The sequence below is a fragment of the Thermoactinomyces sp. CICC 10522 genome (assembly GCF_016055075.1).
GTDB classification, from domain to species: domain Bacteria; phylum Bacillota; class Bacilli; order Thermoactinomycetales; family Thermoactinomycetaceae; genus Thermoactinomyces_A; species Thermoactinomyces_A daqus.
The window spans coordinates 1-115343 of sequence record NZ_JAECVY010000007.1 but is presented as its reverse complement, the minus strand read 5'-3'; the positions used below and the strand labels follow the sequence as shown (position 1 = coordinate 115343).

Annotated in this window: 115 protein-coding genes, 2 tRNA genes, 1 rRNA gene and 3 other annotated features (1 of these 121 running past the window's edge); of the genes, 14 read left to right on the top strand and 104 right to left on the bottom strand. The window is 50.2% G+C overall.

Annotation, left to right across the window (positions count from 1 at the left end; all coding sequences use genetic code 11):
- The 27 genes from tuf to I8U18_RS11305 form a co-directional block, all read right to left on the bottom strand.
- Positions 1-668, bottom strand: partial view of an elongation factor Tu gene (gene tuf / locus I8U18_RS11435; protein WP_033100617.1) — the 5' portion only. 520 nt of this gene lie to the left of the window's left edge; 668 of the gene's 1188 nt are visible here — the first part of the coding sequence; its start codon is at positions 666-668; the stop codon falls past the left edge of the window.
- A 107-nt stretch (positions 669-775) separates the two neighbouring features.
- Entirely contained in the window at positions 776-2851 is a 2076-nt protein-coding gene (gene fusA, locus I8U18_RS11430; protein WP_033100618.1) for an elongation factor G, read from the bottom strand.
- A 37-nt stretch (positions 2852-2888) separates the two neighbouring features.
- Positions 2889-3359: a 30S ribosomal protein S7 gene (rpsG, locus tag I8U18_RS11425; RefSeq protein ID WP_033100619.1), complete on the bottom strand. Its 471-nt coding sequence runs from the start codon at positions 3357-3359 to the stop codon at positions 2889-2891.
- A 60-nt stretch (positions 3360-3419) separates the two neighbouring features.
- Positions 3420-3833 carry a 30S ribosomal protein S12 gene (rpsL, locus tag I8U18_RS11420; RefSeq protein ID WP_033100620.1) on the bottom strand — a complete coding sequence of 138 codons (414 nt, stop codon included), beginning with the start codon at positions 3831-3833 and terminating at the stop codon, positions 3420-3422.
- 152 nt (positions 3834-3985) lie between these two features.
- On the bottom strand, positions 3986-4234 hold the full coding sequence (locus tag I8U18_RS11415) for a 50S ribosomal protein L7ae-like protein (protein WP_033100621.1): 249 nt from the start codon (positions 4232-4234) through the stop codon (positions 3986-3988).
- Positions 4235-4313: 79 nt separating this feature from the next.
- Positions 4314-7928 (bottom strand): DNA-directed RNA polymerase subunit beta', encoded by a 3615-nt coding sequence (gene rpoC / locus I8U18_RS11410; RefSeq protein WP_198056017.1) that lies wholly within the window; start codon positions 7926-7928, stop codon positions 4314-4316.
- A gap of 74 nt (positions 7929-8002) precedes the next feature.
- The gene (gene rpoB / locus I8U18_RS11405) at positions 8003-11542 is read right to left on the bottom strand and encodes a DNA-directed RNA polymerase subunit beta (RefSeq protein WP_370589223.1); all 3540 of its coding nucleotides are present in this window, start codon (positions 11540-11542) and stop codon (positions 8003-8005) included.
- Positions 11543-11792: 250 nt separating this feature from the next.
- Complete coding sequence (locus tag I8U18_RS11400; RefSeq protein WP_033100624.1) at positions 11793-12395, bottom strand: class I SAM-dependent methyltransferase; 603 nt, start codon at positions 12393-12395, stop codon at positions 11793-11795.
- A 138-nt stretch (positions 12396-12533) separates the two neighbouring features.
- Positions 12534-12896, bottom strand: a complete 363-nt coding sequence (gene rplL / locus I8U18_RS11395) for a 50S ribosomal protein L7/L12 (RefSeq protein WP_033100625.1) — start codon at positions 12894-12896, stop codon at positions 12534-12536.
- Between the two features lie 47 nt (positions 12897-12943).
- Positions 12944-13456: a 50S ribosomal protein L10 gene (gene rplJ / locus I8U18_RS11390; RefSeq protein ID WP_198056015.1), complete on the bottom strand. Its 513-nt coding sequence runs from the start codon at positions 13454-13456 to the stop codon at positions 12944-12946.
- 27 nt (positions 13457-13483) lie between these two features.
- Positions 13484-13617 (bottom strand) — a sequence feature (ribosomal protein L10 leader region).
- Between the two features lie 72 nt (positions 13618-13689).
- The gene (rplA, locus tag I8U18_RS11385; RefSeq protein ID WP_033100627.1) at positions 13690-14388 is read right to left on the bottom strand and encodes a 50S ribosomal protein L1; all 699 of its coding nucleotides are present in this window, start codon (positions 14386-14388) and stop codon (positions 13690-13692) included.
- An 83-nt stretch (positions 14389-14471) separates the two neighbouring features.
- A complete protein-coding gene (gene rplK, locus I8U18_RS11380; RefSeq protein ID WP_033100628.1) occupies positions 14472-14897 on the bottom strand; it encodes a 50S ribosomal protein L11 in 426 nt (141 codons plus the stop codon).
- 162 nt (positions 14898-15059) lie between these two features.
- On the bottom strand, positions 15060-15593 hold the full coding sequence (gene nusG, locus I8U18_RS11375; protein ID WP_198056034.1) for a transcription termination/antitermination protein NusG: 534 nt from the start codon (positions 15591-15593) through the stop codon (positions 15060-15062).
- Positions 15594-15633: 40 nt separating this feature from the next.
- A complete protein-coding gene (gene secE / locus I8U18_RS11370) occupies positions 15634-15861 on the bottom strand; it encodes a preprotein translocase subunit SecE (RefSeq protein ID WP_052154121.1) in 228 nt (75 codons plus the stop codon).
- Between the two features lie 42 nt (positions 15862-15903).
- Positions 15904-16053, bottom strand: coding sequence for a 50S ribosomal protein L33 (rpmG, locus tag I8U18_RS11365; protein WP_033100629.1), 150 nt, complete (start codon positions 16051-16053; stop codon positions 15904-15906).
- Positions 16054-16162: 109 nt separating this feature from the next.
- On the bottom strand, positions 16163-16432 hold the full coding sequence (locus I8U18_RS11360; protein WP_198064773.1) for a hypothetical protein: 270 nt from the start codon (positions 16430-16432) through the stop codon (positions 16163-16165).
- A 162-nt stretch (positions 16433-16594) separates the two neighbouring features.
- The gene (gene sigH / locus I8U18_RS11355) at positions 16595-17248 is read right to left on the bottom strand and encodes an RNA polymerase sporulation sigma factor SigH (protein WP_220184955.1); all 654 of its coding nucleotides are present in this window, start codon (positions 17246-17248) and stop codon (positions 16595-16597) included.
- Positions 17249-17342: 94 nt separating this feature from the next.
- Positions 17343-17864, bottom strand: a complete 522-nt coding sequence (locus tag I8U18_RS11350; protein WP_033100631.1) for an NYN domain-containing protein — start codon at positions 17862-17864, stop codon at positions 17343-17345.
- Complete coding sequence (gene rlmB, locus I8U18_RS11345; protein ID WP_033100632.1) at positions 17857-18597, bottom strand: 23S rRNA (guanosine(2251)-2'-O)-methyltransferase RlmB; 741 nt, start codon at positions 18595-18597, stop codon at positions 17857-17859. The genes I8U18_RS11350 and rlmB overlap by 8 nt, the downstream gene beginning before the upstream one ends.
- Positions 18590-19024 (bottom strand): Mini-ribonuclease 3, encoded by a 435-nt coding sequence (locus tag I8U18_RS11340; protein WP_232330953.1) that lies wholly within the window; start codon positions 19022-19024, stop codon positions 18590-18592. Before I8U18_RS11340 ends, rlmB begins: the two co-directional genes overlap by 8 nt.
- Positions 19021-20421: a cysteine--tRNA ligase gene (gene cysS, locus I8U18_RS11335; protein ID WP_198056013.1), complete on the bottom strand. Its 1401-nt coding sequence runs from the start codon at positions 20419-20421 to the stop codon at positions 19021-19023. The genes I8U18_RS11340 and cysS overlap by 4 nt, the downstream gene beginning before the upstream one ends.
- On the bottom strand, positions 20384-21124 hold the full coding sequence (cysE, locus tag I8U18_RS11330; RefSeq protein WP_081943797.1) for a serine O-acetyltransferase: 741 nt from the start codon (positions 21122-21124) through the stop codon (positions 20384-20386). Before cysE ends, cysS begins: the two co-directional genes overlap by 38 nt.
- Before the next feature lie 55 nt (positions 21125-21179).
- Positions 21180-21407, bottom strand: a binding site (T-box leader).
- Positions 21408-21442: 35 nt separating this feature from the next.
- Positions 21443-22903, bottom strand: a complete 1461-nt coding sequence (gene gltX / locus I8U18_RS11325; protein ID WP_198059201.1) for a glutamate--tRNA ligase — start codon at positions 22901-22903, stop codon at positions 21443-21445.
- A gap of 31 nt (positions 22904-22934) precedes the next feature.
- Entirely contained in the window at positions 22935-23423 is a 489-nt protein-coding gene (gene ispF / locus I8U18_RS11320; RefSeq protein ID WP_033100635.1) for a 2-C-methyl-D-erythritol 2,4-cyclodiphosphate synthase, read from the bottom strand.
- Positions 23398-24063, bottom strand: coding sequence for a 2-C-methyl-D-erythritol 4-phosphate cytidylyltransferase (gene ispD, locus I8U18_RS11315; protein WP_198064778.1), 666 nt, complete (start codon positions 24061-24063; stop codon positions 23398-23400). The genes ispF and ispD overlap by 26 nt, the downstream gene beginning before the upstream one ends.
- A gap of 272 nt (positions 24064-24335) precedes the next feature.
- Complete coding sequence (locus tag I8U18_RS11310) at positions 24336-25430, bottom strand: PIN/TRAM domain-containing protein (RefSeq protein WP_033100637.1); 1095 nt, start codon at positions 25428-25430, stop codon at positions 24336-24338.
- A gap of 118 nt (positions 25431-25548) precedes the next feature.
- Entirely contained in the window at positions 25549-26052 is a 504-nt protein-coding gene (locus tag I8U18_RS11305) for a CarD family transcriptional regulator (RefSeq protein WP_370589391.1), read from the bottom strand.
- Positions 26053-26292: 240 nt separating this feature from the next.
- Here I8U18_RS11305 and I8U18_RS11300 point away from each other — a divergent pair, with 240 nt between their 5' ends.
- Positions 26293-26688 carry a nucleoside triphosphate pyrophosphohydrolase family protein gene (locus tag I8U18_RS11300; protein ID WP_033100726.1) on the top strand — a complete coding sequence of 132 codons (396 nt, stop codon included), beginning with the start codon at positions 26293-26295 and terminating at the stop codon, positions 26686-26688.
- Positions 26689-26766: 78 nt separating this feature from the next.
- Here I8U18_RS11300 and pssA read toward each other — a convergent pair whose 3' ends face one another.
- From pssA to I8U18_RS11255, 9 genes are all read right to left on the bottom strand, one after another.
- Positions 26767-27477 carry a CDP-diacylglycerol--serine O-phosphatidyltransferase gene (gene pssA / locus I8U18_RS11295; protein WP_033100639.1) on the bottom strand — a complete coding sequence of 237 codons (711 nt, stop codon included), beginning with the start codon at positions 27475-27477 and terminating at the stop codon, positions 26767-26769.
- Between the two features lie 102 nt (positions 27478-27579).
- Complete coding sequence (disA, locus tag I8U18_RS11290; RefSeq protein WP_033100640.1) at positions 27580-28656, bottom strand: DNA integrity scanning diadenylate cyclase DisA; 1077 nt, start codon at positions 28654-28656, stop codon at positions 27580-27582.
- A 3-nt stretch (positions 28657-28659) separates the two neighbouring features.
- Positions 28660-30030: a DNA repair protein RadA gene (radA, locus tag I8U18_RS11285; RefSeq protein ID WP_033100641.1), complete on the bottom strand. Its 1371-nt coding sequence runs from the start codon at positions 30028-30030 to the stop codon at positions 28660-28662.
- 229 nt (positions 30031-30259) lie between these two features.
- Positions 30260-32701 (bottom strand): ATP-dependent protease ATP-binding subunit ClpC, encoded by a 2442-nt coding sequence (gene clpC, locus I8U18_RS11280; protein ID WP_232336373.1) that lies wholly within the window; start codon positions 32699-32701, stop codon positions 30260-30262.
- Positions 32702-32867: 166 nt separating this feature from the next.
- Positions 32868-33965, bottom strand: coding sequence for a protein-arginine kinase McsB (mcsB, locus tag I8U18_RS11275; protein WP_033100643.1), 1098 nt, complete (start codon positions 33963-33965; stop codon positions 32868-32870).
- A 13-nt stretch (positions 33966-33978) separates the two neighbouring features.
- Positions 33979-34500: a protein-arginine kinase activator protein McsA gene (gene mcsA, locus I8U18_RS11270; protein ID WP_033100644.1), complete on the bottom strand. Its 522-nt coding sequence runs from the start codon at positions 34498-34500 to the stop codon at positions 33979-33981.
- 6 nt (positions 34501-34506) lie between these two features.
- Positions 34507-34974 (bottom strand): CtsR family transcriptional regulator, encoded by a 468-nt coding sequence (locus tag I8U18_RS11265; RefSeq protein WP_033100645.1) that lies wholly within the window; start codon positions 34972-34974, stop codon positions 34507-34509.
- A 120-nt stretch (positions 34975-35094) separates the two neighbouring features.
- Complete coding sequence (locus I8U18_RS11260) at positions 35095-35784, bottom strand: MgtC/SapB family protein (protein WP_198056011.1); 690 nt, start codon at positions 35782-35784, stop codon at positions 35095-35097.
- A gap of 125 nt (positions 35785-35909) precedes the next feature.
- A complete protein-coding gene (locus I8U18_RS11255; protein ID WP_370589390.1) occupies positions 35910-36566 on the bottom strand; it encodes an HAD family hydrolase in 657 nt (218 codons plus the stop codon).
- A 206-nt stretch (positions 36567-36772) separates the two neighbouring features.
- On the opposite strand from I8U18_RS11255, the gene I8U18_RS11250 reads away from it, so the two are divergent.
- The 7 genes from I8U18_RS11250 (at position 36773) to rbsK (ending at position 42310) form a co-directional block, all read left to right on the top strand.
- On the top strand, positions 36773-36922 hold the full coding sequence (locus tag I8U18_RS11250) for a hypothetical protein (protein WP_160173828.1): 150 nt from the start codon (positions 36773-36775) through the stop codon (positions 36920-36922).
- Between the two features lie 336 nt (positions 36923-37258).
- Positions 37259-38119 carry an ABC transporter ATP-binding protein gene (locus I8U18_RS11245; RefSeq protein WP_235281646.1) on the top strand — a complete coding sequence of 287 codons (861 nt, stop codon included), beginning with the start codon at positions 37259-37261 and terminating at the stop codon, positions 38117-38119.
- Positions 38103-38912 carry an ABC transporter permease gene (locus I8U18_RS11240; RefSeq protein ID WP_198056009.1) on the top strand — a complete coding sequence of 270 codons (810 nt, stop codon included), beginning with the start codon at positions 38103-38105 and terminating at the stop codon, positions 38910-38912. The genes I8U18_RS11245 and I8U18_RS11240 overlap by 17 nt, the downstream gene beginning before the upstream one ends.
- A gap of 185 nt (positions 38913-39097) precedes the next feature.
- Positions 39098-39952, top strand: coding sequence for a sensor histidine kinase (locus I8U18_RS11235; protein ID WP_198056008.1), 855 nt, complete (start codon positions 39098-39100; stop codon positions 39950-39952).
- 22 nt (positions 39953-39974) lie between these two features.
- The gene (locus I8U18_RS11230) at positions 39975-40580 is read left to right on the top strand and encodes a LuxR C-terminal-related transcriptional regulator (protein ID WP_052154123.1); all 606 of its coding nucleotides are present in this window, start codon (positions 39975-39977) and stop codon (positions 40578-40580) included.
- 209 nt (positions 40581-40789) lie between these two features.
- Entirely contained in the window at positions 40790-41203 is a 414-nt protein-coding gene (locus I8U18_RS11225; RefSeq protein ID WP_033100649.1) for a FixH family protein, read from the top strand.
- A gap of 201 nt (positions 41204-41404) precedes the next feature.
- Positions 41405-42310, top strand: a complete 906-nt coding sequence (gene rbsK, locus I8U18_RS11220; protein ID WP_033100650.1) for a ribokinase — start codon at positions 41405-41407, stop codon at positions 42308-42310.
- Between the two features lie 17 nt (positions 42311-42327).
- On the opposite strand, the gene I8U18_RS11215 is transcribed toward rbsK, so the two are convergent.
- From I8U18_RS11215 to I8U18_RS11185, 7 genes are all read right to left on the bottom strand, one after another.
- Complete coding sequence (locus I8U18_RS11215) at positions 42328-43434, bottom strand: site-2 protease family protein (protein ID WP_370589389.1); 1107 nt, start codon at positions 43432-43434, stop codon at positions 42328-42330.
- Positions 43435-43684: 250 nt separating this feature from the next.
- Positions 43685-44878 (bottom strand): ABC transporter permease, encoded by a 1194-nt coding sequence (locus tag I8U18_RS11210; RefSeq protein WP_198064771.1) that lies wholly within the window; start codon positions 44876-44878, stop codon positions 43685-43687.
- Positions 44875-45570 (bottom strand): ABC transporter ATP-binding protein, encoded by a 696-nt coding sequence (locus I8U18_RS11205; RefSeq protein ID WP_198056006.1) that lies wholly within the window; start codon positions 45568-45570, stop codon positions 44875-44877. Before I8U18_RS11205 ends, I8U18_RS11210 begins: the two co-directional genes overlap by 4 nt.
- Positions 45567-46448 (bottom strand): efflux RND transporter periplasmic adaptor subunit, encoded by an 882-nt coding sequence (locus I8U18_RS11200; protein WP_198056005.1) that lies wholly within the window; start codon positions 46446-46448, stop codon positions 45567-45569. Before I8U18_RS11200 ends, I8U18_RS11205 begins: the two co-directional genes overlap by 4 nt.
- A 36-nt stretch (positions 46449-46484) precedes the next feature.
- Positions 46485-47168: a YknW family membrane protein gene (gene yknW, locus I8U18_RS11195; RefSeq protein WP_033100655.1), complete on the bottom strand. Its 684-nt coding sequence runs from the start codon at positions 47166-47168 to the stop codon at positions 46485-46487.
- 327 nt (positions 47169-47495) lie between these two features.
- Entirely contained in the window at positions 47496-48281 is a 786-nt protein-coding gene (locus I8U18_RS11190; RefSeq protein WP_198056004.1) for a DUF169 domain-containing protein, read from the bottom strand.
- Between the two features lie 126 nt (positions 48282-48407).
- Entirely contained in the window at positions 48408-49145 is a 738-nt protein-coding gene (locus I8U18_RS11185; RefSeq protein WP_033100658.1) for a protein kinase family protein, read from the bottom strand.
- A gap of 166 nt (positions 49146-49311) precedes the next feature.
- On the opposite strand from I8U18_RS11185, the gene I8U18_RS11180 reads away from it, so the two are divergent.
- From I8U18_RS11180 to I8U18_RS11170, 3 genes are all read left to right on the top strand, one after another.
- A complete protein-coding gene (locus I8U18_RS11180; protein ID WP_198056003.1) occupies positions 49312-50607 on the top strand; it encodes an MFS transporter in 1296 nt (431 codons plus the stop codon).
- 197 nt (positions 50608-50804) lie between these two features.
- On the top strand, positions 50805-51131 hold the full coding sequence (locus I8U18_RS11175; protein WP_198064770.1) for a hypothetical protein: 327 nt from the start codon (positions 50805-50807) through the stop codon (positions 51129-51131).
- Between the two features lie 27 nt (positions 51132-51158).
- Positions 51159-51695, top strand: coding sequence for a hypothetical protein (locus tag I8U18_RS11170; protein WP_198056001.1), 537 nt, complete (start codon positions 51159-51161; stop codon positions 51693-51695).
- 44 nt (positions 51696-51739) lie between these two features.
- Here I8U18_RS11170 and I8U18_RS11165 read toward each other — a convergent pair whose 3' ends face one another.
- The 3 genes from I8U18_RS11165 to I8U18_RS11155 form a co-directional block, all read right to left on the bottom strand.
- The gene (locus I8U18_RS11165; RefSeq protein ID WP_033100663.1) at positions 51740-52429 is read right to left on the bottom strand and encodes a hypothetical protein; all 690 of its coding nucleotides are present in this window, start codon (positions 52427-52429) and stop codon (positions 51740-51742) included.
- A 48-nt stretch (positions 52430-52477) separates the two neighbouring features.
- Entirely contained in the window at positions 52478-53266 is a 789-nt protein-coding gene (locus I8U18_RS11160; protein ID WP_033100664.1) for a hypothetical protein, read from the bottom strand.
- Between the two features lie 64 nt (positions 53267-53330).
- Positions 53331-54257: a hypothetical protein gene (locus I8U18_RS11155; protein WP_198064769.1), complete on the bottom strand. Its 927-nt coding sequence runs from the start codon at positions 54255-54257 to the stop codon at positions 53331-53333.
- A 433-nt stretch (positions 54258-54690) separates the two neighbouring features.
- Between I8U18_RS11155 and I8U18_RS11150 the strand changes: the two genes are divergently transcribed.
- Positions 54691-55194: a GNAT family N-acetyltransferase gene (locus tag I8U18_RS11150; RefSeq protein ID WP_198064768.1), complete on the top strand. Its 504-nt coding sequence runs from the start codon at positions 54691-54693 to the stop codon at positions 55192-55194.
- Between the two features lie 113 nt (positions 55195-55307).
- Here the strand turns inward: I8U18_RS11150 and I8U18_RS11145 are convergent, their stop codons facing one another.
- Both I8U18_RS11145 and I8U18_RS11140 read right to left on the bottom strand, forming a co-directional pair.
- Positions 55308-56210 (bottom strand): YheC/YheD family protein, encoded by a 903-nt coding sequence (locus I8U18_RS11145; protein WP_198064767.1) that lies wholly within the window; start codon positions 56208-56210, stop codon positions 55308-55310.
- A complete protein-coding gene (locus tag I8U18_RS11140) occupies positions 56197-56604 on the bottom strand; it encodes an aspartate 1-decarboxylase (protein WP_033100669.1) in 408 nt (135 codons plus the stop codon). Before I8U18_RS11140 ends, I8U18_RS11145 begins: the two co-directional genes overlap by 14 nt.
- A 400-nt stretch (positions 56605-57004) precedes the next feature.
- On the opposite strand from I8U18_RS11140, the gene sugE reads away from it, so the two are divergent.
- Positions 57005-57322 carry a quaternary ammonium compound efflux SMR transporter SugE gene (gene sugE, locus I8U18_RS11135; RefSeq protein ID WP_033100670.1) on the top strand — a complete coding sequence of 106 codons (318 nt, stop codon included), beginning with the start codon at positions 57005-57007 and terminating at the stop codon, positions 57320-57322.
- Between the two features lie 240 nt (positions 57323-57562).
- On the opposite strand, the gene I8U18_RS11130 is transcribed toward sugE, so the two are convergent.
- From I8U18_RS11130 to I8U18_RS10900, 47 genes are all read right to left on the bottom strand, one after another.
- Positions 57563-59086 carry an Hsp70 family protein gene (locus I8U18_RS11130; RefSeq protein WP_033100671.1) on the bottom strand — a complete coding sequence of 508 codons (1524 nt, stop codon included), beginning with the start codon at positions 59084-59086 and terminating at the stop codon, positions 57563-57565.
- A gap of 234 nt (positions 59087-59320) precedes the next feature.
- Complete coding sequence (locus I8U18_RS11125; protein ID WP_033100672.1) at positions 59321-59950, bottom strand: nucleotide exchange factor GrpE; 630 nt, start codon at positions 59948-59950, stop codon at positions 59321-59323.
- An 875-nt stretch (positions 59951-60825) separates the two neighbouring features.
- Positions 60826-62316, bottom strand: a complete 1491-nt coding sequence (gene lysS / locus I8U18_RS11120; protein ID WP_033100674.1) for a lysine--tRNA ligase — start codon at positions 62314-62316, stop codon at positions 60826-60828.
- 107 nt (positions 62317-62423) lie between these two features.
- Positions 62424-63419, bottom strand: a complete 996-nt coding sequence (gene dusB, locus I8U18_RS11115; RefSeq protein WP_033100675.1) for a tRNA dihydrouridine synthase DusB — start codon at positions 63417-63419, stop codon at positions 62424-62426.
- 49 nt (positions 63420-63468) lie between these two features.
- Positions 63469-64002: a 2-amino-4-hydroxy-6-hydroxymethyldihydropteridine diphosphokinase gene (folK, locus tag I8U18_RS11110; RefSeq protein ID WP_033100676.1), complete on the bottom strand. Its 534-nt coding sequence runs from the start codon at positions 64000-64002 to the stop codon at positions 63469-63471.
- The gene (gene folB, locus I8U18_RS11105; protein ID WP_198055995.1) at positions 63999-64358 is read right to left on the bottom strand and encodes a dihydroneopterin aldolase; all 360 of its coding nucleotides are present in this window, start codon (positions 64356-64358) and stop codon (positions 63999-64001) included. The genes folK and folB overlap by 4 nt, the downstream gene beginning before the upstream one ends.
- A 2-nt stretch (positions 64359-64360) precedes the next feature.
- Positions 64361-65200: a dihydropteroate synthase gene (gene folP / locus I8U18_RS11100; protein WP_033100678.1), complete on the bottom strand. Its 840-nt coding sequence runs from the start codon at positions 65198-65200 to the stop codon at positions 64361-64363.
- Positions 65181-66077, bottom strand: a complete 897-nt coding sequence (locus I8U18_RS11095; RefSeq protein ID WP_198064766.1) for an aminotransferase class IV — start codon at positions 66075-66077, stop codon at positions 65181-65183. Before I8U18_RS11095 ends, folP begins: the two co-directional genes overlap by 20 nt.
- A gap of 31 nt (positions 66078-66108) precedes the next feature.
- Positions 66109-66687 (bottom strand): anthranilate synthase component II, encoded by a 579-nt coding sequence (locus I8U18_RS11090; protein ID WP_198064765.1) that lies wholly within the window; start codon positions 66685-66687, stop codon positions 66109-66111.
- 151 nt (positions 66688-66838) lie between these two features.
- Positions 66839-67762, bottom strand: coding sequence for a cysteine synthase A (cysK, locus tag I8U18_RS11085; RefSeq protein ID WP_033100680.1), 924 nt, complete (start codon positions 67760-67762; stop codon positions 66839-66841).
- 312 nt (positions 67763-68074) lie between these two features.
- The gene (gene hslO, locus I8U18_RS11080; protein WP_052154125.1) at positions 68075-68944 is read right to left on the bottom strand and encodes an Hsp33 family molecular chaperone HslO; all 870 of its coding nucleotides are present in this window, start codon (positions 68942-68944) and stop codon (positions 68075-68077) included.
- Positions 68945-69003: 59 nt separating this feature from the next.
- On the bottom strand, positions 69004-69789 hold the full coding sequence (locus I8U18_RS11075; protein ID WP_033100682.1) for a type III pantothenate kinase: 786 nt from the start codon (positions 69787-69789) through the stop codon (positions 69004-69006).
- A gap of 192 nt (positions 69790-69981) precedes the next feature.
- The gene (gene ftsH / locus I8U18_RS11070; protein WP_198064764.1) at positions 69982-72009 is read right to left on the bottom strand and encodes an ATP-dependent zinc metalloprotease FtsH; all 2028 of its coding nucleotides are present in this window, start codon (positions 72007-72009) and stop codon (positions 69982-69984) included.
- Positions 72010-72078: 69 nt separating this feature from the next.
- The gene (gene hpt, locus I8U18_RS11065) at positions 72079-72618 is read right to left on the bottom strand and encodes a hypoxanthine phosphoribosyltransferase (RefSeq protein ID WP_033100684.1); all 540 of its coding nucleotides are present in this window, start codon (positions 72616-72618) and stop codon (positions 72079-72081) included.
- 22 nt (positions 72619-72640) lie between these two features.
- Positions 72641-74077, bottom strand: a complete 1437-nt coding sequence (tilS, locus tag I8U18_RS11060; protein ID WP_198055992.1) for a tRNA lysidine(34) synthetase TilS — start codon at positions 74075-74077, stop codon at positions 72641-72643.
- Positions 74078-74170: 93 nt separating this feature from the next.
- Positions 74171-76633: a stage II sporulation protein E gene (gene spoIIE / locus I8U18_RS11055; RefSeq protein WP_198064763.1), complete on the bottom strand. Its 2463-nt coding sequence runs from the start codon at positions 76631-76633 to the stop codon at positions 74171-74173.
- A 305-nt stretch (positions 76634-76938) separates the two neighbouring features.
- On the bottom strand, positions 76939-77427 hold the full coding sequence (locus tag I8U18_RS11050) for a ribonuclease FAU-1 family protein (RefSeq protein WP_160173830.1): 489 nt from the start codon (positions 77425-77427) through the stop codon (positions 76939-76941).
- 96 nt (positions 77428-77523) lie between these two features.
- Positions 77524-77600, bottom strand: a tRNA-Met gene (locus I8U18_RS11045).
- Positions 77601-77605: 5 nt separating this feature from the next.
- Positions 77606-77681, bottom strand: a tRNA-Met gene (locus I8U18_RS11040).
- A gap of 435 nt (positions 77682-78116) precedes the next feature.
- Positions 78117-78494 carry an FtsB family cell division protein gene (locus I8U18_RS18220; protein ID WP_033100687.1) on the bottom strand — a complete coding sequence of 126 codons (378 nt, stop codon included), beginning with the start codon at positions 78492-78494 and terminating at the stop codon, positions 78117-78119.
- Position 78495: 1 nt separating this feature from the next.
- A complete protein-coding gene (gene yabQ / locus I8U18_RS11030) occupies positions 78496-79059 on the bottom strand; it encodes a spore cortex biosynthesis protein YabQ (RefSeq protein ID WP_033100688.1) in 564 nt (187 codons plus the stop codon).
- Positions 79056-79346, bottom strand: a complete 291-nt coding sequence (gene yabP / locus I8U18_RS11025) for a sporulation protein YabP (RefSeq protein WP_033100689.1) — start codon at positions 79344-79346, stop codon at positions 79056-79058. The genes yabQ and yabP overlap by 4 nt, the downstream gene beginning before the upstream one ends.
- Positions 79347-79387: 41 nt before the next feature.
- The gene (locus tag I8U18_RS11020) at positions 79388-79672 is read right to left on the bottom strand and encodes an RNA-binding S4 domain-containing protein (protein WP_033100690.1); all 285 of its coding nucleotides are present in this window, start codon (positions 79670-79672) and stop codon (positions 79388-79390) included.
- A gap of 278 nt (positions 79673-79950) precedes the next feature.
- A complete protein-coding gene (gene yabN, locus I8U18_RS11015) occupies positions 79951-81417 on the bottom strand; it encodes a bifunctional methyltransferase/pyrophosphohydrolase YabN (RefSeq protein WP_198064762.1) in 1467 nt (488 codons plus the stop codon).
- Between the two features lie 4 nt (positions 81418-81421).
- The gene (locus I8U18_RS11010; protein WP_198064761.1) at positions 81422-83050 is read right to left on the bottom strand and encodes a putative polysaccharide biosynthesis protein; all 1629 of its coding nucleotides are present in this window, start codon (positions 83048-83050) and stop codon (positions 81422-81424) included.
- Between the two features lie 302 nt (positions 83051-83352).
- On the bottom strand, positions 83353-83895 hold the full coding sequence (gene spoVT / locus I8U18_RS11005) for a stage V sporulation protein T (protein ID WP_033100693.1): 543 nt from the start codon (positions 83893-83895) through the stop codon (positions 83353-83355).
- A gap of 150 nt (positions 83896-84045) precedes the next feature.
- Positions 84046-85041: a peptidylprolyl isomerase gene (locus I8U18_RS11000; RefSeq protein WP_033100694.1), complete on the bottom strand. Its 996-nt coding sequence runs from the start codon at positions 85039-85041 to the stop codon at positions 84046-84048.
- Positions 85028-88570, bottom strand: a complete 3543-nt coding sequence (gene mfd, locus I8U18_RS10995) for a transcription-repair coupling factor (protein ID WP_198055988.1) — start codon at positions 88568-88570, stop codon at positions 85028-85030. The genes I8U18_RS11000 and mfd overlap by 14 nt, the downstream gene beginning before the upstream one ends.
- A gap of 127 nt (positions 88571-88697) precedes the next feature.
- Positions 88698-88928 (bottom strand): anti-sigma-F factor Fin family protein, encoded by a 231-nt coding sequence (locus tag I8U18_RS10990; protein ID WP_033100696.1) that lies wholly within the window; start codon positions 88926-88928, stop codon positions 88698-88700.
- An 88-nt stretch (positions 88929-89016) separates the two neighbouring features.
- Positions 89017-89589 (bottom strand): aminoacyl-tRNA hydrolase, encoded by a 573-nt coding sequence (pth, locus tag I8U18_RS10985; protein ID WP_033100697.1) that lies wholly within the window; start codon positions 89587-89589, stop codon positions 89017-89019.
- Between the two features lie 256 nt (positions 89590-89845).
- Positions 89846-90433: a 50S ribosomal protein L25 gene (locus tag I8U18_RS10980; RefSeq protein ID WP_052154127.1), complete on the bottom strand. Its 588-nt coding sequence runs from the start codon at positions 90431-90433 to the stop codon at positions 89846-89848.
- 284 nt (positions 90434-90717) lie between these two features.
- On the bottom strand, positions 90718-91665 hold the full coding sequence (locus tag I8U18_RS10975) for a ribose-phosphate diphosphokinase (protein ID WP_033100698.1): 948 nt from the start codon (positions 91663-91665) through the stop codon (positions 90718-90720).
- Positions 91666-91690: 25 nt separating this feature from the next.
- Positions 91691-93073 carry a bifunctional UDP-N-acetylglucosamine diphosphorylase/glucosamine-1-phosphate N-acetyltransferase GlmU gene (gene glmU, locus I8U18_RS10970; RefSeq protein ID WP_033100699.1) on the bottom strand — a complete coding sequence of 461 codons (1383 nt, stop codon included), beginning with the start codon at positions 93071-93073 and terminating at the stop codon, positions 91691-91693.
- Positions 93074-93219: 146 nt separating this feature from the next.
- Entirely contained in the window at positions 93220-93522 is a 303-nt protein-coding gene (spoVG, locus tag I8U18_RS10965) for a septation regulator SpoVG (RefSeq protein WP_033100700.1), read from the bottom strand.
- A 118-nt stretch (positions 93523-93640) separates the two neighbouring features.
- Entirely contained in the window at positions 93641-94015 is a 375-nt protein-coding gene (locus tag I8U18_RS10960; protein WP_033100733.1) for a RidA family protein, read from the bottom strand.
- Positions 94015-94845, bottom strand: a complete 831-nt coding sequence (gene purR / locus I8U18_RS10955) for a pur operon repressor (protein ID WP_033100701.1) — start codon at positions 94843-94845, stop codon at positions 94015-94017. The genes I8U18_RS10960 and purR overlap by 1 nt, the downstream gene beginning before the upstream one ends.
- A gap of 40 nt (positions 94846-94885) precedes the next feature.
- The gene (gene ispE, locus I8U18_RS10950) at positions 94886-95779 is read right to left on the bottom strand and encodes a 4-(cytidine 5'-diphospho)-2-C-methyl-D-erythritol kinase (RefSeq protein WP_198064760.1); all 894 of its coding nucleotides are present in this window, start codon (positions 95777-95779) and stop codon (positions 94886-94888) included.
- A 175-nt stretch (positions 95780-95954) separates the two neighbouring features.
- Complete coding sequence (locus tag I8U18_RS10945) at positions 95955-96119, bottom strand: small, acid-soluble spore protein, alpha/beta type (RefSeq protein WP_370589224.1); 165 nt, start codon at positions 96117-96119, stop codon at positions 95955-95957.
- A gap of 147 nt (positions 96120-96266) precedes the next feature.
- Positions 96267-96548, bottom strand: coding sequence for a Veg family protein (locus I8U18_RS10940; protein WP_033100704.1), 282 nt, complete (start codon positions 96546-96548; stop codon positions 96267-96269).
- 127 nt (positions 96549-96675) lie between these two features.
- Positions 96676-97149 carry a ribonuclease H-like YkuK family protein gene (locus tag I8U18_RS10935; protein ID WP_033100705.1) on the bottom strand — a complete coding sequence of 158 codons (474 nt, stop codon included), beginning with the start codon at positions 97147-97149 and terminating at the stop codon, positions 96676-96678.
- A 34-nt stretch (positions 97150-97183) separates the two neighbouring features.
- Positions 97184-98086, bottom strand: coding sequence for a 16S rRNA (adenine(1518)-N(6)/adenine(1519)-N(6))-dimethyltransferase RsmA (rsmA, locus tag I8U18_RS10930; RefSeq protein WP_370589222.1), 903 nt, complete (start codon positions 98084-98086; stop codon positions 97184-97186).
- Positions 98074-98640, bottom strand: a complete 567-nt coding sequence (rnmV, locus tag I8U18_RS10925; RefSeq protein ID WP_232330957.1) for a ribonuclease M5 — start codon at positions 98638-98640, stop codon at positions 98074-98076. Before rnmV ends, rsmA begins: the two co-directional genes overlap by 13 nt.
- A gap of 88 nt (positions 98641-98728) precedes the next feature.
- Complete coding sequence (locus I8U18_RS10920; protein ID WP_033100735.1) at positions 98729-99514, bottom strand: TatD family hydrolase; 786 nt, start codon at positions 99512-99514, stop codon at positions 98729-98731.
- Positions 99515-99531: 17 nt separating this feature from the next.
- Positions 99532-100083, bottom strand: coding sequence for a signal peptidase I (gene lepB, locus I8U18_RS10915; protein ID WP_033100736.1), 552 nt, complete (start codon positions 100081-100083; stop codon positions 99532-99534).
- A 292-nt stretch (positions 100084-100375) separates the two neighbouring features.
- The gene (gene metG / locus I8U18_RS10910) at positions 100376-102358 is read right to left on the bottom strand and encodes a methionine--tRNA ligase (protein ID WP_033100707.1); all 1983 of its coding nucleotides are present in this window, start codon (positions 102356-102358) and stop codon (positions 100376-100378) included.
- 46 nt (positions 102359-102404) lie between these two features.
- Positions 102405-102639: a binding site (T-box leader), on the bottom strand.
- Between the two features lie 135 nt (positions 102640-102774).
- Positions 102775-104610, bottom strand: a complete 1836-nt coding sequence (locus I8U18_RS10905) for an ATP-binding protein (RefSeq protein WP_198064759.1) — start codon at positions 104608-104610, stop codon at positions 102775-102777.
- Between the two features lie 36 nt (positions 104611-104646).
- Positions 104647-105597: a DNA double-strand break repair nuclease NurA gene (locus tag I8U18_RS10900; protein WP_033100709.1), complete on the bottom strand. Its 951-nt coding sequence runs from the start codon at positions 105595-105597 to the stop codon at positions 104647-104649.
- Between the two features lie 393 nt (positions 105598-105990).
- Here I8U18_RS10900 and I8U18_RS10895 point away from each other — a divergent pair, with 393 nt between their 5' ends.
- Complete coding sequence (locus I8U18_RS10895; RefSeq protein ID WP_033100710.1) at positions 105991-106263, top strand: AbrB/MazE/SpoVT family DNA-binding domain-containing protein; 273 nt, start codon at positions 105991-105993, stop codon at positions 106261-106263.
- 314 nt (positions 106264-106577) lie between these two features.
- Here the strand turns inward: I8U18_RS10895 and nagE are convergent, their stop codons facing one another.
- From nagE to rrf, 9 genes are all read right to left on the bottom strand, one after another.
- On the bottom strand, positions 106578-108038 hold the full coding sequence (nagE, locus tag I8U18_RS10890) for an N-acetylglucosamine-specific PTS transporter subunit IIBC (RefSeq protein WP_198056028.1): 1461 nt from the start codon (positions 108036-108038) through the stop codon (positions 106578-106580).
- Between the two features lie 184 nt (positions 108039-108222).
- Entirely contained in the window at positions 108223-109095 is an 873-nt protein-coding gene (gene rsmI / locus I8U18_RS10885; RefSeq protein WP_033100711.1) for a 16S rRNA (cytidine(1402)-2'-O)-methyltransferase, read from the bottom strand.
- A complete protein-coding gene (locus I8U18_RS10880) occupies positions 109086-109355 on the bottom strand; it encodes a GIY-YIG nuclease family protein (RefSeq protein ID WP_033100712.1) in 270 nt (89 codons plus the stop codon). The genes rsmI and I8U18_RS10880 overlap by 10 nt, the downstream gene beginning before the upstream one ends.
- Before the next feature lie 97 nt (positions 109356-109452).
- Positions 109453-109812, bottom strand: a complete 360-nt coding sequence (locus I8U18_RS10875) for an initiation-control protein YabA (protein ID WP_033100713.1) — start codon at positions 109810-109812, stop codon at positions 109453-109455.
- A 51-nt stretch (positions 109813-109863) separates the two neighbouring features.
- Complete coding sequence (locus I8U18_RS10870) at positions 109864-110694, bottom strand: PSP1 domain-containing protein (protein ID WP_033100714.1); 831 nt, start codon at positions 110692-110694, stop codon at positions 109864-109866.
- Between the two features lie 331 nt (positions 110695-111025).
- Positions 111026-111655: a dTMP kinase gene (gene tmk, locus I8U18_RS10865; RefSeq protein ID WP_033100716.1), complete on the bottom strand. Its 630-nt coding sequence runs from the start codon at positions 111653-111655 to the stop codon at positions 111026-111028.
- 33 nt (positions 111656-111688) lie between these two features.
- Positions 111689-113101 carry an aminotransferase class I/II-fold pyridoxal phosphate-dependent enzyme gene (locus tag I8U18_RS10860; protein WP_232330966.1) on the bottom strand — a complete coding sequence of 471 codons (1413 nt, stop codon included), beginning with the start codon at positions 113099-113101 and terminating at the stop codon, positions 111689-111691.
- A gap of 546 nt (positions 113102-113647) precedes the next feature.
- Positions 113648-113851, bottom strand: coding sequence for a sigma factor G inhibitor Gin (locus tag I8U18_RS10855; RefSeq protein ID WP_198059213.1), 204 nt, complete (start codon positions 113849-113851; stop codon positions 113648-113650).
- Between the two features lie 1396 nt (positions 113852-115247).
- A 5S ribosomal RNA gene (gene rrf, locus I8U18_RS10850) occupies positions 115248-115343 on the bottom strand; the annotation flags it as partial.

The following is a 115343-nucleotide window of genomic DNA, read 5'->3' as shown; positions in this document are numbered from 1 at the left end:
GTAATGGTGAATACGTCCTCAACCGGCATGAGGAAGGTTTTGTCGGTGTCACGTTGCGGTTCCGGAATATATTCGTCAACTGCAGACATCAGTTCAATAATGCATTCAGCTTCAGGACCAGTCGGGTTTTCGAGAGCTTTCAGAGCGGATCCACGGATAACCGGGATATCATCTCCTGGGAACTCATACTCGGAGAGAAGTTCACGAACTTCCATTTCTACGAGTTCGAGCAACTCTTCGTCGTCAACCATGTCGCATTTGTTCAGGAATACAACGATGTACGGTACGCCTACCTGACGGGAGAGCAGAATGTGCTCACGGGTTTGCGGCATTGGACCGTCAGCAGCGGATACTACGAGGATCGCTCCGTCCATTTGTGCAGCACCGGTGATCATGTTTTTCACGTAGTCAGCGTGACCCGGGCAGTCAACGTGAGCATAGTGGCGGTTGTCCGTTTCATACTCAACGTGAGCGGTGGAGATGGTGATACCGCGCTCTCTTTCTTCCGGAGCTTTGTCGATTTGGTCGTAAGCTTGTGCTTGAGCTTTACCTTGTTGAGCAAGCACGGTGGTGATTGCAGCGGTCAAAGTGGTTTTACCGTGGTCAACGTGACCGATGGTACCAATGTTAACGTGTGGTTTTGTACGTTCGAACTTGGCTTTTGCCATGACTGATGATCCTCCTTATTTAGGACTAAGTAATATTGTAATAGATTTATGGAAATCCGGGAAGCGGATTAAACCGCTTCACCAGTTTCTTTAACACAAATTAGACATTACTGTCCAGTTGCTTTTTTGATGATCTCATCAGCAATGTTTTTCGGCACTTCTTCGTAGTGATCGAAGAACATTGAGAAGACACCGCGTCCTTGGGTGCGGGAGCGCAGGTTATTTACATAACCGAACATCTCAGCCAACGGAACCATCGCGCGGATGACTTGGGCACCACCGCGAGCTTCCATTCCCTCAACGCGGCCGCGACGGGAGTTGATGTCACCCATCACGTCACCCATGTATTCTTCCGGAACGGTCACTTCCACTTTCATGACCGGTTCGAGAAGAACTGGGTTACATTTGGATTTGGCCGCTTTCAGCGCCATGGAACCAGCGATTTTAAAGGCCATTTCCGAGGAGTCCACATCGTGGTATGAACCATCGACGAGGGTAGCCCGGATATCGACCATCGGGAATCCCGCCAAGACACCGTTTTGCATAGCCTCTTCGATCCCGCTTTGAACAGCCGGGATGTATTCTTTCGGAACCACACCGCCAACGATTTTGTTGACAAATTCGAACCCGCTTCCTTCCGGCAGTGGCTCGAATTCCACCCAAACGTGACCGTATTGTCCACGACCACCGGATTGGCGAACGAATTTCCCTTCCACTTTGGCAGAACTGCGGAAGGTTTCTTTGTAAGCAACTTGCGGTGCACCAACATTCGCTTCCACCTTGAATTCCCGTTTCAGACGGTCAACGATGATTTCAAGGTGAAGCTCACCCATACCCGCAATAATGGTTTGGGCTGTTTCTTCGTCGGTATGCGTGCGGAATGTCGGATCTTCTTCCGCCAGCTTCGCAAGTGCAACAGCCATTTTATCCTGGTCAGCCTTGGATTTCGGTTCGATGGCAATCTCGATTACCGGTTCCGGGAACTCCATCGACTCGAGCAAAATCGGGTTTTTCTCATCGCAAAGCGTTTCACCCGTCGTCGTGTCTTTCAGACCGACAGCTGCAGCGATATCACCTGCGTAAACGGTGTTGATCTCTTCACGGTGGTTCGCATGCATTTGCAGAATCCGACCGATCCGTTCGCGTTTTCCTTTAGTTGCGTTAAGCACATAGGATCCGGAGGATAAGGTACCGGAGTAAACGCGGAAGAAGGTGAGTTTACCCACATAAGGGTCGGTCATGATTTTGAATGCCAAAGCGGCAAAAGGTTCTTCGTCGCTGGAATGGCGAACCGTTTCCGTACCGTCCGGCAATGTACCTTGGATCGCCGGTACGTCAACCGGAGACGGCAGGTAGTCAATCACAGCGTCCAGCAAAGGTTGTACCCCTTTGTTTTTGTAGGAAGAACCACAGAGAACCGGAGTGATTTTCACTTCACAGGTTCCTTTGCGAAGGGCTGCCTTGATCTCCTCGACGGTGAGCTCTTCACCTTCGAGATATTTCATCATCAGCTCTTCATCCAACTCGGCCACTGCTTCCAACAGCGCGGTCCGATACTCTTCGGCTTTTTCCTTGTATTCCTCAGGAATGTCACGAGCTTCGGAAGTGGTACCGAGATCGTCGGTGTAGATAATTGCCTTGTTGGTTACGAGGTCAATGATGCCCTCGAATGTATCTTCAGATCCGATCGGCAATTGAATCGGAACTGCGTTTGCACCAAGGCGCTCTTTCATTTGTTCTACGGCCCCATAGAAGTTCGCACCGAGAATGTCCATTTTGTTAACATAGGCGATGCGTGGAACTCCATAGCGGTCCGCTTGGCGCCAAACGGTCTCAGATTGTGGCTCAACGCCACCTTTTGCACAAAATACTCCCACGGCTCCGTCCAATACACGCAGAGAACGCTCAACCTCTACGGTAAAATCAACATGTCCCGGTGTATCAATGATGTTGATCCGGTGACCTTTCCATTGAGCGGTGGTAGCGGCGGACGTAATCGTAATCCCCCGCTCTTGCTCTTGTTCCATCCAGTCCATGGTTGCGGCGCCATCATGCACCTCACCAATTTTGTGCACGCGACCGGTATAGAACAAAATCCGCTCAGTCGTCGTTGTTTTACCAGCATCGATATGAGCCATAATCCCTATATTACGCGTATTTTGCAAGGAGAATTCACGTGCCATCGGAAATTTCTCCCTTCATGTTGGAAAGAATAGTAGATTACCAGCGATAATGAGCAAATGCACGGTTGGCTTCGGCCATACGATGCGTATCTTCTTTTTTCTTCACAGCTGCGCCGGTATTGTTTGCTGCATCCATAATTTCGTTTGCCAGTCGCTCTTCCATGGTTTTCTCACCACGAAGGCGTGCGTAGGAAACGAGCCAGCGGAGACCGAGGCTGGTACGGCGCTCAGGCTTCACTTCCACCGGAACCTGATAGTTGGCACCGCCCACCCGGCGCGCTTTAACCTCGAGTACCGGCATAACGTTTTTCAGCGCTTGTTCAAACACTTCCATCGGATCATTACCGGTACGTTCGCGGATAATATCAAATGCGTTGTACAAAATACGTTGAGCGATTCCTTTTTTACCATCGTACATCAGGCGATTGATGAGACGGGTAACCAATTTGCTGTTGTAAATTGGATCCGGAAGTGCATCCCGACGAGGTACTGGGCCTTTGCGTGGCATGCTTCTCCCTCCTTTTCTCATTGATTATTCGATCTCAGACATCAACTCTTATGGCAATCGTTATTTTTTCGGACGTTTCGCGCCGTATTTGGAACGACCTTGCATCCGGTTGGCTACGCCGGCCGTATCCAATGCACCGCGGACAATGTGGTAACGAACACCAGGCAAGTCTTTAACACGGCCACCGCGAACAAGAACCACGGAGTGCTCTTGCAGATTGTGTCCAATCCCCGGAATATAAGCCGTAACCTCCGTACCGTTGGTCAGGCGAACACGCGCATATTTACGGAGAGCGGAGTTCGGTTTTTTCGGCGTCATCGTACCCACACGGGTGCAAACACCGCGTTTTTGCGGAGCGCTTTGCGGCACGATCTCTTTTTTCATGCTGTTAAAGGTGTATTGAAGCGCCGGAGATTTGGATTTCGTGATTTTCTTTGTGCGACCTTTGCGCACGAGCTGGTTAATTGTCGGCATACCAGGCACCTCCTTCTACGTTTTGTTAATCAAGACCACAGATCCAGGTGTTTCATCCATGATCATAAAAAAGCTGAACGACTTAAAATTTATAGGGAGTTGACCGCACCCCGGCACCGGAGCGCGATCAACATGATATCAGTCGCTCTCGTTCATTTCAGGATGGCTACGGCTGCCGCCCCCACCTCGATTCCGCAAGCCTTTCCGAGCTTCTTCATCGAGTCCACACAGGTGACAGCGATACCGTGATTTTTGCATAACGACAAGATCGGGTGTGTTACTTGCGGATCCGCATCATCAGCCACGATCACTTCAGCCACTTTTCCTTGTTCAATGGCCTTCTTCGTTTGCTTGGTGCCAATCGTTAACGACGTTGCCTGTTTCACTTTTTCATAAGACATCGAATCGCCCTCCAAAGTGAAATAGTTCCAAGCACACGACGTAATATTACCACCTTGAAATCACAAAGTCAACAAGAAACTAATCAATCAACACCGTTTCCTTGGATGAAGGATCGGTTTCGCCTTGTTCATTCGCCAAACGGGCAGTCAAGTTGCGATAGCGCGTCATACCCGTTCCCGCCGGCACCAGCTTCCCGATAATGACGTTTTCTTTCAAGCCGAGCAGTTTATCCACTTTTCCTTTGATCGCCGCATCGGTAAGAACGCGGGTCGTTTCCTGGAACGAAGCTGCGGAGAGGAACGATTCGGTTTCCAGGGACGCTTTCGTGATCCCCAAAAGAACCGGACGTGCCACTGCCGGGTCGCCTCCCTCAAGAAGGGCTTTGCGGTTGGCCTCTTCGTAATCATGAATATCCACAACCGAGCCTGGCAACAGTTCGGTTGTACCTGCATCAGTGATGCGAACCTTCCGCATCATTTGGCGTACCATGACTTCAACGTGTTTGTCGTTAATTTCCACCCCTTGCAGGCGGTATACTTTTTGCACTTCCTGCAGGAGATAGCGTTGTACGCCGGCGATCCCTTTCACCCGCAACAGTTCTTTCGGATCAACGGAACCCTCTGTCAGCTCGTCACCGGCAGCGACGGTGTCACCGACGGAAACACGCAGACGGGAGCCGTATGGCGCGGTATGAACCTTCGATTCAACATCACCTTCGATTTCAATTTCACGGCGATCCTTGGTTTCGCGAATGTCGACAACCTTACCCGAAATTTCGCTGATGACCGCCTGTCCTTTCGGGTTGCGGGCCTCGAACAATTCCTGAATCCGCGGCAAACCTTGGGTAATATCGTCGCCGGCTACCCCACCGGTATGGAAGGTACGCATCGTCAGCTGCGTTCCCGGTTCCCCGATGGACTGAGCGGCGATAATTCCGACCGCTTCGCCGATTTCCACCGGCGTGCCGAGAGCCAAGTTGCGTCCATAGCATTTTTTGCAGACGCCATGGCGGGTACGGCAAGTCAACACGGAGCGGATGACCACCTGTTTGATTCCGGCTTCGATGATTTGGCTTGCAATATCCTCATCGATCAGCTCATCGCGGCCGATGATGATTTCACCGGTTTCCGGATGGCGCACGGTCTCAAACGAAGTGCGGCCCACGATCCGGTCATACAGATTTTCGATCACTTCATTGCCATCCTGAATAGCAGTGACGGCAAATCCTTTATCCGTGCCACAATCCTCTTCACGCACGATGACATCCTGAGCCACATCGACAAGACGGCGGGTCAGATAACCGGAGTCAGCCGTACGCAACGCCGTATCCGCAAGTCCCTTCCGCGCACCGTGGGTGGAGATGAAGTATTCCAACACGGTCAGCCCCTCACGGAAGTTGGTGCGAATCGGTTGTTCAATAATTTTACCGGCCGGGTTGGCCATCAGTCCGCGCATCCCAGCCAATTGCGTGATCTGGGAGACGTTACCCCGGGCTCCGGAGTTGGCCATCATGTAGATCGGATTGTATTTGCCCATGTTGTTCATGAGAACTTCCGTAATCTTATCCTTGGCGTTGCTCCAGATGGAAATGACGCGCTCATACCGTTCATCATCGGTAATCAAACCGCGGCGGTACTGTTTGAGCACTCTGGCGACTTCTTCTTCGGCGTTCGCCAGGATCTCCTGTTTTTCAGCCGGAACGGTTACATCCGATACCGAGATGGTAATCCCCGCTTTGGTTGAATACTTGTATCCCGTTTCTTTCACCTTGTCGAGGATTTCCGAAGTAATCGTCGTCCCGAAACGGCGGAAACATTCAGCGATGATCGCGCCCAAATGGCCTTTTTTCAGCGCACCAGGATCTTCCATCTTCCGGATGAACTCACGCACGTTGGTTCCTTTCTCAAAGATGAAGTATTTATCCGGTGTTTTGACGAAGTTCGCTTTCCCCGGCTCACTGATATACGGGAATTCTTTCGGGAAAATCTCGTTGAAGATCAGCTTGCCCACGGTTGTAACCAAGAGCGCATTCCGCTGTCTTTCCGTGAAGCTGGTCTTATTGATGTTTTTCGCCGGAACGGCAATCCGGGTATGCAGGGTGATGTAGCCGTTTTGATAGGCGTTGATCGCTTCGGAGGCGGAGTAGTAGATTCCTCCTTCACCCTTTTCCCCTTCTTTTTCGATGGTCAGGTAATAACAACCCAAAACCATGTCCTGTGAAGGGGTGACAACCGGTTTGCCGTCTTTCGGGTTCAGGATGTTTTGCGCCGCCAGCATCAGAAGGCGCGCTTCAGCCTGAGCTTCCGCCGAAAGCGGCACGTGAACGGCCATTTGGTCACCATCAAAGTCGGCGTTGTATGCCGTACAAACGAGCGGGTGAAGACGGATGGCGCGTCCCTCAACTAGGATCGGTTCAAACGCCTGAATCCCGAGACGGTGAAGGGTTGGAGCGCGGTTTAACAGAACCGGATGCTCTTTGATCACTTCTTCCAAAACATCCCAAACTTCCGGATGAACCCGTTCCACTTTGCGTTTGGCACTCTTAATGTTGTGAGCCAATCCCTTGGCCACGAGTTCTTTCATGACAAAAGGCTTGAAGAGTTCCAGGGCCATTTCCTTCGGCAAACCGCATTGGTACATTTTCAGGTACGGTCCGACAACAATAACGGAACGGCCGGAGTAGTCAACCCGTTTTCCCAACAGATTTTGACGGAAACGTCCCTGTTTCCCTTTCAGCATGTGGGAAAGGGATTTGAGCGGACGGTTTCCAGGTCCGGTTACCGGTCTGCCGCGACGGCCGTTATCGATCAGAGCGTCAACGGCTTCCTGCAACATCCGTTTTTCATTCTGAACGATAATATCCGGCGCGCCGAGATCAAGCAGGCGTTTCAAGCGGTTGTTGCGGTTGATCACACGGCGATAGAGATCATTCAGGTCCGAAGTGGCAAAACGCCCTCCGTCCAACTGAACCATCGGACGCAACTCCGGTGGGATGACCGGCAATACGTCGAGGATCATCCATTCCGGACGGTTTCCGGAAGAGCGGAAAGCTTCCAGCACTTCCAGGCGTTTAATCGCCCGGTTGCGGCGTTGCCCCTGAGCTGTGCTCAATTCCTCCTTGAGCATGTCAACCTCTTTGTCAAGATCAATTTCCTGGAGCAAGCGCTTGATCGCTTCGGCCCCCATCATCGCCGTAAAGGCATTGCCGTATTTCTCGCGATACGAGCGATATTCCTTCTCAGACAGCAATTGCTTTTTCTCGAGAGGAGTCGCACCCGGATCGACAACGACATAGGATGCGAAGTAGATCACTTCTTCCAGCGAGCGCGGGGACATGTCCAGAACAAGCCCCATTCTGCTCGGAATCCCCTTGAAATACCAGATATGGGAAACAGGAGCTGCCAATTCAATGTGCCCCATCCGCTCACGGCGCACTTTCGCGCGGGTAACCTCCACACCGCAGCGGTCACAAACGACGCCTTTATAACGGACGCGTTTATATTTGCCACAGTGGCATTCCCAGTCTTTGGTCGGTCCGAAGATCTTTTCACAAAACAAGCCTTCTTTTTCAGGCTTTAACGTACGGTAGTTAATCGTTTCCGGCTTTTTCACCTCGCCGCGGGACCAGGAGCGGATTTTTTCAGGCGAGGCGAGGCCGATTTTCATATATTCAAAGTTATTCACATCGAGCATTGGGCGATTCCTCCCTCAGGATTCATCCCGCCAGCGCGCGGGAAGGGCGTGCGGTCACGCCCCGCGCACGACGATCAAGAGTTGGATCGAACGTTGTCATCGTCAACGACCAGGTCGAAACCGAGTTTGTCGTTTGCCGGTTCCTCATCCTCGTCCAGTTCGCGCATCTCGATTTCCTGCTCGTCTTCGGAAAGGATTTTCACGTCCATGCCAAGGCTTTGCAACTCTTTGATCAATACTTTGAATGATTCGGGGACGCCCGGTTCCGGCACATTTTCCCCTTTGACGATCGATTCGTAGGTCTTCACGCGACCGACGACATCGTCAGATTTAACGGTAAGGATCTCCTGCAAGGTGTAAGCTGCACCGTATGCCTCGAGAGCCCATACCTCCATCTCACCAAAGCGTTGACCGCCGAATTGCGCCTTACCGCCCAACGGTTGTTGGGTGACAAGCGAGTACGGACCGGTGGAACGAGCGTGGATTTTATCATCAACCATGTGAGCCAGTTTAATCATGTACATCACACCGACGGTGACGCGATTCTCAAACGGCTCACCGGTACGGCCGTCATACAAGACGGTTTTGCCGTCTTCATCCAGGCCCGCTTCCTTCAGGGTTTCAAATACGTCCGTTTCCGTAGCGCCGTCAAATACCGGAGTCGCCATATGCAGACCCAGCGTTTTGGCCGCCATTCCGAGATGCACTTCCAAAACCTGTCCGATGTTCATCCGCGACGGTACCCCGAGCGGATTCAGGACCACTTGAACCGGTGTGCCATCCGGAAGGAACGGCATATCCTCTTCAGGCATAATCCGCGCGATAACCCCTTTGTTACCGTGGCGGCCGGCCATTTTGTCCCCTTCGGAAATTTTCCGTTTTTGCGCGATGTAGACGCGCACCAGCTGATTGACACCAGGTGGAAGCTCATCTCCGTTTTCACGGGTAAATACTTTTACATCGACGACAATCCCGTCTTGCCCGTGCGGAACACGCAGGGAAGTATCACGCACTTCGCGCGCCTTTTCCCCGAAGATGGCATGCAACAGACGCTCTTCCGCCGTCAGCTCGGTCACACCTTTCGGCGTTACTTTGCCGACGAGAATATCCCCCGGTTTGATTTCTGCGCCAACGCGAATAATTCCGCGTTCGTCCAGATTTTTGAGGGCGTCTTCACCCACGTTTGGAATATCGCGGGTAATTTCTTCAGGACCCAGTTTGGTATCCCGCGCCTCACTCTCGTGTTTTTCAATGTGAATAGAGGTATAAACATCTTCTTTAACCAGCTTTTCACTCAGCAAAATCGCGTCTTCGTAGTTGTACCCTTCCCATGTCATGAAGGCTACCACGACGTTGCGGCCGAGTGCCAATTCACCCTGTTCGGTCGAAGGGCCGTCCGCAAGGGTATCTCCCTTTTTCACCTTCTCGCCCATCCTGACCACCGGGCGTTGGTTAATGCAGGTTCCCTGATTGGAACGGGTGAACTTGGTGAGCTTGTATTTATCAATATCGCCCTGAACAATTTTACCATCCACTTCTTCCTCATGGCGAACCCAAATCTCATCCGCCGTGACCCGGACAACCGTGCCCGGCCGTTTCGCTAAAACCATCACGCCGGAATCGCGCGCAGCCACGTGTTCCATTCCGGTTCCGATGAACGGCGCTTCCGGCTTGAGAAGAGGTACAGCCTGCCGCTGCATGTTGGAACCCATCAGGGCCCGGTTGGAGTCGTCGTTTTCCAGGAACGGAATGCATGCGGTGGCAACGGAGACAACCTGCTTCGGCGATACGTCCATATAATCGACGCGGTCGCGCGGAACAGTGATGATCTCATCCTGGTAACGAACGGTCACCGTTTCTCTGGCAAAGGTTCCGTCATCGTTCAGCGGGGCATTCGCTTGGGCGACATAGTAGTTATCTTCCTCATCCGCCGTCAAATAATCAATCGTATCCGTTACCTGACCGGTATCGGGATCGACACGGCGATAGGGGGTTTCAATAAATCCGTATTCATTTACCCTGGCATACGTGGACAGTGAGTTGATCAAACCGATGTTCGGACCCTCAGGAGTTTCAATCGGACACATCCGACCATAGTGTGAGTGGTGAACGTCACGCACTTCAAACCCTGCACGCTCCCGGGTCAAACCACCGGGCCCCAGCGCGGATAAGCGCCGCTTGTGCGTCAACTCGGCCAACGGGTTCGTTTGGTCCATAAACTGGGACAATTGGCTGCTGCCAAAGAATTCTTTGATCGCAGCGATCACCGGGCGAATGTTGATCAATGCCTGCGGTGTGATTGCATTGGCATCCTGGATCGACATCCGTTCACGAACCACGCGCTCCATCCGGGATAATCCGATCCGGAACTGATTTTGCAGCAGTTCCCCGACTGAACGCAGACGCCGGTTGCCCAAATGGTCGATATCATCGGTGGAACCCACTCCATAGAGCAGGTTGATGAAATAACTGATCGAAGCGATGATATCAGCCGGCGTAATATGTTTGATGGAGTCATCCACTTCTGCATTGGAGATCACTTTCAGCACTTTGCTCTCGTCCGTGGGCGAAAAAATATGCACGGCCTGAAGCTGAATCGGACCATCATCCGGCACACCGCCACGAACCTTGTATTCCTTACGGCCAAACGATTTTTCGCCGGTCAGATACGGGAGCAATTTATCCAAAACGCGCCGCTCCAGCACTTGTCCAGTCTCCGCCAGGATCTCGCCCGTTTCCGGGTCAATGATCGGCTCAGCCAAGCGTTGGTTGAGCAAACGATTTTTGATATGAAGTTTTTTGTTGATTTTATAACGTCCCACAGCCGCCAAATCATAGCGTTTTGGATCAAAGAAACGGGCATAGAGCAGACTGCGTGCATTTTCCGCCGTTGGTGGTTCACCGGGGCGGAGGCGCTCATAAATCTCGATCAGCGCTTTTTCCGTATTTCCGGTATTATCTTTGTCCAAGGTGTTGCGCAGGAACTCATCATCGCCCAAGAGATCGATAATCTCGGCATCGCTGCTGAAGCCCAGCGCACGCAAGAGAACGGTTACGGGAATTTTCCGCGTACGGTCGATCCGAACATAAATGATATCCTTGGCATCTGTTTCAAGTTCCAGCCAAGCCCCACGGTTGGGAATTACCGTCGCTGTGTAAGTTGGTTTCCCGTTTTTGTCCACTTTCGTGTTATAATACACACTAGGCGAGCGAACCAATTGGCTGACGATGACGCGCTCGGCACCATTAATGACAAAGGTACCGGTTTCGGTCATGAGCGGGAAGTCACCCATAAACACTTCTTGTTCTTTCACTTCACCTGTCTCTTTGTTGATCAGGCGAACTTTCACCCGCAGAGGTGCGGCATAGGTAACCTGATGATCCTTTGCCTCCTCAACCGTATATTTCGGTTCACCGAGGCTGTAATCGATAAACTCGAGGACCAAGTTACCCGTAAAGTCTTCGATTGGCGAAATATCATGGAACATTTCGCGCAATCCTTCATCCAAAAACCACTGGTACGATTTTTGCTGAATCTCAATCAGATTCGGCAATTCCAATACCTCATTAATGCGAGCATAGCTGCGACGTTGTCGACGCCCACATGGGATCATTTTACCAGCCAAACAAACTCCCCCCTCGCACCCAGTCGAAGCCGCTTTCTGATTAGCGACTGATCACAGTAAAAAAAGAAAATGAGTGAAAATTTGACCTCATTTTACCTAGAAGCAGTCTATTTACCTATTTTATCCAGCTGTATACACAAATAAACCAGCCGGGAAAGAACAGAACACCAAAAAAATGCAAGTCTCATTTAACGAGACTTTCTGCAATTTATAACACTATCACAAGCGGAAAAAGATGTCAACGATCGGTTCCGCAAATGATCCAGTAGCCTTTTTTTTGCGCGACAACCTGAACATCGCCAAAATGTTGTTCAAGCTCTTTCTTTGCCGAGGCCGCCCCCTGTTGTTTGCGGATGACAATCCAAAGGGAACCCCCTGCCGCGAGCTGTGTTTTCGCTTCGGCAAACAGTCGATAGATTGTCGCTTTTCCGGCCCGGATCGGCGGGTTGAATAGGATATGATTAAATTGAAATTGCTTGATTGCCGAAAATCCATCGCTCACGAAAAGATCGGTATTTGCTTCCGCTTGATTGACACGGGCATTCTCCCTCGCCAGTTCCACCGCTCTTTCATTCACGTCTGCCAGCACCACACGAACGTTTGGGATTGCCTTGGCGATCGCAATCCCGATCACCCCGTAACCGCAGCCGAGGTCAAGCACGGAAGAGCCTGGTTCGATCGTTACCGTCTCGATCAAAAGCCGGCTGCCAAAATCGACTCCCTTTTTCGAGAACACACCGGCATCTGTTTTAAAGGTGAAAGGCATCCCCAGCAGTTTTGCCTTGACTTCCCTTACTTCGCTTTTTACACGAGGATTTGCGGAAAAATAGTGCTCTGTCATGTTCAAAACTCCTTTGGCGGCTGATCGCCGGAAAGAACACGGACCATCATGCAATCCCCGGCCGCACGGGCAGAGACACCGAACGCAAAATAAGAACCCGCCGACCGACGACGGCGGGTCTGGCCGGAGTCAAGCCCATTACTTGATTTCTACAGTTGCACCGGCTTCTTCGAGTTCTGCTTTGATTTTGTCTGCTTCTTCTTTGGACACTCCTTCTTTAATCGGAGAAGGTGCACCGTCAACAAGTGCTTTTGCTTCTTTGAGGCCAAGACCGGTGATACCGCGAACCACTTTGATCACGTTGATTTTGGAAGCACCGGCATTTGCCAGGATCACATCAAATTCGGTTTTTTCTTCAGCAGCTTGACCAGCGCCGCCACCCACTACAGCCACGGGAGCAGCTGCGGTTACGCCGAATTCTTCCTCGATCGCTTTAACAAGATCGTTCAATTCAAGAACGCTCATACCCTTAATCGCTTCAATGATTTGTTCTTTCGACATGAAAGGAACCTCCCTGTTTAAAATATTTCATTTCCTATTAACAGACATTAAGCTTCTGCAGTCTCGGCACCCTCGCCGTTTTTCTCAGCCACTGCTTTAACCGCAAGCGCGAAGTTGCGCACCGGAGCTTGCAGCACGCTGAGCAACATGGACAAGAGACCTTCGCGAGAAGGCAGTTCAGCAAGTGCTTTGATTTCATCAAGGGAAACAGCTTTCCCTTCAACTAGTCCACCTTTGATCTCGAGCGCTTTGTTCTCTTTGGCAAAGGTGTGAAGCACTTTTGCTGGAGCTACCACATCTTCATAGCTGAACGCAATCGCAGTCGGCCCGGTCAAATGCTCGTTCAGTTCGGTCAAGTTCACCTTTTCGGCAGCACGACGGGTCAACGTGTTTTTCAAAACTTGAAATTCGATACCGGCTTCACGCAGTTGTTTGCGAAGCTCGTTCATTTGTTTTACGTTCAAACCGCGATAGTCAGCTACGATTGTGCTTTTGCTCTTTTCCAGCTTTCCAGCGATTTCATCGACAATCGCTTTTTTCTGTTCGATCGCTTTGGACACGCGGCACACCTCCTCATCAGGAGTTTTTCAGAAAAACAGAAAAAGCCTCCGCAGACAGTCGAAGGCTTAAGTTACAAAAGGATGTATATCCGAACTTACCTCGGTAGGAGATTAAGCGTAACTTACGCGCCTACTGTCTACGGTAACAGCTTTATTCCATTTTTAAAGGAGCGACTATAGGTTACTTTAATAATGACGATTTGTCAACTTTCCAATCGCCAATCCATCTATTGTCAGCGGGCAGTCAAACGTTGGGTGTTCACCGCAACTCCAGGACCCATCGTTGAAGAAACGGTAACGCTCTTCATGTAGGTTCCTTTGGCTGCCGCAGGTTTTGCTTTCAACAATGCTTCAGCAAGCGCCTGAAGGTTTTCGGCAAGTTGCTCAGTGGAGAAGGAAACTTTGCCGATCGCTGCATGCACGTTGCCGGCTTTATCTGCGCGGTACTCGATTTTACCGGCTTTGATTTCTTTTACGGCTTTATCCACTTCAAAAGTAACCGTACCAGTTTTCGGGTTTGGCATGAGTCCTTTCGGACCGAGAATCCGGCCGAGGCGACCCACTTGACCCATCATGTCCGGGGTTGCCACTACCACATCAAAGTCCAGCCATCCTTGGCTGACTTTGTTTACAAGATCCTCATCGCCAACAAAATCCGCACCAGCCGCTTCTGCTTCTTTTGCCTTTTCACCTTTGGCAAAAACAAGCACGCGTTTGGTTTTACCAGTTCCGTGCGGAAGTACAACCGCACCTCTCACTTGTTGGTCCGCTTTTTTCGTGTCGATCCCAAGCCGGAAAGCGGCTTCTACCGTCTCGTCGAATTTGGCGGTAGAGATGCTTTTTACGAGATCCAGCGCTTCTTGAGGCTCGTATTCTTTTTCACGGTCTACTTTGGCCAGTGCCTCAAGATATTTTTTACCATGTTTTGCCACAGACATTTCCTCCCTTCGTGGTCGTAGCGGAAGATCCTCCCACAAGCCCAAGCTGCTCGTGGCAGAACAGCTTAAGCGATCGATCAGTCTTCGATGACAATGCCCATGCTGCGCGCCGTGCCTTCGATCATGCGCATAGCCGCATCCACATTGGCCGCATTGAGGTCAGGCATTTTAAGTTCAGCGATTTCGCGAACTTTGTCACGTTTGATGGTCGCTACTTTTTTCGTATTCGGCTCGCCGGAACCGGACTCAATTCCTGCTGCTTTCTTGAGCAGAACCGCAGCTGGAGGAGTTTTTGTGATAAAGGTGAAAGAACGGTCTTCAAAAACCGTGATTTCCACCGGAATGATGAGTCCAGCTTGGTCAGCGGTACGAGCGTTAAACTCCTTACAGAAGCCCATGATATTTACCCCAGCTTGACCAAGAGCCGGACCTACAGGCGGTGCCGGATTGGCTTTACCAGCGGGAATTTGCAGCTTGACCACTTTAATCACTTTTTTGGCCACGCTAACCAACCTCCTTCAAACATGTGGTTTTCGCGGGGTTAACCCTCCCACGGAAAGGCAAGCTCCCTGTACAGTCGACGGGCTTGCGCTCGCCCCTAAGACGGGGGTAACAAACAGTACTAATTTAACACAACCTCGTTCAAAACGAAAGCGATTTGCCGACTAAATTTTTTCCACCTGAAAAAAGTCCAGTTCCACAGGCGTTTCACGTCCGAACATATTCACCATGACTTTGAGTTTGGAACGGTTCAGGTCAATCTCATCGATTCGGCCGACGAAATCGGCAAAGGGCCCCTCTTTAACCTTGACGTTTTCACCCACTGTGAAATCAACCGATGCTCTTGATTCTTCCATCCCCATCTGGCGGAGGATCGCGGCGACTTCGTCTGGCATGAGGGGGGTCGGTTTGGAACCAGCCCCTGATGAACCGACAAATCCGGTTACCCCTGGCGTGTTTCGCACGACGTACCACGAGTCATCGGTCATGATCATCTCGACCAATACATACCCCGGAAACACCTTGCGCATCACGGCTTTCTTCTTGCCGTCCTTATGCTCGATCTCTTCTTCCATCGGAACTAAGACGCGAAAAATTTTATCTTGCATATCCATGGAGTGAACGCGTTTTTCCAGGTTGGTTTTCACCTTGTTCTCGTAGCCAGAATACGTGTGAACCACATACCAATTCTTTTCCATGCTCATCAGGGCTGAACCCTGTCCCCCCTTAACCTTCCACCTATTTTGTAATCAAGTTCACCAATTGCAAAATACCAGAGTCAATGATAAAGAAGAAGACGGACAATATCACAACCGTCAACAGCACAACGAGTGTGTAATTGACCATTTCCTGGCGCCCCGGCCAACGGACTTTTTTCAGTTCTTGCACGCTGCCGCGGAAAAATCCGGTTGTACCGGATACGCTTCTGCGAATTCCGCGCCCGATATTGCCGAGAAAAGCAGCCATGGCTGTCACCCCCATCTTATCTCAAGCGTCTAAACCCAAAGCTTATTTCGTTTCACGATGAACTTTGTGCGCGTTGCAACGCGGGCAGTATTTACGGAGTTCCAGGCGATCCGGATGTTTCCGTTTGTTTTTGGTCAGCGCGTAGTTACGAGAACGACAATCCGTGCAAGCCAATGTGATGTTAACCCGCATACCGACACCTCCTCTATCCTTATCACCGTACGTGTGAATGATTATAGAAAATACCCAAACTACATTATCACACCGGCTCCCATCCTGTCAATGTAAAAGCCTCGTGATCTCAGTATCGACAAAATCGACCATCGCACAAACCGATTGTTCCTTTTTTGCCATCTGCCGCAAATCCCCCGTCTTTGGCAAACGCAATCCCGGGGCGGACGTTCGAGCAAATCAACAGACTCCTCCGATCAACTTTTGGAGACAAAGAAAGATCAAGGGCACCACTTCCCGGCCGGCAACGGACTTTTACGGCAAAACCGCAATGGGCCGGGCGAAATCCCGCTAGATAAAAAATCGCGTTTATACCCGCTTTTTCGACAAAAAAATCCATCCCGGGTCGAACCGCCGTCAGTGCGTGAATGACGGAGATTTTTTGCTTATTTTTTTTAGTTCGGCAAAAAGGGATATGATGATTTTTGTCGAATTAAACAAAAAACAGGTGGGGGGCACCTGTTTTTGAAGACGGAAACCAACTTTGTCTGTTTTTTGGTGATTAAAGGGAAATCTCACGTACTTCGAGATATCTTTCCAATTTTCTTTTTACCCGTTGCAGGGCATTGTCGATCGATTTGACATGTCGATTTAAGTCGACAGCGATCTCTTGGTACGAACGCCCGTCCAAGTAGAGCATAAGAACTTTTCTTTCCAAATCACTAAGAATTTTCGCTATTTTATCTTCAATATCGTTATACTCTTCCTGGCTGATATAAATCTCTTCTGGGTTTGATAGACTTCCCGGAATCTTGTCCAACAACGTCCGGTCTGTATCGTCGTCGTAAGCAGGCTTGTCCAGTGATACATAAGAGTTTAGCGGAATGTGTTTTTGACGAGTAGCTGTTTTGATTGCAGTGATAATCTGGCGTGTGATACATAACTCGGCAAAGGCCTTAAATGACGCAAGCTTGTCTCCTTTAAAGTCGCGAATCGCTTTAAATAGGCCAATCATTCCCTCCTGTACGATATCTTCGTGATCGGCTCCGATGAGAAAGTAAGACCTGGCTTTTGCTCTGACGAAATTTTTGTACTTATTGATCAAATATTCGAGCGCTTGATGATCTCCTACGCGAACGCCATATACCAGCTCTTCGTCGGCCATTGTCTTGTAATCAACTTCACTGTCAAATACGACGGAATGGCTGGATTGCAAGTTTACACTCACCGCTTTCCCTCCCGACCAAGTGCCTATAAACCCACAGTAACGATATTATATCCGAAATGAAACAAAAACGTCAAATTTTCACCTATTTTTTCCTTCTCCAATTCTCAAGTTTTTGCTTGATTTCCCCATTCAATCGCTCTTCCAAGGTATTTCTTTGTCGTTCATTCTTCTCCTTTCTCAATTTTTCGCTCAAATTCTTTTTGGCCAGCCGGATTTCCTCCAACAGTTCCCGCGAGGAGATCCGGTAAGCTCCCTGACCAAAAACCATGCGCTGTTCCAGGTAATCGGATGTGGCCACATAGATCGACCGATGCGGACTTTTGTATTTTTTTACAAAGCGTTCAATAAACTCATCAGCCGTTTCCTCCCGGCGCGTATAGTAAATCGCTATCTTTTCCTGGTTGGTCTCTACCTGTGCCCCCGGCGTTTGATGCGCATCGAACACCAGAAATACACGGCGGCCGGTCATCGCTTGATATTCGGACAAGTCACGGATTAATTTTCCCCGCTCTTCCTCCAATGAAACGGGATTCCATCGCACTTGCGGATCTGCGCCGATGACATTGTAACCGTCGACAACCAACCATTCTTCACGCCTAACCATTGGTCGTCCGGCCGCGCAACACTTCATACATAAAAATTCCCGCCGCCACCGATGCGTTGAGAGAGGTCACCTTTCCCTTCATGGGCAGTCTGGCAAGAAAATCGCATTTTTCCTTGAGAAGACGACTCATTCCTTGCCCTTCGCTCCCGATGACAACAGCGACCGGTCCTTTATAATCCACTTCCGTATAGAGCGTTTCCGCTGCCCCGTCGCTTCCGACCAGCCAAACGCCACGTTCTTTCAATTCATCCGCCAAGCGGTTCAAGTTGGTTACCCGGGCGACCGGAACATATTCAATCGCTCCGGCGGACGTTTTGGCGACAACCGAGGTCAGCCCTGCCGCTCTCCGTTTCGGGATGATCACGCCATGCACCCCCGCCGCATCGGCAGAACGCAAAATCGATCCCAGATTGTGCGGATCTTCAATGCCGTCAAGCAGGACAAAAAACGGCGGTTCCCCTCTTTCTTCAGCACGGCGGAACAAATCATCCACGGTCGCATAGTTGTAAGCAGCGACCTGCGCCAACACGCCCTGATGGTTATTCCCTTCCGCCAACTGATCCAAACGGGCACGCGGAACCCACTGGACGGGGATCTTTTTCTCCCTGGCCTTGCGCAGGATTTCCTGGATGCTGTTTTTGTTGATTCCCTCTGCCAGCAAAATTTTCTCAATCTCTCTTCCCGACCTCAGTGCTTCAAGGACTGTATGTCTGCCAAAAGCCCAATCACTCATCTGAATCCGTCTCCTTTTCCACTGTTGCAATGGCTTTCTGCATTAATTGGCTTAACCGTTCTTCGTCTCCCCGGCAGTATAAATAGCCGACCAAAGCTTCCAGGCCCGTACTCATCCGGTAATCCGTCACCTTTGCTTTTTTGGGGACGCTGCCTGACTTGGCATTGCGCCCCCGCTTGAGGATCTCCCGTTCTTCGTCCGCCAGTTCCCCTTCCAACTCACGGTAAATTTTTGCCTGGGCACCGGCGGAAACATAGCGCGTCGCCTCTTTTTGCAAATCGTGGGGCCGGCTCACTCCGCGGGCGACCAAGTGGGAACGGATGAAAACTTCATACACGGCATCGCCGAGATAAGCGAGCAGTAGAGGATTCAACTCTTCCGGAGCCTTTCCGATACTCTCCATCATGCCCAAAAGGGAGTGCTTCATTTCCGTTTCCACCTTACCCCTTGCGGAGTATCCTCGACGATGATCCCCATTCCCAAAAGCTGGTCGCGGATCGCGTCGGCCCGGGCAAAATCCCGCTGTTTCCGTGCTTCCTGCCTCTGTGCGATCAGCGCTTCAATCTCTTCGTCCAGATTAACTTCCGCTTCCGTCGCCACGAGTCCCAGGATTTCCTGTCCATAGGTTTTAAACCAGGAAAGAAGGGCTTCCGTCTCTTCTTTGGAGACAACGGGTCTGGCAATCCACTCATTGGACAGCTTTACCGCTTCAAACAGCACGCTGATCGCATTGGCCGTGTTGAAATCATCGTTCATCGCCGCTTCAAATTCTTTTTTATAGCGATCCAGGCTGGCCGCGAGGTCGGGAGAAATCTCTCCTTCAAGAGCCGTTTCCGCCCGGTGCTTCAGATTGTCCACCGCTGTCTGCAATCGTTCAATGCTGGATTCTGCCTGTTTCATAACCTCCTCGTTGAAGGAAATGGGATGGCGGTACTGCACGGACAAGAGGAAGTAACGCAACACTGCCGGATCATATTCCCGGCGCAACTCGACGACGCGTTTCACATTTCCCAGCGATTTGGACATCTTCTCGTTGCCCATGTTCATAAATCCGTTATGGAGCCAGTACCGGGCAAACGGTTTTCCCGTCCACGCCTCGCTCTGGGCAATCTCGTTTTCGTGGTGCGGAAAGCACAAGTCCGCTCCGCCGGCATGGATATCCAAGGTGTCACCCAGATATTTGCGGGCCATCACGGAGCATTCGATATGCCATCCCGGACGCCCTGGCCCCCAAGGGGTATCCCAGCTGATCTCACCGGGTTTCGCCGCCTTCCACAGCGCAAAATCCAAGGGGTTTTCCTTCTCTTCATTTACTTCGATCCGCGCTCCCGATTTCAGTTCATCGAGCGATTGGTGCGACAGCTTTCCGTACCCCTCTTTCTTCAGGGTGCGAAAGTAAACATCTCCGTCTTTTACATAGGCGTAACCTTTGTCGATCAACACGCTGATCGCCTCAATCATTTCATCGATATGGCGGGTTGCGCGGGGATGAACATCGGCCCGTTCCACACCGAGCGCGTCCATATCCTCAAAATAGGCCTTGATATAGCGCTCGGCAATTTCCGGCACCGATTGTCCGGTTTCCTTGGACGCTCCAATCAGGCGATCATCCACGTCCGTAAAGTTTTGCACATAGGTGACGCGATAGCCGAGATAGCGCAAATATCGGCGCACAACGTCAAAAAAGACGAACACGCGGGCGTTGCCGATATGGATGTAGTTATACACAGTCGGTCCGCATACATACATGCGCACTTCGCCTTCGTGAACAGTTTTCAGCTCTTCCTTACTTCTCGTCAATGTATTGTAAAGCCGGACGGTCATTGTTTGTCGTTCCTCCTTGCTTTTCTTCCGTCTCTTTCAGCTTTCTCTTCAGTTCCGCCACTTCTTTTTTCAATTCACTGATCTCATTGGACAGCGAGCGGCAAATTTCCGCAACTGGGTCGGGCAAATTGCAATGATCCAGATCATTATTCACCCGGATGCCATCTTGAATCACAACGCGCCCCGGCACTCCGACCACTGTGGAGTTCGGGGGGACTTCACGCAAAACAACCGATCCTGCACCGATTTTGGCAAAACGGCCGACCCGAATCGAGCCCAGCACTTTCGCCCCGGCGGCGATCAACACGTGATCCTCGATCGTTGGATGGCGTTTGCCTTTTTCCTTCCCGGTCCCCCCCAGGGTAACGCCCTGGTAAATGGTTACATAATCCCCGATTTCACACGTTTCTCCGATGACAACCCCCATCCCGTGGTCAATGAAAACGCCCCGGCCGATCTTCGCTCCCGGGTGAATTTCAATCCCCGTAAAAAAGCGGCTCAGTTGGGAGATAATCCTTGCAATCAGGAGCAGGCGCCTCTTGAAAAACCAGTGGGCAATCCGGTGTGACCAAAGCGCATGCAATCCTGAGTAGGTCAAAATCACTTCCAATGCGCTCCTCGCCGCAGGATCCCGGTCAAATACCGCCTGAATATCAGCTTGCAACGTTTTGCGCAGTTCTCTTAAACCTTTGAAAAAAGCCATCTTGTTCCCCCTCCCCATTTGAACCAAAATAAAACGCCTCTGCAGCAGATTTTGCTGCAGAGACGGCGAAAACCGCGGTTCCACTCTGCTTGAATTCAAGAGAGAATTCCACTTTTACCCATAACGGCGGGTTAAACCGGACTTCCCCTACTCTGAACTGCGGTTCATTTCAGGGGTCAGCTCTTGGGGGCATTCGGGAACCGGCGAAGGGAACTTTTCACCAACCAGTTCCTCTCTGGGACATTCGCCGCAGGTTCCCTACTCTCCCAATCATCGCTTTGACGAACAGGGATGTTGTTTTCTATTTTCGCGAACGGTTCAGCCCTTGTCAATGACCGAACGCAGCCGGTTTACGACGCTTTCTTTTCCGATCAGGGCCAGGGTCTCACGCAAATCAGGGCCGTGATCCTGCCCGGTCACTGCGACGCGAATCGGCATGAACAAACGTTTTCCTTTATAGCCTGTTTCTTTCTGTATTTCTTTAAACATCGTTTTGATGGTTTCAGGCTCAAAACGGTCAGCTTCCTGCACTTTTTGCAAAAATGCCCCGAGCACTGCCGGCACATGCTCTTCGCGCAGCACTTCTGCGGCCGAATCCCCGTAGGTTACTTCGTCTTGGAAGAACAGATCCGTCAGCTCAACAATTTGCGCCACATACTCCAGTTGCTCCTGATAAAGGGAAACCAGACGGGTCACCCACTCCTCCTGTTCCGGAGAGAGCGGTGTTGTCACCCGTCCGGCCTTTTCCAGATAAGGAATCGCCAGCCGGGTGATGCGCTCAAGCGGTGCCTGCTTAATATATTGGCCGTTCATCCATTTCAATTTGCCCGTATCGAAAATGGCAGGGGCCTTGGAAACGCGACTCAGGGAAAAAGCCTGAATCAATTCGTCTTTGGAGAAGATCTCTTCCTCTCCTTCAGGCGACCAGCCCAACAGGGCGATAAAGTTGATAATTGCTTCCGGCAGGTAACCCAGTTCCTTGTATTGATCAATAAACTGGATGATCGTTTCATCGCGCTTGCTCATCTTTTTGCCTTCCGCATTCAAAATCAGCGGAATATGCGCAAACTGCGGAACCTCAAAGCCGAGCGCTTCATAGATCAAAATCTGTTTCGGCGTGTTGGACAGGTGCTCTTCCCCACGGATCACGTGGGTGATCTTCATCAATGCATCGTCGACGACAACGGCAAAGTTGTAAGTCGGGCGCCCGTCCGGACGACGAATCACAAAATCACCGATCCCGTCGGATTCAAACCTGACCGTACCGCGGATCTCATCGTCAAAAATGATCGTTTTCCCTTCCGGAACGCGGAACCGAACGCTGGGAACCCTCCCTTCCTCTTCAAACCGCGCCCGCTCTTCCGGAGTAAGATCGCGATCCCAACCGCTGTATTTCGGGGTCTCTCCACGGGCCAACTGCTCTTCCCGCTCTTTTTCGATCTCTTCCGGAGTCGCATAGCTTAAGTATGCTTTTCCCTCCGAAAGCAACTGGTCAATATAACGATTATAAATATCGGTTCGTTCCATGCAACGGTAAGGGGCGTAAGGACCGCCCACATCAACCGATTCATCCCATTCAATTCCAAGCCATTTCAGCATGGCCATCTGTTTTTCATCCGCTCCGGGAACATTCCGCTCCGTGTCGGTATCCTCGATCCGGACAATAAAATCGCCGCCGTTCTTCTTGGCATGCAAATAGCTAAACAGCGCCGTCCGCGCACCGCCAATATGCAAATGGCCGGTCGGACTCGGTGCATATCTTGTGCGAACTCTAGCCATTCCCCTACTACTCCTTTTGCTTAAGATCAGTTTATGCGTTGCAGCCGGTTTTGACTAAACAAACGACAGCCATTGCGGCAATCCCTTCTCCCCGGCCGGTAAATCCCAGTTTTTCCGTTGTGGTTGCTTTCACATTGACATCGGTTTGCTCCGCTTCGAGCAATTGCGCGATCCGCTCGCGCATCTCCGGTATGTACGGCGCCATCTTCGGCTTTTGAGCGATAATGGTCGCATCGACATTCCCCAGTCTGTATCCCCGTTCTTTTACCAGCTCCCAGACATGCGACAGCAATTTTGCACTGTCGGCATCCTTAAAAGCGGGATCCGTATCAGGGAAATGCTTTCCAATATCCCCCAAAGCCAACGCGCCCAAGACAGCATCGGTGATGGCGTGCAGAAGGACGTCAGCATCCGAGTGCCCCAGTAAACCTTTTTCATACGGAATCGTTACACCGCCAATCACGCAGGGGCGATTTTCCGCCAACTGATGCACATCAAATCCTTGACCTATGCGAATCATGTTTTTTTCCCCTCATCTGGTAAATCGCTTCCGCCAAAATCAAATCGTCGGGAGTGGTCAGTTTGATGTTCGTATACTCACCGGCAACCACTTTTACCTCGATCCCCAGTGCTTCCATCAACATGGAATCATCAGTGACGAGCAGGCTTCTCTCCTGTCCGAGCTCATGGGCCCGCAGCAGATGCTCCCGGCGAAATGCCTGTGGTGTTTGCACAGCCCACAAGCGCCTGCGGTCGGGCGTTTGCTCAACCGTGCAGTTTTCATTGACCACTTTGATTGTATCCTTGACAGGAACGGCCAAGATAGCCGCATGATGCTGATAAACCTCCGCCAGCAGGCGGGAAATCGTTTCCTGACTCACAAACGGACGCACAGCATCATGGACGAGAACCCATTCACTCGTCAAACGTTTCAACCCTTCATAAACACTGTGCTGCCGTTCCTCTCCGCCGACGACGACATCGGCCACCTTGGTCATCCCGTCTTGTTTGATCCATTTCTTGATCCGTTCTATTTCAGCCTCTTTGCTTGCGATGACGATTTCATCAATTTCCGGATGCGTTTCAAAAATGCGAAGTGTGTGAAGCAGCACCGGCTTTTCATGAAACAGCAGGAACTGTTTGCTCTCCCTGGTGCCCATTCTCTTCCCTTGTCCCGCCGCCGGAATGACTACTCCAACGCTCAAGAGTCGATCTCCTTTCAGATCCAAGCCTGTCGGAAGAATAGCGGAAGAGATTCTGCGTCCGGGCCCTTGCCGCCTCCCAAGAAAGCGGACAAAAACCGCCGGATTAAAAAAATCCCATCCACATCCCGCATTGGTTTAATCAATATCCTTGTTTCAGACAAAACAATGCCCGTCTCGGTTTAGAATAAACCAACCACGGGCGTTAAGGCAATGTTTTTCTGTTATTTTTACAAGGCGCGCTCCAATAGCTTGGGCTTTGCGAAGATCATGCGTCCGGCCGAGGTCTGAAGCACACTGGTGACCAATACATCAATCTGATCCCCGATGTACTCCCGCCCGCCCTCAATTACGATCATCGTCCCGTCATCGAGATAGGCCACACCCTGGCCGTGCTCTTTTCCGTCTTTGATCACTTGCACATTGATCTCTTCGCCCGGCAGAACAACCGGTTTGACGGCATTGGCCAAATCATTGATGTTCAGAACACTTACCCCTTGAAGTTCGCAAACTTTGTTCAAGTTGAAGTCATTTGTCACCACTTTGCCGGACAGCACTTTGGCCAGCTTCACCAGCTTGCTGTCCACTTCCTGCACTTCTTCAAAATCGCCTTCGTAAATCAGGACTTTGATATTCAACTCTTTTTGAATCTTGTTGAGAATATCCAATCCACGGCGGCCGCGGTTCCGCTTCAATACATCGGAAGAATCGGCAATATGTTGAAGCTCTTCCAATACAAAGCTGGGGATCACCAGCGTCCCTTCCAGAAAACCGGTGCGGCAAATGTCAGCAATTCTCCCGTCGATAATTACGCTGGTATCGAGAATCTTATGCTCGGAGAAATGCTTTTCTTCCTTTTTGTTTTTGCTCTCCCGATTCTGGCGGCCCAGCTTAAAAATGGAAATAAGTTCATCGCGTTTTTTATACCCCACTCTGAATCCAAGATATCCGAACAAACCGGAAAAGATAAAAGGCAAGACGCGATTAACCCCGGGTATGGGCAGTTGCGTTAAGGGCTGTTGGATCAGAAAGGCGATCACCAAACCGAAGATCAAGCCCAAAAGACCAAATAACCCGTCGACCGCCGGAATTTTCATCAAACGTTCTTCGCTCCAACGAATCCACTTGACCACATTGTTCGATATCCAAAAGGTGGCCACAAACATGACCAGCGCACCAAGCGTAGCACCGATATAATGCGGAGCCGGCACTTCGCCAAAATTCAGAGGAGATCGTTGAAGCACCCCGAAAAACTGCGGTCCGAAATAGAATCCGGCGGATGCTCCGATCAAGGTAAAAGCCAATTGTACAAAGCGTTTCAGCACGGGGCTTCACCTCCTCCCTTCCTTCTGCTATTACTCATTATAGACATTCTTCCAAAATGAAAACCTCTAAGTGCTCATTTTCTTATGTCCTTTTTGTAACAACGATAAAAACAAAGAATCAGTTCTGTTGCGATGATGATGATAAAATACCGTCAATTAACTTAAATGCTGCAGCTTCATCCAAATCCCTGGCCAACGCCAGCTCGCTGATTAAAATCTGTTTCGCATTCTCCAACATTTTTCGTTCCCCCGTGGAGAGGCCTTTTTCCTCGTCCCTCACCATCAGGGACCGCACGACATCAGCCACCTCGTAGATGTCACCGCTTCTCATTTTGTCCAAATTGGCCCGGTAGCGACGGTTCCAGTTCAATGTATCTTTGATGTCCCGTTTCTTCATTCGTTCTAAAACTTTATCCACGGTCGAATGGTCAACGACTTCCCTGAGTCCGATGTTTTCGACATTGTTGAGCGGAACCATCACTTTCATATCACCAATCGGCATCCTCATGACATAGTACTTTTGCCGCTCACCCAGGATCTCTTTCTCCTCGATCGCTTCGATGATGCCAGCACCATGCATAGGATAGACCACTTTGTCGCCAATGTTGAACAAAACGTCCACCTCCAGAGGGCAATGTCTATTTCCAAGATATCACAAAACTTAAACTCAGTCAATAAAATAAAAATCATTATCTTAGCATATCTGCATTTACTACGTCAATAACTTTTTTCATGAAAAAGACCTAAACTATTTAGTCAAAAAATTGACACTTATGGAGGCCGCTTTATATAATGAAAGTGATCTATGTTCCATCTGTACGGCAGCGGGCATGTTTGCGAAAATCAAAAAGGGGTGAAAGGCATGGGTGAAGATAACCTTCATTCCTTTCAAAAACTAGTTTCTGAGCTTTTGCTACGCCATCGGAGTTTTTTAGATGTTGTCAGCAAGTTTCAGGAATCCAATTCCCGCGTTAATCGCGCACTCATGAAAGCGGTTACAGAATGCGGGTGCCTCCATGTGGAAGCCGGACGGCAGAACTTTCCCAAGGAACGGTCGGTTCACGAGTGGAAAGATCACTTGAAAACCCATCTGTCCGGCCGGTTATGTGACCATTGCCTCGAAATTGTCAAGGCGGAAATGGGCAAAAACCTTTTTTACCTTACGGCTCTTTGCAATCTGCTGAACATCCCGCTCACCGATGTGGTCAAACAGGAATCCGATCAATTGTCAACATTGGGAGTTTTTAACCTCCGATAAGAAAATATAAATCCGTTCACGGAAAACAAAGTGCCTTAAAAGCAAAACAACCCCGGATTCCAGGGTTGTTTTGCACCGTTATTTCAGGTCTTCCACCGGTTCTTCATTTTCTTCCTTCCGCTTGCGTTCAAGCCCTTTCTTCACCCCGTACAGAGCGTAAAGGGCCAGCGGAATAAAAATCACCTTGGGCAATTCATAAGGATATTTCAGCGCGGAGACGGCAACGGCCAGCAGAAACAACGGAGCAATCCAGATCATCGACCTGGGAATGGCCACTTTTTTAAACGCCGGGTATTTAATCTGGCTCACCATCAGGAAAGAGAGGAAGAGCATGGCAGCCATCCATACATAAACGTTGTGCACATACACGTTATATAAGGCCATCGTCGCCAGAATCCCTCCGGCCGCGGTGATCGGCAAGCCGATAAAATACCCCGGCTCACCGGGATGCACGTTGAACCTGGCCAGCCTCAGCGCACCGCAAATCGGGAAAATGGCCGTGACAAGCCAACCTTCAGGGCCGGTGTATTTAAATGTGGAAACATACATAATGATTGCGGGAGCGACACCAAAGGAAATAACATCAGATAACGAATCCAGTTCCTTTCCAAACTCACTCTGGGTGTTTAACATCCGTGCCACCCGTCCGTCCAAACCGTCGAGCAACATCCCGATGATGACCATGATCGCGGCATATTTCCAGGAGTCATGAACAGCCAATAAAATCGAAATGATTCCTAAAAACAAGTTCCCAACCGTAAAACAACTGGGCAACGCTTTCGCAAACATAAGGGAACCTCCTAAATAATTAATACCTGGTAAAGGTGGCGAAAAGCGCCCTACTCGTAACATTTTCTCTCAATTTTCTGTAATGGTTTCATTCTAGGTTATTTAGATATGTCTGTCAATAAACACCTGTTCCTGGATCCTCTTTAACCCCTCTTTAATCGTTCTCGCCCGAACATCGCCGATTCCCTCAACATCATCCAATTCCTCAATCGTCGCCATCATAATGCGCGACAGTGTTTCAAAACGGGCAACCAGCTTGTGAATTACATTGGAGGGCAAGCGGGGAATTTTGTGCAAAATGCGGTATCCCCTGGGCAAAACCGATTCTTCCTGAATGTTGATATGGGTCGGGTAACCGAGAATCCGCACCAGGTGACCGTGTTCCAGCAAGTCATCAGCGGACAGCTTTTTCAGTTCCTTAAAGACGATCTGCGGGTTCATCTCCGGATCGACGCAATAATCTTTGATCAGCAATTCGGCTTCTTCCTCCACATCGGCGACCAACTCCTCCAGCTGCATGCTGATCAGTCGCCCTTCCGTCCCCAATTCATGGATATAAGTCTCGATCTCCCGTTTGATCCGAAGCACCATTTCCACCCGTTGCAACACCAACGCCACTTCGCTCAAGGTCACCAACTCTTCAAACTCCAAGGCCGTCAGGTTGGTCGTTGTCTGATCGAGAACGGATTTATATTTTTCAAGCGTCTGAATGGCCTGGTTCGCTTTGGTCAAGATCACGCCGATGTCCTTCAGGGCATAGCGGAAGTTTCCTTTATAAAGCGTAATGATGTTTCTTCGTTGCGAGATGGAAACGACCAATTTTCCCGTCTGCTTGGCCGTCCGTTGCGCAGTCCGGTGCCGAATCCCCGTCTCGGTGGATGGTATGGAAGATTGGGGGACTAGCTGGGCGTTGGCGTATAATATTTTTTTCCCGTCATTGCTCAAGATAATCGCGCCGTCCATTTTTGCCAATTCATACAAGTGAGCAGGCGTAAACGGGCAATCGATGTGAAATCCGCCGTCCACGATTTCCCGAACACTTTCATCATAGCCCATCACGATCAGGGCTCCCGTCTTTGCTCCCAGCACATTGTCAAGCCCTTCCCTGAGGGCTGTTCCCGGTGCAATCAGGCGAAGAATTTCGCTGCTCACCTTTTCTCTGCGTTCTTCTTCCTTCACACATTACCCCCCCAACGCCACTTTTAAAGCTTCATCCAATGTTTGTACCCCAATCAGTTCCACCCCGCTTGGCGGAGTCCACCCGCGGCAGTTTTTCTCCGGAATCACGACCCTCCGGAAGCCCATGTTGTGCGCTTCAGCCACGCGCTGTTCAATTCTGGAAACTCCCCGTACCTCCCCTGTCAATCCCACTTCGCCGACAAACAGGTCGAAAGGGGAGACGGGGCGATCGCGAAAACTGGAAGCCAGGCTGACTGCGATACTCAAATCGACAGCGGGCTCATCTAATCTTACCCCGCCGACAACATTAATATAAGCATCTTGGTTTTGTAAAAAGAACCCCAATCTCTTCTCAAGGACCGCCATTATCATTGCGACCCGGTGATGATCAACCCCTGTTGCCATGCGTTTGGGGGTTGCGAAGCTCGTCGGAGTGACCAATGCTTGCAATTCAACAAGCACAGGCCGTGTTCCTTCCATGCTGGCCGTCACCGCGGTCCCGGGGGCTCCGAGCGGCCGGCCCGACAAAAAGATTTCAGAAGGATTTTCCACTTCAACCAGCCCGATATCCTTCATCTCAAACACGCCGATTTCATTGGTGGAACCAAAACGGTTTTTCACCGCACGCAAAACGCGATACGTATGATGCCGTTCACCTTCAAAATACAAAACGCAATCCACCATATGTTCAAGCATGCGCGGACCGGCAATCGCCCCGGCTTTGGTTACATGGCCGACAATGGTGATCGCAATGTTTTTCTCTTTCGCCCATCTCATCAGAATTCCTGTACATTCGCGCACCTGTGAAACACTGCCCGGCGCGGAAGTGACTTCCGGATGAAACATCGTCTGAATGGAATCGATGACCATAAGCCTTGGTTTTGCTTCTTCCATTAATATTTCCACCGCGGTTAAATCCGTTTCCGAGGCGACGAGCAGATTATCGGAAAGAGCGCCCAGACGATCGGCGCGCAAACGGATTTGTTCTGTCGATTCTTCTCCTGATACATATAAGATGGGCAAGCCTCGCCTTGCCAATTCATTGGTCGCCTGCAACAGGAGGGTCGATTTGCCGATACCGGGATCGCCTCCAACCAAAATAAAAGAACCCGGAACCAATCCGCCGCCCAATACGCGGTTCAACTCCCGAATCCCCGTATCCGCGCGAGGCTGATCCAGCTTCTCCACCTGAGTGATCGGTGTGGCTTTTTCCTGTTTTCCCCTCTGGATCGACGTTCCCGGAACCCGCCGGGAAGAAGGCTCTCTTTCTTCCACCATGGTGTTCCAGGCACCGCAGCCGGGACAACGTCCCATCCATTTGGGTGTCTCGTATCCACATTCCTGACAGACAAATTTGCTTTTGTTCTTGGCCATCGTCTTTTCCCCTACTTCACTCCGCGTTCATCTATGTTTTTTCAGTCACTAAACAAAAATTTATGATCACAGCATTACTTCTTTCCCATTATAGCAAATCTTAAAAGAAATACACGTGAACATAAAGTGCAATTGTCAGGAAGACTTTAAAAAGCAAACGACAAAATTTTGACGAAAAGAAAAAAGACTGCTAAACCTCATTTGTTTAGCAGTCTGTGATGATCCCGGATCAGGTGGAAGATCTGGCCCCTTCTTTTTCTACCGTCAGCTGGCCGTCCCGGTAATCGATCACCACCGAATCTCCTTTTTTAATGTTGCCCCGCAGCAGCTCCTCGGACAGACGGTCCTCGATGTGTTTCTGGATTGCACGTCTCAACGGGCGGGCGCCGTATGACGGGTCAAACCCTTCTTTTGCCAGATGTTTTTTCGCTTCGTCAGTCAGTTTGAAGTCGATATTTTGTTCATGGAGCCGTTTTCTCAGCTCTTCGACCATCAGCGAGACGATTTCCTGCAGATGCTCTTCTTTAAGCGGATGGAAGACAATCACATCGTCAATCCGGTTGAGAAACTCCGGCCGGAAGGTCTTTTTCAACTCTTCCATCACATTTTGTTTCATGTTCTCATAATCATCACGGGACGTGTCACCGACGGCAAAGCCGAGCCTTGCATTTTTCCGGATGGTCGAAGCCCCGACGTTGGAAGTCATGATGATGATCGTATTGCGGAAGTCGACCGTGCGCCCCTTTCCGTCGGTCAAGCGCCCGTCTTCCAGCACCTGAAGCAGGATGTTAAATACTTCGGGATGCGCTTTTTCAATCTCGTCAAACAAGACGACCGAATAAGGTTTGCGACGCACTTTTTCCGTCAGCTGCCCGCCTTCTTCGTATCCAACATATCCCGGAGGCGAACCGACCAGGCGGCTGGTGGAGTGTTTTTCCATATACTCGGACATATCGATGCGGATCATCGCATCTTCATCGCCGAACATCGCTTCGGCCAACGCACGCGCCAGCTCGGTTTTTCCAACCCCGGTAGGCCCGAGGAAGATAAAGGAACCGATCGGCCGTTTCGGATCTTTCAGTCCGGCACGGGCACGACGGATCGCCCGGGAAACCGACTTCACGGCCTCATCCTGTCCGATGACGCGGTTGTGCAGGATCGATTCCATGTTGAGCAAACGCTCAGACTCTTCTTGTGCCATTTTCTTCACCGGAATTCCCGTCCAGCTTGAAACGACTTCGGCAATATCATCAGCCGTCACTTCCGAGTCTGTTTTTCCTTGATCCTGTTTCCAGTTGTTGCGCGTGATCTGAATTTCCTCGCGCAGCTTTTGCTCTGTATCTCTCAGCGATGCCGCTTTTTCAAACTCCTGGCTCTGTACGGCCGCATCTTTTTCCTTTTTCACTTCTTCCAGTTTTTGTTCCAGTTTTTTCAGTTCCGGCGGAACCATATACGATTTCAAACGAACCTTGGATGCCGCCTCGTCGATCAAGTCAATCGCCTTGTCTGGCAGATACCGGTCAGTGATATACCGGTCGGAAAGCCTGACCGCCTGTTCGATGGCCGCATCGGTAATTTTCACGCGATGGTGCGCCTCATAGCGGTCGCGCAGTCCTTCCAAAATCAAAATCGCTTCCTCAATGCTCGGCTCATCGACGAGAATCGGTTGGAACCGCCGTTCGAGAGCTGCATCCTTCTCGATGTATTTCCGGTATTCATCAAGCGTGGTCGCCCCGATGCATTGCAATTCTCCGCGGGCAAGAGCCGGTTTCAAGATGTTGGAGGCATCAATTGCCCCTTCGGCTCCGCCTGCACCGATCAAGGTGTGCAATTCATCGATAAACAGGATGATATTCCCCGCTTGGCGGATTTCATCCATGATTTTTTTCAGACGGTCTTCAAACTCCCCGCGATATTTCGTGCCGGCGACCACCGTTCCCATGTCGAGCGTCATCACCCGTTTGCCGCGAAGCGTTTCCGGGATTTCCCCATCGACGATTCGCTGGGCCAATCCTTCTGCCACAGCCGTTTTCCCCACACCGGGCTCCCCGATCAGCACCGGGTTGTTTTTTGTCCGCCGCGACAAGACTTGAATCACGCGTTCAATTTCTTTGCTCCGCCCGATCACCGGATCAAGATTTCCGTCCCTGGCTGCTGCCGTCAGATCACGGGCAAGACTGTCCAGCGTCGGTGTATTGACGTTGGTGTGCGCACCCGGATGGGAAGAGAGTGCTTCGCTGCTGCCCAAAAGTTGCAGCACTTGTTGCCGTGCTTTGTTCAGGCTGACCCCCAGATTGTTGAGCACGCGCGCAGCGACGCCTTCTCCCTCACGGATCAACCCGAGCAGAATATGTTCCGTGCCGACATAGGTATGCCCCAGTTTGCGCGCTTCATCCATCGAAAGCTCAATCACCTTTTTGGCCCGGGGGGTATAGGCGATGTTTGTCGGTACCCCTTGGCCGCGCCCGATCAGGTTTTCCACTTCTTTTTGAATTTTATCCAGTCCCAGTCCCAGCGCGATCAACGCTTTGGCGGCAATCCCTTCGCCCTCGCGCACGAGACCGAGCAAAATGTGTTCTGTGCCAATATTGCCATGTCCAAGGCGAACCGCTTCTTCCTGTGCCAGAGCCAACACTTTTTGCGCCCGTTCGGTAAAACGGCCAAACATCATCTTCTCAGCACCTCACCTTTTCTGTGAAAGTGTGTTAAAAGAACCTTTGCCATGAAAATTTCTGCTCCGGAACGAAACCCGATCCCGACCCGCGCCTTTCGAGGCCGGCCGGCAATGGTTTCATCCCTGACCCGTTTTGTGAACAGTCCATCAACCAAAACGGTTTCTATGAGGGGTCAGGGCTTCCTCCTTTTCCTTTCTCAAGTGCAAGGCGTTCCCGAATCAATCTTGCCCGCCTGGTATCCCTCTGCTCCGCATTGAGGCGCTGACCGGCGTATTGTTGCAAAAAACCGGGTTGTGTCATCACCATCAGTTCATTCATGACATTGGCCGACACGCCGCGAATCAGTCCGAGATCAATGCCAAGCCTTACATCGGACAACCGTTTCATCGACTCCTTGGAATCGATAATCCGGGCATGAGCCAAAATCCCGTAGGAACGCTGCACGCGATCCTCCAGTTGAATCGGGGAAACTTCCTGCAATCGCTGTCTCGCCACATGCTCATGTTCGATCATCTGCTTGACAACTCCTTGCAGGTTGCTCAGAATCTCTTCTTCAGCAAGGCCGAGCGTTACCTGGTTGGATACCTGGTACAATTGTCCCAATGCCTCACTGCCTTCTCCGTAAATGCCCCGGACAGCCAGGCCGACCTGGGTAATCGCCGGCAACAGGCGATTCAACTGCTGCGTCATCGCAAGTGCGGGCAAATGCACCATCACTGAAGCGCGAATCCCGGTTCCGACATTGGTCGGGCAACTCGTCAGGTACCCCCGGCGGTCATCGAAGGCAAACGCAAGATGCCGCTCCAGCCAGTCATCAATCTGGTTGGCCAGTTCCCATGCTTTTTCCAGTTGCAGTCCCGGAAAGAGCACCTGAATCCGAATATGATCTTCTTCGTTGATCATGATGCTGACTGACTCATCCTGGCTGAGAAGGACAGCACCATAACGTGATTCTTCAGCCAACATCGGACTGATCAGATGTTTTTCCACCAGCACCCGCTTCTCAAGATCGGTGAGATCTTGCATTCGCACCAGTTCGGCTCCCTGCAGGATGGGGTGAAGATCCTGTTCTTCCCTCCATGCCTGTTCCACCCTGCGGACAACCTCTTCTGCCTGCGATTGGGTACTGAGCATAGGAAAGGGAATCCCGACCAAGTTACGCGCGATCCGCACCCGGCTGCTAAACACGATATCAGATTGCGGACCCTTCACCCGCATCCATTCACTGATCGCATTTTGCATAAAATGTTCGAGCGACATGGAAGGTTCCTCCCTATTTCTCTAATCGTTCCTGAAGCGAGCGAATTTGGTCCCGCAGGCGGGCTGCTTCTTCAAACTCTTCCGCCTTCACTTTGATCGCCAACTGTTCTTTTAGTTTTTCCAATTGACGCTTTAACTTAAGCTCTCCTTTTGTCCGGGACGGTATTTTTCCCGCATGGTTTGCGTGACCGTGAATTCGCCGAAGCAGGGGATCGAGACGATCCTTGAACGTTTTATAACAATCGCCGCAGCCAAAGCGGCCGATTTTGCTGAATTGATTGTACGTCAGCCCGCAGGTGGGGCAACGCAGCGTCTGAGACGAGAACGATTCGTGCGTACCGGATGCAGGAGAATTATCAAAGTTTAAAAGTCCCGAGAGCAGCTGCTGAAAGGAGATTCCGCTGCTGAATCCCGGCATGCTTTCCCCTTTTTCTCCTGCACACACTTCGCAGAGGTGCATTTCGGTTTTATGACCATTGACGATCTTCGTGTAATGAATCGTAGCCGGCCGCTTTCCGCACTCAGGACAGAGCATCGGCCGTCACTCTCCTTTACTGAATAATGTAGTGATCAGGATTCGCATCATTTTCGCACGGATCTGGTCGCGAATCCGAACTGGGAGCTGAAGTGTTTCCCTGGAAATCAGGCGTTGCATCAGCATCGCTTCCCGTTGAGTCATCAGGTTCTTCTCCAGCAAATGGCTGATCACATGCTCCGCTGCCAACTGCGGAATGGCATCACCGATTTTTTCCAGCATCTCCTCGAAAATCTCCCGGCGGTTTTTATAACGGACTTTTTGAATTCGGATAAACCCGCCCCCGCCTCTTTTGCTTTCCACAATATACCCTTTTTCAATCGTGAAGCGGGTGCTGATCACATAATTGATCTGAGAGGGGACGCACTGAAACAAATCGGCCAGTTCACTGCGTTTGATCTCGATTACGCCATTTTCGCTTTCATTTAGAATGGATTTTAAATAGCGTTCGATTATGTCGGAAATACTGCTCATTCGAACGCCCTCCTGCTGACTTTGACTAACTTTGACCTTATGATTTTATTATAGATAAAAAACAAGAAATTGCCAAGCCTCTCTTCTCTATTTTAGAATTGACTTCGTTCGGCCCATTTATTACTCGAATCGTACCGATTTTACTCCTTCCAGCTCGCGCACCTCCTGAGCCAACAGGGGCGATTCGATCCGTTCCGGAAACCGGATGGTAAAGGTGATATTCAGACACCGTTCACCATCATCCTCTTCCTGGATATCGACTTTGCGGATACTTCCGCCTCTGTCTGCGATCATCGAGGCGATTTCGCCGAGCATCCCGGGTTCATCCGCTACCCTAATATGAAGGATATGCAGATGGCGCTTTTTAATCCAAACCGATTCGAGACGGTTGAGCAGTTCGAGGCTGACCAGTACCAGAAGTGTGGTTAAAATCGCCCCGAACAAAAAGCCGGCACCCACCGCCAGGCCAATGCCGGAAACCACCCACAGGGAAGCCGCAGTGGTAAGCCCGGTGACCGAGGCACGGTGGCGCAAAATCGTCCCCGCACCCAAAAAGCCGATGCCACTTACTACCTGGGCAGCTAGGCGCGCCGGGTCAATCCGAACATTGGCCTCTTTCACAAAATCGGAAAATCCGTAGATCGAGATCAGCATAATCAGCGCCGAACCCAGACTGACGAGAATATGGGTGCGAAATCCCGCCGGATGATTGTTCCGCTCTCGCTCCCATCCGACCACTCCCCCCAGCATGCCCGCCAAAAACAGGCGCAGGGCCACCTCAAACCAGGAGATTTCCCATATGCTTTGCATACCATGTTCGCCTCCCCGGCCGCTTTTTCCGTGAAAGTGATCAAGCCGGGTCAGGGCCCCACTCCAGACTTCCATCGTTCCTGATGGCCAGTCCTGCGGGACACTGTGACCCTCTTCAATCTTTCTTAAGCGAGATCGAGCATTTGCGCAAACGAAGAAATCAAGTGATCCGCCCCCGCCAATTCATCCCGGGAGCCAAACTGGGGAAAACCGCTGTAGCGGCAGCCGACCGTGACAAGCCCATTTTGCTTGCCAGCCTCCACATCGGAACTTCGGTCCCCGACCATCATCCCGTCTGTAACCTGATGCTGTTCTTTTAAAAGTGAGACCAAATCCACTTTGCTTTTCGTTTTATACTCTCCTGCGGAATAAATTCCCGTAAACAAGGAAGTTAAATCCCCGGATTCCAGTTCGCCGCGGACATAGGGCCCCACCCCGTTGCTGGCGATAAATAAAGCGTATCCCCGTTCTTTTAATGCATGGAGTGTTTCTTTCACCCCGGGATAAAATTCCCCGCGGTGCCTGCCGATCAGCTCAAGCTCAAAACCGAGCATCATCCGGTCGGCTTTTTCCCTGATTTCTTTCGTCGCATCGGGCAGTAATGTCTGCCAGAGTTCATCATGGGTCATGCCGAAAACAGACCTGATTTTGTCTTCAGTCGGCATCTCTTCCCGGTAAAGCCCTTCCTCCTTTAAAACGCGAAACGTTTCAAGAAAAGCGGGGAGTCCCACTTTTTCCGATTGAAATAAAGTACCGTCAAGATCGAAGATGATCGCTTTCACCTGAATCCCTTCTTTCTATTGAAAATCATTCCCTATTTTAGCGCGAATCATCGCGATTGGCGATTTTCCCGCCGACTCCCCGGTTCAGAATAAAGAACAAAATAATAATTGACAAAATATTGTCCAAAAATATAAAATACTTCTATGAAGCGACTGAATTGTCGTTTCCCCATTCCATCCATCTTTTTGAAAGGAGGTCGTCAGCCATGATGTTGCTCATCGCTTTTGCATCCAACGGGATTCGTATGCCCATTTTCACCCTTGTGCCCGCAATGAACGGCAGCGGCAACATTTATCATGGCAAAATTCCATATTCATCCCCGTGCGGCGGCCTCAGTGAAAAAAAGGTGGATTAGGAATCTGACTGCAAAAATCACCACAGGGCTCCACACGGATACCTGTGGTTTTTATATTTGCGTTGAAAACCACAGGTCTGCTCCGTTCCTGTGGTCTTTTTTTTGCTTTGATTAACAAAAAAAGGAGTCGATGTGAGATGTTGGTCAATTTTTGGTTGATCGAAGGGCCCCGTTCATACCGGGAGAGCATTATCAACGACAAGATACGAGGCTTCTCATGGAAACGGCAGCTTTTCTTCTTTTATTATTAATCGCCCGGGCGGGAACGGGTCCTCATCCCTTCCCGCTGTCACGTCAACAAGTTCAATCCCTTGGGAGTGATTTCGATTGCTTACTGTGAATGAGGAAAAGAAAACAGAGAACCATTCCTCAGCGAGCCAAGTTGCGGTGGAATGCCGGGACGTCTGCAAATCATTTTATGAAGAAATAAAAGACAGCCGTTCATGGAAAAACCTGTTTCTGGGAAAGAAGCGGGAAGTGAAAGCCGTTCATCAAATCTCCTTTCAGATTCGCAGGAACGAGGTGTTCGGTTTGCTCGGCCCAAACGGCTCCGGCAAATCAACCCTGATCCGCCTTCTGTCCACCCTTCTGTTCCCGGACCGGGGCCAGCTGACCATCTTCGGACACGATGTCGTCCGCGACCAGCGTCAAGTTCGCCGCTTCATCAATCGCGTTTCCGTTGAGGCGTCCTTTTTCAAAAAGTTATCCGCGATTGAAAACTTGCGGTACGCCGCCCGGATCTACGGATTAAACACAAGCGAGGGAGAGAGAAAAGCGCTCTCTATCTTGCGGCGCCTCGGCATGAACGAAGACAAGGCGCAAACATCGCTGGAAAACCTCTCCCGCGGGATGCAGCAAAAAGTGGCCATCGCCCGCGCATTGATGACTTCACCCACCCTCCTGCTGCTGGATGAACCGACAACCGGGCTCGATCCCAAATCAAAACGGGATGTGCAGGAGTACGTGGAGGAAGTGATGGAGACGCACGATGCGACGATAATTTTGACTACACATGATATGGATGAGGCTGAACGGTTATGCGACCGCATCGCCATCATCGATCACGGCAAAATTGTCGCCATGGATACGGCGGAGGGACTGAAAAAACAGATCGGAACCGCTTCTATGGAAGAAGTTTTTTTCCGTTTTACCGGAAAATCATGGGAGGATGTTTTGGCCGATGAAAATACAGAATGAATTAAACGCCATGTATGCCTTTGTCGAAAGAAGCTTCAACCTGGTCCGGCGCTACATCACATGGGAGATCGTCTTCGTTTTTTACAACATCGTCAATGCATTGACCATCGGGCTGATCGGCACGACCATCAAAAACCAGGAACAACGGGCCGAGATGATTCTCTATCTCGTGATCGGCGCTCTCTTCTGGGGTTTTATGTCCGTTTTATTTGAAGAAGTCTCGAACTCCATCACATGGGAACGTTGGGAAGGAACGATCGAATATACGTTTATGGCACCCATTCGCCGCATTACCCATCTGACGGGGATGTGCCTGTTCGCCATCCTTTACGGATTGGCCCGTACTGCGATCGTTCTCGTTGCCGTAGCCTCCTTTTTTGATTTTTCCCTGCAAAAGGCAAATCTGATCGGCGCCCTGCTCGTCCTGGCGGTCGCCAGCCCTGCGTTTATCGGATTGGGCTTGATCGCAGCCGTCCTGCCGTTGCTCTCGCCGGAGCGGGGAGCTCAAGCCACGCATATCATTCAGGGGATTATCCTCCTCGTCTCCGGTGTCTACTACGATGTGAGCGTCCTGCCTGCTTGGCTGCAACCGCTCGCCTATCTGTCACCGGGAACCTATGCGCTCCAGGCAGTGAGAAAAGCGATCCTTGACGGGGCGGCGATCACCAGTCTCTGGCCCGATCTCCTCGCCCTGATCGGCATCGGGATGATCTTAATCCCGCTGGGGCTATTTGTTTTCTCCACTGCAGAAAAATATGCGATGCGCACCGGCAAACTAAAGAGAAACGGGTAAATCTGAGTTTCACCGTATTGGCGCTTTCGCCTGTAGCGACCCGCTTTCAAAAATCCCTCCATTTTATTCAGTCACAACTTGAAATAAACCGGGTTCATTTGACAAAATGGCAGAATTCGGTCTTTAATAACCCCAAACCATTTTCCGTTTGGGGTTTCTTTGCGAAAAAGGAGGGACGACCCATTTTGTCCTATAAACAAATCAAATGGCTGATCCTCATCATCCCCACACTGGTAACAGGAGTGTGGGAATACGTCCGCCATCAGTTTCTGCTGCCCGTCATCTCCATGCAATTCGGAAATTATCTGACACCGGTGCTGGTTTTTGCCGTGACCATCACCCTGCTTTACCGCCTGTTTGCCATCTATGAAAACATGCAGGAAGAACTGAAAAAGGAACGGGAGGAAAAAGCGGTCTTCAAAGAGCGGGAACGGATCGCCCGCGAGCTTCATGACGGAATCGCCCAAACCCTGTTTCTCTGCTCGGTCAAACTGAACCGGTTGCGGGAAAAGTACCCGGATGCCGATCTGGTCAGCGTCGATCAACACCTGCGCCAGATCCACGATGATGTGCGTCAGGCGATCTTCAATGTCAAAACGGCCTCATCCCTCCCGTCACAAATCTGGCAAAAGCAGTTGGAAACGTGGTTTCACCTGTTTGAAACGGATACCGGTATTGCCGTCCGTAAGAAAATCGATCTTGAGGAGAGCAGGTTGTCCCCCAAAGAGAAGATCGAGTTGTTCGCCTGCATCCGGGAGGCATTTACCAATATCCGCAAACATTCGGGAGCCCGTCAGGTTGATTGCCGTCTCTCCTCCTGCCCGGGCGGCTGGAAGCTGGTGATTGAAGATGACGGAAAGGGATTTTGTGGCGATCCCTTCGCCTCCCCGACCAGCTTCGGCCTGAAGATCATGCAGGAGCGGGCCCGGCAAATCGGGGCAGTACTCTCCTTTACCCGAGAGCAGGAAAAAACGAAACTGATCATTCAAAAGGAGGGCGGGGAAATTGGAATCCCGTTGCCGTATCCTGATAGGAGATGACCATGATCACGCCCGCGAAGCGATGCGCATCATTCTTGAGGAAGATTCCCGTTTTCAAATCGTCGGGGAAGCCAAAACAGGGCAAGAGGTGATCCGTCTGGCGGAAGAATTGATGCCGGATATGATATTAATGGATATTAACATGCCCGGTCCGAGCGGTTTGGAAGCGACACGTGTGATCAAAGAGAAATTTCCCTACATCAAAATTGTGATGGTCACCGTTTCCGATGACGCGTCCGACCTGTTTGCAGCACTGAAACAAGGGGCACAGGGATATCTGCTGAAAAATTTAAATCCGTCGCTCTGGCTCACCTACTTGCGTTCCATTGCAGCGGATGAGACCCCGATGCCAAAAGAGGTCGCCAGACGAATCCTCCAGGAGTTTACAACACCGTTCTCCCCTTCCGAGGAGCCCGGCCACGCCCTGACGCCGCGGGAGCAGGAGATTCTCACCCTGGTCGCACAAGGACTCACCAATCGGGACATTGCCGCAACTTGTTCCATCTCCGAATATACGGTAAAAAATCACCTGAAAAACATCATGCAAAAACTGCATCTGCAAAACAGGGTGCAACTGACGAGATATGCACTGAAAAGAGGCTTTTTGCGCTCCCGGCCCGGTGAATAAAACATTTCGGTCTTTTTGGCGCAACAATGGGATGAGACTCTGAACAAACGCGCGAGGAAGTCAGGCCCCTGACCGGCCTGCAACCAACTCTCACAGATAAAATAGCCCCAAAGAGGGATAGTATAAGCAAGGAGCTTTGTTAAGATGAATTTGTATCCTTCCGGCAACCATGCACGTTTTGCTGATGAAAAAGGAGGCCGTATGCCAAAATGGGGATGAAACGCCGTGTGATCGGACTGGCGGGAATCATCATGCTGCTGATTTCCGTAACCGCATGCAATCAGGCAGGCAGCAAACCGCATCATGAAGCGAATACGCCGACTCCGATTCAACTTAAAATCTCCTTCCAGTCCGATCCCAACCATCCACAGGCCAATCAGGCAACGCAGCTCAGCGCCAGTGTCCAGTCAAATACCGCTCCGGTAAAAAATGCGAAAGTGGAGCTGGAAGTGTGGAAAGAAGGAGAAAAACATCAAGTGCTTCCCACCACACAGACAAAAGCTGGCGTATACAGCACCAAACACACTTTTCCGCAAACAGGAACCTACCAGGTGATTGTCCATGTAACCACGCCCAACATTCACCAGATGATCATGGGAAAAGTCAACGTGGGTCGTTCTTAGCCCCTTTTTCCGCAATCAATCGTTTGGTAAAATAACCTGAAGATGGGCAATTGCCATAACATCTGAGCTAATTCCACTTCAATCGGGAGGAGTCTTTTTGAAGCAAAGACTCCTCCCGTTCATTCACCGCCTGCCCATGGCATCGCAGTTGATTCATGACCGTTTTCCCCACAACACCCAAAAGATAAGGATGGAACCCGTATGAATCAAGGCAAAATCGTGGTTATCGGAAGCATGAGCATGGATCTGGTCGTCACTTCACCAAAGCGTCCTCTTGCCGGAGAAACCGTCATCGGCGAGGAACTTCATATTGTGCCCGGAGGAAAAGGAGCCAACCAGGCGGTTGCCGCCAGACGGGCCGGAGCAGAGGTGGAAATGGTCGGAGCGGTGGGAAACGACCAGTTTGGCCGCATGGTGCGCGAAAATTTCCGCAAGGAAGGGGTATCGATCACCCATCTGAAACAGCTCCCCGGCATGAGCACCGGAACTGCCCACATCGTGCTTGCCGAGGGAGACAACAGCATCGTCATTGTCCAGGGAGCCAACAAAGAAGTGACCCCGGAGCAGGTCGAGGAAGCAAGCGAGCTCCTGTTATCCGCCTCCATCGTACTCATGCAATTGGAAATCCCCTTGGAAACAGTCTGTTATGCAGCGAATTTGTGTAAACAGCATAACATCCCGGTCATTTTAAACCCGGCTCCGGCAAACGCTTTGCCGCCATCGTTGATTGAACAGGTGACTTTTCTCACACCGAATGAACACGAATGCCGCACCTTGTTCGGGGAACAGGCAGAGGTGGAAGCGATTCTGCGCAAATATCCCAATAAATTGATCCTAACTGAAGGGGAGAAAGGAGTGCGTTACTTTGATGGGGAAAAAATCAGCCGCATCCCCGCTCTGTCCGTCAAGGTAACCGATACGACCGGAGCCGGAGACACTTTCAACGGCGTATTAGCCGTCGCCTTGGCCAAAGGATTGTCATTGGAAGAAGCGATTCGGCACGCCTGTGCCGCCGCCAGCCTGTCGGTCACCAAGCTCGGTGCACAAGGCGGGATGCCTGCATGGGATGAAATCAAAAAAGCACTTCAATCACGAAATGAAATATAACCTCCTTCCCTTTTGCTTCAACTGACCTGACCGGGTACCAGCAAGCCGGACCGGCTCAACTGAATCATCATAAAGACGAGAAAGAGTGCCAGCCCGAAATAGGCGATGCCATACAGCCAGCGTATTTTTGCCGGAACACGATAGTACTCATCATCACTTTGCAACCCGCCGACCGGGTCCTGGATCATTTTTACCCGGATCACCATACGGACATCAGGATGATGCGGGGACGGGGAGGATGTGCTGACCAGTTCAGCCCCGGTCACCTCACCCGGGCATATAAACCGCAAAATCGTCCCAATCCCGGGAAACTCCACTTCGGCGAAATGTTCCTGTGTCTCAACCGTACAGTACTGGCGATAGGGAAGAGAACGGCGATGCGCTTCACCCGGAATCCAAATGCCCGATTGCTCAAAACGGGAACGTTCCACATTTGCCTGCATGTAAACATCCTTTTCCTTTCTCCGGCGTTTCCCTCCACGCAGGTGGGACCACAACTCCAGGACAAAGAGGATATAGATGAAGACCAGCAACAAGCTTTTAAGATAGATAATCAGCACCAGCCCGAAAACCAGTCCCGCCACCCACAGCCATCTCGTCACGGCGATGACAATCCGCCCGCCATCCAAAGGGTGAATGGGAAGCAGATTAAATAAATTAATAAAAAATCCGATGTAAGCGATGGCAAGCAAGATTGGATTATGCCACCAAATCCCCAGACAGTAGCAGGCAAATGCTCCCACTGTTCCCAACAACGGCCCGCCCAGGGCAATAAACGCTTCCGTTTCCGCATCGCTCGGCTGTTTCTTCATCGTGATCAAAGCACCCAAAAAAGGAATAAACGCCGGGGCGGAAACAGGCAACCCCCGCTGCTTGGCAGCAAGTACATGTCCCATCTCATGGATAAAAATCATCAGAACCAACCCGACGGCGATGCGAATCGGAAAAAAGAGGGCGTATCCGCCGATGGAGACCAACATGGAAATCAACGTACCGCCAAACTTCCCGAATTTCAAGAGCGGCAACAGCGCTTTCAGCTTTCCGAGCAAACTCATCAGAACCACACCGATCCAACCCAGCCAGGAAACAAATCGGTTCTTCTTTTTTGGATTCTCCTGATCCACTGCAAGGGCCTCCTTGTTGTTTATGTCGCGCTTTCTCCATTCGCAGTCAACCCTGCCAAAGAAACACCACTCCCCCGTTTTCAATAACTTATTTCCCGTGTTACCCCTATTCTATGACGAAACAAATCAAAAATAAAAAATATGCCGCATTTGTTTTACCGGGCCGTAACGGCAATCGGCCCGGCGTTATTCCTTCATATTTCACAACCGGTCGCCGGCCGGCTTACCGGCGCGGTCATCTCAATCGGTTTTACTCATACCGCAAACATTCGATCGGATGAAGACGGGCCGCTTTGTTTGCCGGAAGAATACCGAAGACGATGCCGAATACCATCGAGAACAAAAGGCCGCCGATGGCAACGGGCAACGAGACAGAAGCCGGCCACAGCCCGATCGCCTCCATTCCTCCCGCAACAGCGGCACCGAGCAAGATGCCGATGGCCCCGCCGATGAGGGACAAGGTAATCGATTCGACCAGAAACTGCATCAGGATATTGTTCCTGCTCGCCCCCAACGCTTTGCGAATGCCGATCTCCCTCGTTCGTTCCGTTACGGAAACAAGCATGATGTTCATAACCCCGATTCCGCCGACCAGCAGGGAGATTCCTCCAATGCTGCCGATGACGATCGTCATGATTCTCGCAATCTGGGTGATCCCCTGCGTCAGCTGTTCCAGATTTTGAACCTCATATCCATCCGTCTTATTATGGTTGCGGTTGAGAATGTTTACTGCTTCTTTCCCCGCTCTCTCCATCTGATCCGCTTGACTTACCTGCAAAGTCACTTGGTCAATTTTCAATTTTCCAAATACGACGCGCCAGGTTTGTGCAGGCAGATAAACCTCCGGGGTCTGGAGCAATCCCTGAATTCCTTCTGCTTTATCCAGCACTCCGATCACTTTTAACGGTTGCCCTTTGATGCGGACAATTTGCCCAAGCGCAGACTGGCTGGGAAAAAGCTTTCTGGCCACGACATCGGACAAGATCACGCCGCCGCTTGAACTGTTAAAATCGCTCTCATAAAACAAACGCCCCTTGTCCACTTTTGCCCCGTTGGAGATTAAATGGGAATTGCTGTTAATCCCGAAGACGATCGCTCCGTCCACTTTATGACCGCGATACCGGATCGTCGCCGTATCATAGCTGTAGGACAGCACCTGACGCACCTCGGGAATCCGCTTCAGTTCCTCAATGTCTCCCTGGGTGAATATCTGTTCATCACCGGGAAGATCAAGATAGCTTTGATCCCGTTTGGGAACGAGGTTAATCGTATTTTTTGAACCGGCGAACTGCTCGGTCAATTGATCGGTTCCGCCTTGTCCGATGGAGACGATAATCATCACCGAGGCCACTCCGATGATAATCCCCAGCATGGTCAGGACAGAGCGCAATTTATGGGCCAGAATCGAGTCAAGGGCCATTCTGAAATGTTCCGCCAGTTTCATGTTGCCGCTCCTCTCACAGGGCTCATCCGTTCTTTTAACAGTTGTCCGTCGCGAATATAGACGATCCGTTCCGCCCTTCCGGCAACCTCCGTATCATGGGTGATCATCACGATGGTTCGCCCTTCCTTATGCAATTCCGCAAACAAATCCAAAATGACCTGACCTGACTTCGTGTCCAGCGCCCCGGTCGGCTCATCGGCCAAAAGGATTAAAGGTTCGTTAACCAACGCCCGCGCAATCGCCACCCGTTGTTGCTGCCCTCCCGAAAGTTCCGACGGCCGGTGATCTTTGCGTTCTTCCAGTCCTACCTTTCTCAGGGCCGCCACCGCTCTTTTCATCCTCTCCTCTCTGGAAACGCCGGCATAAATGAGGGGCAATTCGACATTTCGCCGGGCGGACATGCGCGGCAACAACTGGAACTGTTGAAACACAAACCCGATGGTGCGGTTGCGAATGGCCGCCAGTCCTTTATCATCTTCGGCCAACACATTTTTGCCGTTAAGAGTATAACTTCCCCCGGTAGGCCGGTCCAAACAGCCAATAATATTCATCAGCGTTGATTTCCCCGAACCCGAAGGCCCCATGATTGCGAGAAACTCGCCTTGTTTAACCGACAAATCGATATCCCGCAGCACCGGGATCACCTGGCTGCCGATCCGGTAAGATTTATGTATCCCCTTGAGCTCAATCATTTCAGCTTCACTTCCATTCCGGAACTCAGCTCTTTCGGCGGTTGGGCAATCACCTGATCCTTCGGCGTAATTCCGGACAGAATCTCGGTTGTCTGCTCGCTCGTTTTCCCGACGTGAACCTCTTTTTCCACCGCTTTGCCATCTTTCACGACATAGACGATTTTGCGATCCCCTTTGTCCACGACAGCAGATGACGGGATTCCCATTACTTTTTGGCTGCTCGTCATGATCTCCACAATCAGCTTGGTGCCAAGATTAAAGGGAACCGGCTCCGTCAACTTGATATCGACCGGGTAATTCACCTGGGAATCGGCATTATCCACGCCTGATTTTTCCTGCGGCATCAACCCCACTCTTTCCACCCGGCCAGACCATTTTTTCCCTGGTATGGCATCGGAAGTGAGCGTTACTTTTTGTCCCGGTTTTACTTTTAAAATATCGTAATCGGAGATGGCGGCTTCCACTTTTAAATGATCGAGATCCGCCACCACGACAAGCGGTTCGGTTCCTGCTCCGCCTGACACAATATTATCAACCGCCCGCACCACCGTTCCATTCAATTTGCTCGTCACATAGCGCTGCGCTCCGTTTTCATATTCGACGAGCCGGTCACCCCTTTTCACTTTCTCCCCCGGCTCGACCAGGATTTTCTTCACATCTCCGCGCTCCGGCTGCTGATAAACCGTCTGCTCACGCTCTGACATCATGGTTCCGGAGGTGGTAAAGGTTTGCGTAAGGGTAAGCGGCTTCAAGTTGACAACGGAAAGGGGAACATCCGCTTGCGCCTGATTCATCACCGCCACAGTGACTAAAACGGCCAGAAGCAAAACCGTCCCCAGGCCAATCCATCCTTTTTTTCGATCGATCCTTACTCTCATCCAAACTCATTCCTCCACATTTGATCTTTCTGTTGTTCATGAGGCGGCCAAAATGACGTTCAAGAGCAGGTCAGCGAGAAAAAACAGGAGCGAAATCAACCACGCCTGTCTCTTGGACAAGCCGGCAATCTCACGAATTCCGCCCGCATATAAAACCAAAGCCCAGATGGTAAACACTTCGATGGCGGACAGCAAGCCTTTCAACACCCCTGAAGCAGGTATGATGCCAGCCAGGCTGGTGACCGGTATTCTCGGGTCCAGTCCAAAACCCGCCACGCCGAGCACATTCAACGCGAGTGACAAGGCGTAGAGAACAGAGAGGTGAAGGTGGAAAGAAAAAAGGGAACGAAACTGGACAATCCGGCTGAACAACCTGATCGTCAGCCAGGCAATCCCGGTGGAGAGAAGCAGGGCCGAGAGATAGGCGAGCCAAGCTGCTGCCACGCTGGCTGCGATGAAAAGCGGCTTCAATGATTGGGCATCAAGCACGGGGGCACTCATGGTCAAGCGAATCCACTCATCGGACAAGTAAGGGTGATTCAAATAAAAATCCGCTTTAAATCCCACCAAAACGGCAAAAATCACCATCATCAGCGTCAGCGGAGCCCATACCAGCGGCGTTTGGCGAATCAGGGCATATTGTTTCCCGGGATTGACAAGCATTCCGAGCAAGCTCGGTTTCTCCTCCTCTTTGGTTGCAAACCCCAGATTTGGTTTCATCCGGCCCCTTCCTCCTTTACCTCCCATTCCCATTTTTCTCACTATTACATTAACACAGCTTGCCACCTGTTGTGGTAAAAATTTTTTGTTTTTTTACACATGGACTCCCGTTCGAATTCCAACGCTCTTTCTTTCATGGAAAACATAACTCTGTCTTTTCGGCACAACCCGGGGATCAACTTGAGCCCGGAAGGGAGAGTTCCCTCCGGAAAATATGAAAGATTCCTCAGAAAAAAGCCGTGCTGAATCAGCGCCGGCCCGGTTTGCAAAAAAAGCGGGATGCAATGCCCTGATCCGAAAAAGCACCGCATCCCGCCTGCTTGATTTTCAGGTGGTTTCATTCTCCATCTCTTTCCACATCTGATTCATCCTCTCATAGGTGGCCGGAAACGCGGCTTCATAGCGCAAAAAAGTGGGAATGGGATAGCGGACGCCACCCTTGTGGGTACCGGCAAGCCCCTCGGCGATTTCCTGCGCCCAAGCATACGGAAACGAAAATGCTATCTCATGATCGTGCGTTTGCCCAAACACCCGGTCCCCGTAACACGGAAGAATCACTTGCGGTTCCCCTGTCTGTTTGGTGCGGACAACGATATCGGCACAATCGGCCCGCGCGCTGAAATGAGATGTTAACGAGCCTCCCCGTTTATACAGCGCTGCAGCAACCAGACGCATCACTTGCGCCGAATTGCCATAGACAAGCACCAAATCCGGTTCATGGCCGATTCGGGCAAGCGGACCGACCACAACCGTGCCCCGCTCCGCTTCGGAAAACTTCGGGACGGCAGCCTCGGCGTTTCTTCCCGCTTCCATCGTTTCCGTATACATTCCGCAGGCGAGCGTTCCTTCTTCATAATAGGGCAAACTCTCCTTAAAACCGAAGGCGACTTTGGCGATGGGACACGAAAGGTCTTCATCCCCCATGGCGAGGCTCCAACCATACCGTCGGGACATCGTGATCGCCTGGCAAATGGTCAAGGTCACTCCGAAGTCGCGAAAGGGTCGTTTCCATTTTCCTTCCGGCAGCTTTTCTTTTACGACCGTGATCCCCAGGGGAAATGTATCCGGACGCACGTATTTCTCAATCGTTTCTGCCAGTTTTGCCATTTCCATTCCGGCCACTCTCCTATCCCATGCATTTATCTTATAATTCCATTTTATCAGATCATTCTTTGCCGGATCGCAGAAAAATGCCGGCATTGATTAAACGATGCCGGCAACCAGCATACGAGATGGAGATCAAGCCAGCCAATTCAGCAGACGGGCATACTCCTCGATCCGGGGGCGCTTTCCCATGTCAAACGAAAAGGAACGCATCACCAATTCGTTTAATTCAGGCGGACAATCGCGGCGAACCGTTGAAAGGGGTGTAATCGTCAATCCTTGCCCCATCGGATTGTTTCCTGTCAAAATCTGATAGATAAGCACTCCCAATGTATACGAATCGTACAGCATATCCCTTTCTTGGTCAGGTGAGTAAAGGGAGAAGTCCATTCCCACCCCTTTGGGCAAAAAACCGAGTCTTCCCCCGTATAAAAAACGAAGGGATCTGTCAGTGGTTAACACCATGTTTTGGGGATGGACCAGTGTAAATTGCCTTTGATCATACAGCCGGCGCAGATGATTCACGATCCTCCGAATCAACCGCAGCCCTTCAGAAAACGGAAGTGGAGAACATCTGCTCAAGTGATGTGCGAGCAGCGTGCCTTCCATCCGGTGAAATACCTGGTACAACACATCCTCTTCCACAAATGCGTCCCGAACCGGGAAAAATACAATTTCATCACGATGGAAAACCGACTCAACACGAATGCGGTCCCGGACCGGTTCTATGTCCAATGCATGAATGAAGCGGGTTGCAACATCACCGCTGTCAAGGCGAAGCTCTGTGAAATAAAGGGTTCCGATGACAAACGGAAACGCCTTTACCACACGGTATGTACCTTTAATCCACTCTCCTTGTGTCTTTGGCTTCATTTCCCCTTCCCCTTTTTCACACCTACTACGCTTCATTCTATCACGATCATGGCAGAGAGAGTAGTCAACCACCAAAATCGCCAAATCGCATGCAAACCGGAAAATCCGTATGATACACTTATAAATGGGGCAATCAATTTAGACAATTCAGATATGGAGGACCCCTATGGACAAAAAAATCATTCGCTCCTGGGCGATGTATGACTGGGCCAACTCTGCTTTTTCCACCACCATTCTGGCCACCGTCATGCCCATTTTTTACTCGGGCGTGGCCGGCAAGAACCTGGGCCCGACCACGGCAACGGCATACTGGGGATATACCCAATCCGTCTCACTCTTTCTCATCGTCCTCCTTTCCCCGGTGCTCGGCGCCATCGCTGATGCCGGTAAAGGAAAGAAAGGTTTTTTGCGTTTTTTCACTGCCCTGGGCGCTGTCTCTTCAATTCTGATGGCCACGATCGGGGAAGGAGAATGGCTGTGGGCTTCGATACTCGTCCTCATCGGCTCTCTCGCCTTTGCCGGCGCAACCACTTTTTACGATGCCTTTCTCACGGATGTTGCTCCCGAAGCCAGTCGGGATCAGGTTTCCACCACCGGCTATGCCTACGGTTACATCGGCGGAGGCTTGTTGCTGGCCCTCAACCTCGCACTCATCCAATTCCACGACCGCTTTTTCCTGACAAAGCTGGCCGCCACGCAACTTTCCTTCCTCAGTGTCGGCATCTGGTGGTGGGTCTTCTCTCTTCCCTTGTTCCGTCATGTCAGGGAACGCGCACCTAAGAAACCCGTTCCCCCGATGCTCATTCTTGCCAAAACCGGAGTCCGGCGGGTATGGACCAGCCTCACCCAGGTGCGAAAATACCCCGAACTGCTCAAATTCCTCATCGCCTTCTGGTTTTTTAACGACGGCATCAACACGATCATCAAGATGGCAACCATCTATGGCACGGAAATCGGGATCGGTCAAACCGACCTCATCGCTGCACTCCTCATCACCCAATTCGTCGGGATTCCCTGCACCTTCCTGTTCGGAAACATCGCCAGGCGCATCGGCGGCAAACCGGCTCTGATTGTCACCCTGATCTGCTACCTGCTCATCGTCATTTTGGGATACTTTATGAAGAACGCGGTTCATTTCTATTTGCTGGCCGTTTTCGTCGGCTTCGTTCAAGGAGGCAGCCAGGCCCTTTCCCGCTCCCTGTTCAGCCTGCTCGTCCCTGTTCATAAGAATGCCGAGTTCTTCGGCTTTTACGGCTTGTGTGGGAAATTCTCCGCCATCTTCGGCCCCGCCGTCTTCGGTCTTGTCGGTCAACTCACCGGTTCCAGCCGAAACGGCATTGCCTCGCTCGCCCTCTTTTTCATCATCGGTATCATCCTGCTGCTGGTGGTCGATCTGGAAAAAGGAAAGAGGCAGGCACTCGCTGATGAAAAAGCGTCCGGTGCGGAGACAGGCACCGCGTAAAACAAAGAAAGAGGGTTTCCCGCAAGGACCTGTCCCTCCGGCGGCGAAACCCCGTTATCAAACAATAAACAATTACATATTTTATAAATTTTACAATTATACATTGACAAATGGCCATGACCTTGTTACGCTTGCCATTGAGTTTCCAGCCCGAACCAATACTTTTCTGCGAAGACAAATCAGTCAGGGGGAGACAAATGTCAAAAAGGTTGCTTAGAGCATTCTTGTATGCGTTCTCTATTTCTCTTGTCATGTTAATCGCACTATTAATGCGTTTGAAAGCTGATACGGAGTTTGTTAATTTCATGCTGCCTTGGGGCCTGTCCTACGCCTTTATTGTCATTTTTGTCCTGTATCTGTTTTTCACATCAAATGTGATGAAAAAATTGATAAACTTCGTCAATTCCTGGGCGGCAGATTTTGCATTTTGGAAAATGAGCATTCTTGTTATCTGTATATTTATTGGCATCTTCATTTTTGCTACTGTGATCATCATCATACCCATCGCCATTTCTACAATATGAGTCTCGCTTAGGACAGGATGATTGGACATGGAGATCATCGAAACCATCGCTTTATCCCTCTTATTTCTCGTTATTGCGATTGCTATTTTTTTTGCTTTTTATTCCGCCTTCCAGGATTTCTGGGCCAAAAGAAAAGAGCTGAAAACATTTTTAAAAGATGCCGTGATCTTGGAAGCGACAGTGGTTGAGGTAAAAAGGGTGAAATTGGATCAACCGGTCTATGTCGGCAGGTTCAAAACCCCCGTATGGGAGATTGAATCACCGGTTCTTTGTTTCGTTGATCCGGAGGGAAATGAGTCGATTTGGGATACATCCGATCCAAAAGATCGTTACACTTTTTTTAATAAAAGGCAGTTTTACATCGGTGTATCTGACTTAACTCCCCCCGTGCCCGGCGATAAAAAGAAAATTTACTATAACCGCCGAACTGGGGAGAAATGCTTCTATTACCGCTATGGGATCACTCTCTTTGGCTTCAGTCTTGGATTCGCCCTTTTATTATTGCTCGGCCTCATTACCCTGCTATTGCTGATCAGCTCCTTCTCTCTGCTATTTAACGGCTAACGGGAGGATAATCTCCCTCCCGTTTTGTTGACTTTATGCTTTCTTTACCATTCCCATTTGTTCGTAATCCCCGCCCAATCGCGGAAATAAAAGGTTGTTACACCGGTCACATAGGGGACGAACAGCATGTTAAACAAGATTTGCGCCACACCGTAAACGAGCAATGTTCCGGTCAATTCCACGACGATGAACTGAAACAGCAGATTAACAATCAGTGTCACGATCATCAGCAGAACTGAGATCCCCAGAATCGGAAAAAACTTCGCTTTGCCGATGGAGAACGTTCTTTTCCAAGCGGTGAACCAGCGGTGTTTTTCGATCACAGCGACATAAGGAAAATTCATGAACCAGACCATTAAAACAATTCCCGGAATAATAAACAACATCGACCCAAAAGCAACCAAAAATGCCGTAATCGCCCCGATCACATAAACGGGAAAAAGATTTTCAAAAAAGGTGGAGTAAACTTCCCCATAAGTGGGCCGCTCCTGGTTCATCCACTCATTGGCCATGTAAATAAAGGGAATCTCGATAACAAACATAAAAGTAAGGGAGATGATATACTGCGGAATTCTCATGAGAAACGGAACTCCCAGTGCAAGGTTATAAGCAGTCATAAAGGTGGACAAAAAGTCGGACAACAACAATAGCGGCAGTGTCGTCGTCAACGCCAGCACCAATATCGCCACAAAATTTCTTTTATAAAAGGAAAATCCATCCAAGAAGTATCTCATGAATCCGATCACCCATTTATTAAACATTTCTTTGTAGAGTTGATGGTTTTAATCTGGATTTCTCAATGCGGACAATGCTTTTTGGAATTCTTCTTCATCTTCTTGCAACTTCTTTCCTTCCAAAAACCTTCTCTTAGCCCTATCGAAATCTTGACGATCTCTTTCGTTCACCCGGTCGGTCAAAAGCTGTTGATTATAGAACGACAACAAGAGTGCGCTAATCCATTTACGGTATTGATAGAGATAAGCAACCACTTTTTTCCGGTCCTCATAAGTCTTCATCTGAATATAGTTTTGATTAAAAAAGGCCTTGCCGATCTTAAATTGGTATTCCTGCATCTCTTCGTAGGAAGCCATTGTCATTACTCCACTCTGTATTCCTTTCTCGATAAACTTGGTCATTTCTCCTGTAACGTTTCTGGCCAGCTCCTGCTCTTTTAGCATTGTCTGCGTCATATCCAGAAAACGATCAAGAGAAACCTGATAATCGGTCTCTTTGATGTTTTCAGTCGACCTCTTCAATTTCAACAGGAGATTTCGTGCCATTTTGGTCAAGGTTAATTTCCTTTTAGACGCTCTGAGAAAAAAAGTTCGATAGACCTGGGCTATATGGGTAATCCCTATTGCTATCAAAAGTTGCTCTTCAACTTCATTTTTTGGAGGAAGTTCCCCATTTTCATGCACTATTAAATATCCAACAACATCCCTTCCACGATGATAAGATGCACCGTAGTAGCGTTGATTTTGCACCAGAATAAGCTCTGGTCCAATATTATAATATTCTCCTGGCTGTTTATGCTGTTCAATAATAGACAAAATATGTTTTGGAGTTGCCATTGCCATCCCTCACCTTCAGAAAATATTCAGTAACAATCGGGTGAAAAACCCGATTGTTACCCGTTTAAAAAGGCCATAACTTCTTGGCAACACTCTTGACTGCACCTACCGCAGATTTGGCTATCTTTTTGCCAACATCCGTATGTTTAAAAATGGTAGCCCCTGCCCAAACAATTCCGCCACCCACGGCCATTCCTACTGCCAGAGGCGGACAAGCCGCAGCAAATGGTGCTGCCGCCATCGCCATATTCCCCAGGCCGCCAATACCGTTCCAAAAACCATCGGACTGATCTTGACTGCCTGCTTGGGCCGTAAAAGCTTTGGCAAATCCGCTTCCCGATTCAATCGCGGAAAAGCCGATCCCTATGACTCCCCCTACTTTTGCAAGGGCAGAGCTTGGCCAACTTACATTTGATACTACGCCTATTGCATTTTTGAGGTTACCACCGTAACCACCGATTCCTGCATTAGTCAAAGTACGAGCCGCATGACCGAGATTGCTCCACTTAATTGCTTGACCCATCTGTACAAGATGATCAAGACCATCCCAGGCATCCATCCAACCGTTATCAAGCCTGATTCCTAAAGAATCCCGGACAATCGCTGACCCAATGAGGTAAAATTTGGAGGAAACTGAAACTTTTCCTCCCAGAGTTAAAACATTTCCATCTCTGAAATCATTCTCAATAATATCTTCTATTGTTGCGTACTTTGACACCATTATATCGTTTAGAATCAATTTTGTGGTTTTATACGTATCCGAATCCGCGGTCTTGCCGTACAGCTCCCACACTCCAGGCTTTGAAGACGGCGGTTTCTGCGCTTTTACCTCCGACTTGTTTATCGACTGTTGCGGGGCCGGCTTCGGACCTTCCTTCGGCTTATCAAAATGGTCACTCACATGGGGAACGGAGATCCCTCCCGCTTCTGCATAAACAATGCCTTGTCCAAATGAAATGCCGACTCCAACCACTGCGATCAAAAAAGCCATGATCCATCGATAGATGCTGTTTCGCATACTGATCGTTACGGAAAACAGGTGATGCCGGGATCATGCTCCGGTTCTTCCAAAGCCACGATGCCATTTCCCTCCCTCTCCATTGCCTTCCGTAACCGGTTCACCGTCCTTTCTCCCTGATGTTCAACACATGATGAAAAACCGGCCGGAAAAGAAGACAAACTTCATCCTTCGGCCTCTCTTCTCAGGAAAATTCCTCCATTTCACTGAAAATTCACCGACATGAAGTTCAATCCTTCCCGCAATATGTATTAGAGTGTTACTATAGATTACATGGTAAAATTATACCTTTATTAAGTATTATTTATAATATTCATTCTAGTGAATTTTGTGTCCAAATCCGTAAATTTGTCCCATTTATTCATAACTGATCTTAATCGATTAACTTCCGGAGGGGAGTCAATTAATGGAAAACGTTGTAATTCGGGATGCAACCATCGAGGACTTGCCACGAATTGTTGAAATTTATAATGCCACGATTGCCGGAAGGATGGTAACCGCAGACACCCAACCGGTGACGGTGAAGAGCAGGGAAAAATGGTTTTATGAACACTCGGCAGACTCCCGTCCCTTGTGGATGCTGGAATATCAGGGGGAGGTATGCGGTTGGCTCAGTTTTCAATCGTTCTATGGCCGGCCCGCTTATCAAAGTACGGCGGAAATCAGTATTTATCTGAGCGAAAAGGCAAGAGGAAAGGGACTTGGATACCATTTTTTAAAAAAAGCGATTGAAAGCTGCCCCCGTCTCGGAATCAAGACCTTGCTGGGGTTTATCTTTGCCCATAATGAACCCAGTTTAAGGTTGTTCGCCAAATTTGGCTTTGAACGGTGGGGATATCTGCCGAAGGTGGCCGAACTGGACGAAGTGGAGCGCGATTTGGTGATCATGGGCAAAAGGGTTATGAACTGAGAATAAACGGGTCTTCTCTTGACCTTCGGCAGGGGCTGACGCGTCCCGATCTGCAACAAAAAAGCCGTCCCCGGGAATTGGACGGCTGGCGCCATTTGCGGTCCGGATGAGAATCATGATTCATCCGGGCGGTATTTCTCCAACACTTCGTCGAGAGCGCTGCTCAGATCATTTTCCGATAACCATTCGTCCGGATCGCACTCAAACGGAGGGAGCGTTTCCGCAAAAAAAGCTTCGCGGAGAATCAGCGGTACACGGAATCGTTCAAACGTCCGTTCCATCATCCGCATATAAACCGAAGCATCGGGCAGTTCCGCGAACAGTTCATGGCTGGGCATTCCGATCGCATCATTGGTGTTAACCTCAATGATCCAGGGGTTCTGCTCATGATCCACCCCAAAATCGATCCCCACTTCGTCATAATCATAAATTTGATCCAGCAGCCGGCAAATTTTAAAAGAAACTTCCTCCAGCTTTTGTCTGATTTCTTGCGTCTCCTCTTTCAGGATCTCATCGGTGGGATGAACGCGGCCATTGCTGATTTTGACATTAGAAACGATCGCATTTTCCCCGCCGATTCGGACCAGATCACCTGCATAGTGCCAGGTGCCGTCGCTCCCTTTTTGCATGTGGACGCGAATATCCATCGGCCGGTCGTTGCTCTGGCGGATGGGTGCACTCTGTTGGATAATATAATTCTTTTTTTCCATTCGCAGAGCCATCTCCCGGATCAATTCCTGTTCATCGAAAAAAACTTTGGGCTCTTCCCCTTGAGATGACAAAACAAAGGAATCAGGGCAATCCTGAAGCTGAATCCGGAATATCCCTTCCCCGCCCCAAGTGGAGATCGGTTTCACATAAATGCAGTGATAACGGCGGAGCATCGGGACAAGGTCGGCTTCCTTTTCGTACAAGACCGTAAACGGGAGGAGTCCCGGCTTGATTTCCTCTTGGGACAGGAATTTATACATTTCCCACTTATTGATAAATCTTCTTTGGGGATCAAATTGAACCATCGCTTGCCTCCTGGAAGTGAGCAGATTGAAACGCTGTTGTTTTTGTCTCCGTCACTTTATTTTGTTCATCCACATAAACCGTTGTATGTTGAAAACCGTCCATTTCTTGGGGATTCAGATAAGCCAGACTCAGGATCGCAACATAATCACCCGGTTGAAACAGGCGGGAGGGGGGACCGTTGAGGCAGATCGTTCCTGAGCCGGGAGGAGCAGGAATCGCGTAAGTTCTCCATGTCTGCCCGGTTCGGTAACCGTTGATTTGCACCATTTCAAAGGGCAGGATGTTCGCTTTTTGCATTAAAATCTCATCAATGGTAATACTCCCTTGGTAATCAAGGTCTGCTTCTGTTACGAGTGCCTTGTGGATTTTCCCTTTGCAGAACAAGCACAGCATGATTAAAATCCTCCCTTTTGCGTCTGTCCCACGTCATACTATGTTGGCAAGAACGCAGATGAAACTTGTCCTGAAGGGGTTGAGCCGCTCGACATCGGCTTTCCCAAACCGCGATATTTCGCCAAGCAATCTGGTCTTATGTTAGAATAAACAGGAGGTTTTCCAGGGAGCCGCAGCATTGTCGCTGGTCCGGTTCGGGAGAAAACGCACAGTGGCAAACTGTGTACATGAAGGGCGAAAAGCCCGGGAGATATCAATCAGGATATCGCTCCCGGGCCTTTTCAATTGCAATCGCGTCGTGTGGTACCGCCGACCTCCTCACGTTTTCGGGGGTGGTCAGGGGACGCCACACTCTCCGTGGGGTGCGCAATGAAACATTTTATCAAAGGAGGATTTTCTTATGGCATGGCTTTATCTCTTGATTGCCGGTATCTTTGAAGTGGTATGGGCCATCGGGATGAAATACACGCAAGGTTTTACCCGGCTTATTCCTTCCTTGATCACCATTGCCGGTATGGTTCTGAGCATTACCTTTCTCTCCTTGGCAACCAAAACACTGCCAATTGGCACCGCCTATGCCGTCTGGACAGGCATCGGAGCATTGGGAGCGATCCTTCTGGGAATGATCTTGTTTAATGAACCCCGTGATCCCGGCCGCCTTCTCTTTCTCAGCCTGATTCTGATCGGCATTATCGGTTTGAAACTGACAACCCGGTAAACAAGATTTAAAAGCATAAACAACGCATGTGGTTGCCAAAGGATATACCGGAACCGTCTCAGGGTTTTTCCCCTGATGATCGCAAGAAGAGACAGTCGGAAACCGTCCGGCCTCGGTAAGAAGGACAAAAACCACGGAAATTAAAAAACGGGAAGACTCAGCTTCCCGTTTTTTACCTGATGGTCAGGTTACAATTCATGATGAATAATAATTGCAATAAAAAGATGCTTTCGCTTATGTTTATCCAATCGCCAGCTGCGCCACACGTCGTCTCTTTTCAATCACTTCCGACTCAGTCAGGTTGGACGTACGCTGGATCTGAAGCTCTCCAAGCCGGGCCCCCTGGGTCGAATCAATCACAGTGATATGAATGATACCGTCGCTGTCGTATTCAAAGATGACTTCCAGCGGTGCGCCTTTGGGGTATTCAGGGAGATCGATCATGCCTTCACCGACGATTTTTACATAATCGAGCTCACTGTACTCTCCTTCGGTGATCTGTAAATGCAATCGCGTCTGATGATCGACCGTGGTGGTATAGTGCCCGCTCACTTTGCAGGGGATCGGCGTATCTTTGCGCAAAACGATGGAGTTGAATTCACGTCCTTCTTCATCGAGCGCCACAACCCCCATGCTGTGCGAATTGACATCCTGCACATTAACCACAGGGAAAACGCTGGTAAGCTGAGGATCGGCCTTTCCTTGTTTCACTTGCAAAATGGCTCCCTGGATCGCCGCTCCCATCGCGACCACTTCGTCGGGGTTGACATCCAGTGACGGTTTTTTACCAGTGACGCGCTCAATCATGGCCGGCACCTGTCTCATGCGGGTCGAACCGCCGACAAGGAGCACTTTATCAATATCCTTCCAATTCAGTTGGGCATCTTCCAGCACAAACTCCATGATTTTTTTCGTTCGGGTGAGAAGATGCGCAGTGATCTCGTCAAATTTTGTCCGGGTCAGCGTCACCGATGTGTTTAACCCGTTGGCGGAGAGGAAGACGTTGGTACGATCCCGCACAGAAAGGGTCTTTTTGGCAATCTCCGCTTTATCCCGGAGATCTTGCTCCAGCATCGGATCTTCCAGAAGATCAATCCCGCCCTGCTTTTTAAACTCCTCATTCAGGTAAGCCATCACGGCGTTGTCCCAATCGAATCCGCCCAAATTTTTGGCTCCACCCGTGGATAGCACACGCAGGCCCTGCGGAGACAGATTCATGATGGTGACGTCAAACGTACCGCCTCCGAGATCATAGACCAGAAGGTTTTGTTCCTGGTTCATTTTGTTCAACCCGTAGGCAAGGGCGGCTGCGGTCGGTTCGTTAATGATGCGCAAAACGTTGAGGCCCGCGATCCGTCCGGCATCCTGCGTCGCTTTCCGCTGCGCGTCGTCAAAATAAGCCGGAACGGTGATCACTGCATCTTCGATCTCTTCATTCAGCAGCGTCTCAGCATCTTCTTTCAGACGGCGCAAGATCATCGCGGAGATTTCTTCCGGAGTAAAATCTTCCTTGTTATCGGTCTGGAACTTCCATGATTTGTCCCCGATCTGCCTTTTGACAAACTGCACGACATTAAAGGGGCTGGCTACAGCCGAGCGCTTTGCGATACTTCCGACGATGACATCGCGGTTATCAAAGAGAACGACTGATGGGGTAATCCGTTCTCCTTCGCGGTTCGTCAATATCTCTGGTTTGCCGTAATTGTTGACTATAGCGATCGCCGAATAAGTTGTTCCCAGGTCGATCCCTACAACTCTTCCCATCTTTTTTCACTCCTTCGTTCACTTCCATGTGAATCAGCCAAAAAAAGAAACCGTGATTAGAAAAAAGATCTTATGTAAGAGAGGCAAAAAGTGGATGATGATCTTGCAATAAATGAAAACGAAAAGATGGGAATCCCATCTCTCGTTTTTAAAAAGGCATATGGCATTTGCGGCTGCTTCTCCCGTCCCGGTTTGAGGGAGAAAAAGCCGCGGGGAACCATTCGCTTTGTTGAATCAGGGATGGTACTTTTTCACTACTACTTCTTCAGGGCGGAGAACCACTTCTTTATATTTAAACCCATGTCGTACCATATGGACAACCAAATTATCTTCTGCCGGATTTTTGGTGGGTATGACTTCGACGACTTGCTGAATGCGCGGATCGAATTTATTCGATGGCGCAACGATCAACTCGACGCCACGCCTGTACAAAATCTCCAATACTTCATGGCTGAGCGTCTGCAAAATATTGACAAGCTCAGGATTTTTCTCCCCCACTTCCAACTTGTCATTATAAATGTTATTCATGCGATCAATCAGCAAAATCAGGTCAATATATAGAGGACGAAGCTGGTTAAGCTCCTGATCCTGTTTCAGCTCTTCCATTTCCTTATACAGCCGGTCGAAAGCCACTTCTTTTGTTTTATCGTAACTCAGGCGATTGGTTACTACCTGAAGCAAAGAGGCAAAATTCTGCTGCAAGGAAGACAGCATGGAAAGAACCTGCTGATGTTGCCTGTCAGGCCTGGTCTCTTTCACCTCTCTGATCGCATTCTCTCGCCTCGCTAAGCCAAAACGGGATTCAGGCAATGAAAGATGGTTGCTCTGTTCAAAGAATCTATGGTTCTCTTTCCTGGGACCCATAGCTTAACCTCCCCGATGTTGTCGATTTTAAATTCAAATTTATATAAAGGCTAAACTATCTGTAAAATATTAAGCCGATAGAAGGAAACCAATCTCCGTGTCACGTTTTCTCTTTTGCCTTATATAATTTTACTAATAACATAAATAATGTCGCAAGTATATGTGCAAAAACATTTGTAATCCAAATATAATATTTACAGATAGGGTTACTCCATTCCAAATAAGAAAGAAAATACGGAAAATAGCCAAAAAGAGGGAATGGGTCGCTACTGCGTAACCTAGGGCAATTATAGACCCTTTCCTACATTTAGACAAGGATTATTTATCTTTAAGGAACCCTTAATTTTACGGCCCTTCTATCTATTCGCTAGGCAGGAAAAAGTTCCTGCACCTGAAAACCGAAAACAAAAAGCCCTTTCAACCAGGGCTTCGATCAGTAAAACTTTCAAAATTGCGTTTAACGGTTATTTTGATCTTCCTCTCCCTGGGCCTGCGAATTTCAGGGAATCTGACAAAGAGCCGGAAGAACCGCTTTTTTTTGACCTTTTGCAATTGATCGGTCAGGCACAACCGGCAATAATGCTTGCCTTCAAATTGAAAAAACTGAATGTATAAGGACTTTGCTCCACAATTTGAACAAGTGCACTTGTCCGCCATCACAGCCCCTCCCCCCGCTCTGGACTCATGAAACAAAAAAGGGTGTAATGATTTATTCTTCAAAAAGAGGAAAAATCCTCCAATCATCCGAATATATTATCATTTTCTTTCTGGCATTCAGATTCCAATAAAAAAAGCAGCCCCGAGGAAAGGCTGCTTTATTCACAACTTATCCACATTTTTCTTCCCGGTTGTGAACAAAATGTGGATAACTTTGTTTAACCTTGTTGTTCACGCATATGCGGGAACAGGAGCACATCGCGGATCGAAGGCTGATTGGTCAACAACATCACCAGGCGGTCAATGCCGATGCCCAGTCCGCCAGTTGGCGGCATCCCGTACTCGAGCGCTTCGAGGAAATCTTCATCCATCGGATGCGCTTCATCATTGCCTGCCGCTTTTTCCTTCACTTGCTGTTCAAACCGCTCACGCTGATCAATCGGGTCATTCAACTCAGAAAAGGCGTTGGCGTGTTCGCGGCCCACGATGAACAATTCAAAGCGGTCCGTAAAGCGCGGGTCTTGTTCGTTCTTTTTCGCCAACGGGGAAATTTCAACCGGGTGACCGTAAACAAAGGTCGGTTGAATCAGTTTGTCTTCAACCTTTTGTTCAAAAAATTCGTTGACGATATGGCCGAATTTCATCGAATCCGTAACGTTCACACCATGTTCCTTGGCCAGGCGATGCGCTTCTTCATCAGTCATTTGCCGGCTGAAATCAACACCTGTGTGCTCCTTGACCAGTTCGACCATCGATTTGCGCGCCCAGCCCGGAGACAGATCCACCTCATGCCCCTGATACTCGATCCGGGTTGTGCCGAGAACTTCTTTGGCCGCGTGGCTGATCAGGTTTTCGGTCAGGTTCATGATATCATGGAAATCGGCATATGCTTCGTACAGTTCCAACATGGTGAACTCCGGATTGTGCCGGGTGGAAATCCCCTCGTTGCGGTAGACGCGACCAATCTCATACACTTTTTCAATCCCGCCGACAATGAGGCGCTTCAGATGAAGTTCGATCGCAATGCGCATGTAGAGGGTCATGTCCAATGCATTGTGATGGGTGATAAACGGACGAGCCGCAGCCCCGCCGGCAATCGGATGCATCGTGGGCGTCTCCACTTCCAGGTAACCTTTTTCATCGAGATAACGACGGATTGAAGAGATGATTTTACTCCGGGCGATAAAGGTATCCTTTACTTCCGGATTCATGATCAGATCGAGATAACGTTTGCGGTACCGAAGCTCCACATCTTTCAGGCCATGGTATTTTTCTGGGAGCGGCAGCAACGATTTGGTGAGAAAGACGACTTCATCCGCCTTGACGCTCAGTTCACCGCGATTCGTTTTAAAAACAACACCCTTGATTCCCAGAAAGTCGCCGAGATCAGCCAGTCCAAACGCTTCGTACTGTTCTTCCCCGACCCGGTCCAGGCGGACGTAGATTTGCACGCGTCCGCTCATATCCTGCAAATGGGCAAAAGAGGCTTTGCCTTGCTGGCGTTTTGCCATCAATCGCCCGGCAATGGAAACCTCGATATTTTTCTCCGCCAGTTCTTCTTTGGATAAAGATTCATACTGACTCAGAATGTCACGGGCGGTTGCCGTTCGTTCAAACTTGTGTCCGAAAGGATCAATTCCCCTCTCTCTGAGGCGATCCAACTTATCCCGGCGCACCTGAAACAGATCGCTGTGTTCTTCATGAGACATGATTCATCACTCCTTCATTTCTTGCCAATCCGGCCTCCTGCATATGTAGAAAAGCGGGCGGCAAAAAAGCCGGGAGCCATCCGCCCGCACTCGACAAAACACAATGCTTACGCCGGTTCTTTTTGTCTTCTCTCTTCTGCCTCAGCAGCAAAATTCAATAAAAGCTGTGCCATTCCATCCCGTGTTTCCTGCTGGTTGACGAGATCTTTGATTTTGGAAGCACCGGGCAGCCCTTTCAGATACCAGGCGGCATGCTTGCGCATTTCCCTGACGGCGATCCGTTCCCCGCGAAGACGAACGAGCCGGTCCATGTGCAACACGGCGATCTCCATCTTCTCTTGCGGCGACGGTTCGGGCAAAAGTTCCCCCGTTTCCAGATAGTGAACCGTACGGTAGAGCATCCAAGGATTCCCCAAAGCACCGCGCCCGATCATCACCCCGTCACAGCCGGTGGTATCCAGCATGCGTTTTGCATCTTCGGGTGTCAATACGTCACCGTTGCCAATGACCGGAATCTTCACTGCTTCTTTCACTTGGCGGATAATATCCCAATTCGCCTTGCCTCTGTACATTTGCTGCCGGGTCCGTCCGTGAACGGCAACTGCTTTGCCGCCGGCGCGCTCCACGGCCTGGGCGTTTTCCACGGCATAGATATGATCCTCATCCCAGCCCATGCGCATTTTCACGGTAACCGGCTTTTTGACGGCTTCCACCACTGCGGAAACCATCTCCTCGATTTTGTTCGGATCGAGAAGCCAGCGTGCCCCGGCATCGCATTTCACGACTTTTGGAACCGGGCAGCCCATATTGATATCAATGATATCCGCATTGGTTTGCTCGTCAACCACTTTGGCTGCTTCGACAAGCGTTTTCTTGTCGCCGCCGAAGATTTGCAAACTGAGCGGTTTTTCCCGTTCGTCGACGAACAGCATCTCTTTTGTCCGCTTGTTGCCGTGCAAAATCGCTTTGTCGCTTACCATTTCCGCACAGACAAGCCCGACTCCAAACTCCTTGGCAATCAGGCGGAAGGCGGGATTGCAGACACCGGCCATCGGAGCCAGCACAACCCTGTTTTTCAGCTCGATATCACCAATCTTCAGCATCGGAAACAACCTCCTTCCATTCCAATAATGCCTTTTCATATGAAACCATTTATATGAACAACTGGCGTTCCGTGAAAAGATCACTGAGCGGCGAAAGCTTTTTGATCTCCTGATCGGGCGGCAAGTGGCTGATCCATTCCTCGAGCGTCTTGTCCGTTCCCGGAATCCGTATATTTCCCGCCACTTCACGCAAAGGAATCAAGACAAAAGCGCGCTCCGTCATTCGCGGATGAGGAATGGTCAATTTATCCGCAGTAATGATTTGCTCATCATAGAGAAGCAGATCAATGTCAATGGTGCGGGGCCCCCAGCGAATCTCGCGGACCCGGTGCAATTTTTTCTCGATGTCCAGCACCCGGGCGAGCAGTGCAAAAGGGGACAGCGCCGTTTTCACTTCGACCACGAGATTGTAGAAATCGGGTTGCCGTGTAAATCCGACCGGGGCCGTTTCATAGACAGAAGAAACGCCGGTAACCAGAATGTCTTCGCTCTGGTGCAGCAGCTCAATCGCTTTTTTCAGCTGGCCCGGACGATCTCCCAGATTGGCTCCCAAACCCAGATAGGCGGTTGTTTGAGGATTCATGCTCTTCTCCTCACGATCTCGACACCGACTGATTGATAGTATCCGGGGATGGGCGGGTCCGGCTTTGTGACACGCACCCGGACCTCGGCGATCGGAAAAACGGAAAGGAGGCTGGCCGCGATCCTCTCTGCCAGCGTTTCGATCAATTTCACTTGTGTTTCCGTCATTTCCTTTTTGACCAATTCGTATACATCCGCGTAATTTACGGTCTTGCTCAGGTCGTCGCTCTCTCCGGCCGCTTTCAGATCAAGCCTCATTTCCAGATCGACGTAAAACCGCTGCCCCAATCTGTTTTCCTCCGGAAATGCCCCATGATAAGCGTAAAAGCACATTCCGTTCAGCAAAATTTTGTCCACGGCTATGCCTCCTTCACGGACGATTCATAGACAAGTGCATCCATCATCCGGCATACCCGCACCATCTGTTTCACATCGTGAACCCGCACGATCTGACATCCTTTGGTAATCCCGAACGCCACGGTCGCCGCCGTCCCTTCCATCCGCTCTTGCGGCGGGAGTCCCAATGTGCGGCCAATCATCGATTTGCGCGAAGTTCCCAACAGGACGGGATACCCCAATTGGACAATGCGGTGCAAATTGCGCATGACAATTAAATTTTCCTCATAATTCTTGGCAAAGCCGATCCCGGGGTCAAGGATGATATTGTGATCTTTTACTCCCGCCTCTTTTGCCAGGCGAACGGACTCGAGCAAATCCCCGCATACCTCTTCGACCAGGGAATGATACCGGGCTTCACGGCGATTGTGCATCAGGATGAGGGGAACATCCAATTCCGCGGCCACGTGCGCCATCTCCGGATCTTTTTTTGCTCCCCAGACATCATTGATGATATGCGCACCCGCCCGGATCGCCTGCCGCGCGACTTCCGCTTTATAGGTGTCAACCGATAGCGGAAGATCAATTTCCTTTGTCAAAACCTCAATCACGGGCAGAACCCGCTCCAGTTCCTCTTCAAGGGAAACCGGTTCCGCTCCCGGCCGGGTGGATTCACCGCCGATGTCGATGATGTCCGCTCCGTCCTGCGCCAACTGCCGGGCATGGCGAACCGCCCGGTCGATCCGGTCATATTTTCCGCCATCGGAGAAAGAGTCGGGTGTCACATTTAATATTCCCATCACCAATGTGCGATTGTGGTAAGAAAGTTGATAAGGTCCAGCTTCAATCACTTGATTCGTCATTTGTTTCGCCCTTCCCGCGCAACTCATCGCTGTCAGTCAGCCATATCACATATTGATGATAGGCTTCAATCAGGCGTTTCGTCAAAGGAAACTGAAACCACTCCCGCCCTTCCCATTCGGTGACCGGGACAATTTCAAGCAATGAGTTAGCGATAAAGATTTCGTCAGAATCGTACAGAAAAGAGGGAGAAAAGGCACCCTCTTTTACCGGAATGCCGAGCAGCGCTGCCAGGCGCAGGATAAAGCGGCGCGTCACTCCGTTTAAAATCCCGAGATCCAGCGACGGTGTGTACAACACGCCATTTTTCACAAAAAAAAGGTTGCTGACGATTCCTTCTGCCACATAGCCATCGGGAGTGAGCATCAATCCTTCGGTATCCGGCAATTGGCCCAGCTCCTGCCTGGCCAGGATGCTGTTCAGATAGTTATTTGTCTTGTACGGCTCCGCTCCCCCGATCGCTTGGCGGGGAACAGATACCGTTTTCATCTTTCTTCCGCGGTTAAAAGGCTCTCCCGGAGAAAAGGGGAGCGGACGCAGCCAGATAAAGCTGTTCGGCTGATCATAGCCGGAACCCAGCCCTGCCCCCGCATTTCCGCCGGTCACCATCAGGCGGACGACTCCCGAGGTATATCCGGTCTCTCTGATCAATGTATCAATCTGGCCCCGCCACTCATCGGGAGAATGCGGAGACTTGATGGCCATTCGCTTCAGCCCGGCCTCCAAACGTTCGAGGTGATCGGCAAACAAAAACAGATGACCATCATAAAGGCGCATCGTTTCAAATGCCCCCACTCCGTACAGCAGGCCGTGATCAAAGACGGAAACCACCGCTTCCTCTTCCCTAACGAGCCGTCCGTTCATCATGATCGTTCCCATGGGATTCCCCTTCCATTCCCGCTTGAGGAAATCAATTCTGTTTGACATAGGTTTGCAGGAAGTTGGCCAAAAGCGTTTTTCCATGTTCACTCAAAATCGCTTCAGGGTGAAATTGCACACCCTCCACCGGCAAAAAGCGGTGTCGTATTCCCATGATTTCACCTTCCGCCGTTTTCGCGCTGACAACCAGCTCTTCAGGCAACCGATCCGGATTGACGATCAGGGAATGGTAGCGGGTCATCGTCACAGGGGAAGGAAGCCCGCTGAAAATGGTTTCTCCGTCATGGAGCACCTCGGAAGTTTTTCCGTGCATAAGACGTCCCGCCCGGATCACTTCCCCGCCAAATGCCTCGGCGATCGCCTGATGTCCGAGACATACGCCCAGGATCGGTATTTTCCCGGACAGGTGCTTGACCACATCAAGGCAAATCCCTGCTTCCCGCGGCGTTCCCGGCCCCGGCGACAGCACAATCGCCTGCGGGTTCTCCTTTTCTATTCCATCAACGGTGAGCTCATCATTGCGCACCACTGTCAAATTCTCACCCAGTTCTCCAAGATATTGAACCAAGTTGTACGTAAACGAATCATAGTTGTCAATCATGAGAATCATCTTTTCTCTTCTCCTCTCACCTGATCTTATCTAAGCTCTTCTAATCACATTATTTTAACACATGCATAATCAATCTTCATCTGTCATTCTCTCTTCAAGCCAAAAAAGCCATCCCGGAAAAAGGGACAGCTTGGAACAGGTCATGATTCGATTAATCAAACTGGTACAACGGCGTGGTCAGATACCGTTCACCGTTGCTCGGAGAAACGGTAACCACTTTCTTGCCGACACCCAGGCGACGGGCTACTTTAACCGCTGCGGCCACAGCAGCTCCCGAGGAAATGCCGACAAGAATTCCTTCCTCGCGGGCCACACGGCGCGCCCAGTCAAACGCTTCCTCGTTCCCGATCTGGATCACTTCATCGTAAATTTGCGTATCCAAAATTTCCGGTACAAATCCCGCACCGATTCCCTGGATTTTATGAGGCCCCGGTTTGCCGCCGGATAATACGGGAGAATGAACCGGTTCAACCGCAATCACTTGAATATGGGGAAATTTCTCTTTTAACCGTTTCCCGACACCGGTAATCGTGCCGCCTGTTCCCACACCGGCCACAAAAGCGTCAAAGTCGCCGCCTGTTTGTTCGATGATTTCCACCGCAGTGGTTTCATAATGAATCTTGACGTTATCCTGATTGCTGAATTGCTGAGGCATATAGGCATTGGGGTTTTCGCGCGCAATTTCTTCCGCTTTGGCGATCGCTCCCTTCATTCCTTCGGCACCGGGGGTCAGCACCAATTCGGCCCCATATGCTTTCAACAGATTGCGACGCTCCATGCTCATGGTATCCGGCATGACCAGAAGGGCGCGGTAACCTTTGGCAGCAGCCACCATCGCCAGTCCGATTCCGGTATTTCCGCTGGTCGGTTCCACAATCGTATCGCCCGGCTTTAGTTCGCCCCTTTTTTCTGCTCCTTCTATCATGCTCAAAGCAATCCGGTCCTTGACACTTCCTCCGGGATTGAAAAACTCCAACTTGAGAAACACATCAGCATCCGATTTCCCGACTACGCGGTTCAGTTTCACCAATGGCGTCTGCCCGATCAAATCCAAAACGTTGTTGACCACTCGCATCGCGAACCCCTCCTAATCCGATTTAGTTGATCAGAATTAAACCCTAGTATAGCGAATCATAGGACCATGGATCAATCCATTTTTCTCATTTTGAGGGCTGCTTGGCGGGAATTTCGGGCTGATCCATGCACCCGCGAAGCCAACGGTTTTCCCTTCTGCTGAATGAAGAAGGAGGGCTGTTCTGCCGGTTGACAAAATCCGAACAGGAATCCGCCGGGCCACAGGGCTTTACTCTGCTCCCGGCTCCTTCATCGCAAAGGTCGCTGAAAAAAAAGCACCCATTCGCTTCTGTTTAAAGCTTGTCAAAAGCCTTTACCGGTCAAAAGAGGAAATCAGCTTTTCCAGATCACCGGCACTGAACAGATATTTTTCGTTGCAGAAGTGGCAAATCACCTCTGCTTGCCCCAATTCACGCAAAATGGATTCCAGTTCCTCTCTGCCCAGCGCTTTCAGCATCGCTTCCGTTTTGGTGCGGGAACAATTGCAGGCAAACTGCACCGGCTCCCGATGCAGGATCTCCAAATCATTCCCCATCAGGAAAGCGAGCAATTTCTCAGGGGTTTCCCCTTCTTTCAATCGCTCCGTAATCGACTTGAGCTCGGAAATTCGCTGTTCCAGCCGGCTGATCGTTTCATCATCGGCGCCCGGCAATACCTGAATCATATAACCACCGGATACGAGGATTTTCTCCTTCTGCACCAGGACTCCCAGCCCGACGGAAGAGGGGATCTGCTCCGATACGGTCAAATAATAAGTAAAGTCTTCGGCCAATTCCCCGGAGATGATCGGCGAAGTTCCGCGATAGGGTTCCTTTAGCCCCAGGTCTTTGATGACATAAATGCTCCCTTTTCCCACGGCGGAAGCTACATCCAATTTATAGTCCTGATTGCCTTCCACGGCCGGGTTATCCACATAGCCGCGAACTTCCCCTCTCCCGTTCGCGTCCGCCACGATCTGCCCGATCGGTCCGTCTCCCTGCACCTGAAGGGTTACCTTATGTTTTTCTTCCTTAAGCGTCAATCCCATCAAAGCTCCCATGGTAGCCGTTCTTCCCAAAGCCGCGCTGACCACGGGCAATGTCTGATGACGACGCTGCAATTCTTGCACCAACTCCGTCGTGAGGGCAGCAAACCCACGCACCTGCCCGTTCGCTGAGATGGCTCGAATCGCATAATCACCCATGTTGGTTTCCTCCTTCAATCCTTGACGACAGTAACTGAATCCTGCAGTTTGGCAGAGTCTTACTTTTGATTTCGTTCATAAATGAGTTTCAGCCCTTCCAGAGTCAGGTGGGGGTTCACGATATCGATTGTTTTAGTATCTCCGCAGATGAGTTGGGCCAATCCGCCGGTCGCCACTACTTTGGGGCGCTTTTTCAACAGGGCTTTCATCCGTGTCACAATTTCATCGACAACCCCCACATAGCCGTAATAAATGCCTGCCTGCACCGCGTGTACGGTATTCCGGCCGACGACTGAATCCGGCTTGACAATTTCCACCCGCGTCAGCTTGGCCGCTCTTTGGTATAAAGCTTCAGCGGAAATGTTTACCCCAGGGGTAATCGCTCCGCCAACATAATGCCCCTCTTCATCGATGAAGCAAAAAGTGGTAGCCGTGCCGAAGTCCACGATGATGAGCGGCGCCCCGTAGAGTTCCAGTGCGGCTACGGCATTGGCAATACGGTCGGCCCCCACTTCTCTCGGATTGTCATATTTGATGTTCAGTCCGGTTTTTACCCCGGGCCCGAGAATCAAAGGCGTCTGATTCATGTATTTTTGTGTCAGCCGCGTCAAGACGATGGTGAGCGGAGGAACAACCGAGGAGATGATGACACCGCCGATCTCATTTAACGACAATCCTTCGTGGCTTAACAAATTTTTCAGCAACACCCCGTACTCATCTTCGGTGGCATTGCGATCGGTTTGCAGACGCCAGTGATGGAGAAGATGATCTTTATGGTAAACCCCTAACACGATATTGGTATTTCCCACATCCATCACTAATAAAAGTTGATCGATTTTCTTCATTTTTGACACCCGCTTTTGGTATAATCACCTACATCTTAGCAATCTCCGGTTTATTGGACAATGGCATCGGGAGCTCACCAAAGCAACCCGGCAGAGTCGTGGAGGCCATCAATCCGGTGAAACAGGCCCCACGACTGTACATGCAAAGACAGGATCATAGAAAAAAGAGGCGTTTTCCCGCCTCTTTTCCCGTTAAACCGTTCGGTTTCCGTCCGGATTGGTTGAATCCGAATCATTGTGGACAATCGAATTTTTATCCGGCTCTTCATCCAACTCGTTCAATGCGGATGCTCCGTTGGTATAGGAGGTATCACCGGAATTCTTTGTTTCATGGGAGACGCTGCTCTCGTCCTTCTCTTTTTCCTCTTTCCCCTGGATCGCCACCTTCACGTCATCATCATCCAACTTCCCGTTTTCGAGAAGCTGCTTAATTTGTTCTTCATCCAAGGTTTCACGAACAAGAAGCGTTTGCGCAAGCAATTCCAGTTTATCGCGATGTTCGATGATCAGGTTTTTGGCGCGATTGTAGCATTTGCGAATCATCTCTTGCATTTCCATGTCGATTTCATATGCCACTTTATCGCTGTAGTTTTGCTCATGACCGAGGTCACGGCCCAGGAATACCTGACCTTGGGAACGCCCGAAAATCATCGTCGCCAGCTTGTCGCTCATCCCGTATTCGGTAATCATCGCACGAACGATGCTGGTTGCTTTCTCGAAGTCATTGCTTGCTCCCGTGCTGATCTCCCCGAAGAAAACCTCTTCGGCCACGCGACCGCCCAACAAACCGGTAACCCGATCGAGAAGTTCGCCTTTGGTTGCCAGGTAGCGATCCTCTTTGGGCAACATCATCGCATAACCCCCGGCCTGACCGCGGGGAACAATGGTTACTTTGTGAACGATATCCGCATTCTCCAGGTAGTAGCCGCAGATTACGTGGCCGGCTTCGTGATATGCCACAATCTTGCGTTCTTTTTCACTGATGACGCGGCTTTTCTTCTGCGGGCCGGCGATTACCCGGTCAACCGCTTCGTCGATTTCTTCCATGGTGATTTTCTTCTTGTTGTTGCGTGCTGCCAGCAATGCCGCCTCATTGAGCAGGTTTTCCAGATCTGCTCCGGAAAAACCGGTCGTCCTCTGTGCAATCACGCTCAATTTAACACTGTCCGCCAGCGGTTTGTTGCGGGCGTGCACTTTCAATACCGCTTCCCGGCCTTTCACATCCGGACGGTTGACCAAAATCTGACGGTCAAAACGTCCCGGACGCAACAGCGCCGGATCGAGGATATCGGGACGGTTGGTTGCGGCCATGATAATAATTCCCGCATTGACGTCAAATCCATCCATTTCCACCAACAGCTGGTTGAGCGTCTGCTCGCGTTCATCGTGACCTCCGCCCAGGCCGGCACCGCGCTGACGACCAACGGCATCGATCTCATCTATAAAAATAATGCAAGGAGCATTTTTCTTCGCTTGTTCAAACAAGTCGCGTACACGGGAAGCTCCCACCCCGACAAACATTTCGACAAAATCGGAACCGCTGATCGAGAAAAACGGGACTTTTGCTTCACCGGCAACCGCTCGCGCAAGCAAAGTTTTCCCCGTACCAGGCGGACCGACGAGCAGTACCCCTTTGGGAATGCGCGCGCCCATTTGCGCATAACGGCGGTTATCCCGCAAGAAATCCACAATTTCAACAAGTTCAGCTTTCTCTTCATCTGCCCCTGCCACATCATCAAAGGTTACCCGCTTCTTCTCATCATTGTACAGTTTCGCCTTGCTCTTGCCGAAGTTCATGACACGGCTGCCGCCGCCTTGAGCTTGGTTTAACATGAAAAAGATAAGAAGTAGGATGATGACCGAGGGAATGATGGATGTAATGAAGCTGAGCCATACGGATTCACCCTTCGTCGGCTCCACTTTCATCCGAACATTGGCCTTTTGCAAATCCTGAATGACCGTGCTGCCATCACCGGCAGGTGCAGTGGTGACAAAGCTTTTCTTGGGGTCATTTGTGAACTTGCCGGTAATATGGTAAGTTCCTTTATCCAACTGGATCGAAATGTCGTTCACTTGCTTGTGAAGGAGCATCTGCCTGTATTGAGAATAATCCAAAGTTGTCGTATCCGTGCTCGGGTTTGCGATCATATTCACAACCCCGATGGTTACTAGGATGAGGATAATATATAATACTCCGTTCCTGAGGAAGAAGTTTTTCATCCCTGGCCTCCTCTCAGTCCACTTGTATCATTGTATCACAGTCGGCAAAACATTCTCAATAGAACCTGATTACGACTTGTAAACCTCTTCCTTTAGGATGCCGATGTAAGGGAGGTTTCGGTATTTTTCGGCATAATCCAATCCATAACCCACCACAAACTCATCCGGGATGGTAAATCCGGAGTAGTCAGGACTCAAATTCACTTTCCGGCGATCCGGCTTATCGAGTAAGGTAACGATTTTGACGGAAGCGGCATTTCTCCCTTTAAGCATTTCTACGAGATAACTGAGAGTCAAACCAGAATCGATAATATCTTCGACGATCAATACGTGACGTCCTTCGACGGCGCTGTCCAAATCTTTCAGGATTCGCACTACACCGGAAGATGTGGTGGAATTGCCATAACTGGATACCGCCATAAAATCCATCTGCAGCGGGATCTCCAATTTGCGGATCAAATCGGCCATGAAGGGAACGGCTCCTTTCAGAACGCAGATGCAAAGAGGGTTGAGGTCTTGATATTCTCTGGAAAGCGCCTTCCCCAGTTCGGCCACTTTTTCTTGAATCTGCCTTTCCGAGATTAGTATTTCCTTAATATCCTGATGCATGTCCGTCCTCCTGTATCTTTTTTCAATCATTCTCCCGATTCGGACCATCTCCTGCATGCCAATGCAAATAAAGAAAGCGCCTGGTATCCGGTGTTACCGGTGCCGCGCCCGACCGCTTAATCCCCGGAATCCATACGATCTCATCTTTCGTCACCACAAGCGGATACTGATCCCGGATCCGTTTCGGCACTTTCGCCTCCATCATTAAGCTTTTCACTTTTTTTCTTCCGGTCATACCCAAAGGTTTCATTTTGTCTCCCGGCCGGCGAAATCGTACATAAAGCGGTTCTTTCAGCTTGTCACGATCAAAGACGGCACTGTTCGGCCCCATCCTCATCCTATGTATCGGCTCATCCGTTTCCAACACTTCTATTTTACCCAAAAGACCCGGCAACGAAGTCACTCCAGGAATGGACAGCGGAATGGTCTCTGAGAGAATCGGCGTTGTTTGTTCATTTGTGCTTGAATGAACTTTCAGGATCAGCTTTTCATATTCCCGCTGCGCGATGATGCCTCCAGGGAGGTGGATCATTGCAGACGGGGACGGAAGCTGGGCCAGATTCCTTACTTGTTCCACAGAGTCAAGCGTCACCTCATGCGTACCGTAATCCCAAAGATAACTTAATATTAGTTTAACTACCCTTCTTTGTAAAGCGACCGGAAGGTGAAGAAAACTTGAAACATCGACAAGAAATTGTCCATTTTCCTGCTTCGCCACGACTTGATCCGCTGCCTCAAGTGTCAACTTTTCCCAAATTTTTTCTTCCTCACGGATCAATTCCGACAGGCGCAAAACGGCGTCTGCCACTCTGGGGTTAAAAGAGTGGATCAGCGGAACGAGTTCGTGACGCAAACGGTTTCGGGTATAGTCATTGGACAGGTTGCTCGAGTCCAAGCGAGGGTGAAGCCCCTGCTCCCGGCAATAATGTTCAATCTCCTCCTTGGTGACTCCCAGAAGGGGGCGGATCAGCCCGATGCCCTGCCACCGCCTTTCCCATTCCATCCCGGCAAGACCGCTTACCCCGGTTCCGCGGATCAGCCGCATCATCACTGTTTCCAGCTGGTCATCGGCATGGTGCGCCAGCGCCAGCTTCGTCGCTTTTCGCTTCCTTGCCACCTCTTGAAATGCATCGTAGCGCAACTGACGGGCAATCGCCTGCTTGTTCCCGCCCAGCTCCTTTCTCTTTCCGCTCACATCGACCCGCACTACATCGCACGAAAGAGCCAGGCTGCGGCAAAATTCCCGGACAAAACGGGCATCCTCTTCGCTTTCCTCTCCCCGCAACTGGTGGTTGACATGAACAGCCCCCACCGAAAAACCCGTTTCCGCAGACAAACGGTGCAAAACATGAAGGAGTGCGATAGAATCAGGGCCGCCTGAAACACCGACCAGGACATGATCCTGTTTCCCAATCAGTTTCCGATTGGCAATTTCCTGTTTTACCCGATCATAAAACAAAGCCATCTTCCCCTAATCGTGAAAAATAAAATCCCGGGAACCCCCCGGGACTCTCCACTTCCATCATACTCTTTTTGCCGTCTGGAAGCAATTTCATCCAGCTGCTTGCGTCCGCTGCAATCTTTTTACACCCGGCAGGCGGATGGTCGACCATTCGGGCGTGTGCCGTTCGACTTTGGAGACGACAATCGTCATATCGTCCCTGATTCTTCCTTCATAAACCCGGACCACCTTTTCCAGCAGACAATCGGCAAAATGCTGCGGGTCCTTGGTATCGATTTCCGCAATCATCCGGGTCATCCACGCATCTTTGTTCACTGCATAATGCGGCGCATCATAAACCCCGTCGGTCATCATGATCAGCAAGTCTCCCGGCTCCAGCTGCATTTCGATCGGATCGAACTCAATCTCGTTCAAAATCCCGATTGGCGGGTTGGAGCCGGAAAGCATGATCACCTTTTGTCCGCGTTTAATGAACCCCGGGGTTGAGCCGATCTTCATAAACCGCCCCACCGCCGTGTTCAAGTCCACAATCGCCAGATCGACGGTGGCAAACATCTCATCTGCCGAACGCAGACTCAGTATGGAGTTCACGGTGTCAACCGCCCGTTCTTCATGCATTCCCGCCATCAGCAGGCGCCGGAGCAGTTTCAAGGCCGCACTGCTCTCCTCTTGCGCCCGTTGACCGTTCCCCATTCCGTCGGAAAGAGCCACCGCATATTTTCCCGTTCCCAGATTCATGTAACAATAGCTGTCCCCGGAAACCAAGCCTCCGCCCTTGGCCGCCGTTGCCGCCCCTGTCTTCAGTTCAAACCGCTGGGCGGAACCCAACGTAATCACCGCACCGGGTGAGCCGTCTTTCACCACCTTGCGATAAACGGAAATCGGTTCGCCCAGGATCTCCGTCAACAGGGGAGCAACCAGCTTTTTGCATTCCTCCAGGCCTTCCCGTTCCGGCATGACAACCTCGATCTCCGCTTTCCCCTCTTCGAGATTGATAATATCCACCCGCTGAATCGCCAGTCCCAGTTCTTCCAGTGCCTCATGGATTTGCTCTTCATGGGCGGTCAGCACTTGTGTCTCATGCCTGATTTCCTTGGCCAATTTGCCCATCACTTCCGACATTCCCGCCAGTTGGTCGGAGACGAGCCGGCGCGATTCCTGCATTTTTTCTTTCCAGTAAATATTTTGCTCGAATCGCGCATATTGATTTCGTATCGAGGCAAGAACCCGCTCCGGACGGATACAGTGGCCCCGCCAGCTTTCCGGAATTTGCACCGGGGCCCGCGCTCCCTTCGCTTCGACCAGTGTCATGAGATCCGTCATGCCCTGATAGGTTTTCATCACATGTTGTTCCCAGCATCGCTCTGCATTGCGGCAGCCCGCGCAGGCCTGGTTCATGATCTCCGAGATGAAGATCTGCACCTGGTCTTCATCCTCTTTGCGATGTTTGGTCGCATCCTCGCGGAAACTGAAAGCCAGCTCTTGGAACAATTCCGTAAATTGCTCTACTTTTTTCGCCGTTACATCGCGAAGCCGCTTGATATATTCCTGATGGGCAATCTGATTTTCCGATGTCCCCGGAACATAGCGGGACAGCATGCGAATAAGCCTCTCCGGCGTCAGCAGAAGGAAAACAATGGCGATCGCCGATTCCTGCAAGGACAACCACATCGCCGAAGTCCCGCCGTCATAAAGCGTCAAAATGGAAGAACCCAACATAAAGCCAATTGCGACTCCAATGCGTTTTCCTTCTTTGAACAAACCCGCGAGCAAACCGGAAAAAGCCAGCAAGCTGATTTCAGGAAGCGTCCGCGTATCGGACAAGCTAAGGATGAGACCTGTCACCACTCCCATTGAAGAGCCGAGCATGCCTCCTCCGACCAGAGCCAATACCAGGATCGCGTAGCGGGAAACGATGTGAACCAGGGACAAGTCTCCCGCTTTTAAGCCAATCGTGCCCGTCATCACCGACCCGAGCAAGATGACCAGGCAGACGATTTCCTCATGGCGCAGGGTGATTCTTTTTTTCTTGACGGTAAACACGGGGAGGGACTGGACGAAAATGAATGTGAGAATAAAGCTGAGAGTCACATCGACCCCGTCCAGCATCATCCGGTACGGACGAAATCCTGTCCATCCCAGTTCAATAAGGTGGGCCGCGATGCTTGACAATCCCACAACGAAAGGGGCGTAATTGATCTGTCCTTTGCCCGCCCATTCCCACAATCGATGCATTAAAAGCAAAATGAGCAAGGTTCCGGTCGTTTTTGCCGCTTCCATCCCCCCCAGCGTCGCTGACCCGGCAATCAGGGAAGCCATCACGACCGGCCATTGTTTTCGTGCCAGGTATAAAATCACCGCCAGATAGGCGATCGCAAACGGGGAAACAAAATCGAGAATCGTCGCGCGGCCCAGCAGCACCCCCATTCCGATCACAGGGATATTCCACATGCCGGTCCAGCGATGGATCGCCCTCTTCTGCCGGCTTCGATCCACACCAAACCACATAACCGGACGAATGAATAAATTTTTAAAATGAGTTCTTACTTGCATCCCTTCCACCTCGCTATTCGATTTGTGCCCTCCCATTATAGCGAGGAAGCAACTGGAAAGTTTGTCAATTTCTCTGACTGTTTTAAAATTTTTTTGCGACATTTTTTAACCATCATCGCCTTTTGTTCATTTTCCCGGTTTCCTTCTGTTGCAAGATTTTCAGGGCAAATGAAAAAGGCCCCGGAATGGGTACCGGGGCTCATTTGTTTGCGTCATAGTTTGTCGTTTTCAATCTGATTGGGCATGGGAGCGACAAAACTTCCAAAGAAAGGATCAGACGGGAAATCCCCCCTGTCGAAAACGGGCTATGTTCTGCGATGGTAATGATCAGTCAGAGGGTACATCTTCGCTTCGTGGATAAACGCCGGGATCAGCTTTCGTTCCGTTTGCAGGCGAATCATTTGATCGAGCGTGCGCAAGGCATGTACCTGCTGCCGCCGTTTCAGCTGCCCGCGCTCCACCGCATCGGCAAACTCATCGATGTCGATAAGGTGATAGCGCCCGTCCGGGTAGACGATCAGATCGAGCAGCAAATCGACCATCACATATTTCAGCCGGTTGACCTGGTACATTTGCATCACATCGCAATAGTAATACAGGAATTCACCGGAACGGCCAAACACTTTGGAAATCGTATATCCTTTGCGAACGAAATAATAGGTGAGAAAAATGCGCTCGCCATCCGGGTTGGCATATTGGGTGGCAAAACAATGGCGGCCGCGCCAGTCTCGCACTTTTTCCGTATAGGTTTTATTAATCGTTGTAAATTTTATTTTTTTAATGGCGACATTCACACAACCACTCCCATGCTTTTCAAGCCGCAAAACGGCACAAAAAAAAGGCGATTTCCCACCCGCGCGGGCTTCCTCGCCTTCTCCTCGGTTTAAAATTGGTAGCGGCGGAGGGCCTCGAACCCCCGACCTCACGGGTATGAACCGTACGCTCTAGCCAGCTGAGCTACGCCGCCATGTTTGGTTGCGGGGACAGGATTTGAACCTGCGACCTTCGGGTTATGAGCCCGACGAGCTACCGACTGCTCCACCCCGCGACATTTTAATGAGCATCGCTGCGAACAATGTTTATTATACTGACAGTCCACTGCAATGTCAACAAATAAATTTATTTTTTTTATACGAAATTCTCCATGGCGGATAGAGAAGGTCTTTCCCTTGAAAATCCTTAACTTATTCAATTCTCCCGTCCGTTTCCGGTCATGTCATCCCGGCGGAAACCGCTTGAGCTTCTGTTCGCGAAACTCGCCGCTCCCTGTTTATACCGGTCTATCCTGTATGGTTCCCGGGATTCCCCCCGGACAAACTCATTCGCATCTACTTTTTCGATTTTCTGTAAAAGTCTGTTGCCGTCTCCCCCCTTCTGGGTTTGCTGAGCTTTCTCATAAAATCCTGCCGGCCGTCCTTCTCTTCCAGAAAAGAAGCCTCTTGCCCTTTCCCAAAAGCAAGAGGCTTCCCCTGGACACGACCCCTTAATCATCTCCGGTTGAATAAACTTCTTCACCCGGTTTCCCAAATCCCATTTTATGCGCCAATTCGAGCAGGTACTTTTCATCGTGCAACTTTTTGATCTCATCCTTCAGCTCTTTGGTGTGCCGCTGCCCGTCAGCCAGTTCCGCCTTTCTTTCCGCCAGGATCTTTTCCCTGTCCCAGATATGCACCTGCTGCACAATCAGCTCCACAATCGCCCAGCAGAAGAAGAGAACCATGGCGCCCAGCCAGATCAGGCGTCGCCGACGTACAACCGGGTGCAGCGATCTCTGCTTTCTCTCCCGGACTTTGGGCTTTTCCGATTCCTGTGATGTCCGACGAAACTGCAAAATGTTGTCGTTCATCCGATGAAAAGGCACGTTATCCACCCTTTGCTCTTATCTTATTCCACCATCGCTTTCCTCTCTGAATCAAGTTGCGACCTTTGATGAAGCAAGGCTCCAGCCAGCGCTGCACGGGTCGGTACAGCGGGCGTGCCAGCCACAGAAAGGGCATGAGCAACCACCTGATCACCTGAAGGGCAAACCGCAGAACCACGATGGCCAATTGCCAAAGAGAAAGGAGCGGCACCCAGAGACACAGGCGCAAAATCCGGAAGCAGAAGAACAAAAGCCGCTCCATCCCGTAAAGAAACAAACGGATCATTTTAGTGACCGTCCGGCTGAACCAGCGAAAGTACAAGAGAAAACCAACTCCGACGGCCACAAAAAAATAAAACCGCATCTCTCCCCAATTGCTCCAGAAGAGCAAACCGAACACAAGCCCCGCTGAAACAACCCAGTATAAAAGGTCGATCAGGGAAATGATCCAACCCCGCAAGCGGAACCGAATGGTCAGCACGCGATAAAAGTCCAAAAAAACGCCCAAGATCAGCCCGGAACTGAGCATGAGCCCCATCGTCAGCCATTGCGTGCCGAGGTTCACTTGAAGATCCTTCCCCAGATGCTTTTCGCTTTTTCCGAAGCGGGCATATGGACATCCAAATAGCTCATATCGATAATGTTGCCTTCGATGGAAACCCGCCCTTGATCGAGATCCAGATTTTTTATGTGCAAGTCTTGTCCGCGAATGCCAAGATACCCGTAGTCGGTTTGCAGCAAAAATTCTTCGCTGTCAAAACTCTCCACCCGGATCACACCGCTCACTTCGAGCGTATTCCGGTTGGTCAATACGATTTCATGCCGGGTTGCAGCCAAGACGTCTTCAACCATATCAAGTACCTCCTTCCTTGGTACCATGATATGGACAAAGCTTATAAATTAGAACTGGCCTGTTCCTCTTCCACGGTCGGCTCTTCTTTGACGATGGTAAACATCTGCCCCGCATCCTCTTTTTTGACGGATTCCCGGATCGCTTCGACCCGGGCTGTTACCGTTTTTTGGCCAAAACGGATGCTGATCTCATCCCCCACTGCCACATTTGTCCCGGCTTTTGCCGGCTTGCCGTTGACCGAAACCCGTCCCTGGTCGCACACTTCCTTGGCAAGCGTACGGCGCTTGATGAGGCGTGATACTTTTAAAAATTTGTCCAATCTCATGCTGTCACCTCATTTTTCAGGCGGCCGATGTGCATTGGATGGCAAGGATTCCGCCTCCAAACGGAAGGAATCCTGAAGAGGAAATTTGCTCCCGGACACTTGACGCTTACGGCAAAGCGATCAGAACCGCGGAAATCCCCCTCCGTCCCAATCCTGTATTTGCTTAATCAACACCGCCTGATCTGTCAGTTTTAGATTTTCTCATCAGAAGGGAAAATCCCTGCTTAGAATTTCACATTATTGACAAGATCCGGGAAGAAGCCGATTTTTCACCGGACCTACCGGTGTTTCTCTTTTTGTTTGGCTTCGTTCCACCATTCATCCATCTTCTCCAGCGTCAGATCTTCCAGGCGTTGGTTATGCAGAGCAGCCTGGTTTTCGATATGGCGAAATCTTCGTTCAAACTTGCGGCAGGCGTTTAAAAGCGCCAATTCCGGATCGACTCCAAGGAAGCGGGACAGATTGACAATCACAAACAGAAGATCGCCCAGTTCCTCTTCCTGTTCCGCTGCGGTCCGAGCCTGGTGCAGTTCCTTCAGTTCCTCCTGCACCTTTTCCAGCACTTCCTCTTTTTTCTCCCAATCAAACCCCACTTTTGCCGCCTGTTTCTGCTGTTCAAAAGCCATCATAAGCGCCGGCAGATGCTTGGAGACCCGATCCATGACCGACTTTTCCTGATGCCCTTCTTTTTCCTTCGCTTTGATCTTCTCCCAATTCACCTTCACATCCTCGGCGGTTTCCGCATGCTGCTCGCCAAAAACATGGGGATGGCGCCGGATCATCTTGTCATTCAGGCGGCCGATCACATCGTAGACATTAAATGTCCCCTCTTCGCTGGCGATTTGCGCATGGAGCATCACCTGAAGCAAAACATCGCCCAGTTCATCCGCCATTGCATCGGCATCCTCCTGGTTGACGGCTTCCAAAAACTCATATGCCTCTTCAAGCAAATAGGGGCGCAGACTTTGGTGTGTCTGTTTGCGGTCCCACGGACAGCCCTCCGGACTGCGCAAATGCCGGATCACTTCCACCAAGTATTCAAAGCGGCGGTAGAGGGCTTTCTCTTCCTTGACCGGCGGAACATAAACGGAAGTCAGATCGGTAAAATCCTCCACCCGGTCGAGTTCAAACAAGGGGAGCGTAACCATCTCTTCCATTCCTTCAATCCCCAAAGCCGTGGCAATCGTTACCTCGTACTCATCGGGATACACCTCCATCAGCGTGAGCTTCACATCGGAGGCAACAAAACGATCATATACCTGTGCGATCAGCACATGGGAGCGCGGATTGAGTTGTTCCGCAGTTAAACCCGTTCCATCCAAAAGGACAAACCCTTCGACCGGGTCGATTTGCAGCCGGGCAAACGCGGGATCCAAAAAGCTCCCGCTTCCCCCGCGTATATCGATCTCAATTCCTTTCCGTTTCCCCTGGTCGAGCAGCAATTGCACCGTCCGCTCAGCGACCATGGGATGACCCGGAACCGCATAGACAATCTCTTCCCCTGAAGCAAGCGCGAGCAACCGACTGGCAATTTCCCGGTAGACAGAAGGGAAGTCGGCGAATTCCTCATAGACGGAATCGAAAGAGGAAAAAGGAATCCCCTCCTGTTCCAGCCAGTTCACCACCGGATGCTTTGCCGTTCGCAGCCAGATCTTTTTCTTGTCTTTCAAAAGGCGAAGCGTGCCAAGCGACAACCCTGTTTCATCGCCAAATCCCAATCCGACAACCACAATTTTTCCGTTCATCGTTTCACTCCTTCAGCTCGAGCAGCCGCCACCTTTCCAAAAGCGGCAAAATTTTTCTTTCCAGTTTCGGCACTTTTTCAAGGTCGGCACGCGTCAACGCACCGAAGCGCAAAAGCGCCCACAAATAGACGACTCCCCCGATTCCCACGCAAGAGAGAGCGATCACGCTCATCGCCATGCGAGACTCGTCGCCGTCAACGAGGAGCGCCTTTAAGCCCAGCATCACCAGATAAACGACTGCCGCCATCCACGCGGTTGCCCAGATGGTTTTCAACGGCAGCCCCTTCAGGACGGTGGTTCCCCATTCCTTTTTGAGGGCAAACAAATTGAGTGCTGCCGTACAAGCAAAAGCGATGACAGTGGCAACCGCCGCACCGCGGATGCCCAGCAGAGGGATCAGCCACAGATTGAATCCCAGTTTCACGGCTACTCCGATGAGCAAGGTCACCGCCGGTACATAAACCCAGCCCAACCCCTGCAAAATGCCGGTTGTGGTATGCACGAGTACGGTAAAAATCGCGACAAAGGCCAGGATCGACAGCGCATCTGTACCGGCAGCATCCTTAAAGAGCATCACATTGACAGGTTCGGCAATCACCGCCAAGCCGACCGATGCCGGCAGTCCCAGCATCCACGTCAGACGCAGGGCCAACTGCGCCCTCTCTCCGGCCATCTGATCCTGTTTGCGCGCTCTTGCTTCCGCAACGGCGGGCACGATGGAAAGAGAGATTGCCGTCGCAAAAAAAGAGGCAAATTGAATCAAAGGCTGCCCCCGGTCAAAAATGCCTTTGGCAATCACCGCCTGATTCAAGCTCAAGCCGGAATCAACCAGCAGATTGGCAATCGTAAAGGAATCCACCAGGGAAAAGAGCGGCAGCACCAGCGCACCGAAGCAGACCGGTAAAGAAATCGAGATAATGGAAACGACGATGCTCCTTATGGAAGATTTGCTTCGCGGTCCTCCCGATACGTTCCGGCTGTACTCTTCTGCCCGGTTTTTGCGCATAAAAAACAGGAGTACAGCGATGGCTCCAACTGCACCCGTTGTCGCACCGAAAACGGCCCCGGCACCGATCTGCGCAAACCCGAAGCCCGTTCTGGTCAGATACCAGGAGAGAGCCAGAATCGTCGCCACGCGGATCAACTGCTCCACTACCTGTGACAGAGCTGTCGGAGCCATGTTCTGATACCCCTGGAAAAAACCCCGAATCGCTGAAGCAGCCGGAACGAGCAAAAGAGCAAACGATACCGCTTGAATGGGCAGGGTTAACAAGTTCCTGTTTCCCATCCATTCAGCCAGCTTCCCCGCTCCGAAAAAAAGAACCAGAAAGAAAACAAATCCGATGAGCAGAAGCGACACCAGAGCAATCCGGAAAATTTGTCGCGCTTCCTCTTCTTTTTCCTCGGCCAACTTTTCTGAAACCAATTTGGAGATGGCTGTCGGGAATCCGGCCGTCGCCAGGATCAACAGCACACTGTACAAGGGGTAAACTTGTTGATAGACAAACATCCCTTCATTGCCGGTGATATTTTGATACGGAATCCGGTAAAGGGCGCCAAGTATTTTGCTGAAAAAAGCCGCCAGCCCCAATATGGCCGCCCCGCGAACAAAAGATGATTGCAGTTGTGCCATAACGTTCCCCTTTCACTCCGCTATCCTTCCCATTATACAAGGAGTGAAAAAGGCCCGCAAAGAAAAAGTGGCAGTGCTGAGCTGGTCATAATCCGGCACAATCCGGGGATGAAGCCAAAAATGCGTGAATCATGGTGACACCGATGAACAGCCATTCGAAACGCAGGGAAGCGGGGGATGTCCGCCCATCGGACTGAAATGCACTTTTGCAGAAAAAAAGCAGGTGTCATTTACCTGCAAATTTACCTGTACAACCATTTTGGGGCTTTCAGGCCGGCAGCCAAGCGCTTCATGCTTCATCTCTAGTGTTCCATCTGCTTGCCGAGAAACGATGCCGCCGTTCCGGCCACCTTCACTTCCAATTCGCCCAGCCTGACTCCCTCTTTTTTTGAAAAAATCACCACGGCTCCGATGGGATCTCCTCCTGCGATGATCGGGACGATGCAGTAGGATTGGTATTCTTCTTGCATCCCCTTGAAAATCTCCGCCTTCCCCGGCACGGTCTCCAAATGGGTCCGGCGCTGCTCCATACAGGATTCCACCGTCTCACTGATCGGCTTATCCAAGTATTCCTTTTTGGATACTCCTGCCGCCGCGATCACCCCATCCCGATCGCAAATCACCGTGGCATGCTGCAAATTCTCAAACAGCGCTTCCGTGTATTCCTGTGCAAAATCGCCCAACTCGCCGATTGGGGAATACTTCTTCAAAATGACTTCGCCATCGCGGTCAACAAAAATCTCAAGCGGGTCACCTTCGCGAATGCGCAGTGTTCGACGAATCTCCTTGGGGATCACAACACGTCCGAGGTCATCAATTCGGCGAACAATGCCGGTTGCTTTCATAAACACGAGTTCCTCACTTTCCTAAAAATTTTTAGTAGTTCTGGTTAAATTAGTTCTAACGCCCATAGTATTGTTCTGCTTCCAATTAATTATGTACATAAAAAAAGCAGAGTCCGATTGAACTCTGCTTCAGATCAAACGATTTGATTGTTACGCGGGCAAAAGCGATTTGAACTTCAAGTCACTTTTAACCAGGTTGTTGTAGATTTCTTCCCGCTTTTGGGCTTTGACATCATCCGGGGCATCGGCAATCGGTTTCTGCTGTCGGTCCAGCACCTTGATGATGTGATAGCCGTAAGAGGTTTTGACAGGATCGCTCACTGTATTCAGAGGCAATGTTTTGCATGCTTTGGAAAACTCAGGTACAAACTGGTCAACCGATCCCTCGATCACCCCACCGTTATCCTTGGAGCCGGGATCATCGGAATACTGCTTGGCCAGTTTGGCAAAATCACCGCCAGCCGCCAGTTTTTTCTCAACTTCTTCGGCCCGTTTCTTGGCATCGGCATCAGAACGCTTCGGCTGCTGGTTTTGTCCATCCCCGACGGCGATCAGAATATGGGCCGCCTTCACCCAATCATATTTGTCACCTTTCATCTGCTCATCGTAGTACTCATTTACTTTATGGTAATCGACGAAGAACTGTTGGAGTTCCTCTTTCGTAAATCCTTTTCCTTTGATGGCATCCGCCAGATTTTTCGGCGCTTTGGAGCCTTCTGCCTGCGGTGCGTTTTTCAAACCATTTTCAATATCGCTCATGGTTTGATCCGCTTCCTTGTCATACTTTGGATCATCCTTGACCTTGCTCACCATATATTGTCTGGCCGCATATTCTTTTGCCAGCTCTGCCCGCAACTGATTCTGCTTATCCTTCATCGAAGACATCATCAGCCCCAACTGCGGATCAAGGAAAGCGATAATATTGATATAGCGATTGAGTTCCCCTTCCGTCACTTTCCCTCCGTTATACTCCGCCACCACTTTTTTCCCCGTCGTACTGAGCGGCTTGAATTCCGTCACCTGCTGTGAATTCTCCTTGTCAGCGGTATCCTGGTTGCTCTGTGTGGCGGCACATCCGCCGGCAACAATCGAGACAATCAAAATTAATGCTAACAGTCCCGCGATCCATTTTTTACCCAGTCGCATTTTTAACGGCTCCTTTCAGTTTGGGAACGTCTTTATATTTTATCAAAAACTGTTCCACCATTTCTAATGCCCTCTTTGAAGACATTCCTTTCACTTTGAAGACAACCCCGATTTTTTCTCCTGTGGAGAAGCGAATTTTTCCCGGGAAATCTTGCGCGATTTGGAAAAGCTTTTGTCCGTCGATTTTCTCGTTTTGCGAAGGGTGAAACAGAAGGGAGATATCCCCGTCCTTTTGCTCGATGGCTTCAATTCCGCAGGACATCGCAAAAGCCTTGATTTTCGCGATTTTCAAAAGCATCTGCACCGGTTCCGGTAAATCGCCGAAACGGTCTTCGATCTCCTCTTCCAGATCACTGACCTCATCCAATTCGGTTACTCCGCGAATTTTTTTGTACAGCTCGATTTTCTGCTTCTCATCCCGGATATACCCTGACGGCAAATAGGCGTCAACGCTGAGATCAATCACCGGTTCACCCGGCTGTTCCTGCACGTTTTTCCCCTGAAGCTCATTGATCGCTTCCTTCAGCATCTGACTGTAAAGCTCAAATCCGACAGTGGCAATATGTCCATGCTGTTCCGCCCCCAAAATATTACCCGCACCGCGGATGGACAAATCCCGCATGGCGATTTTAAACCCGGACCCGAGCTCAGTAAATTCCTTGATCGCTTGCAACCGTTTTTCCGCCGTTTCCGAGAGCACTTTATCCCGCTGATACGTAAAGTAGGCATACGCGATCCGGTTGGAACGGCCGACACGTCCGCGCAATTGGTACAGCTGGGACAAGCCCATCTTATCCGCATCATAAATGATCAGTGTATTGACATTTGGAATATCGACGCCCGTTTCAATAATGGTGGTACTTACCAGTACATCAAACTCACCGTCAAGGAAGTCGAGCATAACCTTTTCCAGTTCCGTTTCCGGCATTTGCCCGTGCGCGACCGCCACGCGTGCTTCCGGCACGAGCATGCGAATTTGCTCGGCCATCTGTTCGATGTTCTGCACCTGATTATACAAAAAGTAAACCTGTCCTCCGCGCGCCAATTCCCGCTCCACAGCTTCACGCACGAGTGCGGCCGAGTACTCCAGAACGTACGTTTGCACCGGGAAACGGTTTTCCGGCGGCGTCTCGATCACCGACAGGTCGCGCACGCCCATCATCGCCATGTGAAGGGTGCGCGGAATGGGGGTTGCCGACAAGGTGAGCACGTCGATGTTGTGTTTCAACTGTTTGATCTTTTCTTTGTGCTTTACGCCAAACCGCTGTTCTTCGTCGATGATCAACAGTCCCAGATCCCGGAACGTGATATCTTTGGAAAGCAAACGGTGTGTCCCGATCACAATGTCCACTGTACCATTCGCCAAGCCTTCTATTGTCTCCTTTTGTTCCTTGCGGGAACGGAAGCGGCTCAATACATGGATCTGCACCGGAAAACCGGAAAACCGCTCACGGAACGTTTCAAAATGCTGTTGTGCCAGGATGGTGGTCGGAACCAGCACCGCAACCTGCTTCCCGTCCATGGTCGCCTTGAAAGCGGCACGAATCGCCACCTCCGTTTTTCCGTAACCCACATCCCCGCACAGAAGGCGGTCCATCGGTTGTTCTTTCTCCATGTCCTGTTTAATCTCTTCAATCGATCGGAGCTGATCCGGCGTTTCCTCATACGGGAACATCGCCTCAAACTCTTTCTGGTAGGGCGTATCTTTCGCAAAGGAATAGCCTTTGGCCTGTTGCCTTTTTGCATAGAGTTCAATCAGATCCTGGGCAATATCCTGCACGGAGGTGCGAACCTTGTTTTTCACCTTGCTCCATTCGCTGCCGCCCAAACTGTAGACTTTGGGTGCTTTTTCCTCACTGCCGATATATTTTTGCACTTGGTCGATCTGCTCGACGGGAACGTAAAGTTTATCGTTGCCGGCATACTGAATGTGCAGATAATCCTTGTGCATTCCACCTACATTCAGCGTTTCAATCCCGACATACCGACCGATCCCGTGATTTACATGCACCACATAATCGCCCGGCTTCAGTTCCTGATAATCCTTGATCTTCTCGGCATGATCCAGTTTTACGTGGCGTCTTGTCCGCCTTTGCTTCTGAGTAAAGACTTCGCTCTCCGTCACAACCGCCAAGCGGATGCCGCTCATTTCAAATCCGTTTTGCAAGGTGCCGACCCGAATCACCGGTTTTCCCGGGAGCGGCAGATGTACGGGATTGTCACGTTCGATTTTCATCCCGTAATCAGCCAGCACGCGTTCCAAGCGTTCCGCCCGCTCTTCGCTGCTGGCCAGGAAGAGGACGCGATACTGCGCCTTGACCCAACGGTCCCACTCTGTCTTTAAAACGTGCATCTGTCCGTGAAACTGTTGCATGCTGCGACAGATCGCCTGAATGATATTCTGCGGTTGGACACCGGGAATCTGCCTCATAAACAGTGATAAAAAAATGCGTTGAGGCCGGCTTTTTAAGATTACTTCATCATACGGAAGGGAAATTTTGAGTTGAGGCAAAAATTCCCCTTGTCCCAAAAGCGCGGTTTGCCATTCTCCTTCTTCGCGTTCCATCTGCTTGGCGCTTTCCATGATCCTGGTCGGTTCATCCAGAATCATCACGGTCTCCTTTGGCATATAATCCAGCAGACTTTCATAATTCGGATAAATGCAATCAATATACTTGTAAATACCAGCAAACACTGCTCCGGATTTCAGTTGTTCAATATCGTATCCGATCGAACTGGTCAATTTCTGTTTCAACGCAGAATTTTTTACGTTAGCCAGACGTTCCGCCAACAGCTTTTCCACTTGTTCTCCCGCTTGGTAGAGCCGGTCGGCATCGGCAAACAGCTCTGTCGCCGGAGGCAACAGGACTTCTTGCCATTTGTCGATCGATCGCTGGTCGGAAACAGAAAAAGGGCGAATCGAATCGACTTCATCGTCAAACCATTCGATCCGTACAGGTCTGGCAAAATTGACGGGATAAATATCGACGATTCCCCCGCGGACACTGCATTCACCCGGCTTTTCCACCATGTCGACCCGCCGGTAACCGATTTTGACCAATTGTTCAACCAATGGTTCAATTTCTTGCACCATTCCTACTTTTAAATGAACATGATTTTGCGCAAATACGCTTTTCGGTGGAAATAACTTCCGCAGCCCTGAGAACGGAACGATCAACACTCCGTTAAAACCGAGTGACAACCGCGACAACACATCGATCTTGTCACCGAGTGTCTCATGGCCTGCCATGGCAATTTCCGTTGTCACCAACTCATTGGCCGGATAGAGAAGCACTTCTTCCTTGGGCAGGATCTCCTGCAGATCATCTGCCGCTTTTTGCGCCTGATTGAGATTGTGGCAAACGAGCAGCATCGGCCGTTTGCTTTCCTGGTAGACTGCGGCGATATACAACATGCGGGCGGTGCCGGTAAGTCCGGAGACCAGCTGATCTTTCAGTCCGGCTTTAAGCCCCTCCACCGTTGACTGGAAGTCATGATCTTGTTTAAATATATGGATCAACGGCATCATCAGATGTTCCTCCCCTTTTCAAAAACTTCAATGTGAAATAGAAAAGAAGCCTTAGCTCTCAACAGCCAAGGCCGTTTTTTCGGTATAATCAGAAAAATACCCGCCATCAGGTTATTCATTTGCCATGTCAATGGTAAAGGGATGGATACAGCAAACGTTCTGGGTCGCGCTCCAGCACCTGCTGGCATGCTTCGCAGGTGACACGCACCACCTGATTTCCATCCATATCATTGGATATTATATCGTTCCGTTCATCCGGGGTCAACTGATCAAAGCCGAGATCCGTTTCGGACAAGACGGTTTTCTCAATCGTACCGACGGGATATCCACAATGGCGGCAAACATAGTGTATGGCCATAAGGCTGCCTCCCTAACGCCAATTTTGCTATTAGTATCACCGCAAAAGAACAGAATATACCTGGTGCAGCGCCGGGAGACAATGATGTTCAGGACTGTTTTCGCATATTGTAAATATTCATCGCTTCGAGAAAAGTGGAACTGAGCCAACGTTCTACGGCATCTGCCGAGCGCACGACTGCATCGGATATCTCCTCCAATTCGGCGGAAGAAAATGTGCCCAGCACATAATCCGGTATAGGAACCGGGCTTTCCGGCCTGCCGATGCCGATCTTGATCCGCTTGAACTGATCGCTGCCCAGATGAGCGATAATTGATTTCATCCCGTTATGTCCGCCGGCGCTTCCTTTCAGTCGCAACCGAATTTGTCCAGGCGGCAGGTCCAGGTCGTCGTAAATGACGCATAAATCTTCCAGATCCGCCTTCAGCCAGTCCATTGCCGGACGGACGGCTTCACCGGATAAATTCATATAAGTCAAGGGCTTCATGAGGATCACCTTTTCCCCCCGGATCACCCCTTCTCCCACTTCCGCATTCCACTTTTCTTTTGTGACGGGAATTCCCCATCGCCGGCTCAGTTCGTCAATCACCCAAAAGCCGATATTATGACGGGTCCTGGCATACTTGATGCCCGGATTCCCCAACCCTGCAATCAATTTCATGCTGTTCCTCCTCAAGTCTGGCAAGCCTCAACCCATTGGAAGGATGAGGGACGGTTTTTACTCCATTTTTTTATTTTCTCAGATCAGCCGCAAATTAAAAAGGCTTCCCCTTTGCAGATTATTGTAAATGTAAACAGCTTTTTCTGTTGCCAATTTTACAACGGATCACATCAAATTCAAAATATCCCGTTAAACAGGTGCAAAAAAAGCGAGAGGATATAAAAAAAGCGCAACCGGGAAAGTTGCGCGTCGGGGATCACTCGTTTTCTTTTTCGTTTTCTTCTTCCGCCTCCTGCGAAACTTCTCCTGCCTGAGGAGGCACGATGCTGACAACAACGGCTTCCGGGTCTGCCAGGAGCTCAACCCCCTCGGGGAGATGCAGATGATTCAGCGATAAGCTATCCCCCATTTCCAAGCCGCTGATGTCCAGTGTCAATTCCTGCGGCAACCGGTCGGGCAGGGTGCGGACTTCGACCGTGCGCAGATGTTGTTCAACGATGCCTCCCGCTTTCGCTCCCGGAGCTTCCCCTGTGAGAACGAGGGGAACTTCTGCATCAATCGGCCGGTTTTTCTCCACTTTGAAGAAATCGATATGCAGCAGGCGATCTTTAACCGGGTCTCTCTGGATGTCTCGAACCATTACACGATAAGCTTTTCCTTCCAAACGCAGATCAGCAAAGCCTCTTGCCCCGAGTTTGCGAACCTCGCTTTCCGCCACGTGAATCAACTCGGGGGAAAAATCCTTCCCATACAGGACTGCGGGTATTCTGCCTTCCCGGCGCAACCGGTTTATATATCCCTGCGTTGTTCTTTCCCGCTTCTCTGCTGTAATGGCAACTGACATAACCAAACATCCCCTTTCTTGAGTAAGGGTATACCCGGATCATCGGCTTCCTAAACTTCAGCTGCCGTCAACCGGCAAAAAAAGTTCCATCTCCCGCAAACACCGGAACAAATCTCAAAAAAAGGAAAGCGCTTTCTCTGTTTTGCAAAAGTACAGGTGTGTTACAGGTTGGATCGTGATGTCCCCTTAACCTCCCCACATCGATGGTCGGTGAAAGGGGCACCACTCCCCACCCGAGTTTGCCGGTTTTCATCCCGATTTGGTTTGGCATCATGTCCGTTTTCTCAGTCAAACAGCTTGCTGACCGATTGCTCATTATGAACGCGCAAAATGGCCTCCCCCAGCAAAGCAGCAACAGACAAGACCTTAACCTTGTCCAATTGCTTGTTTTCCGACAGCGGAATCGTATCGGTTACCACCATCTCTTTGAGATTGGAATCACGGATTCGGTCAATGGCCGGACCGGAGAAGACCGGATGGGTACAGCAAGTGTAAACTTCCTTGGCGCCATGCTCCATCAAGGCGTTGACGGCCAGCGTGATCGTTCCGGCGGTATCAATGATGTCATCAATAATGATGGCTGTTTTTCCTTTTACATCTCCGACAATGTTCATCACTTCAGCCACGTTGGGTTCGGGCCGGCGCTTATCGATGATCGCAATCGGCGCTTCCAAACGCTCAGCCAAACGACGAGCCCGAATCACACCACCGTGGTCGGGGGAGACAACAACGACATCGGTTAAGCCCTTGCTTTTGAAATAGTCTCCGAGGATCGGCACACCCATCAGGTTATCCACTGGGATATCAAAAAAGCCCTGAATCTGTGTTGCGTGCAAATCCATTGTAATCACGCGGTCGGCTCCGGCTGTTTCGATCAGATTGGCCACCAGTTTGGCCGTGATCGGATCGCGCGCACGGGTTTTGCGATCCTGGCGGGCATAGCCGTAATAGGGAATCACCACATTAATCGTTCCCGCGGAAGCTCGGCGCAGCGCATCAACCATGACCAATAGTTCCATCAGGTGCTGGTTGACAGGATCACAGGTGGATTGGATCACATACACATCGGAGCCGCGCACACTCTCATTCAGTTTGACATGAATTTCCCCATCGCTGAATTTGCCGACATGGGCATCACCGAGCGGGATCCCGATATGATCGCAAATCGCCTTTGACAAAGCGGGATTGGAATTGCAACTGAATACCTGCAAGCGAGAATTACCTGTCGACATAAGCTGAAGTTCCTCCAATTTCATTTCATTTGGCTGAGCGTTTTTCTTTTAATTTTTGCGCGTAACCCGGTTTGTTGGTTTGCCGCTCACGCGCAATCGCCAGGGCATCTTTCGGCACATTGTCCGTAATGGTTGAACCGGCGGCCACATACGCCCCTTCTTCCACCTTAACCGGAGCCACCAGGTTAACATTGCAGCCGACGAACGCCCCGTCCTCAATCACCGTTTTGTGTTTATTCAGTCCATCATAATTGACCGTGATCACACCGCAACTGACATTTACATTCTCTCCCACATCTGCATCTCCTACATAGGCGAGGTGAGAGATTTTTGTACCGTTTCCGATATTGGCTTTCTTCAGATCGACAAAACAGCCCACTTTGGTGTTGGCACCCAGATCCGTTCCGGGACGAAGATAAGCGTAAGGCCCGACTTTGGCCTGCTCCCGGATTTTGCTGCCTTCAATCACGGCATAGCGAATCCGGGCTCCGTCCGCCACCACCACATCGGACAAATCGGCTTGCGGCCCAATGTGGCAACCTTCACCAATGACCGTTTTGCCCCGCAAAAACGTTCCCGGTTCAATCACGGTATCCGGTCCGATCTCCACATCTGCTTCAATATACGTACTTGCCGGGTCAATGATTGTCACACCGCTTCTCATCGCTTTGCGCAAAATGCGCTCACGCATCTGTTTCGCCGCTTCGGCCATCTGAACGCGGTCATTCACACCCATCGCTTCATCCGGATCATCAAGAATTTCTGCGCGGATCGGCTGCCCCTGCTCACGCAAAATGGCTACGACATCCGGCAGGTAATATTCGCCTTGAGCATTATTATTATTAACGAGAGAAAGTGCAGAAAATAATTTTTGATTATCAAAACAATAAGTTCCGGTATTAATTTCCTTAATGGCCCGTTCTTCTTCCGACGCGTCTTTTTGCTCGACAATGCGGTCGACTTGGCCGTCCTCCCGGCGCACGATCCGTCCATAACCGGTCGGGTTCTCCATGACCGCCGTCAGCACGGTCGCTGCCGCACCTGAAGCACGATGGTTTTCCACCAGCTTCCTGAATGTTTCCGCGGTAAAGAGAGGATGGTCACCGTTGATCACCAAGGTGATTCCCTCTTCATTTTGCAAAAGAGGCCTTGCTTGCATGACTGCGTGGGCCGTTCCCAGCTGCTCCTTCTGATCGGCAAATAAAACCCGGTCACCCAGATGTTCTTTAACCGCTTCCGCCTGGTGCCCGACGACAAGAATGGTTTTTTCCGTCTCAAGTTCATCCAAAGTATCTAGAATATGGTCGATCATCGGTTTTCCGCAAACGGGATGAAGGACTTTGTGTTTTCGTGATTTCATCCGCGTCCCTTTTCCAGCTGCCAATATCACCGCATAAACATGTTGCATGAACAAAGCGCCCCCGTTTCTCGAAACTTCCTCCCTGAATATATCGCATCATATGTAGGATTGCAACCAAACCGGTCTTTAAACTTTCGCAACAAAAAAGAACCCGGGGCACGGGTTCCTCTTCCTGATTTATCATTTTCCAACCATCACAAAGCTTTTTGCGCGTTGATATTCATCTGTTCTGCCGCTTCGAGTTCGCCGGCCTTGCGATACTCTTCCAGAACAGCCGCCTCGATCTTCTCCCGGCTGACCGGAGAAATCGGATGGGCAATATCGCGAAATTCGCCATCCGGAGTCCGTTTGCTCGGCATGGCAACGAACATCCCGTTATTGCCATCGATCACTCGAATATCATGCACCACAAACTCGCTGTCAATCGTAATCGAAGCAATCGCACGCATTCGACCTTCACGGTTGACTCTGCGTAAACGCACATCAGTAATTTCCATCTGATCCCACCACCTGTTTCCTATGATGACTAATCATTTCTAAATTACCTATTCGAGGCGACGGGACCAATTCCTCCCATAAATAGACAGTATTAGTAAATTTCTCTTGTTTTCCAATCTATTTCTTCTTGGCAATGACCTCCATCTCAATCAGGACATCTTTGGGCAAACGGGCAACTTCTACGCAGGAGCGAGCCGGCTTATGCCCGGAAAAATATTGGGCGTAAATCTCATTGATTTGCTGGAACTGATTCATGTCTTTTATGAAAATCGTCGTTTTAATGACATGGTTGTAATCACTTCCGGCTGCTTCCAGCACAGCTCCAATATTTTTAAGAACCTGGTGCGTTTGTGTCGCAATATCGGATCCGGCTAGTTCCCCCTCGGGCGTGAGCGGGATCTGCCCGGACGTGAAAATCAACTCTCCCAGTTCAACCGCCTGTGAGTAAGGACCGATTGCCTGCGGCGCTTTTTCCGTTTGCACTTGTTTGATCATGCCCATCTCTCCCTGTTAAAAATATTTCCCAAATCGACTTGTACTCTCCGTTCCTTCACATCCAGTTCCCTGACTTGGACCAATGAGGCATAAGCGTCGACCAACCGTTCCCTGGCCGGGGCTTCCAGCATCACTCCGACACCGACGACCTCTGCGTTAAACTCGTTCAGAAGATCGAACATCCCCCGCACCGTGCCACCCGCCTTCATGAAATCATCGACAATGAGCACGCGTGAACGCTCGGACAAGCTCCGCTTTGACAGAGACAGCTGCCTCATCCGTTTGCCTGAACCCGACACTGTGTTGACCGTCACAACCGATCCTTCCGTCACCCGATAGTCATAGCGCGCTATCACCACGGGGGCGCGAAGGTAAGCCGCTGTCGCATAAGCGATGGGGATTCCTTTGGTTTCGACGGTTAAAACGGCATCGATTTTTTTGCCGCCGAATACCGAGGCGAAAATGCGGCCCATCTCGTTGACCAAGGTTGTGTCTCCCAACAGGTCGGAAAGGTATAAAAACCCTCCCGGCAAAATTCGTTCGGGATTGCTCAGCCGCTCGCACAATCCTTGAATCACGTGAAGAGCCTGATCCCGGCCGATATCCGGAATATATCTCACGCCGCCTGCCGCACCGGCCACCGTCTCTAATTCGCCATTTCCTTCTGCTTTCAACACTTCATCAATGATGTCCAAATCCTCACTGATCGAAGATTTGGCCGCATGGTATCGCTCAGCAAAAGTCGTAAGCGGAATTAAACGGTATGGCTGGACCAGTAATTGGCGGGTCATGTCAACCAGTCTCGCGCTCCGTTTCCACTTATCCATTCCATACCTCCGAAGTCCTAATATTCCTGACCGAAATATATCATTTTGTTCGGATTCCATCAAGCACACTTTCCGTGCGTACTCCCAGCATGCGCACGCAATAGACTTGCCAGCAAAATCCCCGAAGGCTGTTTACAATCCGTCTCGCCCGCGATTCTTGCCTTATCAGGGCAAAAACCGTGGGTCCGCTGCCGGACATTAACACGCCATCGGCTCCGAACTCTTTCATCTTCTTCTTGATCTTGCCCACATCCTCATGCATTTCCATCGTCACCGGCTCCAACACATTCCCCAACAGACGAACCATGTGATCGTAATCTCGTTTTCTCAGCGCCTCTGCCATTTGTTCTGTTTCCGGGTGCTCCGCGATTTCATCCACTTTCAGACGTCCGAATACATCCGCCGTGGAAACGCCGTGCCCCGGCTTGGCCAGCACGACCCAGCAGGGCGGCGGCGGAGGCAACGGGGTGAGGATCTCTCCCCGTCCTCTGGCGATTGCAGTGCCTGAATAAACGCAAAAAGGAACGTCCGAACCGATTTCCGCTCCGATGGCTGCCAGTTCTTCATCGCTCAAACCCAGCCCCCATAACCGGTTCAGCCCGCGCAGGGTTGCCGCCGCATCGCTGCTTCCCCCGGCGAGTCCCGCTGCTACCGGAATATGTTTATCAATTCGGATATGTATCCCGCGCTTGATCCCGATTTTCTCTCTCAGAAGAACGGCGGCGCGATAAGCGAGATTCCGTTCATCCTGCGGCACGAGTCCCGAACTGGATTCCAGTGTGATGGACGAGCTTTCCTTTTCAAACAAATCGATTCTGTCAAACAGATCGACTGTCGTCATCACCATTTCCAGTTCATGGTATCCATCCTGCCGTTTATAAAGGGCATCCAGTGTCAGATTTATTTTGGCCGGTGCTTTGACTGAAACGAGCAATTCTCTTCCCCCCAGTGCACCAACTGATGATTTCTCCGTTGTTTAACAAGAGCGGTTGACCAGACTTTCCTTATTTTATCACGATCGGTTCGCCAGAAGTATGAAAAGAAATCGGGTGTAACCATCCAGACAAGAAAAGCCCAAGGGAAATATCCCTTTGGGCTTCTTACCCTGTTTACTTTCCTGAATCTCTCGCAGCCAAATGTTCTTCGGCGATCTGAATCGCCCGTTTCACCATGTTTCCCGCATCGCGGGTTCTGATTCCACCCCAGCCTTCACGCTGAACCACATCGTAAAAGCCGAGGTCTTTGGCCAACTCATACTTAAAGGCTTCTGACATCACTCCACCACGCCGACGTGCCAAGTGATCCCCTCCTTTTCGGATTCAAGAACAAGTCACAGGGCATCCCTAGTATGACAAATTCAACGCATTTTTATGTAAGCGCTTTCGCATCGTGAAAAAAAGAACACACCGAAATGTGTTCCATTATTGAGATGTTTTCACGTATTTCACGGGAATTTGTTCGTTATTGTTATTAAAAACAGTGAGTTCCACTGATTCTGTCAGTATATCTGCATAGCTGTAAGAAACTCGGTTGAAAGAATGGTCTTCATCCAACTTGACAACGAACACGGAGGGGTAAGTCTCTTCGAGAATCCCGGTCCGTTCAACGGTCTTACGGCGTCCGCTGTTTGCTTTTAAGCGGATTTTTTGTCCGATGTATCCCTCAAGAGTACACTTGATTTCGGTTAACGCGTTTTTGCCCATTGGTCGACCACCTCACTTATAGAAGATTATACTACAAGCGAGGTGCAAAGTCAAACGAAGTATTATAGCAGGGGGACAAACTTCTTGTCAATGGGATTCTGCATAATTTTTTGCCATAAAATAAGACTCACTTGGTAAAACGGTCAGCCACGGCACTGGCCGCAAAAGATTCCGGCTTGATCTTGGCCGTATAGCCGACAGACGTGACCCAACCGACCACTTCCTGAATCAGTTTTCTCGTCTCCCCCTGCTGCCCCACATCCAAGTGGATCTCCATCGGAATGTTGACGGAAAAACCAAAGAACCCTTTTTCCTTCAGCAGTTCCACCACTTTCAAACTGTATTCCGTCTCGCGATAAATGCGGTAACGGAGATCACGCATCGCGTTATGGCGAATCTTCGCATAGTAGAAAGTGGCACCTTTGCCGATGCGCTGCACAATTACGGCCGTGACGTAGATGGTCTCCCGCTCGCGCGTTTGCGAGTCGGTGCCGATCACCATCTTATAGCTGGCCTTCGGGTCTTCCTGAATATATTCCTTAATCTCCGCAATCATGTGATCAAGACTGCGTCGGCCCTTACGAGGATGATAAAAGTTCACGGAAAAACCCCCAACGATTTAGGATGGTTTGATCCTACACGTCGAGTCTGAGGTTCGTATCCGCTTTTGCATCTATTACTTCGGTTAATCGTGCATATTCCGCCAGGTCTAATGTTTCTCCGCGTCGTTTCGGATCAATATCCGCCTCACGAAGCAACCTCTCCACTTCCGCTTTGTCCAGGCTGGTGAGGAGATTGGCATGAAGCGAATTCAACAGAGTTTTGCGCCGCTGAGCAAAAGCTGCTCGCACGATTTTGAAAAAGAGTGACTGATTTCCAACTTCGACCGCAGGTTGATCGCGGATGGTTAAACACGCCACTGCGGAATCCACCTGTGGACGGGGAACGAAAACATGACTTGGAACGCGGGCCACTTCTTTTGCTTCAGCAAAATACTGCACCAGTACGCTCAGCGAACTGTAATCCTTCGTTCCCGGCTTCGCAGTCATGCGGTCGGCCACTTCCTTCTGGATCATGATGACGATATTTTTGAGCGGCAGTCTCTCCGTGAGCAGCCTGATCACAATCGGGGATGTGACATAATAGGGAAGATTGGCGACCACATGAAGGGAATTCACTTCCTGAAAATATTCATCCACCAGAGCATGAAGATCGACGGTCAAAGCATCTCCATGAACTATTTCCACCTGCGGCCGGGTTTGAAACAAATCCTTCAAAACCGGAACCAACCGGCCGTCAATTTCAACAGCAACCACTTTTTTCGCTTGATCGGCAATGCGTTCGGTCAGAGCGCCGATCCCAGGCCCGATCTCAATCACTCCCGAATCGGGGGTTAAATCCGCTGCGCGAATGATCTTGTCCAGGACATGGGAATCAGTGAGGAAATTTTGGCCCAAGCTCTTTTTTAGTATGATTCCATATTGGTTAAGAATATCCCTCGTCCGTACAGAAATCGGTTTTTGCGTCATCCCTTCCATCCTTCCTCCTCTGCTGCCATGGCTTGCAGCAGTTCTTCACGCGAAATGCACAGCACTTGCAGACGACGGTAAAATTGCTTGGCATTCCCGTAACCAATCCCCAAACGCTCTGCGATCCGTTCTCTGCGTTTGCGCGAATCGCTCCCGCCGGCAAAACCCAATTCATAATATTCTTCCCAGGTGAGCGGCGGCTCTGGCTCCTCCCCGTCCCATTCGGCGCGAACGGACTGGAGCGCCTTGGCAATCGCCTCCGCCCCGGCGTGTTCAATGCCGATTTTACCCTTCCCTGCGGCTTCGCTTTGCGGCAAAAAGGCGTGTTTCACCCCGGCCACATTTTCCGAAATGATGCGCCGGATCCGTTCTCCGGCATAGTCAGGGTCGGTAAACACGATCACTCCCCGCTTTGCCTGCGCCCGTTTTATCTCGGCAAGCACCTCTTCTCCCAGCGCCGAGCCCCGCGTTTCAATTGTATCGGCTTCGACGGCGCGCCTGATCGCCAATGTATCGTTTTTTCCTTCTACGACAATAACTTCTTTCAACTTCGGACGTGACAAAATAAGCTACCTCTTTCCAGGACTGTATTTCAAACTGAACTTTGAAAGAAGGGAGCACTGGACCCAGGCTCCCTTTTGTTTCGCTTCGTCAAGCGTTCAGCACTTTTTCAAGTTTAAACAGACGAATCGCATTGGCCCGGGTGGCCTCGGCCAGTTCTTCCGGGCTCATCCCGCGCAATTCGGCAATCTTCTCGGCCACGAGCCGGACGTATCCCGTTTCATTCCGTTTGCCGCGATAGGGATGCGGCGCCAGATAGGGGCAATCCGTCTCGATGAGCAGACGATCAAGCGGAACCTCTTTGGCCACCTCTTTCGGTTCTTTTGCATTCTTGAAGGTGACAGGACCGCCCAACCCGATCATGAAGTTCAGTTTCAACACTTCCTCCATGATGCGAAGGTCGCCGCCGAAACAATGCATGACTCCTCCCACTTCTTCGGCATGTTCTTCCTTTAGTATGCGCACAACGTCCTCATGGGCATCCCGGTCATGAATGATGATGGGAAGCCCTGTCTCCTTCGCCAGAGCGATCTGCCGGCGAAACACCTGCGCCTGCACATCGCGGGGGGAGTTGTCCCAATAATAATCAAGCCCCATTTCCCCCAGTGCAACCACTTTGGGATGGGTGGTCAGTGAGCGAATCCATTCCAAATCGGCATCGGTGCAATCTTTGGCATCATGGGGATGCCAGCCGACAGCGGAATAGATGAACTCATATTCCTCGGCCAATTTCAGGGATGTCGCAATGGTTTCCTTGTTGTATCCGACATTTAAAATCGTTTGCACGCCATATTCCTCACGCGCCCGCCTGATCACTTCCGCCCGGTCCCCGTCGAATTTGGGATCGTTCAGATGGGCATGGGTGTCAAACAACATCACGGCTGAATCCTCCTCTATCGATGGGTCGCCAGAGACAGTAAATGGATGCGGTTCACCGGCAATACAACCACATCAGCCCGGCCCACTACCGCGCTGATGTCAACCGGGCCGATCATGCGGCTGTCAAGGCTGTTGTTGCGGTTGTCTCCCATGACGAACAAATGGTGAGCCGGAACGATCAAATGCTTGTAACTTCCGATCGCATCATTCATCGCCCCGTTGATATAAGGTTCGTCAAGCGGTTTTTTGTTTCGGTATACCTTTCCGTTTTTAATATCGATCTGGTCTCCCGGCAAACCGATGACCCGTTTGATAAAATCGCGGCCTTCATTGGTATGAAAGACGATAATATCTCCATAATCGGGCATATCGACACGATAAATCCATTTATTTACAATCAGCAGCTCATCGCCTTTCAGTGTCGGTTCCATGGATTGACCGTTTACTTCATACGGGGCAAACAAATACCCGCGAATGCCAAAGGCAATCAACACCGCCACGGCAATGGCCACAAACCACTCCAATGCGGTCACCCATTTTTTCGATGAGCTTTTCGGATCCGCCATCAAAAAACCTCCTGTATGAAAAAATTTCGAACCAGGTTCCATACCAAATTCACTGTCTGGCCGTTTTTGTAATGGACAGACCGTTTTTTCCCCTTGGTTTCTGAAAGCGGAACAGGCAAAAGAAGTTCCTTGCATCCATTTCAAGGAACCGATTCACTTCAACTTCTGGCATAAAAATCACCGCGTGCCGGGGTAGTGGCCCGAAGTGTGTGGAGAATCGGGACATGGCGCCTCCCAACCTCCCGGAACAATCGGTCAGGAGGGCCCGCTCCCTTCTCAAATCATGCTTGGGTTATTTCACTTTGGTTCCGTTGGGAATGTCACCGGAAACCGTCGCCAAAACCAGCCGGTCCTGATCAGAAGCGGCCAGAATCATCCCTTCGGACAACTCCCCACGCAATTTGACCGGTTTCAGGTTGACCACGCAAATCACTTTTTTGCCGATCAAATCCTCCGGCTTATAATGTTTGGCGATCCCAGACACCACCTGGCGCTTTTCCGACCCCAGGCACAATTGCAGTTTCAGCAGGCGATCCGCATTTTTCACCGGCTCAGCCTGGATCACCTCGGCAACACGCAGTTCAACTTTGGCAAACTCGTCGATCGAGATCAGCCCTGCCGCTTCATCCTTCTCTTTTATTGTTTTCTCTGCTTCCGTTTTTTCATCCGGTTTGAGGGTTGATTTGCTGATCATGTTTTTAATCTCCTCCACTTCTGTTTTAACATCGAGTCGGGGAAAAATCGGTTTTCCTTTCTGCGTTTTCGTACCAGCCGGCAGCACTCCAAACTGCTTGAGCGTATCCCATTCGGTCAGCGGGCCTTCCTCTATCCCCAGCTGCTGCCAAATTTGTTTGGGTGCCCTTGTCATAAAAGGCTGAATCAAAATGCCGACCATTCTCAGCACCTCAAGCAAGTGGTAGAGAACCGAACCGAGAACATGCTTCTTCTCTTCATCTTTGGCCAGGTTCCACGGCTGGGTTTGCTCAATATAACGGTTGCCGAAGCGAACCAGTTCCCAGATGGAAGTCAGTGCAACAGAGAACCGGAGGTTTTCCATCGCTTCCTCCACTTTCTCCACCGTTTTTCTTGCGAAGTCGATCAGCGGCCGATCATGCTCAGTGGCTCCTTCAACCTGCTTTGGTACCACTCCGCCGAAGTATTTCTCCACCATGGTCAGGGTCCGATGCAGCAAATTTCCCAGATCATTGGCCAAATCGGCGTTCACCCGCTCGACAAACGCCTCGGCCGTAAAGATTCCGTCTGCGCCAAACGGGACTTCACGCAACAGATAATAGCGGATCGGATCCAATCCGTATCGGTCGATGAGCGGAACGGGGTCAACGACATTTCCTTTTGACTTTGACATTTTTTCTCCCCCGACCATGAAGAACCCATGGGCAAAAACCTTTTTCGGCAGCGGCAATCCGAGAGCCATCAGGAAAATCGGCCAATAAATCGTATGGAAGCGAACGATGTCCTTGCCAACCAGATGAACGTCGGCCGGCCAATACTTTTCAAAACGGGCAGCGAGCGCGGGATCGTCGGACAGATAGCCCACTGCGGTAATATAGTTGGTCAGGGCGTCCAACCAGACATAAACAACGTGCTCCGGGTCGTCCGGCACCGGAATTCCCCAATCGAAAGTGGTTCGGGAAATGCTCAAATCTTCAAGCCCCGGCTTGAGAAAGTTCTGGATCATTTCATTTTTGCGGGATTCCGGTTCAATGAAGTCCGGATTGGCCTCATAATGTTGCAGTAAGCGATCCACGTATTTGCCCATCCGGAAGAAATAACTTTTCTCCCTGATTTTCTGGATGGGACGATTGCAATCGGGGCACTTGCCATCTTTCACCTGGCGGTCAGTGAAGAAGGATTCCTCATGAACACAATACCATCCTTCGTATTCACCCAGGTAAATATCACCTTGGTCAAGCAATTTTTTAAAGATCTTTTGCACCACTTTTTTGTGGCGTTCCTGTGTCGTGCGGATAAAATCATCGTAGGAAATGTCCAGCTTCTGCCACAATCTTTGAATTTCATTCACGTTTTCATCCAAAAACTCCTGCGGGGTCTTCCCTGCCTCCTGGGCCGATTTTTGAATCTTTTGCCCGTGCTCATCTGTCCCGGTCAAGTACATCACATCGTACCCGCGCAAACGTTTGTAACGCGCCATCGCATCTCCGGCCACCGTCGTATAGGTATGACCAATGTGAAGTTTGCTGTTGGGATAATAAATCGGTGTCGTCAGATAAAAGGTCTTCTTGGCTTCACTCATTCCCACATACTCCTTTCCCGTTTTTAAAATAAAAAATCCCGCCCGTCATTGGGGCGAGATCTGTGCACGCGGTACCACCCAAGTTCAGCACCTGCTTTGTCGGCAGATGCCCTCAGACGCCTTTTAACGTCGGCACACGTTCTTCCCTAGTCCGGAGAACCTCCATTTCAGGAAGAAGTCTCAGGGGCCATGTTCATCCGCTTCCGCTATGCTGGCTTCCACCTGTCCCAGCTCTCTGGAGATAGCGTCCACCGACTACTCTTCCCCTTCACAGACTTTGATTCTTTCCATTGATTACGGATCAAGATCTTTTTCCTATTATACAATAGTCAAAAACGGTTGAAAAGTAAAAGCGGCGCCTCTGCCAAGCTGCTTCTCTCCATAGCTTTTCCAGCGAAAAAACCGGATAAACCTCCCTATCTCTTATCATAGCGCACGGCGAACGGAGTTTCATGCTTTGACAGCTTTCCCTCAAGGGTTAAACGTTCCAGTTCCTGTTTCAGGCGATGCACATCCCAGCTTAACCCGCAGGCACGATTGATCTGGGCAACCGCTCCGACCAGATCGGTATCAAAAAGAGGGAGCAACCCGGCCAGGACGCCCAGCAATTGATCATCCTGTTTCTCGGCAAATTGCTTGAGTTCATCAAAAGGATTGGACAAATGCGGGCTTTGTGTATAAGCGCAGCGGATGCGAATAAAGATCGTACGTCCAAACACGGCCGAGGAAACAAACGTATCTCCGGAGCGCAGATAGGGAAGCCGTTTCCCTTCTTCCGGCGTCAAATCCGTTTCTTCCCGCAACGTGGCAATATCGGTTCCCCGCACAGTGCGGAAAACAAATTTGGTATTCAACTGCGCAGTAATCGTCTCATCCAAAAGCGTTGGTCGCTGCGTGGCGAGAAAGAGAAACACTCCGTATTTTCTTCCCTCTTGGGCAATCTCTTTCAAGATCGCTTTCGCCGGAGATTCGAGCGCCTTGGGAGCAAAATTGTGCGCTTCATCCGTCACGACGATAAACGGCGGAAAAAATTTCGCTTCCTCCCCGTTCATGCGGGCATCTTTATATTCGCGGCGCTTCCGGTACAAGGAGCCGATCACATAGGTGGCAAACACTTGCAAAACCCATGTGCTCCCCTGAATCACCACCAATTTCCCCTGTTCGAGGCCTCGTTCGATCGCCCGGATATCCTGTTGGAACAATCCCGCCCTGTCAAGCCGCTGCAAACGCCAATGGACCCCTTTGACAGAGGAGAGCGGCAATGTTCCATACTGCGCCAACAGCTGCTTCAAGTCGTGGATGCGCTGCACATCGGTCGGAGTTAAATCCGCATTGTTCAACTGCCGTTCCAGCCCCTGTTTTCCCTCCTCCAACGCCTGCACCAGATTATTGATGCGGTCACTGAAGGAAGCAAAGGAATCACGCTTCCGATGGAGCATCTGGATCACATTCACCATCGCGTCAGACAGTTGGCTACCGGCAGCGCCCAAAAGTTCGGTCACATCGCGCGTCGACAGATCGGAAAAGGAAATACCCACTTCTTGCCCGATTTGCACGGCGATAAAGCGATCGGTAAAATCGTCCCCTCCTTCCACTCCCGGAACGCGGTCACGAAAATCCATCTCAAAATGCGGATCAAAAACCAGTGTCGGGATGCGCAATTTCATGAGTTCCTCCAGCATCACGCGCAAGCCGAACGACTTCCCCGACCCCGAACCGCCAAAAATGCCGACATGGGGATATTGCTGCATCGTTTTGATATCAAAGATAAAGGGAACGCCCCGCTGCTCCCTGAGCGCTCCTTGTTCCATGATCATCACCCGGTTTCGCAAATCGGGGGTAATCGTTTCCGACATCGATTCGGTTCCGCGAATTTCACCGAGCAGCATCCCCTCTGACGGCGTTGTCTTCACCAGCAGATCGCGCACTTCGGCAAATTCCGGCAAACGGACGGAACAGCCGGTGCGAACGGGATGCGGCGCCTCTTCATATAAGCGCAATTTGGCCAGATTGATTTCATCGGATTCGATATCATATCCGATTTGTTCCAGGGAACGGATCACCTGGGCATCCACCAGGGACTTGTCCAGACCCATCGGGATCAAGCGGTTGTAGGATAAAGTTTCCACCACTTCCCCCCGCGGATTATTCAGGGCATTGTCTTCAATAACCAAAATCTCATTGATGCGAAATTTACGCTCCCGCGACACGATATATACTTCCTGCTGTGTTGTGACCCCAACGACCTGCATTCTCATCTCTCCCTTTCCATCGCGTATTTTGTCCCGTCAAATCATGCGTTCACTCCGCTTTACGGCCAGCAGGCGATGACGCAGATCAGCGTCGATATACTTCTCAACCATCGTCTCGACCAAAGGGTTGGTCACCCGCACCTGGTTATCGACAATATCCAGCCAAAAAGGAATGCCCCGGCCCTGTTCCGGCGTCAGGCTGTAAATCAACCGCGCCAGAGCCAGCCGCTCTTCCCGTTGGGACATCAGCCCGTCCAAACCAATCGGCTGGGGACTTTTCGACGAGCGAAAGGCCATTTTCCACATTCCGCTTCCGGCCGGACTCCACTCCTCCCATTCAAACGCTTCTCCCACATTTAACACGCCATAGAGCAAATCGCGATCAGACCAGGCGGGAAATTCCGGAAACAGTTCCTTGACCAGCCGGCGCGTGCTGATTTCTTCGGCCGCGCCCACGATCAGAATTCCCCGATCCTCGGCGATCCTGGCCAATTTCTCCCACTCTTCCGCATCATCGATATAAAAATGCAGAAGTGACCCGTCCATGATCACCACCCGCGCTTCCCACTCCCGCATCGCCTCACCAGCCACCCTCATTTCCAGCGCCGATAAAATCGCTCCCCGTTTTCGGGCCTCCCGGGCAGCTTGTCCCTCTTCTTCCTCCTCTTCAAGCAGCGGGGTGTATACATCTGCAGCCCACTTTTCTTCGCCCAGCGTTCCTTTTGCCAACGCTTGAAATACAGATAAAGTCCGGGTTTGCGAGCCGCGGGTGGAGTTGACGGAACCATCGACTCCGATCACGGATCTCCCCTGTAGCCAATCCCGCATTTCTCCGTCTTCCCATTTTTCAATCCGGTAAAATGATCCAACTTCACGCAGGCGGGCGCGGATTTTCTCTTTGTCGAACGCAGTCGACGGATAGATTTCACGCAGGGAATCATTTAATTTTTTCAGTTTCCATTTTAACTCCTCCGATACGGGCAGCATGTCTTTTCCTCCTTTGGTCCTTCATTGTCAAGAATCTGCCATCTAATAATCCCGAGTTTTCTTACCCTATTTTTTCAGATTATGATAAAGAAAGGAAAGGTATTTTTGGAAAAACAGTCTCATTTAAGCCCGGAACCGACACAGAATAAACTTAAGATAAAAATAATATTTATATATTAAATGTTTCATGCTGATAAAATAAACTTTTTTTGACTAAGAAATAACTATTCTTTTACATGATTAAGGAATTTTCTATAAAAATCCTCTAATTATATTGACTGTTATGGGAATGGTTGGTATGATGAGTTTGACGTCGATGTCGAAATTTGACGTCAATTTAAAGATAAAAACAAAACCCAAAACCAAAATCAAAACTGAGAGGGGATTCCGGATATGTTGAAATCTACTGGTATTGTTCGCAAAGTTGACGAACTCGGCCGCGTTGTCATTCCAATCGAATTACGCCGAACGTTGGGAATTGGTGAAAAAGATGCTCTGGAAATCTATGTAGACGGAGAACGCATTGTTCTGAAAAAATATGAACCGGCTTGCATCTTCACCGGCGAAGTGGATGAAACGATCCGCTACAAGAACAAAGTCGTGAGCAAAAAATGCATTGAAGAAATGTACCAACTGATCCACGGTGAAAAAGTGACGGTAGAATAAAGTTAAATCTGCCAAAATCTTCATTTACCATTATCTCATGCATCCGCCTTTTTTCCTATAGATGAAACACGTTATTCCCAGCATCATCCGCAACACTTACGCACTTAATGAGGATACATATTACCTGCATGGGAAGTGGCGAGGAAGAACTTTGAAAATATTGTGTCAACCATATTGCCGTTTTATCAGGCGGAGATTTACGAAACGCCTGCTTCAGCAAACGCAAGCAGGAAGTCATCCTTCCTTGGAGATTTTGATATGCCGGCACAGAGTAAAGCGGTTGCCCTTCGTTCACGGGCAACCGCTTTCTTTTTTTACTCCTTTTCGGGTTTTTCCGCTTCCTCCGCCTTCTCCTGTTTGGCTATTTCCAATATGCGTTCCTTCAATAGTTCAGATTTTGTGCCAAACACAGCCTGAAAATTGCCCGGCCCCACCTGTATCACACCGGAAGCCCCCAATTTTCGCAATTGGTCGCGATCCAGCTTTTCTTCATTCTTCAAAGTCATGCGCAGGCGGGTGATACAAGCATCCAGATGTTCGATATTTTCCTTTCCGCCGATGGCCTCGAGAACCTGGCGCGCCAGTTCATCCTCTCCTCCTCCGGCTCGTTTCCCCTTTTCTTCCGCTGCATTTGCCGTTTCATCCTCTTCATCTTCACGTCCGGGTGTCTTCAGGTTAAAGATGCGGATCATGAAGCGGAACAGGACGTAGTACAGCACAGCATAAATCACGCCGATGACCAACAACAGCAACGGCTTGGTAGCCAGATTGTAGTTGAGAATATAGTCAATCGCCCCTGCCGAGAAGGTAAAACCGTGGCGGATTCCCAGCAGATCGACAACCGCCATGGAGACCCCGGTCAGAATGGCGTGCACCACATATAAAATCGGCGCCACAAACATGAACGAAAACTCGATCGGTTCGGTAACCCCGGTCAAAAAGGCAGTGAGAGCCGCGCTCACCAGCACACCGTACACTTTTTGGCGCTGGGACGGCCGGGCTTCATGCAACATGGCAAAACACGCAGCCGGCAAGGCAAACATCATGATCGGGAACATCCCGGCCATGAAGATTCCCGCAGTCGGGTCCCCATGCAAAAACCGGTTCATGTCTCCCGTAACCCCGTGATACGATCCGACATTAAACCAGACAATCGTGTTAACAATATGGTGAAGCCCAAAAGGAATCAGCAAACGATTCAAAATCCCGTAGACAAAGACTCCGACGGCACCCGCACCGATCAACCAGTTTCCGGCACTATTAATCCAGTCTTGAACAGTCGGCCAAATGAATAAGAAAATAATACCTACCCATACCATCACAAAAGAGGTAATGATCGGAACAAAGCGTTTTCCGCCAAAAAACTGCAACCAGTCGGGCAGTTTAATTTTGTGGTACCGGCGATAAAGCACTGCTGCGATGGCCCCGGAAATGATCCCACCGAGAACTCCGGTATCCAGTTTCATCGTCTTGGTGCTTCCCAGATCGACCACCTGGCTTAACACCAGATATCCAACGAGAGCTGCCAGTGCCGCGGCACCCGCCTCTTCCGCCAATCCGATGGCCACCCCAACTGCAAACAGGACGGGCATATGGTCCGTAATCGCACTCGCACCACGGGTCAGAATTTCGCCTACATAATAAATAATACTTCCTTTGGCGAAGTATTTCGGGTCGGACAATAACGCGCCCAGGCGGAGCAAAATCCCCGCGGCCGGCAACACGGCGATCGGAAGCATCAATGATTTTCCGATGCGCTGCAATGACCCTAAAATACCCCCTCCTCGTCGTTTGCTCAAACTCTTACACCTCCGTTAGTCTATTTCCAGCCTGTCTGCCGCGACTTTGGACATCCAAACACATACTTTTATTATACATAGAAAGTTAATTTTCCTGTCATATTTTTTATATTGACTGAGGATAATACCTGGATGACAAAATGCCTTCTTTCAGGCAAATTCAGTTCCGGTGATAGGTATTATAAACCTCTCGCTTGGGCAGGGAACGATCTTTCGCCGTTTGGGCGATCGCCTCTTTTTTTGACATCCCCTTTTTTATATAAATCTCGACATGGTCTTCAATCGCAAGTGATTCCCACCATGCTTCCTCTTGAGATTCCTCTTCTTCCTGAAGATCTCCGGATACGACAATCGTATATTCCCCGCGGGCTCCATGCTCCTTTAAGTAATCCAAACAGCGGTCAATGTCTCCGCGCAGCCATTCCTCATGCTTTTTGGTCAATTCCCGGCAGATGGCCAAACGTCGGTTGCCCATCACTTGCCGAAGATCGGCCAGCATCTCGGTGATCCGGTGCGGAGATTCATAAAACAGCAGGGTGGCCGGGGTCCTGGCCCAGCGTTGCAACTGCGCCCGTCTCTCTTTAGTTGACCGCGGCAAAAAGCCGATGAACAGAAAAGGTTGGGTCGGCAATCCTGAAGCAACGAGCGCAGCCAGAGCGGCATTCGGGCCGGGGATCGGAACCACCGGAATCTGATGTTGGACGGCATCCCGAACCAATTCTTCTCCCGGATCGGAAATTCCGGGCATCCCCGCATCGCTGACCAGGGCTATTTTCTTCCCTTCCAAAAGCTGATTGAGCAGTTGGGCTCCGCGTTCTCTTTTATTATGTTCATGGTAACTGATCAATTCCGTATGAAACTGAAAAACCTGGAGCAACTTTCGCGTATGCCGTGTATCTTCAGCTGCAATCAGGTCGACTTCACTCAGGATCTCCAACGCTCTCGGACTCATATCCTGCAAATTGCCGATCGGCGTTCCGACGACATAGAGAATACCTCTTTTTTCTTCGGCAAAACTCTTGATCACGTGCATCGCTCGGTTCCCCTTTCTGCGATTAATCTCCATTTTTCCTTCCGTGACATCTTTTTAATCTCATGCTCCCGTTTCAGGGCCCACGATTTGCTCGTGCCCGCTTCATAATACCGCAGAACCACCGGCAAGCGGGCGCGTGTATATTTGGCCCCTTTTCCGAGACGATGCATTCGCAACCGCCGCTCCAAATGATTAGTCATCCCTGTGTATAATGTACCGTCCCGACACTCCAGTATGTAAACATAATAGGAATCGGCCATTTTCTTCCTCCATTTGGGCAAAGAAAAAACGCCGGCTTCCGGCACCGGACGGGTCTGGTGGTTACACCATACTCGAATTGGTACCACTTTGCCAGCGTCATTCTTCCTTGGATGATTTATTGAGAAAGGCGATACAAAACAGGCAATCTCCCTCTCCGCGCAACCGACCATAATGAACATTGCATATATGAAACCCTTCTTCATATAAATCTGCGAGATGATGAACCCCTTTACCTGCGGCTTCTTCTTTTGGTGGAAGCGTCTTTTCTTCTGTTTCGCCTGAAGGTGAAGAGAACCTGGCTTCCAGCTCTTTCAGCCGTTGGTTCTCCATCATTAATCGGGTATTATCTTCGATTAGTCCGACAATCTGTTCTTTCAGCCCGGCTAATTCCTTATACAGTTCACCGATTCGCTCTTCAACGCGAGCGACCTGCTCAAAGATAGCTTCTTTGTCCAAGCCCCCCCACCTCGTTTATCACCAAAAGCGGTTAATATTCGTGGTTTCCGGTCATTTATAGCTTCCGCTCGTCTGCGGAGACTCTGTCAGTTTGATCTCTTCCAAAGAATGTTCCACCAACGCCCCCGTTTGAAACAGTTCCACTTGCACCCGCCGCTCCAAGAGGTTCAGCAAAACCACTTTTCCATCTCCGTTCGGCGTCAACACATTCTCACCGAGATCGGGCAAAATTTGCTTCGCTTCATCATAAAGGTCGTTTTCATATTTCAAACAGCACATTAACCGGCCGCAAAGCCCGGAGATTTTAGCCGGATTCAGGGATAGATTCTGATCTTTTGCCATTTTAATCGAAACAGGCTCAAAGTCTCCCAAAAAAGACGAACAGCAAAGAATCCGTCCGCACGGGCCAATTCCGCCCAACATTTTTGCTTCATCCCGTACCCCGATCTGCCTGAGCTCGATACGGGTCCGAAAAACCGCAGCCAAGTCGCGAACCAATTCGCGGAAATCGACACGTCCATCCGCGGTGAAATAAAAGATGATTTTATTGCGGTCAAACGTGTATTCTGCATCAACCAACTTCATTTCTAAACCATGTGTTTGGATTTTTTCATGACAAATGGATAAGGCCGCTTTTGCTGCCTGGCGATTTTCTTCCATTTGTTCAGTATCTCCATCCGTGGCAATCCGTAATACCTTTTTAAGGGGCAGTACCACTTCATCCTCCTTGACAAAACGGATTCCCGTCACCACATGGCCGTATTCAACTCCCCGCACCGTTTCCACGATGACATGGTCCCCGCGTTGCACTTGTAAATCGGCAGGGTCAAAAAAATATATCTTACCCGCTTGTCGAAAGCGAACTCCAATCACTCTTAGCACTTACAGCGTCCCTCCTCTACCGCCCAACCTATTTTCCGAGTACGGCCAGAGGTTGCATCGTATCAGCCTGTCGCTGACGAAAAGCGATGATCTCTTTTTTGTTCCATCCAAGAAATATTGATGCTTTGCCGGTTTTGTTTGAATACACGCCTCCCAATTTATTCAAAATAAACCCGTTTGGATCATCTGATCTATCCGTCAATTTGTTCATTGATTCTCACAGGATTCTGTTAAAGAATCTCATATACCATTCTATCATTCACAGTAAAAATTGAGCAAACATCTCATTAAGTAAGAGCTGGAAATTCGTCCCGACAGCATCATTCTCCCGTCAATCTTTCACCAAGTTGAGGATGTCTTCGGCCAGCTGCCCGAATATCTCTTCTTTGCTCAAGCATGCATCCAGCTTGCGATAACGTTCGGGGGCGCTTTGCGCCAAAGAGAGAAACCCTTCACGAACCCGTTCATGGAATAATTTCTCTTTCAATTCCATCCGATCCTTCTTTCCGCCGCGATTCTTCATCCGGCTCTGGCTCATTTCCACGGGCAAATCAAGCAAATATGTACGATCAGGTTTCAGGCCGCCGGTTGCCCATTCGTTAATCTGAATAACCTCCTGAAGATCCCACTGCGCCCCGTAACCCTGATAAGCAATGCTGGAATCAACATAACGGTCGCATAAAACAATCTTGCCTTGCTCCAGCGCGGGGCGAATCACTTGATCCACCAGTTGGGCCCGGGAGGCAGCGTACAGCAGAATTTCGGTTCGCGGCCTCATATCGGAAAATTCCGTGCTCAATAAAATCTGACGAATTCCGTCTCCAATCGGTGTACCACCCGGCTCACGCACTGTGATGCATTCTTTTCCCTTCAGCCGCAAATAATCCTCGAGCAGTCGGATTTGTGTCGTTTTTCCGGCCCCTTCCGGCCCTTCAAACGTAATAAACCTACCTTTCCCCATCCTTGTCGCACCTCCTCGCTTCGCCGTCAAGATTTAAAGGAGCACCTCCACCGCCGGTGTGTCGGAAGAACGAATACCGCGCACGTTTCCTCCACGCCGGATCACATCGCACAAAAAGTGAAGAACCTCTTCACGCAATTCCTCTCCAGGTAACACAAGAGGAATCCCTGGCGGATACGGAGTGATCATTTCTGTCACAATCTCACCCGCGGCACTGGCCAAAGGAATCCAGCGCCTTTTTCTCCGCCTCAGTTCATCGAACTCCACCTTCGCCTGGGTATGTATGGAGAAGCTCGGTAAATTGAAAGAAGGTTCCTTGGGAAAATGGGAAATTTCCCTGTCCAGCCGCCTGAGAACCTGCTCAAGCCTGCTCAGCTCGCTTTCTGTTGTTCCAGGCGAAAAAACAAACAACACTTTTCGGTGGTCAGCCAACTCAGCATAAATTCCCTGTTTATTTAACCAATCGGCCATGGCATAGCCGGACACTCCTGGATCGGCAACTAAAGTCAATTTTAACGGATCATGAGGGCTGAGAACAGAAACCTCATGTATAAAAGAACCGTTTTTTATATTTCCCCGGAAATGATCCAGGGCAATTAACAAACGTTCCAATTCTTCCTTTCCCTTCGTGGCGATCCATCGTCTGGCCAAGTCAAGAGAAGCCATCAACGGATAAGAAGGGCTGCTTGATTCGATCATGCGAAGCCAGCGCATGATATCCGCGATATTTACTCTTTCTCCTTGAGCGTGCAGCATTGAGGACATCGTCATGGAGGTGAGCAATTTGTGCGTGGACTGAATGGAAACATCGGCTCCTTGGTCGATGGCCGACAGCGGGAGACGCGGGTGAAATCCAAAGTGGGCTCCATGTGCTTCATCGACAACCAGCGGAATTTGATGTGCATGGCAAATCTCTGCGATTTCGCGCACATTCTGGACAACTCCAAAATAGGACGGACTGGTAATCACCACCCCTTTGGCCTGTGGGTACTGACGGATCATCTGTTGAACCGTATCCGGGGAAATCGGGATCTCCATTCCGTTTTGGTCAAATTCGCATGGCAGATAGCGCTGTTTTGCCCCGGCCATCATACATCCGTGAAACACAGATTGATGGCAATTGCGCTGAATAATAATCTCTTCTCCCGGACGACAGAGGTGAAGAATGGTCGCTAAAATGCCGGCGGTGGTTCCTCCCACCAGAAAAAGAGTATGTTCTGCCCTGAATGCTGCAGACGCCAACTGCTGCGCTTCCAAAATCGCTCCTTGCGGATGGTGTAAGTCATCCAGTTCCCCCACCTCTGTTAAATCCAATTGCAAAACGGATGCAAACCATTTCTTTCCGGCATCATCAAATGCCTGACCTTGTTTATGACCGGGAACATGAAAATTGCCCGTCGAACGGTTGATATGCCTTATCAAAGCATCAAACAACGGCGCCTTCATCTGATCCACTTTCGCGCCACCTCCTTCCTATTTATATAAAACAATTCATGGCAAATGGGCAAGCAAAGTTAAAGTACGCCCTCACTCAAATCCGCAAGCAGCTTCTTGAAGAATAGAGAAATCCTTTCTGTCACAGAGGGATCATTTTCCGTGGTCCGCTTGGGTTTGCAACCACCCACCCAAATAAAAAAGCCGGCCCCTGGAACATTGTCCGACAGCCGGATAACGGATGAGGTGAGCGGATGGTGAACAGAATCCCCTGTCTTTTCTGTCAAGATGAAACCAAGTCAAATTGGAGAGATTTAGCGCTCCCCGTTTTCAGGAAATATGGTTTGAAAAAATCCGTCTCTGTGATGATCATCGCAACTTCTTGAAGGAAACCGATGTCCCGGTATCTGAATTGCGCTGCTCGAAAGGGCAGGGAACAAAACCACGCAGCACAAATATCCGCGACAGGCAAATGAATCGCCCTTTACCCATCCTCTCTCGCGAGGATTCGCTTGTTTTCGCCAGACGGCAACAGAGGCTTCACCTCTCAGTAAAAAGTTAAGGTGCTTCATATAATGTTTTTCCCTGATGATTCCAAAATACCCTTAAACGCCAAACATAGTAGCCATAACGCAGATCATCAACGGTACTGCGCGCCAACTCTCTTTCACAGAGGGTACAGATATATTGATCCAATAAAGGTAACATTTCATCGCGAACCTGGTCACAAATGATACAGTGATAGGGCTGCTTATTCTCCATCTCAATCGCCCGCCTTTCCCTTTTGTTCACATCATTTCCAAAAGGGCAATGATTTAAACAATAAACAATGACCAATAGCCCTGTTTTTTGAGGAAAATTCATTATGGTTGCTGTCAGGGATGTGTTGATGTTTTGCATGGTATTGCTCCAATTCCGGTTGCCCGGGCCGCTTCTTGTGTGGAGAAAGCTTAGCGAATAAAATTCATTGCTTCCATTTTTCAGGGATTTCATCAACAAAATTTTGTCCGTCTGTGAGTGGATGATTACCGACACAAACAATTCCAGCGGCAGGCGACTGCATCGAAAAGCAACCAAACTCCCCTGCTTCAACGCACTTCAGGCGAAAATGACAGTCATGAAACTCCGCTGAAGTCAACCTTAGATCCGGTCGGTCAGTGGGGCACCTCTACCCTGGCAATTTTGTTTACTTCTGATCCACTGTATATACCGTAAAGAGATAAACATTTTCCAAGAAGAAGGATATCTCCTGTCGGGAGGTGGCACAGTTCTTGTTCAGGCATTCCTTTCCTTAACCGGATTTCCCTGATAAACCATCTCCCGTTTTCTATAACCTGTCAAACATCCTACTCCCTATGCTTATTCATCACCCTATTAGAATATTTTCGTCATTTGCGTAACAGGCTAAATGAAAAAGGAGGAAATCTGATGCTTACTCCAAGATGGATTGTCATTTTCATTTTTGCTATTTTTATTCCTCTAAATGCACTGCTCAGAAGCTATTTACGTATTAAATATGAAAACACAAGATCCAAAACAAAGTAGAAAACAAGTGATGCTCTGCTGTCTCCCAGCCAATCCTCGGCACATGCTTCTTGATCTTTTCTTTCTTTTATCCTTCCATTTTAGTAGAAAAATGCTAACCGTTTCCCAACTACACTACCACGGAACCCTAAACGCTAACAAAGACTCCTGGTCGCAGTGAACGTCGGTATCGTATCGTCGAAGCGATCCATTCTGCAATTTATCAGTAGAAGCAGTTCACAGCGTCTCCCTTGAATAAAACCAATATTTTTGAATGAGACCAATATTTTCAGCTAAATTGAGTTGTCTCAGCTCAATCGCGATTAAAAATTAAATCTGTAATTTCCTTAAGCCGGATTCCAAACCAGATTCCCCAAGCCTGGTAAAATTGTACTTTGGAGAAGCGATTTCCCGCCCCTATAACTTGTATCCCATTTGGATGAATCCGCAAATCTGAGGAGAACATCGGGGAACATCCTCAGGATTTCCGCGAGGATTCCCGACGGAGTGAATGAAATACGCTCAAAAACAGATGGCGATGGGAAAGGATGGAGAAGGAGGATGAATCGAAGGAAATAAAAATAACAAAGACAACAATGAAAAAGCCACCTCGTTGGAGGTGGCTTGTATCTTTGCCTGGCAACGACCTACTCTCCCAGGGGTGAACCCCAAGTACCATCGGCGCTGGAGGGCTTAACTTCCGTGTTCGGGATGGGAACGGGTGGATCCC

What these genes read in the sequence shown, in the direction of transcription:
- fusA (WP_033100618.1), bottom strand. Translation starts at nt 2,851, where the DNA reads ATGGCACGTGAATTCTCCTTGCAAAATACGCGTAATATAGGGATTATG.
- rpsG (WP_033100619.1), bottom strand. Translation starts at nt 3,359, where the DNA reads ATGCCACGCAAAGGCCCAGTACCTCGTCGGGATGCACTTCCGGATCCA.
- rpsL (WP_033100620.1), bottom strand. Translation starts at nt 3,833, where the DNA reads ATGCCGACAATTAACCAGCTCGTGCGCAAAGGTCGCACAAAGAAAATC.
- I8U18_RS11415 (WP_033100621.1), bottom strand. Translation starts at nt 4,234, where the DNA reads ATGTCTTATGAAAAAGTGAAACAGGCAACGTCGTTAACGATTGGCACC.
- rpoC (WP_198056017.1), bottom strand. Translation starts at nt 7,928, where the DNA reads ATGCTCGATGTGAATAACTTTGAATATATGAAAATCGGCCTCGCCTCG.
- rpoB (WP_370589223.1), bottom strand. Translation starts at nt 11,542, where the DNA reads ATGATCCCATGTGGGCGTCGACAACGTCGCAGCTATGCTCGCATTAAT.
- I8U18_RS11400 (WP_033100624.1), bottom strand. Translation starts at nt 12,395, where the DNA reads ATGACAGAGCACTATTTTTCCGCAAATCCTCGTGTAAAAAGCGAAGTA.
- rplL (WP_033100625.1), bottom strand. Translation starts at nt 12,896, where the DNA reads ATGTCGAAAGAACAAATCATTGAAGCGATTAAGGGTATGAGCGTTCTT.
- nusG (WP_198056034.1), bottom strand. Translation starts at nt 15,593, where the DNA reads ATGGAAAAGAATTGGTATGTGGTTCACACGTATTCTGGCTACGAGAAC.
- secE (WP_052154121.1), bottom strand. Translation starts at nt 15,861, where the DNA reads ATGGCTGCTTTTCTCGGCAATATCGGGCGCGGAATTCGCAGAAGCGTA.
- rpmG (WP_033100629.1), bottom strand. Translation starts at nt 16,053, where the DNA reads ATGCGGGTTAACATCACATTGGCTTGCACGGATTGTCGTTCTCGTAAC.
- I8U18_RS11360 (WP_198064773.1), bottom strand. Translation starts at nt 16,432, where the DNA reads ATGGATTTTTTTGTCGAAAAAGCGGGTATAAACGCGATTTTTTATCTA.
- I8U18_RS11350 (WP_033100631.1), bottom strand. Translation starts at nt 17,864, where the DNA reads ATGGTTAGGCGTGAAGAATGGTTGGTTGTCGACGGTTACAATGTCATC.
- rlmB (WP_033100632.1), bottom strand. Translation starts at nt 18,597, where the DNA reads ATGAGTGATTGGGCTTTTGGCAGACATACAGTCCTTGAAGCACTGAGG.
- I8U18_RS11340 (WP_232330953.1), bottom strand. Translation starts at nt 19,024, where the DNA reads ATGAAGCACTCCCTTTTGGGCATGATGGAGAGTATCGGAAAGGCTCCG.
- cysS (WP_198056013.1), bottom strand. Translation starts at nt 20,421, where the DNA reads ATGACCGTCCGGCTTTACAATACATTGACGAGAAGTAAGGAAGAGCTG.
- cysE (WP_081943797.1), bottom strand. Translation starts at nt 21,124, where the DNA reads ATGGCTTTTTTCAAAGGTTTAAGAGAACTGCGCAAAACGTTGCAAGCT.
- gltX (WP_198059201.1), bottom strand. Translation starts at nt 22,903, where the DNA reads ATGGCTAGAGTTCGCACAAGATATGCACCGAGTCCGACCGGCCATTTG.
- ispF (WP_033100635.1), bottom strand. Translation starts at nt 23,423, where the DNA reads ATGATTCGCATAGGTCAAGGATTTGATGTGCATCAGTTGGCGGAAAAT.
- ispD (WP_198064778.1), bottom strand. Translation starts at nt 24,063, where the DNA reads ATGGGCACCAGGGAGAGCAAACAGTTCCTGCTGTTTCATGAAAAGCCG.
- I8U18_RS11300 (WP_033100726.1), top strand. Translation starts at nt 26,293, where the DNA reads ATGGGTGAAGATAACCTTCATTCCTTTCAAAAACTAGTTTCTGAGCTT.
- pssA (WP_033100639.1), bottom strand. Translation starts at nt 27,477, where the DNA reads ATGTTTGCGAAAGCGTTGCCCAGTTGTTTTACGGTTGGGAACTTGTTT.
- radA (WP_033100641.1), bottom strand. Translation starts at nt 30,030, where the DNA reads ATGGCCAAGAACAAAAGCAAATTTGTCTGTCAGGAATGTGGATACGAG.
- clpC (WP_232336373.1), bottom strand. Translation starts at nt 32,701, where the DNA reads ATGATGTTTGGCCGTTTTACCGAACGGGCGCAAAAAGTGTTGGCTCTG.
- mcsB (WP_033100643.1), bottom strand. Translation starts at nt 33,965, where the DNA reads ATGTCGCTCGAACATTTTATGCAAAATGCGATCAGTGAATGGATGCGG.
- mcsA (WP_033100644.1), bottom strand. Translation starts at nt 34,500, where the DNA reads ATGCTCTGTCCTGAGTGCGGAAAGCGGCCGGCTACGATTCATTACACG.
- I8U18_RS11265 (WP_033100645.1), bottom strand. Translation starts at nt 34,974, where the DNA reads ATGAGCAGTATTTCCGACATAATCGAACGCTATTTAAAATCCATTCTA.
- I8U18_RS11260 (WP_198056011.1), bottom strand. Translation starts at nt 35,784, where the DNA reads ATGCAAAGCATATGGGAAATCTCCTGGTTTGAGGTGGCCCTGCGCCTG.
- I8U18_RS11250 (WP_160173828.1), top strand. Translation starts at nt 36,773, where the DNA reads ATGATGTTGCTCATCGCTTTTGCATCCAACGGGATTCGTATGCCCATT.
- I8U18_RS11240 (WP_198056009.1), top strand. Translation starts at nt 38,103, where the DNA reads ATGAAAATACAGAATGAATTAAACGCCATGTATGCCTTTGTCGAAAGA.
- I8U18_RS11230 (WP_052154123.1), top strand. Translation starts at nt 39,975, where the DNA reads ATGCGCATCATTCTTGAGGAAGATTCCCGTTTTCAAATCGTCGGGGAA.
- I8U18_RS11225 (WP_033100649.1), top strand. Translation starts at nt 40,790, where the DNA reads ATGGGGATGAAACGCCGTGTGATCGGACTGGCGGGAATCATCATGCTG.
- rbsK (WP_033100650.1), top strand. Translation starts at nt 41,405, where the DNA reads ATGAATCAAGGCAAAATCGTGGTTATCGGAAGCATGAGCATGGATCTG.
- I8U18_RS11210 (WP_198064771.1), bottom strand. Translation starts at nt 44,878, where the DNA reads ATGAAACTGGCGGAACATTTCAGAATGGCCCTTGACTCGATTCTGGCC.
- I8U18_RS11205 (WP_198056006.1), bottom strand. Translation starts at nt 45,570, where the DNA reads ATGATTGAGCTCAAGGGGATACATAAATCTTACCGGATCGGCAGCCAG.
- I8U18_RS11200 (WP_198056005.1), bottom strand. Translation starts at nt 46,448, where the DNA reads ATGAGAGTAAGGATCGATCGAAAAAAAGGATGGATTGGCCTGGGGACG.
- yknW (WP_033100655.1), bottom strand. Translation starts at nt 47,168, where the DNA reads ATGAAACCAAATCTGGGGTTTGCAACCAAAGAGGAGGAGAAACCGAGC.
- I8U18_RS11190 (WP_198056004.1), bottom strand. Translation starts at nt 48,281, where the DNA reads ATGGAAATGGCAAAACTGGCAGAAACGATTGAGAAATACGTGCGTCCG.
- I8U18_RS11185 (WP_033100658.1), bottom strand. Translation starts at nt 49,145, where the DNA reads ATGAAGCCAAAGACACAAGGAGAGTGGATTAAAGGTACATACCGTGTG.
- I8U18_RS11180 (WP_198056003.1), top strand. Translation starts at nt 49,312, where the DNA reads ATGGACAAAAAAATCATTCGCTCCTGGGCGATGTATGACTGGGCCAAC.
- I8U18_RS11175 (WP_198064770.1), top strand. Translation starts at nt 50,805, where the DNA reads ATGTCAAAAAGGTTGCTTAGAGCATTCTTGTATGCGTTCTCTATTTCT.
- I8U18_RS11170 (WP_198056001.1), top strand. Translation starts at nt 51,159, where the DNA reads ATGGAGATCATCGAAACCATCGCTTTATCCCTCTTATTTCTCGTTATT.
- I8U18_RS11165 (WP_033100663.1), bottom strand. Translation starts at nt 52,429, where the DNA reads ATGAGATACTTCTTGGATGGATTTTCCTTTTATAAAAGAAATTTTGTG.
- I8U18_RS11160 (WP_033100664.1), bottom strand. Translation starts at nt 53,266, where the DNA reads ATGGCAACTCCAAAACATATTTTGTCTATTATTGAACAGCATAAACAG.
- I8U18_RS11155 (WP_198064769.1), bottom strand. Translation starts at nt 54,257, where the DNA reads ATGGCTTTTTTGATCGCAGTGGTTGGAGTCGGCATTTCATTTGGACAA.
- I8U18_RS11150 (WP_198064768.1), top strand. Translation starts at nt 54,691, where the DNA reads ATGGAAAACGTTGTAATTCGGGATGCAACCATCGAGGACTTGCCACGA.
- I8U18_RS11145 (WP_198064767.1), bottom strand. Translation starts at nt 56,210, where the DNA reads ATGGTTCAATTTGATCCCCAAAGAAGATTTATCAATAAGTGGGAAATG.
- I8U18_RS11140 (WP_033100669.1), bottom strand. Translation starts at nt 56,604, where the DNA reads ATGCTGTGCTTGTTCTGCAAAGGGAAAATCCACAAGGCACTCGTAACA.
- sugE (WP_033100670.1), top strand. Translation starts at nt 57,005, where the DNA reads ATGGCATGGCTTTATCTCTTGATTGCCGGTATCTTTGAAGTGGTATGG.
- I8U18_RS11130 (WP_033100671.1), bottom strand. Translation starts at nt 59,086, where the DNA reads ATGGGAAGAGTTGTAGGGATCGACCTGGGAACAACTTATTCGGCGATC.
- I8U18_RS11125 (WP_033100672.1), bottom strand. Translation starts at nt 59,950, where the DNA reads ATGGGTCCCAGGAAAGAGAACCATAGATTCTTTGAACAGAGCAACCAT.
- lysS (WP_033100674.1), bottom strand. Translation starts at nt 62,316, where the DNA reads ATGTCTCATGAAGAACACAGCGATCTGTTTCAGGTGCGCCGGGATAAG.
- dusB (WP_033100675.1), bottom strand. Translation starts at nt 63,419, where the DNA reads ATGCTGAAGATTGGTGATATCGAGCTGAAAAACAGGGTTGTGCTGGCT.
- folK (WP_033100676.1), bottom strand. Translation starts at nt 64,002, where the DNA reads ATGAATCCTCAAACAACCGCCTATCTGGGTTTGGGAGCCAATCTGGGA.
- folP (WP_033100678.1), bottom strand. Translation starts at nt 65,200, where the DNA reads ATGACGAATCAAGTGATTGAAGCTGGACCTTATCAACTTTCTTACCAC.
- I8U18_RS11095 (WP_198064766.1), bottom strand. Translation starts at nt 66,077, where the DNA reads ATGGGAACGATCATGATGAACGGACGGCTCGTTAGGGAAGAGGAAGCG.
- I8U18_RS11090 (WP_198064765.1), bottom strand. Translation starts at nt 66,687, where the DNA reads ATGATTCTCATGATTGACAACTATGATTCGTTTACGTACAACTTGGTT.
- cysK (WP_033100680.1), bottom strand. Translation starts at nt 67,762, where the DNA reads ATGCGAGTGGTCAACAACGTTTTGGATTTGATCGGGCAGACGCCATTG.
- hslO (WP_052154125.1), bottom strand. Translation starts at nt 68,944, where the DNA reads ATGGGTGATTATGCGATTCGAGCCATCTCAGCGAACGGGCAGGTGCGT.
- I8U18_RS11075 (WP_033100682.1), bottom strand. Translation starts at nt 69,789, where the DNA reads ATGAAGAAAATCGATCAACTTTTATTAGTGATGGATGTGGGAAATACC.
- ftsH (WP_198064764.1), bottom strand. Translation starts at nt 72,009, where the DNA reads ATGAAAAACTTCTTCCTCAGGAACGGAGTATTATATATTATCCTCATC.
- hpt (WP_033100684.1), bottom strand. Translation starts at nt 72,618, where the DNA reads ATGCATCAGGATATTAAGGAAATACTAATCTCGGAAAGGCAGATTCAA.
- spoIIE (WP_198064763.1), bottom strand. Translation starts at nt 76,633, where the DNA reads ATGCAAGTAAGAACTCATTTTAAAAATTTATTCATTCGTCCGGTTATG.
- yabP (WP_033100689.1), bottom strand. Translation starts at nt 79,346, where the DNA reads ATGGTTGAAGACGTCTTGGCTGCAACCCGGCATGAAATCGTATTGACC.
- I8U18_RS11020 (WP_033100690.1), bottom strand. Translation starts at nt 79,672, where the DNA reads ATGAGATTGGACAAATTTTTAAAAGTATCACGCCTCATCAAGCGCCGT.
- yabN (WP_198064762.1), bottom strand. Translation starts at nt 81,417, where the DNA reads ATGAACGGAAAAATTGTGGTTGTCGGATTGGGATTTGGCGATGAAACA.
- I8U18_RS11010 (WP_198064761.1), bottom strand. Translation starts at nt 83,050, where the DNA reads ATGGCACAACTGCAATCATCTTTTGTTCGCGGGGCGGCCATATTGGGG.
- spoVT (WP_033100693.1), bottom strand. Translation starts at nt 83,895, where the DNA reads ATGAAAGCAACCGGCATTGTTCGCCGAATTGATGACCTCGGACGTGTT.
- I8U18_RS11000 (WP_033100694.1), bottom strand. Translation starts at nt 85,041, where the DNA reads ATGCGACTGGGTAAAAAATGGATCGCGGGACTGTTAGCATTAATTTTG.
- mfd (WP_198055988.1), bottom strand. Translation starts at nt 88,570, where the DNA reads ATGATGCCGTTGATCCATATATTTAAACAAGATCATGACTTCCAGTCA.
- I8U18_RS10990 (WP_033100696.1), bottom strand. Translation starts at nt 88,928, where the DNA reads ATGGCCATACACTATGTTTGCCGCCATTGTGGATATCCCGTCGGTACG.
- pth (WP_033100697.1), bottom strand. Translation starts at nt 89,589, where the DNA reads ATGAAATTGATTGCAGGGTTGGGGAATCCGGGCATCAAGTATGCCAGG.
- I8U18_RS10980 (WP_052154127.1), bottom strand. Translation starts at nt 90,433, where the DNA reads ATGTCAGTTGCCATTACAGCAGAGAAGCGGGAAAGAACAACGCAGGGA.
- I8U18_RS10975 (WP_033100698.1), bottom strand. Translation starts at nt 91,665, where the DNA reads ATGTCGACAGGTAATTCTCGCTTGCAGGTATTCAGTTGCAATTCCAAT.
- glmU (WP_033100699.1), bottom strand. Translation starts at nt 93,073, where the DNA reads ATGCAACATGTTTATGCGGTGATATTGGCAGCTGGAAAAGGGACGCGG.
- spoVG (WP_033100700.1), bottom strand. Translation starts at nt 93,522, where the DNA reads ATGGAAATTACTGATGTGCGTTTACGCAGAGTCAACCGTGAAGGTCGA.
- purR (WP_033100701.1), bottom strand. Translation starts at nt 94,845, where the DNA reads ATGGATAAGTGGAAACGGAGCGCGAGACTGGTTGACATGACCCGCCAA.
- I8U18_RS10945 (WP_370589224.1), bottom strand. Translation starts at nt 96,119, where the DNA reads ATGTCAGAAGCCTTTAAGTATGAGTTGGCCAAAGACCTCGGCTTTTAC.
- I8U18_RS10940 (WP_033100704.1), bottom strand. Translation starts at nt 96,548, where the DNA reads ATGGGCAAAAACGCGTTAACCGAAATCAAGTGTACTCTTGAGGGATAC.
- rsmA (WP_370589222.1), bottom strand. Translation starts at nt 98,086, where the DNA reads ATGGAAGGGATGACGCAAAAACCGATTTCTGTACGGACGAGGGATATT.
- I8U18_RS10920 (WP_033100735.1), bottom strand. Translation starts at nt 99,514, where the DNA reads ATGTTGTTTGACACCCATGCCCATCTGAACGATCCCAAATTCGACGGG.
- lepB (WP_033100736.1), bottom strand. Translation starts at nt 100,083, where the DNA reads ATGGCGGATCCGAAAAGCTCATCGAAAAAATGGGTGACCGCATTGGAG.
- metG (WP_033100707.1), bottom strand. Translation starts at nt 102,358, where the DNA reads ATGAGTGAAGCCAAGAAGACCTTTTATCTGACGACACCGATTTATTAT.
- I8U18_RS10905 (WP_198064759.1), bottom strand. Translation starts at nt 104,610, where the DNA reads ATGCAGGTCGTTGGGGTCACAACACAGCAGGAAGTATATATCGTGTCG.
- I8U18_RS10900 (WP_033100709.1), bottom strand. Translation starts at nt 105,597, where the DNA reads ATGCTGCCCGTATCGGAGGAGTTAAAATGGAAACTGAAAAAATTAAAT.
- I8U18_RS10895 (WP_033100710.1), top strand. Translation starts at nt 105,991, where the DNA reads ATGTTGAAATCTACTGGTATTGTTCGCAAAGTTGACGAACTCGGCCGC.
- rsmI (WP_033100711.1), bottom strand. Translation starts at nt 109,095, where the DNA reads ATGCACGTGATCAAGAGTTTTGCCGAAGAAAAAAGAGGTATTCTCTAT.
- I8U18_RS10880 (WP_033100712.1), bottom strand. Translation starts at nt 109,355, where the DNA reads ATGGCCGATTCCTATTATGTTTACATACTGGAGTGTCGGGACGGTACA.
- tmk (WP_033100716.1), bottom strand. Translation starts at nt 111,655, where the DNA reads ATGGGGAAAGGTAGGTTTATTACGTTTGAAGGGCCGGAAGGGGCCGGA.
- I8U18_RS10860 (WP_232330966.1), bottom strand. Translation starts at nt 113,101, where the DNA reads ATGAAGGCGCCGTTGTTTGATGCTTTGATAAGGCATATCAACCGTTCG.
- I8U18_RS10855 (WP_198059213.1), bottom strand. Translation starts at nt 113,851, where the DNA reads ATGGAGAATAAGCAGCCCTATCACTGTATCATTTGTGACCAGGTTCGC.